Genomic DNA, 115343 nt, shown 5'->3' on the forward strand with positions numbered 1-115343 from the left:
CCATTATTTGTAGCTTTGATTGTTATTGAGGTTATGGATGTTCTTTTTGCTGTTGATAGCGTTCCTGCAATCTTAGCCATAACATCAGACCCATTTTTAGTATTCAGTTCTAATATCTTTGCTATTTTAGGATTGCGTTCTATGTACTTTTTCCTTGCAAATATGCTGGCAAAATTCAGTTTCCTTGAATATAGTTTAGTAGCAATATTAGCTTTTGTAGGATTAAAAATGATTCTTCACGATTTTATTCACGTTCCGGAATGGGCTTCATTAGGATTTATTGCGCTTTCGCTTTTAGTAGGAATCCTTGTTTCTTTGAAATACGGAAAAGATGCAGAAGAAGCTCCTAAAGTAGAAGAATAGTTTTTCGAGACATATATTTATACAAAAGGAGATCTTACGATCTTCTTTTTTTTAGCCAATTGTTAAATTATAAGATAAATATTATAATTTAACATATAAAAGTAAGACTATATACTTATATTCAATATGTTTACCTCATTATAAACTATTTAAAAACCATTTATTATGAGAAAAATTTCCCTTTATTTAGTATTTATCTTTATTATCACTAGTTGTGACAATAAAGAAGAATTGACTTCAAAGACTAAGTCACTCAATAACCCAATGCAATTGTATATTATTAATGGATCTATAGAATATTACTCCGAAATTACGGATGGCTCAAAACCGAAACCTCCAATATTTGTATATGATATCCCAGATAAAACAGAAGAAGCAAACAATTTAACCTCAAAAAGTGAAGAGAATTCGGTTAGTATAAACTTTGCATCTGGAGTAGGAAGCTCTACAAAAAGCGGTTGTACAGTTAAAAGATATAATAATGGAAACTCTTACTATACTGATGCTGGAGTGTTTGGTTCTATTCCATACGCATATCCATATCCAGAAACTAAATCATATTTAATAAGAGGCTACGGTTCACCACATCTTAATCCGTCTTATGGTTCATTAGTTTTAACTGCAAGTAATAAAGGGCGAAAAAGTATTGGACGAACAGGTGAAGTATGGCATGACAACAACCAAAGTGGTTCTGCAATTTCCATTGAATATAATTTTAAAGCAAATGTCACATATGAAATTTCTATTAAGGTTAGTTTTTATGATAATAGATTTTCAATAGACAAAGCATATAGTGATGGTCGTCCTACTATTTTTATGCAATTAAAAGATGATGGAATAATTGAAATACTTAACGATAGGCATCAACAAGATCCATGTGAGAGCAAAGGTATAAATAGTGTAATTGGATATGGAAATTCTCATATTAATAACACAAGATCTTACACTTTAGATGGCCAATCTCTCGCTGTAGTACAAAAAACATTAGTTTTTAAATTTTCTACTACTGAAGAAAAAAAGGCTTTATTAATCTCATTACATCCTTCTACTAGTATCCCAGGATATGGAGCACCCATATCAACAAATGACTATAGTATGACTATGCCTCTAATTAATATCGTCGAAAAACCGTTTGACTCATCACTAAATGTGAACTTTCCAGAACCAACTCCTGGACGAAGATAAAGGAAAAACTAGCTAATAAAAAAGGAGATCAAAGATCTCCTTTTTTATTTTCATTCAACTTATTAGTTTAATTTCTTAACATTACTATCATCAATATTATACTTTTTAATAACAGCATCGTAATCTGAGTAATCTGCTTTATTAATTGATTTTTTAGTGTTAACACCGTCATCACCAGGAACTATAACAATACGAAAAGTTTGATTCGTTCTTAAATTAGCTGGAATAGTATTTAATTCAAACCCATCAAGATATATTTCAAAATCATCTTGAGTAAAATTAAATTTATAGGTAAAGTATACAGTCCCATCATCATAATAATATGATTCCGGAATTGGTCTCCATACATCACGCCCATTTATAACATCAACTAATCTATATACCAAAATTACATCTCCAGAATAAATTGAAGAAGGAAATTTTTGTAATATTCCATCTCCATTAGCAGCGAAATTAACATTGTTCACTTCAAAAACTGGAGCAACTGGTCCTGCAGGCCCTTCTGGTCCTTCTGGTCCTTCACAACTTGAGAACACGATTAATCCAACAACTGCGAATAAGGTAAGTATCTTTTTCATAATAATTATTTTTTTAAGGTTTATAAAGGTATTCCAAAAACCAAACCAAAAAAAGTATTTTGGATGGTTTAGCACTAAAAATGTTATTATTTTTTTGCAACCTGCTGGTTTTTAAGCAGTATTTTATTAAAAAATAACACATGGTAAGGTAGTGAATTTTCCCAGTAATCCCAAGTATGTGCTCCCGGGCGTTCTGTATAATCGTGTTCTACTTTATTATAAACCAATCTTCGGTGTAATTCTCTGTTGGGTTCTATCAAAAAATCATCAACTCCGCAATCTATAATTAGTGGTAACTTATTTACCTTTAGTTTATCCAGCATTCCCATCACGGCATATTGCTCATACATTGCCGAGCTGTCGCTTTTATCGCCAAAAACGGGCTGCATCAATTTTACTACTTGTGCAGATGATTCACGATTAAGCATCGTACTCATATCTACTGCACCACTCATGCTGCCGGCAGCACAAAATAAATCAGGATGTTTGGCAGATAAATACAATGCGCCATGACCACCCATAGAAAGTCCTGTAATTACTCTTCCGTTTCTATTGCTTATCGTTCTATAGGTTTTATCTACTTTCTGGATCACTTCTTGTGTAATAAAAGTTTCAAACTGACTTCCTTTATTTACCGGACTATCCAGATAAAAACTAAAGGTTTCACCTTCGGGCATTACAATAATGATATTATACTGGTCAGAAAGGCTCTGAACCAACTTTTTGTTTGGCGTATTTTTTAACCAATCACCAAAATGTCCATACGCACCATGCAATAAATACATAACCGGAAATGCCGATTTGCTTTTTGAGTACGAATTAGGCAAAACAACCGCAGCTTTGTAGGTTTTGCTCATAGCGGTACTTGCCACTTGCAAAGTATCTACTTTTGCAGCATAACTTACTGAACAAGCGCATAAAAGAACCGTAAATACTAGAATTCTAAAGTTTTTCATATTTATTTTTTTCTGATTAGGGATTGTAAATATACCCTTTTCTAAATAAATCATATGAAAAATCCCACCAGTTTTTAGCAGTCCGTTTATCTATTTGTGATATTTTTTCAGACTATACTATTTAAAAAAGTTTGCCACTAATTATTCGAATTTCCACTAATTAGATTATGACTAAAATGATTTTATTTCACGCAGATTCAAAAGATTTAAGCAGATGTAAACAGATTTTTTAATTTTAAATCTAAATAAAATTTGCCAGAATCTTCGTGAAACAAAAAACCATTCGACGCAACGAATGGTTTATATATAACTTACAATTTATTTTTTACCAGATTACGACTCTTAAGCTATCGGGCTGATACATTTTATCTCCTTTTTTGACATTGAATGCTTTATGAAATTCCGGTATATTACTTAAAGGTCCGTTAATTCTAAATTGTTCCGGCGAATGAACATCGGTCATGATTTGGTTAATTTTAGATTCATCCCTTCTGTTAATCATCCACGAATAAGCATAGGCCAGAAAATAACGCTGATCAGGTGTCAAACCGCTAATTTTTTCTTTGTCTTTAAACTGGGCTGTTTTCTGAAATGCTTCATAACCCATAATTACTCCGCCTAAATCTGCAATATTTTCACCTTGAGTGGCATCTCCGTTAATGTGTTTTCCTAAAACAGAAAATTTATTATACTGATTTACGATTAATTGTGTTTTAGCTTTGAATTTTTTCAAATCTTCTGGTGTCCACCAATTATTCAAGTTTCCTTTTTCGTCATATTGACTTCCCTGATCATCAAAACCATGTGTGATTTCATGTCCAAAGAAAGATCCGCCAATTATTCCGTACAAAATAGCATCATCAGGCATGCGCCCTTCATAACCCGGAACAATAATATTACAAGCCGGAATCACGATTTCGTTATTACTTGGATTATAATATGCATTATAGGTTTGTGGCTGCATTATCCACTCGTTTCTGTCAACCGGTTTTCCGTATTTATTGATCATAAACTTATAATCCCAAATATAGGCGTTCATAACATTTGCACAATACGAATTTCTATTGATAGAAAGTTGGCTCATATCTTTCCATTTATCCGGATATCCCAACTTCATCACCATTTTACTTAATTTATATAATGCTTTTTGTTTGGTAGCTTCACTCATCCAGTCTAACTTTTTGATATGCGAAGCAAATACATCACGAATATTGTTTCCTATTTCAAGTAATTTTTCCTTTACCCCTTTTGGCATATAATCAGCAACATAAACCTGACCTATTAATTCTCCCAGAGACAGATCTGTTTGCTCGACTACTCTTTTCCATCGTGATTTTTGAGTCGCAACACCATTTAGTGTTGTGGCATAGAATTTAAAGTTTTCTTTTTCTATAGCTTTCGTCAAATATGGCGCATATGCACTTACAAGACTCCACTTTAAATATGTTTTCCATTCTTCGACAGAATAACTTTTAATGGTTTTATTTAATGCTTTAAAGAATTCCGGCTGACCTACAATAACCGAATCTGCTTTTGCAATTCCCAAAACAGGAAGCACTTTTTTCCAGTCGATATCCGGTGTAATTGTATTGAATTTTTCTACAGAAAGTTTATTGTAATTTGCCAGCGGATCACGAAGAGCTTCTAATTTTCTGGATGATTTTGCCAGTTCAGTTTCGAGTTTCATAATCGTTGCAGCATTTTTTACCGCAACAGATTCCTCGTCTCCCATAGCTCGCATCATAGTTTTAAGATGCGCTAAATAAGCTGAACGAATTTCTACATTTCGTTTGTCTAAATCAAGATAATAATCACGTTGTTTCATTCCTAAACCACCTTGTCCAAAAAACAAAGCATATTTAGTACTGATTTTATCATCTTGCGAAATATAAAATGTAAATCCCGGCTCTGCTCCTACAGTTTGCAAATGCGCCATTGTGTTTACTAATCCTGAAATATCTTTTATTTCATTGATTTTCCTGATTTCGGCATTTAGCGGCGACAAACCAGCTTTTTCAATGGCAATCGTATCCATTCCAGAAGCATAAAAATCACCTATTTTTTGTTTGTTACTTCCTTTTGCTGCAGATTCATCTTTAGCCGAGTTTTCGCAGATACTTTTTATTTGACTGTTAATCGTATCATTGATCGTTCGCATTATTCCGTTACTGCTTTCGGTAGGCAAAATAGGATTTCTTTTGAACCAGCCATTATTGGCATAATTAAAAAAATCTTCAGCAGGATTTACCGTTGTATCGCGATTGGTAATTAAAGGATCAGGAAAAGCTGTTTCTTTTTTGCTACAGCTAAAAAATGTCATTCCGATAAGCAGGAATGCTATAGGTTTTCTAAATAAACTCATTAAGTTATAAAATTTGGTTGATGTATTAAATCTATCCTTAACACACTTGTTATATTTTGAAAATAACAAGTGTGTAAATATAATTTTTATAACAATAATGAAGTGTAAAAAAATTCCAAATTTTAAAGTCAAAATTTAAAAGCCTGGATTTCTACCTTGATTTAGCTAATAATAATCTTGTGTTCCTGACGGTATTGCGAAGCGCTTTTACCTGTATATTGTTTGAAAGATTTACTAAAGTGGCTAAAATTATTAAAACCGCTTTCGTAACATACTTCATTTATACTTATTGGTTTTTCGGCCAATAGTTTTGATGCATGTACCAAACGATATTCATTTACAAATTCTGTAAAGGTCTTATTCGAAATCTTTTTAAAATAACGACAAAAAGAAGGCGTCGTCATACTCACCAAACTCGAAACTTCGTCTATGGCAATCGATTCCTGAAAATGATCTTTAACATAATTAAAAATAACATTTATACGATCATTATCCTGTGTATGCAATTCTAATGAAAACCCATCGGCATTAAGTACCGTGTAATCTTTTGAAGAATCTAATTCGTCTAAAATACTCAAAAGAGTTATTAATCGTTCAAACGGAAGTTGGTTCTCCATCATTTCGATTTTCTTGCCTATTTGTTTTTTTGTTTCTCCGCCAAAAGCAATTCCACCTTTTGACTGGCTCAGGATATTTTGCACCTTTCTCATTTCGGGAGCACCAAAAAACTCACTTCCTAAAAATTCAGGTTTAATATGAATAACGGTTTCATTTATATTTCCGGTTTGCTCGTTTGTAAAACCACAATGCGGCAAATTAGAACCTATTAATATCAAACTGCCATTGGTATAATAAGAAACATGGCTTCCTATTTGTCTTTTACCTGCGCCACCGTTTATATAAACCAATTCAATTTCCGGATGATAATGCCATAAATGAGATTTAATATTGGTCTTTTGGGCATGCTTAGTATAGGTAAAAGAACTTCCGTAAGAGTTAGATATCACTTCAAGAGCGGGGGCGATTGTCTTCATGATAAAATCTTTAAAAAATAATAGCAAATTTAACAAAATTACCTAATATAATTTAAAAATTAACCTATATCGGTTTCGCAAATGAGAATTTTTCACTAAAATTAGTGAAGTTAGAATTCTCCTTTTTTAGCAATCAGCGTATTTTTTTAACTACTCGTATTTTTTTTGTTGATTTTTTTAATATATCGTATTTAATTGACTCTTTTTATACGCATACCTCACTTTTGTAAGAATATTAGATGAATCCAAAAAAATATTAACAGTTACAAATAATTGAAAAATAATAGCGTAATTAACAAAAACACCTCATTTAATTCAAATTTTAACCTATAACGGTTTCGTAAATGAGAATATAGCACATAAATTGGAAAATAGAGTTGTGTAAAAAAAGCGATAACCGGAGTAATTTAGCATCAGAAAATTAGAACTAAAAACTTTAAAACATAGAGCTATGAAAAAGATCGTAAAATTAAGTTTAGTATGTGCAATACTTTTATCAGGAATAAGCACTTATGCAATTGATGGAAATGGGAATGGAAATGATGATTTTAACCTTCATGTATTAAAAGCTAATGGAAAGATAATTACGTTTGCTCTAAATCAGGTACAAAAAGCAAGCTTGAGTATTTATGATAAAAACGGAAGTTTAATCTATTCTGAAAATGCTTCAGGTAAAGAAGGAATCTTAAGAACTTTTAGTTTAGAAGAATTTCCAGCAGGAATCTATTTCTTAGAAGTTGAAGACAGCGTTAAAAAAGTAAGACACGAAATTACAATTACTGATGATGCATCTGTATTATCTACAAAAGCAGTTTCGTCATCATATAAAGCAGATACAACTGCAAAAAATGCAAGCGTAGCAGTACGCTAAAAAAGTTTATACTCTCATAAAGTATAAAAATGAGGTTAGATAGTTAGTAAAGTTAAAAACGTGATTGTTTTGAAACAGCTCTTTGTGGTTATTGAGCTGTTTTTTTTGTGCCTTATTTTTTCACCTCAAATAATTTAATTTAGCAGTAGTTGAGAGAACTCAGCAGCTAAAATTTTTATCTACAATAACCGCAAAACATAAAGTTCGCAAAGCTAATTCAAAATAAAGCTTAGCGAACTTTGTGTTTATTACTTTAAATCTATAATAAAAAAAGCCTTTGCCTCTTGCGCAAAAAACTTCTATCTGCATAATTTTTTGTAAGAAGCAGAAATAAATTTACATTCTCTTAATTTATCGGAAACGTTGAAAAATAATAACCGAATTAACAAAAACGATAAATATAATTCAAATTTTAACCTATAACGGTTTCGTAAATGAGAATATAGCATCGAAATTGGAGAATAGAGTTGTGAAAAAACATTCATAATGTAAGTAATTTAGCATCAGAGAATTAGAACTATTAATCTAAAAAACAAACATCATGAAAAAGATTGTAAAATTAAGTTTAGTATGTGCGGTACTTTTTTCAGGAATTAGTACTTATGCAATTGACGGGAATGAAGATTTTAATCTTCATGTATTAAAAGCAAACGGAAAGCTAATAACATTTGCCCTTAATAAAGTGCAAAAAGCAAACCTGGCTATTTATGATAAAGATGGTAGTTTAATCTATTCTGAAAGTGCTTCAGGCAAAGAAGGAATTTTGAGAACTTTTAGCTTAGAAGAGTTTCCGTCAGGAACTTACTATTTAGAAGCGGAGGATAATGTAAAAAAAGTGAGACATGAAATTACCGTAACAGATGATGCTACAGTTTTATCTACAAAAGCAGTTTCATCAAGTTACAAAGCAGGATTTTCTGCTAAAAATACAAGCGTAGCAGTACGTTAAAAAATTATACTCATACAGTATAAAAGTGAGGTTAGATAGTTAGTAAAGTTTAAAACGAAAAGTCGTTTTTAAGACAGCTCATTGTGGTTATTGAGCTGTTTTTTTATGCCTAAAATTTACTAAAATATTTTAGTAAATTGTTTTTCGAAAACTATTCCTAATAAATACAATAGGGTGATTTACACACTATTAAAAAATATTAAAAGAAAAACATCCAACATCCCTTTATTTACGTACATAGTTCAGATAAACGACAGAAACATCTTTGATTCAGCAATTTAGACATTAAAAAAAGTAGTTTTATTGCATAAAATTAAATTTCAATTTGTAGTTTTGAGCGTTCCACAAATAGTAATTAACATTTAAAAAAAACATGACAAATTTTACAAAAATGGGCTTAGTTGTTGCCGTATTTTTAACAACAATCTTTACTTATGCAATTGATGGAAAAGGGGATTATATTTTGAATATAAAAACCGGAAACGGAAAAGTAGTTAGCTTTACTTTAAACACCGTTGAGAAATCAGTTTTTTCTATTTACGACGAAAGCAATAATTTGGTGTACACAGGAGAATCTGCTACAGACAAATTAGAAATTTCGAAAACATTAAGTTTAGAGGCGTTTCCTGCCGGAACTTACATCCTACATGTAACAGAAAATGGTAAAGTAGCGAAACATGAAATTACAGTTTCTGCTAAGAAAACAAAAATCGTCAAGCTTGACGAATCAGTAAACGAAAGTCCTTCGTTTCGTCGTTAATCTTCACCTTTTTTGCCCAAAAAAAATTAAAGCATCAGCTGCCTACAGCTGATGCTTTTTTTTATGGATAAATTTTAAGGATATTTATCTAATGGATTGAAAATACAATTGACCATTCTAAAATTCATTTGACTGGCTTTACTTTAGATTTTACGTTTTTATTATTTTTTTATTAATCCATTTACCATCTATTTGAATTTTAGCAAAGTATGTTCCTGCATTCAAATAAGAAATATTGATTTCATTGCTGTTTGACTTACTAATAACGAGTTTGCCATTTATATCAAATACCTGAACATTTTGTACGCTTTCATTATTAATTGTAGTGATCTTAACATAATTTGATGATGGATTAGGGTAAATAGTCAACCTGGAATCTTTTGTAAAAAATTCTGTATTTAGATTATTACCATACTTCCAAAATTTATCATCTTTAGAGTAGTACAAATAATTATTAAATTCAAAAGGGAGTCGAATGTTATCGAGATTAGGTATATTTTCTAAAGTTTTGAGATTCGAATCGTATATCCATCCTTTTCGGTTGTCATCCTTATCTATCGCACCATGAATAAAATATTGATTTTCATTAAATTTTAGGGTTGAGACTTGAGTATTGAATGGTATTTGAAATTCATCTAAATCATTTAGTACTGCCAATTCTCCGAGATTAGAAACTACATTATTGGCTAAATTTAAAGAAACCAACTCTGTACCTTCAGTTGCATTTGAAATCGTAAAAACTAAAGAATTACCTATTTTGGTCAGATTTGATGCCGAAAAATATTTATCAATTTGTTGCTTATAAACCTGAACAATTGAATTGTTTATGGTGCTAAACTTTAAGATCTCTATACTCCCTGTACTATTAGTAAAATTTTTAAGAGAAACAAACATTAAATACAAATTGCCATCTACAGCTATAACATCATCATAATGAACTAAACCACCTACTGACGGATTTCTTACAGTTGCAACTTTTTTTGTGTTTTCTAGTGTACCATCAGTTTCAAATAAAAAATGCCTGCTCGCAAAATAAAGTTTATTATTATATTCAATAAACTGAGTTAAAATACTAGTACCTCCTGAACCACCTACTAATCCTGAACCATTACCATCCATTTGTTCAGTTACGGGAAACGTACCTGCAGAAGTTCCGTCACTCCTCCATACTCTAGAATCGCTTGTATTGGCTGGCTGAATCGAAAATATAAAGATATTGTTGCATTGCCCTTCAAAAGTAGGCGTGTTCCATATAGATGAAATTTCTTTAACCAACACAGTTCCAGAATCTGTTCCATCTGTTTTCCAGACCTCCAGCTTATCGTCTTCTTTTTTTATTAAAAAATATATTGAGTTTCCTGCTGTTGTTAGTGTTGTAACACGTTCGTTAATAAAATTTGTAACTTTTACAGTCCCGGCATCAGTTCCGTCTGTCTTCCATATTTCTCCTGCAGAATTTTCATCAGAGGCTATAAAATAAAAGGTATTATTTAAAATTGCAGATCCGGTTCCTATTGTACCAATATAATCATTTCGACTATCTGTATCTTTGAATAAAAAAGTATTATCAGCAGTTCCATCACTTTGCCATAATGCTCTTCCATTATTTGTATCATATCCCTGAAAATAAATCTTCTGATCAAATTTTTTAAAAAATTGAGCATTGCCAGGCGAAAAATCATAAATCAACTGTTGTGCATTGACTTTTGAAATAAATAAAGCAAAAAGAATTAAAAGTAGTTTTGTTTTCATTTAATAGTTTTAGGTTTTATTACTAGTTTTCTTAATTTGTAATATTAATATTAAATACTTGAAATAAAAAATATTAAATAAAAAAGTCAAACAATGCACAAGAAATCTGATCCAAAAACAAACCATAAAAAAAGCATCAACCTCTGCTGATGCTTTTTTATGGATAAACTTTTAGAAATATTATTTTCCTGCTAGTAATTTTTCTAAATATTCGATTTTGTCTTTTTCGGCCTGAAGCAAGCGTTCATATAGAGTTTCGTTTTTATCTACAGTTTCCATTAATTTATCTAACGGATTGAAAGTACAATTGTGTCCAAAATTTACATTACTGTCTTTCGTATCATTAAAAGTATTAAAATAATTAATCATTCCTTCTTCTGAAAAATTCTTAATTGCTTCTACAGTTACGCCAAGTGCTTTTGCAACTTCTACAAGTCTTTCTTCTTCTATGGTTTCACTATTTTCTATAGCCGAAATTGTTTGCTGGCTTATTCCTAAAGCTTGCGCCAAAGCTTCCTGTTTCATATCACGAAGTTCACGAATACGGCTTATTTTTCGCCCTATATGATTTGGTTTTGTTAGTGTACTCATAATTCAAAGGTAATAATTAAGTGTGAAAAACCTCAACTGGTAAAAAACTTATTTAGACTGTTCGTATACCAACCAAAACGGTTTGGTACGATACAATCTATTTCTTTCTTCGCTGAGCCAAACAAAAGTACAATTTTTCTTATAATAAATTATTAAAACTCTAATTGTAAAACCATTAAATACAACTAAAAAATACACGCCTTATGGAAACAAATGAAATGGAAACTTTAGCAAGACTTAAAAAATTAACGGCACTACATTTTCGCACATTAAAACCTGCCAACGACAAATCAGAAACGTACATCGCTCAAATTAAGGTTTTAAATTATTTTGAATTAGGCTGCATTATCACCGATATGCTAAAATTAAGTATTCTCGCACTAGATCACGATATGCATAATGTTGCCGAAAAGAAAAACCAATCTATAAATGTGGGTTTGATTCTGGAAACTGTTGTACAAATGTTTCCTTTGGAGGAATTTGAGTTTTTGAGTTGTGTTGGGGAGATTGTTGGTGAATAATTTCCGCTGATTTTATCGATACAAACAACTGGATTTTGATTACGGAATTTCTTTGTCATGGACGGATTAAAATCCGTCTCTACAATATGATTCGTTCCTCCGGAACTTTTATAGAACTTCATAAAAATAACCACAATATTGTCATTTCTTCTGCTGGCGCGAGCATCTCGCTCGTGCACGTCAACTGAATTTCATTTTTGTTATATAATCTTTGTGTTCACGAGCGGGACGCTCGCGCTAGCGAGGGGGAATAATTTTCTTCGAGAGGAATTAATTTGTTTAAGATTATCCACTACATTACCACTATATTGTCATTTCGACGTAAGGAGAAATCCTCGCGAGAAGCTCGACAAAGATTGAACTTTCGTTGCGGAGTTACTTGCGAAGATTTCTCCTCCGTCGAAATGACAAACTGTATGGAATTTTACATTTCTGCTTACGTGAGCGTCTCGCTCGTGCACGTCAATTGAATTTCATTTTTGTTATATAATCTTTGTGTTCACGAGCGGGACGCTCGCGCTAGCGGAGGAAATGGATAATCTTCTGTTGATTTTTAGGGGCGCAAACAAATGGATTTTGATTACGGAATTTTTTTGTTATGGACGGATTAAAATCCATCCCTACATATGCTTGAACTTTTTGTAAAACTCTATCAAAAATAACATTGCTGTGCGAAGTCTCCCGACTTCGTAACCACCGCTATATTCCGTTCCAAAATTCTTTTTTATTTTCTTGGTGGATTATTGGAACAGAGACGAAGTAGAAAGGATTCGCACAGCAATCAGCGAATTTTATAAATGAATACTTCGGAAAGCTGTGTATACTCAAATATAAGAATTTCAAGGTTTCGAACACTTATGGCGGGACAAAATTTGTATTTAACCGAAAAATCCCGCATCTTTATTCCCAACCCTACCAAGCTCTAGGTTAGCGGTAATACAAAAAAACAAGAAATAATAGCATATGAGAAAACAAGAAAATTCTACGATTGAAGAACTATATGATCGTATTTGGAAGACAAAATCCGCAAGACTTAACGCTTATCAAAGGTTATCCAAAACATATTTTTTATCATCCTATGCAACAAGTTTACTATCTGTTTATGTTATAATTTTATCACTATTACAGCCTTTTAAAATAATTTCTAGCGAAAATACTATACAAACAATAAACTTTGCAACCATATGTGTATCAGTAACTCTTTTAGTTTTCGTACTAATGGAATCTTCAATGCAATATAATTTGAAAGCAGAAAAATTTCACGATTGTGCCAAAGAAATTAGCAAACTATTTAAGAAATATGAATTCATTAAAGAAAATACAACCTTAAATGAAGAAGATAAGTATAAGAAATTTAAAAATATTCAAGATAAATATGATAAAATAATCGATTTATATGAAAATCATAGACCAATAGATTTTAAATTTTTTCAAAGTAATAATAAACTAAAGGAATATAAAGAAGATTACACGCTAATTTTTAACTTAAAAATAAAATTCGGAAACTTCAATAGATGGTATATAAAATATAAATATAACCACTTAATTTTCATTCATTATTACATTGTAATTTTTATAATTCCAATCATTTTAATATATCTACTTTGTGTAAAATAAAAGTAGCCACTCTATTAAGTACTTTGTGAAGTCTCCAGAATCCGTGCCCCTCACTATATTACATCCTATTATTTTTTATTATCTTTTCGGATTATTGAAACGGAAATAATATATAGCAACATCTAATTATTTATTAAGATATATGAATGAAGTATTAAGCAATTACTACAAAAGTCTAAAAGAAAATTTAACAATGATAGCTCTTATTCCAACAATTTTAGGAGCAGGATGGCAGTTATGGCAACTTGGAATGATATCTATCCAGATGATACGTTTCTTTTCAATTTCACAATTAGTTAATGATGGACTAATTATATTACTATTTTTATTAATTCCATTATTTATTATCAAAACGCTAATTAAAGGAGGCGTTGACGAGTTATATAAAAATGAAGACTTAAATTATATACAAAATATAAAGAATAAGACAAAATCAGCAGTAATAAGACAACTCATTTATTTCTTTTTATTGATCGCAATGGCTATTACAATGTTTCTTAAAACAGAGAATGTATTTTATAGTTTTTATTTTTATTTACTTCTTGCCACAATTTTTTCATTTATTCAAGTACATTTATTTTTATTGTGTTTTCAATTTTTCAGAAGAAATAAATTAATAGAAGTTTATTTGTCTATTACTACTTTCATAATTTTGGTATATGCTTTAGCAGTAATTAATTTAAACTTTAATAATATTGAGTCCTTATTAAATTTTCAAAATATGATATCAAAAATAGAAAAGAAGGATTGTTATTCAGCAGCACCAAGAATTCGATATTTTAATGATAAATATATTTTTATTGAACTAGAAAAAAAGAATAAAAAAAGTATATTGATAAATCAAATTGATGACTTATTTGAAGATTAGAAATATCGAAGTTTATATTTTTAAAACTGTGACAATTCGTCACGATTTCCTTTAATCTATCTACTGTAAACTTTTTAAATAATTTCATTATAGGAAATTCAAACGTCCACTTCTCTCGAAATTTCAACATTAAGTCACAAAAAAACCTCCCAAAATCTGAGAGGTTTTTCCATAAATATAAAATCCAAAATTCTACATATTCCTTCTATACTGCCCACCCACTTCAAACAATGCCGAAGTAATCTGACCCAGCGAACAAACCTTTGTCGCTTCCATTAAATGATCGAATAAGTTTTCATTCTTGATCGCAGCTTCTTGTAGTTTGTTAAGATGCTCGTTTACTTTTGCTTCGTGAAACTGATGTAAATTATCGAGCATTGTAATTTGATATTGTTTTTCTTCTTCGGTGGCGCGAATTACTTCTGCCGGAATTACCGTTGGAGAACCTTTTGAGCTCAGGAAAGTATTTACACCCACAATTGGGAAATCTCCGTTGTGTTTTAGAGTTTCGTAATACAAACTTTCTTCCTGAATTTTAGAACGTTGGTACATTGTTTCCATTGCGCCAAGAACTCCACCACGTTCTGTGATTCGGTCGAATTCTTGTAGAACGGCAGCTTCTACTAAATCTGTCAATTCTTCGATTATAAACGAACCTTGAATTGGGTTTTCGTTTTTGGCCAGACCTAATTCTTTATTAATAATCAACTGAATCGCCATTGCTCTACGCACAGATTCTTCGGTTGGCGTTGTAATCGCTTCGTCGTAAGCGTTTGTGTGTAGCGAATTACAGTTATCATAAATCGCATACAAAGCCTGCAAAGTGGTTCTAATATCATTAAAATCAATTTCCTGTGCGTGCAATGAACGCCCTGAAGTCTGAATATGATATTTTAGCATTTGCGCTCTTTCGTTTGCTCCGTATTTGTTTTTCATGGCTTTTGCCCAAATTTTACGCGCCACACGACCAATTACTGAATATTCAGGATCTACTCCGTTTGAGAAAAAGAACGATAAGTTTGGTCCAAAATCGTTAATGTTCATTCCGCGGCTTAAGTAATATTCCACGTAAGTGAAACCATTAGAAAGCGTGAATGCCAATTGCGTAATTGGGTTCGCTCCCGCCTCAGCAATATGATATCCTGAAATCGAAACCGAATAGAAATTACGAACGTTTTTGGTAATAAAATATTCCTGAACATCGCCCATTAATCTTAGTGCAAATTCCGTTGAGAAAATACAGGTATTTTGCGCCTGATCTTCTTTTAAAATATCGGCCTGAACCGTTCCACGAACTTGCGATAAGGTTTTGGCTTTAATGTCATTATACACTTCGAGAGGCAAAACCTGATCTCCGGTAACTCCCAAAAGCATTAATCCTAAACCATTGTTTCCTTCCGGTAAATCGCCTTGGTATTTAGGGCGTTCTGTTCCTTTTTCTTTATATATTTTGTTGATTTTAGCTTCAACTTCGTTTTCTAATTCGTTGGCTTTGATGTAATATTCGCATTGCTGATCGATCGCTGCATTCATAAAAAAGCCCAACAACATTGGCGCTGGTCCGTTTATGGTCATACTTACAGATGTTAAAGCGTGAACCAAATCAAAACCTGAATACAGTTTTTTAGCATCATCCAAACAACAAATAGAAACTCCGGCGTTACCAATTTTTCCGTAAATATCAGGACGAATATCCGGGTCGTTTCCGTACAAAGTCACACTATCAAAAGCGGTCGAAAGTCGTTTTGCCGGCAATCCTGCGCTCACATAATGAAAACGTTTGTTCGTTCTTTCCGGTCCGCCTTCTCCGGCAAACATTCTTGACGGATCTTCGCCTTCACGCTTAAACGGATATAATCCTGAAGCAAACGGAAATTCTCCAGGAACATTTTCCTGTAGATTCCAACGCAAAATATCGCCCCAAGCTTCATATTTAGGCAAAGCAATTTTTGGGATTTGTAAATGCGATAAACTTTCAGAATGTGTCGCGATTTTAATTTCTTTATCACGAACCTTAAACGAGTAAACCGGATTTTTGTATTTGGCTACTTTTTCATCCCAATTCAGGATAATTTCCCAATTGTACGGATCTAAATCCATTTTTACTTTATCAAACTGATTTAATAAAAGGTTCAAAAAGATTCTGTTTTCGTCGTGTGCTTCGGTTGCGCTTGGTAAAACAGTCGAATCGTCAATTCCGGCTTTATTTATCTGTGGAATTTTTCCTGAAACCGATTCTATGGTTTTAAAAATTCCGTATAGTTTTTGAGCTACTTTTTGCTGTGAAAGTGCGCTTTCGTCATACGATCTGTTATTCTCTGCAATTTCAGATAAATAACGTGTTCTGTGTGGCGGAATCACGAAGATTTTCTCGCTCATTTCCTTAGTAATCTGAAAAGTCGATTTTAATTCGGATGCTGTTTTCTCCACAATTTTATCCATAATCGCTTTGTAAAGCGTGTTCATTCCCGGATCATTAAACTGAGATGCAATGGTTCCGAAAACCGGCATATCATCCGGATTTTTATCCCAAAGATTATGATTGCGCTGGTATTGTTTTTTAACGTCACGAATCGCGTCTAATGCTCCTCTTTTATCAAATTTATTTAAAGCTACAAGATCAGCAAAATCAAGCATGTCGATTTTCTCTAATTGCGTTGCAGCTCCAAATTCCGGCGTCATTACATATAAGGACACATCAGAATGGTCCATAATCTCGGTATCAGATTGCCCGATTCCTGAAGTTTCCAGAATAATCAAATCATATTTTGCCGCTTTTAAAACCTGAATTGCTTCTGCAACATATTTAGATAATGCCAGGTTTGATTGACGTGTCGCCAAAGAACGCATATAAACACGAGGATTATTTATGGCATTCATCCTGATTCTGTCTCCTAAAAGTGCTCCTCCAGTTTTACGTTTTGATGGATCGACAGAAATTAATCCGATTGTTTTTTCAGGGAAATCAATTAAAAATCGACGAACTAATTCATCTACCAAAGATGATTTTCCGGCTCCACCCGTTCCTGTAATTCCAAGAACCGGAATTTTAGAATTGGTATTACTAGTATGTATTTTATCAAAAACCGGTTTTGCAATTTCGGGGAAATTCTCAGCCGCAGATATTAATCGCGCAATCGCTGTTGGAATTTTATTTTCGATATGATCGATTTCTCCATTTAATTTGTCTCCAATAGGATAATCAGAACGTTCTACCAAATCGTTGATCATTCCTTGTAGCCCCAAAGAACGGCCATCATCAGGCGAATAAATTCTGGTAATACCATAATCCTGTAATTCAGCAATTTCGCTTGGCAGGATTACTCCGCCTCCACCGCCAAAAATCTTAATATGTCCTGCTCCTTTTTCATGAAGCAAGTCATACATATATTTAAAGTATTCATTATGACCTCCTTGATAAGATGTCATTGCGATTGCATTTGCATCTTCCTGAATAGCAGTATTTACCACTTCTTCGACACTTCGATCGTGACCCAAATGAATTACCTCAACTCCAGTTGACTGAATAATACGACGCATGATGTTAATCGCTGCATCATGCCCGTCAAAAAGAGAAGCCGCTGTAACAATTCTTACTTTATTTTTAGGATTATATGGTATTTGTTGTTCCATTTTATGAATATGATAATTTTAGAGGAGCAATTTACAAAATATTATAATATTTGTTCATCCTTATATCTTTTTGTTAACAAAAAAAAATAATCTTTTTTATGCGAGAGGGGTAACAATTTAAATACTTATCTGATTTATCTTATATAAGTCTTATAGAAATGTTAACAACATGGTAATCTTGAAAAATTTAAATTAAATACAACAACTTGTTTTCCAGACACCTAAAGTAATTTAGCAGAGTAGAAAAGCCCCAAATTTTACCCCTAAACTTTTACTGTTAGTCATCAACGTAAAATTTTAAAAAATGAAAACATTATATCCAATCACCTTAATATTAAGCTTGAGTTTTTTTATCTCTTCTTTTAACAGAAATGAAAATGACATTGTTTCGTATAAAAAAACTGCAACTATTGCAACCGTTTACAATAATTCAGATCCTGATAATGTAGACGAACTTTCAAATGATTTCTTTAAAAGATATTCGGATTTAAAAAAGTATAAATCTGATGTCATGTCGCTATATAAAAATAGAACTTTAGGAACCATTTGGTTTGATGAAGATGATATGAATGAATTTGCAACTGTATTGTATGAAAAAGCTAAAAAAACAAATGATTTGATTATCCCTTATCAAAAAGAAATCGATGATCTTTTTTCTTCATCAGCAACAAAGCTTTCTAAAACAGATGCTGATATGCTAATAAGTTCTTTATATATTGCTTATGCGAAAAAAATCAATTCAGATAGTAAGAAAAAAGTTTCTTATGATGCTATGTTAAAAGATTTTTTGAACTACAGCACGATCGAAGAAGCAACTGCCTCTGCAAATTCTACAACTGCAGATGTTAAAGTCGAATACGATCAGTATTACAAATTACAAGATGTTCTAAAAAAATATAAAAAATTAGACCGTACAAATAAATGGAAACCTATTGTTCCGGAAGAAACACCTTATAAAGATTTACGTCCGGATGCAGTTTCAAGCACTATCGCACAAGTTAGAACGCGTTTGTATTTATTAGGCGATTTAAAAAATGATTCTAAAAGTAATGTTTACGATCGTGAATTGATGGATGCTGTAATGAAATATAAAGTTCGTAATGGCTTTAAACCTAACTATATCTTAGCAGAAGAACATATTAAAGAAATGAATGTGCCAATTTCTGATAAAATAGAAACATTAAAACTTAATATGGAAAGATGCCGTGCTATATCTGCTCAGATTGCGAGTAGCGATGAGTATGTTTTAGTAAATGTTCCTTCATATGAATTGATTTATGTTAAAAACGGAAAAGTACAATTGACTTCGAGTGTATTTGTTGGTGCGCCATTAACTAAAACAACCATTTTTAACAGTGAAATTGACAGAATCGTTTTCAGCCCTTACTGGACAGTGCCGCAAAGTATTGTAAACAATGAACTAAAAGGAAAAATCGCTGCTGATAAAAATTATCTTGCCGAAAAAAATATGGAAATAGTAAATGGTCAGGTAAGACAAAAACCTGGTCCTGACAATTCTTTAGGATTGGTGAAATTTATGTTTCCAAATCCAGATGATATATACTTGCACGATACACCTGCAAAAACATTATTTGATTTTGAAAAAAGAACCTTCAGCCATGGTTGTATAAATGTAAAAATGGCAAAAGAATTAGCCGTTGCAATGCTTCAGGATTATCCGGAATGGACTCCTGATAAAATTGATAAAGCTATGGAAGGTAAAACAGAAAACAGCTTTAAATTAGCTAAAAAAGTACCTATCTACATCACTTATTTTACCTCTTTGGTAAATGAAAAAGGCGAAATTGGTTTCTTTCAGGATGTTTATGAAAAAGATGCTGAAATTCTTTTTCCTCAGGCAGAAGTGGTAACTAACTAATAGTAGAATTTAAATAGCATATTAAGCTTCTTATTTATTTCAATCGCAAATTGAGATAAATAAGAAGTTTTTTTATATAAATTGAATATCGCGTTATCCTGATGCAAAACAAAAACCTTAAGTTATTAATATTAAAACTTTTAGAGAATAAAATATTCTAAAGAGAGAGGGATCTTTGCATAATAATTATACCACTATTATAAAAAATCAATTTCTCATGAAAACAGAAAATATCAAAGGATTATCACTTTTTGAAATAAATGTTTTGATTCAACAAGGCGGAAGATTTGTTATGTTTCCAAATCTTATTACCAAATTAAAAAGTTCTACTATTTACTTTGTGCGTCCTGAAGAAAAAATATTAAAATATGCTTTCAAACATTTTATAAAAAATTTATCAAATGGTCGACGTACATTTCCCCTAAAACCGTTTTACATTTCAAAATCATTATTTTATTTAGCTATTGGCGGTAAAGATTATACACAAAACATGCTGGCTGACTTAAAACAGATCAATCCGGTATATAATCCTAATTTGTATTGCCTGCAATATGTTTAGCTTTCTAAAATAAATGCAAACCCTGTTTTATCAGAATCTAAAGCCTACATGATCTTGCCGTAATTGTCTTAAACTATTATTTAAAAAACTTTTAGCGGCAAACTTAGAAGTTAACAAAAAATATATTTACGAATTGAATTTAGCTCTTTTACAGGGCTAAGTTCTTTTTTTATTTAACTTCTAAAACGATCTAAACATGAAAACTACTTCATTCAGATTTTTTATTCTATGTATTATTTTAGGCACAACAGCTTGCTCCTCTAATGACTCTGCCGAAAATGAAACTTCATCTCCGGAAAAAAAACTATACGATTATTATGTTGACACCAACATGCAAAAATCAATAGACCAACTTGGCATTATCATACATAAAGGCAATACTCCCCCAACGGTAGAAGGTATATATAAAATTGATCCTTTACGCTGTACTATGTCTAATTTTAGTGATGGAATGCTTGGTGTTGATCTTGGAGCATCTACTCTTACACTATCAAATCAAAACACAGTGAATTTAAGTGTTGATTTTAAAAACTTTACGATTTACTCTTATGAAGATAAAAATGAAACCTGGGAAGGAAAAGGTTCATTCATTTCTGGCGAAGGCAACAAATTCTCTATATTATTACATAGCAATGGTGAACTGGAAAATGGTATTTATAAAGCAAAATTTCAAAATTTAATCATTCTTTCCGGCGAACTTGATGTTAAGGATGACAAAATAAAAGGGATTAAAAATTTACAACTTGCCTCTATTATGTCTGATGATTATCAAGATCCGTACAATACTTTAATATCAATAGGCCAGGGACGACTTTTTACAAATAGTTATGCCGCAGCAAATAATTAAAATATTCTGAATCGCATTTTTATAACGTTATTATCGAATAAAATTTTTATCCGGAATAACAGTATTTTTCTATCTTTAAACTCTAATATTAATTACTGTTTTAAATCATGGAAGAAGACTACGTTGAAGTTAGAAAAAGTTGGTGGGAAAGAAACTGGAAATGGTTTGTACCAACCGGATGCGTGAGCATTTTATTGATTTTTGTATTATTTATAGCGGGAATTTTCTTTGGGGTTACCTCTATGATGACAAATTCTGATGTTTATAAAGGCACCATGAATGAGGTACAGCATAACCAACTTGTAATCGAAAAATTAGGAACTCCTATTGAAGATGACGGAATGACTTCCGGAAGTATCAATACCACAAACAATGATCGCGGAAATTGTAATTTACAAATCCCAATAAAAGGGCCTAAAGGTCAGGCAACCGTATTTGTTGTTGCCGAGAAAAAAGGAGTCTGGAAGTATAGCGAAATGACTGTTTTTATAAAAGCAACGAAAGAAGAAATCGATTTACTCAAAAAATAATTACTTATAAAAAGGCAGCTTCCTTCTTGGTTTCTGCCTTTTTTTATTTTAAAATATTGCAGTGATGTTATCTCAATAAAATATATTTTTTAAGATTGTATTCTTAATGCAAAAAACAACTTAGAAAGAGTACTTTTATCATAACAAATTTTTCATATTTCAATCATGTATATCCGCTTGTCTTTATCTTTATTTTTTTTCTGTTTTTCGACTTTACTATTTTCTCAAACTCCTGCTAAAAAAGATGCCATACATAAAGCATCACCAAATATGATAAATGCAGATAATTATGTAAAAATATTATGGCTGGACAATAATGGAACTCTTCAGCTTAATGAAGATTATATTAAAACAATCACTGATCAGCAACGAGCAGCATTGGGGTATATCGCAACCGAAGTTGGAAACGAGTGCCATTGGGATGGAGAAAAAAAAGCAGACAAAAGCAATTTGAAATGTAAATTGCTATCAGCACTTAATTTAGGATATCAATGCTCTGAAACGCATTTGTCTTTTTTGAAAAAGTGGTTTAAAGACGATCTCAAAGTACTTGAAAGATTACAGTATTGCAACAAAACCGAATCTTCGCAAAAAATTCAGGATGGTTTCGTAACATTAAAAATGATGACGAACCAATCTACCATTAAAATAATTTACTCAGCAGTTGGCAGCGACAGTACTGCACAAAAAAAATGGAGCTGGACAGAAGAATCTGTTTATTCTTTTACCAAAGACGGAATTAAACAAACAGACCGCAAAAACATCAATGGCTTATACAATTAGAAAGAATTCGAAAAATTAAATTAAGCATTATCATTTACTTATGAATAAAATAAAATTGTTTTTATTATACATCACTTTTCTTCAAAGTGCCTTTATACTTGCACAATCTAAGGCAAACTATCAATCTCTTACCAATAGAGTAAAACAATTTTCGAAACCTGCCAAAGTATTGTTCAATAATATTGATTCAAAAGGAAATGGTTCGATAGAATTTACAAATGCAAAAAAACAAGTACTGCGTTTTCGTTTAGATAAGAAAAAACTTCAGGTTATGCATGGCGGAATTGCTTATCAGCTTTTTTATTATAAAAATAATTATTTGCAAAGAATTGAAACTTTTGATACCAGCGGAAATTTTGCTGCAGAACGGGAATCAAAAAATGAAGCTGCTGTAAACTTCATTATTGATAAACCTGATTTATACCTCCAGAAAAAGAAACTTATTGATGCTGCCGAAGGAAATATCGACTTAAAAGATGACAGTAATGAAAAAATTATAAGAGTAGAAATATTCGATCACAATAATCTTCCGATAAGGGAATTTCAGCCTACTTATATTTCCAGCAAAACATATTGGAATTATAATGTTAGAATGTATTGGCCTTAACAAAATATTTTCGCCACTAAGTTTGATTATAAAATTACATTCAAAGTTCACGATATTATGAATTGGAATAACGGAATGGGATATATTCGTTATATCATTTTGCCAAATAATGGCAATTGGCAGCAAATACTAGCCCATAGTTTTAGTAACGAATTTGTCACAATCAAAATAAAACAAGATAAAAACTTTCTTGACAGCTTTGATGCATGTGTTTATAAGTTAATATCAGCTCGTGCACATCATATATTTTATCAAAGTGAATCTTTTGGAACCATTTTAATGGATAGTGCATCATTTGGATTGGAGAAATTTTGCATAAATTATTCGAAACAATACGACAGCGAAATTATAGTTCTAAAAGGGCATCCGGAGTGCTTTGATCTCTATGATATCGAAATATACAAAAATGGAGTTTTGGTTCGTAAAAGTATTAATGTCCCCAAAGAATTATATAATATGGCACCGGAAATACTTAAACCAATGTATTCATTTTATGCAAATACAGAAATAGGACAACCTTCTATTTATGAAGAACTACCATATTTAATTCCTTTTTTAAATCATTTTGGCTGGACAGAAGAATTTATGGATCAAAAAAAATGGCAAGTAGTAACCACTAATCTGGATTAGATAATGATCTTATTATAATTCATTCTTTTTTTACAATACGTTCTTTTCTATAAAAAACAAAGTCTCTAATGACGAATGTTATTTATGAAACAAAATATTTCTACTCCCGAAATAAAATTGTGGCTTTGTTTTTGAATATGTAGTATTTTTGAAACTTATATACCCCCTATTAATGAAAAAGATTTTAATTTTATCGCTTTGTATTTCTCTAAGTTCTTATTCTCAGGTAAAAGAAACTTTAGCTCAAAAACTATCAAAATTATCTACTCAGCTTTCAGGTGTTGGCGGTGTTGATATTGCATCCGGGCTTAAAGAAGCTTTAAATAAAGGAATTACACAACAAGTTAGCAAACTAACTGCTGTGGATGGTTTTTATAAAAACGAAGCTGTAAAAATCTTAATGCCGCCTGAATTGCAAAAAGTCGACGCCACTTTGCGTAAAATAGGTTTATCATCTCTTGCCGATGATGGAATAAAAGTATTAAATCGTGCTGCCGAAGACGCGGTAAAAGAGGCAACTCCTATTTTTGTTTCTGCTGTAAAAAACATGTCGTTTACAGATGCTAAGAATATTCTGCTAGGAAATGAAAGTGCTGCAACCACATATCTGCAAGGCAATACCAATACAGCTTTATACGCAAAATTTAATCCGGTGATTAAAACCTCTTTCGAAAAAGTAGGTGCTGATGTAGTTTGGAAAAATATCATCAACAAATACAACACGATCCCACTAGTCAAAAAAGTGAACCCGGATCTGACTGATTATACAACGAATCAGGCTTTGGCAGGAGTTTTTAAAATGATTGCTGTTGAAGAAAAAGATATCCGTACCAATATTAATGCAAGAACTTCGCCTTTGTTGAAAAAAGTTTTTGCAATGCAGGACAAGAAATAATTTTTTATCATTTAATAGTTTAGTTGTTTGATTTAGAACTATGAATCAGGCATTTAAAAGATTAAATAAATAATTAACCGATTAACCCAAAAACTAAAATGCAAAAAATAACGATTCTGATTCACTGCAAAGACCAAAAAGGAATTATCGCCGCAGTGACTACTTTTATTGCTAAAGTAGAAGGAAATATTATCTACATTGATCAACATGTTGATGTGGAGCAAAATGTATTTTTTATGCGATTAGAATGCGAATTGACCAATCATAACATTACCATTGATGGTCTCAAAGCCGATTTTGATCAAACAATTGCAACTGATTTTAATATGTCATGGGATTTGTACAATCAGGAACAAAAACCCAAAATGGCATTGTTTGTTTCAAAATATGACCATTGTTTATTTGATATTTTAGGTCGATACAGCGCAGGAGAGCTCAATGTTGAAATTCCGGTAATCATTAGTAATCATAATGATTTAAGATCTATTGCAGAGCGTTTTGATATTCCGTTTCATTGTGTGCCTTTTACAAAAGACAACAAAGAAGAAGGCGAAGCAAAACAAATTGAATTATTAAAAAGATATCAAATCAATTTTATTGTACTGGCGCGCTATATGCAAATTATTACACCAAATTTGATTGCATTATACGAGAATAAGATCATTAATATTCACCATTCATTTTTACCTGCTTTTCCAGGTGCAAAACCCTATCACTCGGCTTTTAAACGCGGTGTAAAAATTATTGGTGCAACAAGTCATTATGTTACAGCAGAGTTAGATGAAGGTCCGATTATTGAACAGGATATTGCTCCCGTTTCACACATACATTCTGTTGATGATTTTATTATGAAAGGAAGAGATCTGGAACGTATTGTTTTAGCACGTGCCATAAAATTGCATGCAGAACGCAAGACAATGGTTTACAGTAATAAAACGGTTGTTTTTTCTTAGGAACAAAGTTTCTCCTCACAAGTTAATAAACAAACCCGACAGGTTTTAAAAATCTGTCGGGTTTGCTATTTAAAATCAAAGCCCAATTTCAAAAACTTTGAACCTTTGTTACTTTGAACCTTTGAACCTCAAAAAAAATTATCTCACTTCGATTAACAATCTTGGATCAGAAAAATTATTTACTTCATCCATTGTTAGTCCTAATGCATTTGCTACACCTTCTCCGTATGCCGGATCTGCTTTATAACAGTTTCTAATATGGCGAACCTGAATAAACCTTTGGGCTCCTCCTACTTGTGCAGCAGTATTTTTGAATAATAATTGTTTTTTCTCATCAGTCAATAATCGGAATAAAAGACCTGGCTGAGTGAAATAATCATTATCATCATCTCTAAAATTATGCGCATATGCATCACCGTGAAGTTTCAAAGGCGGTTCTTTGAATTCCGGTTGTTCCTGCCATTCTCCAAAACTATTTGGTTCATAATGTTTACGTCCGCCATTATTTCCGTCTACACGCATTGCACCGTCTCTATGAAATGTATTATAAGGACATCTTGATGAATTTACAGGAATTTGATAGTTGTTTACTCCTAAACGATATCTGTGTGCATCTCCATAAGAAAATAAACGGGCTTGTAACATTTTATCCGGCGAAAAGCTAATTCCAGGAGGAACATGCGCCGGATTAAAAGCTGCTTGTTCTACTTCGGCAAAATAATTTTCAGGATTTTTATTTAATTCGAATTCTCCAACCGGAATTAGAGGAAAATCACCTTTTAACCAAACTTTAGTCAAATCAAAAGGATGGAAACGATAATTATCAGCTTGCTCTTCGGTCATGATTTGAACAAACATTTTCCATTTTGGAAAGTTTCCTTCTTCAATAGCATCAAATAGATCTCTTTGATGACTCTCTCTGTCTCCACCAACTAACAGCGCAGCTTCTTCATCAGATAAATTTTCAATTCCTTGTTGTGAAACAAAATGAAATTTCACATAATATCTTTCGTTTTGCGCATTCAGGAAACTAAAAGTATGACTTCCAAATCCATGCATTTGTCTATAGGATTTTGGAATTCCACGATCGCTCATTACGATGGTCACCTGATGTAATGCTTCGGGCAATAAAGTCCAAAAATCCCAATTGTTATCAGCACTTCTTAAATTGGTTCTTGGATCACGTTTTACGGCGTGATTTAAATCGGGAAATTTCATTGGGTCACGAAAAAAGAAAACCGGAGTATTGTTTCCTACCAAATCCCAGTTTCCTTCATTTGTATAAAATTTCATGGCAAAACCACGAATGTCTCTTTCAGCATCAGCAGCACCTCTTTCTCCTGCTACAGTTGAAAAGCGTACGAACATTTCTGTTTTTTTTCCAATTTCAGAAAATAAATCGGCTCTTGTATATTTTGTAATATCATGAGTCACAGTAAAAGTTCCGTAAGCTCCAGATCCTTTGGCATGCATTCTTCGTTCCGGAATAACCTCGCGATCAAAATGTGCCATTTTTTCCAGAAACCAAAAATCTTGTAATAAAACTGGTCCGCGTGGACCGGCAGTTTGTATATTTTGATTGTCCGGAACGGGAGTTCCTGTTGCAGTTGTTAATTTTTTGTTCGAATCCATAATGCTGATTTTTAATGTTTTATCAAATATACAAACTTATACCTACGATATTCATAAACAAAATTGATTGTTATTATATTTTAATAATAAAAAGCTATTTAACGCTACAGAAACCTCAGAAACCACTATTAATAAATCTTAACTTATGTCCAACAAAGTAATAACAAAACCTTAACAGCAAAACATTCATATATATTAGATCTTTGTAGTGTAATAAACTGGTTATTTATTATTTTGGTTTTGGTTAGTTAAATGATGCCGGCGTCTTCGAGATGCCGGCATTCTTTTTTATAGTATGTTTTGTTTCAGATTTCAGATTTTCTTTGTTTCATGTTACTTTACTTTGAACATAATTTTATCGCAAAGCAACTTGAAAACTGAAACTTGAAACAAAAGAAAACCATAACTAAAATTCTCATTTTGGATACAACTACACGAGATTTAGATACTTTATAAAAGAAATACTCCCGGATCTTTGCTTTATAATTTTCAAACAAAATTTAAAACAGGAATTATGAGTGCTATAAACAAAATTAAATTAGGAAATCAGGGTCTTATTGTTCCTAACATTGGATTAGGATGTATGGGAATGACCCAAATTGCAGGAATGGACATTTATGGCAAAGCCGATGAAAAAGAAGCCATTGCAACCATTCACCGTTCGCTTGAACTGGGAGGGATTTTTTTAGACACTGCAGACCTTTATGGTCCTTTACACAACGAAAGATTAATTGCGAAAGCCATAAAAGGCAATCGAAACGCTTATACAATTGCTACAAAATTTGGTTACGAAATCGACGATAATGAGCAGCTTACCTGGCAATTTAACGGTAAAAAAGAATATGTAAAAAAAGCTGTAGAACGTTCCCTGAAAAATTTAGGTACAGATTATATCGATTTATATTACCTGCACAGACTTGATCCCAACACGCCAATTGAAGAAACTGTTGCCGCTATGTCAGAATTGGTTAAAGAAGGAAAAGTGGGTTACATCGGTTTATCTGAAGTTTCATCAGACACGATTCGAAAAGCGCACAAAATTCATCCTTTGTCTGCCGTTCAAACTGAATATTCCTTATTTGAAAGAAGTGTGGAAGAAGCAGGTATTTTAGATACGCTAAACAAATTAGAAATTGGTTTTGTAGCTTATTCTCCGTTAGGAAGAGGTTTTATTTCCGGAGATATTAAAAGCCCGGATGATTTTCCTGAAAATGATTTCAGAAAATCGATTCCGCGTTTTCAGGGAGCACAATTTCTTAAAAATATTGAATTGGTTAATGAAATCAAGAAATTAGCCGACGAAAAGCAAATTACAGCTTCACAATTAGCATTGTCATGGATTGCATCAAAAAATATTTTATCGATTCCGGGAACTAAGCGTGTAAAATATGTTGAACAAAATATTGCTGCTGCCCAAATGATTTTATCGACAGATGAAATGAATCGTTTAGAAAAAATTATTCCGCTTGGCACCATTACCGGCGCAAGATACGACGAAGCTAATATGGCTGGTATTGATCAATAAAATCTTTGACTTCGCTCAGCCTGATAATACTAATTTGCTGAGCGAAGTCGAAAATTATTGCTAATAGCAATTAAAAGAAAGGTTATCTTTACTAAAGCTTCCCTGTTTATATATTTCTTAAATATTCTATATATTTCATCATGAAAAAAGAAACCCAAACTCCCTATATAATTCACTCAGTATCTGAACTGCATGCTTTGCTAAAAATTCAAAAACCGGAACATCCTCTGGTAAGTTTTGTAGATTTAAGTAATATAACCTGCCATTTTGATGACAATCTAAAAAGTGTTGTCTACGATTTTTATACGGTTTGCATCAAAAAAGGTTTTACAGGAAAAATGAAATACGGACAAAATTACTATGATTTTGATGAAGGCGTTATGACTTTTATGTCACCAGGACAAGTTATTTCTACAGAAGTCTCCGTTGATTCGGCTGTTTATGGCGCTATGTTGGTGATACATCCTGATTTTATTCAGAACTATGCTTTAGCCAAAAACATTAAGGATTTTGGTTATTTTTCGTACTCTGTTAATGAAGCGCTCCATCTTTCTGACAAAGAAGAAATCATGATTACGGGAATTATGAAAAATATTGAACAGGAATATCTTTCGTCAATTGATGCTTTTAGCCAGGATGTAATGATTTCGCATATAGAATTACTGCTTAATTATTGCAACAGGTTTTATAACCGACAATTTATAACCCGAAAAACTGCCAACAATACACTTTTAACGAAATTAGAAACATTGTTATCTGATTATTTCGAAGGTGATAAAGTACAGCAATTCGGACTTCCAACAGTGGCTTATATCTCAGATGAGCTACATGTTTCTCCTAATTATCTAAGCGACATGCTTCGTTCATTGACAGGACAAAGTACGCAGCATCATATTCATAATAAAATCATAGAAAAAGCAAAAGAATTATTAACGACGACTTCATTAAGTGTTAGCGAAACGGCTTATCAATTGGGTTTTGAATATCCGCAATCGTTTAATAAATTATTTAAAAGCAAAACCAATTTTTCGCCTTTAGAATTTAGAAGTTCCTTTAATTAATCTTTTAACCGTTCCTGCAGTATTTTAAAATAAGAAAAAGCCTTAAGCAATCTACTCCCGTGCCAGGAGAACATTTCGCCATCGACAAAAATTGTTTTGGCATGATGCGTAAATCGGCCTATTTCAAAAGCGTCCTCTTCTTTAAACGGATACGGTTCTGATGAAAGAAAAACGATATCAGGATCGCCTTCGAGACGCATCTTTTTTATTTCGATTTCAGGATAACGTCCTTTGTCTTCGTATATATTCGAAAAATGATTTAATTTTAATAATTCATTGATATAAGTATCATTTCCCGCTACCATAAATGGATTTTTCCAGATAAAATAAGCTGCTTTCTTTACGGAAATATCTGCAATATATTTTTTGAAATCGTTTAAAGCGAAAACCAATTTGTTATTCCATTTTTGAGATTCGGTTCTACAATTAAAAAGCTGACCAAAGTCTGAAATCATCTGAAAATTATCTTCTACAGTAACAATATTCGTTACCCAAACCGGACAAATGGTAGTTAATTGTTCGACAATTTCCGGCGTGTTTTCTTCTTTATTGCAAATGATAATATCCGGCTGGAGCAATTTTATCTTCTCAAAATGAATTTTCTTGGTTCCGCCAACAATTTTCTTAGTCGATTTTAAATGGTACGGATGAACACAAAATTTAGTAATTCCGATTATTTTATCTTCTAAACCCAGATCATAAAGCAATTCGGTTTGAGAAGGCACCAGCGAAATAATACTTTTAGGAGTCGTCTCAAAAGAATGTGAAGTACCGAGTTGATCGAGGAATTGTTTCATTTTTTTTGTTTCAGTTTACAGTCTCAGTCTCAGTTTATAGTATACAGTTTACAGTCTCAGTCTCAGTCAAAACTGTGACTGTGACTGTGACTGTGACTAAAAACTTTATTTATTAGCAAGAATCTCTTCCATTTCCTGCTGTACTTTCAAAGCTTCTTCCCTTGCCTTTTCAGCAAAGTCTGTTCCTTTTGAGGCGTAGATAATAGCTCTTGCTGAGTTTACTAATAACCCCACTTTATCATTCATTCCGTATTTGCAAACTTCAGATAAACTACCGCCCTGAGCGCCAATTCCCGGAACTAATAAAAAACTATCCGGAACGATCTTCCTGATATCGGCAAAATATTCTGCTTTTGTTGCACCAACCACATACATTAGATTGTGACTGTTTTTCCATGTTTTAGAGGTTTCTAAAACTTGTTTGTATAATTCTTTTCCGTTTGTTGTCAAGGTCTGAAAATCAAATGCACCTTCGTTAGAAGTCAAAGCCAGCATTATGGTATGTTTATTTTCGAAAGCCAAAAACGGCTCTACTGAATCTTTACCCATATAAGGCGCAACGGTTACACTATCAAAATTTAAATCTTCAAAAAAAGCTTTTGCATACATACTTGAAGTATTCCCAATATCACCACGTTTAGCATCAGCAATAGTAAAAATTTCAGGAAAATTCTCGTTGATATAATTGATTGTTTTTTGCAAAGACATCCATCCTTTTATCCCGTATGCTTCAAAAAAAGCAGTATTGGGTTTGTACCCCACAGCTAAATCATGTGTTGCATCGATTATGGCTTTATTAAATTCGAAAATAGGATCTTCGGTTTCTAATAAATGAGAAGGCATTTTGGTTAGATCGGGATCTAATCCAACGCATAAAAAGGATTTTTTAGAAAGGATTTGTTCGTGTAGTTGTTGTGTTGTCATTCTTGATTTTTTAGTTCTTCTAATGCATCAGAAGTGATTGTATTTTAGAAGTACGCAAAAATAAAAAAAGCCATTCAATTACGAATGGCTTTTTAGTTTTATATTCTGTTCAGGCTTATAAATTACCTAAGTAAACAATTTCTGTTCTTCTGTTTTCAGCTCTTCCTGCTGCTGTTTTATTCGTTGCAACCGGTTTTGTAGAACCAAATCCCTGCGAAGTCAAATTATCAGGATTCACTCCTTTTGCAATCAAGGCTTCCATAACTACTTTTGCTCTTGCTTCAGATAATTTTTGGTTTGCTTTTGCATTTCCTACATTGTCTGTATGTCCGTTGATCGCAAATTTAGCATTTGGATAATTTTTCAGGATTTCTTTAATAGCATCTAATCTTCCTGAAGTTACTCCTTTTTTTGCATCGCTTAATGTTGCTTTTCCGGTTACGAAAAAGATCGATTTAGCTTCTACTTTTAGTTTCTCTAAAGTCGCTTTAGTCACTTTAGGACATCCTTTATTGTCTGCTGGACCAGCAATTAATGGGCAATCATCTACATTATCAGGAACTCCGTCTTTGTCAGCGTCTAAAACCGGACAACCTTTATTTTCTGGTAAACCGGCAACTGTTGGGCACGCATCGTCTTTATCAAGAACACCGTCACCATCTGTATCCGGCCAAGGGCAGCCTTTATTTTCTACCGGACCGGCAATTGCAGGACAAGCATCTACATTATCTAAAAGCGTATCTCCGTCAGAATCTTTCCAAGGACATCCTTTATTTTCTACAGGACCAGCTACATCCGGACAAGTATCATCTTTATCAAAAACTCCGTCTTTATCTGTATCCGGCCAAGGACAACCTTTGTTTTCAGCAGGACCGGCTACTTTTCTACAAGCATCTTCTTTGTCTATAACGCCGTCTTCGTCTGTATCTTTGAATTTCTTTTCGTAAACCGGAATTTTTATCCCAAGATGAAAATCAGCCGCTTTTGATTCTTTCGAAACTAAATTTGTCAGGATAGAACCTGAACCAATAAAGAAAGCGCCAACTCTTAATCCGGAACCAACCTGCATTCCGCTGTATTGCATATAAGTCATTGGCACATAAAAACTAAACCATCTTGATTCGTAACGAGGTGTAAGTGTTACACGATCAGCGATTCCGTAACCGTTTACTTTATCTGCAGAAACCATATTGATATCTCCATTAAGATTCAAATAGAATTTTCTGTACATATTCCAATCTACATCAGCGTGAAGTGCAGTAGGTAGATTCGTTTTCATCCCTTTAACAGAAGATGTTTTTGTATAATGCTCGTCAAGGAAATCATAGAAATTATCAGCATCATTAATCATTTCCTGAGTAATAGTACCGTTTACATTATAAGTATCCTGTCTGGAGTTTTTGTAGTTGATTGATCCTATATCAGTAAGCGACAAACCAAAACGTACTTTATATTTATTTAAATCTCTAAAGTTATTATCAGCAGGTTTTGCTTTGCTTAGATCATATTTATCATAATCAGGTCTCCATTCGTACACCAATCCAAAATCAAAACCAAATCCTCTTGCGCCTGAGTCAAATTCATAATCTTCCTTTGCTTCAAAATCCTGGCTCGTTCCCACAGTAATTTGTCCGTTTGAAGTAAGTGTTCCTCTGTCAGGATTTACCGTATTTTCGTTATAGTCAACATGAACATCTTTTCCTTTAATATATCCGTTTACACCACCCTGAAGATATTTAGCGGTTAAACCTCCTTTAAGAAAATGTTGGTTTTTTTGATACAAAACCGCTGCATACGAAATTCCGAGTTCTCCCCAGGTATTCGACGCACCATTTGCATTTCCTGCATTAAAGTTAAAATCGCTTGCTTTGTCCAGACCTTCTTTTACCTGGTCTACAAGATTTCCGTTTATGTTCTTAAGATTACTTACAGATCTTGCTCTTGTAAAAACAGCAATCGTATGTTTAGGAGCAATATTAAACATAAAAGAGGGTCCCATGATATCAAAATTCACGATACCACTATTAGCATTTTTTGGTGTCATTTTAGACTGACTGTCAAAATCATATCCATCTTTATAAACATCAAAAAGGCGAACTCCGTATAAATCATTTGCTACAGCGCCGCTAATAGAAAACAAATTTATATCGGTTTTAAAACGAGAATCCGCAATAGATGCCGGATTAAAAAGTACACTTTGAACTCCTGCATAATTATCATGAGTATATCCCATATAAGACTGGGCTTTGGCCAAAAATGTAACTGCAATAAGTAATAAACTGAGTAAAGTTTTTTTCATTAAAATTTGGTTTTAAGATAAATTCGGGGGCAAAACTACACTTTTAGAATCAGAAATATGTTACTAAAACATTGAATTCATGTAACATCTTGAATAAATTATGTAAGAAAAATGAAAACTTACTTTTATATTTTTGATAACGAACAATAAATCAAACAATTATGACCCCACATATAGGAATAACTCCAAAAAATCTAAAAAAAAGCGCCACTATATTAGCAACAATTTTATCTAATGAAATGACTCTTTATGTAAAAACAAGAAAATTTCACTGGAACATTTCTGGAAATAGTTTTATGGAGCTTCATAAATTGTTTGAGGATCAATATCGAATTTTAGAAGCTAACATTGATGAAGTGGCAGAGCGCATAAGTCAGCTTGGAGAAAAAACTATTGGAACAATGAAGGAATTTATCGAAAATTCTACTTTAAAAGAATCTCCAAAAGAATATGCTTCACAAAAACACATGCTTGAAGAGCTTTTAGAAAATCACGAACAACTGGTTACAGAATTCAGAGATTACATTCCGGCGTTTGAAGAAGACAGTAATGATATAGGATCTGCTGATTTTGTAACTGGTTTGCTGCAACAGCACGAAAAAATGGCCTGGGTTTTACGCCGATATCAAGTTTAATAAAGAGCAAAATGTGAATTATGAAACGGTTTGCGAAATAAATGTAACACAAACCTAAGGGTTAATTCAGAATTTTACAATACTATTAATACTTAAAAAAAATATCATGAATACTACAGAGATAAAAGGAAACTGGAATGAGTTAAAAGGGAAATTGAAACAACAATATGCAGATTTAACTGATGACGATTTATTATATGATGAAGGTAAAGAAGACGAAATGTACGGAAAACTTCAACAAAAATTAGGAAAAACAAAAGACGAAGTTCGCAAAATTATTGCTGACTTGTAAAACGTTCTAAATCAATCAAAAATACCGTCTAGTAAAACATATTAGACGGTATTTTTTTGAGAATTTTATTTAAATTCATTAATGTTCTATATCGCTAACAAGCATTAAACTCTATAACCAAAAATAAATTAATTATCTTTAACGAAATTTCTATAAAATGAAACTATTTATAAAGTTCGACATAAACACCATTTGCTCGCTTTTTTTGAAACAAAATCTGGAACAACAAAATGTAAATTTTACAACTCTGGGATTTGGTGAAATCGAAATTGCCGATAATCTTGATGCTGATGCGCTCGAAGCTTTAAAAAATAATTTGCTGCCATGTGGCTTTGAGGTTGTCGAAAACCAAAAAAGTGTATTAGTACAAAAAATAAAAGATGCTATAATTGAGCTTGTTTTCATGGAAGACAGCAATAATTATAAAAGTTCTGTGTTTTTAGCTGAGAAATTAAACCACAGTTACGGTTACTTGTCAAATGTTTTCTCAGAAGTGACATATTCTTCTATTGAAAATTTTATCATTTTACAGAAAATTGAAAGAGCGAAACAATTAATTATTATTAATGAAATGAGTTTGACAGAAATTGCTTTTTTACTAAACTACTCAAGTGTAGCGCATTTGAGTACGCAGTTTAAAAATACAACAGGAATTACGCCGTCAGCATTTCAAAGAATAATTAAGAAACGTAGAGAAAATTTAAAATAAAAACCCAAATACCATACTAAAATGCAAAAAAACGCATTATACATTTTATTGGCTGATGATGATGAAGATGATCGTCTTTTTTTTAAGGATGCTTTTGAAGAAATAAAAATTCAGACAAAAGTAGATTTTGTTCATGACGGAATGCAATTAATGGATCATTTAATGGATCCTGAAACTAAATTGCCGGATATTTTGTTCCTGGATTTAAATATGCCTAAAAAAACAGGTAAAGAATGTTTGATCGAAATTAAAAAAACAGAACATCTTAAAAATATTATTATTGCTATCTACTCTACTTCATCATCAGAAGAAGATATTGAAGATACGTTTATTCAGGGAGCCAATATTTATATCAAAAAACCAAGCGATTTTAATACGCTTAAAAAAATAATAAATGAAGTCGTAACAGTAAACTGGCACTATCATACCTCAGGTTTAAACCGTGACAACTTCTTGCTTCGACTAAAATAATAATAATGCATACCAATGAAATGGATCCCAAATTTTAATTCTTCAAACTCTTTGAGAGTTATATTTGTAATCGCGGTTTTCATTCTGTTATTTCTTTCTTCAATTGCTTACAAACACAACAAGGATTTAGATGAATCCAGTAAAGTGGTAATGCATACGTATGAAATAAACATTCAATTAGAGCGATTAATGTCGGCGATTAAGGATGCCGAAACCGGACAGCGAGGATATATTATTACCCGTAATGCCCGATTTCTAACTCCTTATATTTATTCGCGTGATAAGGTAAACACTTCATTTATTACTTTAAAAAAATTGACTGCCGATAATCCAAGGCAGCAAAAAAATCTTCAAAAGTTATTTAAACTAATTATCCAGCGTTTTGTATCTTTTGAAAATTGCCTAAAATACAGCGATCCCAAAACATATGATAAGCGAAAACTCGACAATCATATGTTTGGAGGTCGAATCTTAATGGAGAATATTCGTTTTCAAGTGGATGAAATGAATGACATCGAGAAAAATTATCTGGCAAAAAGACTTAAAATTTATGCCGCTGAAATCTCCTTAAGCCCATTATTTTCTATTTCGTTATTTCTGGTTGCCTTAATTTTTATTTTATTGGCATACAGACAAATTAGCCGTGATTTTGAACGCCTGAAAATTTACAATAAAAAACTGTTGATCTCCAGCGGACTTATGGCTGAATCTGAAAGCATTGGTAAATTCAGCACCTGGCAATGGGATCTGGATTCTAATAAAATAGATTATTCAGACAATCAGTTTCGCTTACTGGGTTTTGAGCCAAATGCATTTGTTCCTGAAAAAGAAACTTTTCTGGAATTTGTTCATCCTGATGATAAGGCAAAAGTGGCAAAATCTATGGAGCGAATTGTCGAGAAAAAACAATTGCCTTTTGTATACTACAAAATCACAAGACCGGATTATGAGATTCGTTATTTTAAATCTACCGGAAAACTACTGACAGATCAACAGGGAAGTAAAATTTTACTGGGTATTAATTTTGATATCACGGATGAACATTTATTAAACATAGAACTTCAGGAACGTAATAGAGAATTAGAAAAAAGTAATAAAGAACTTGCTTCTTTTAATCACGTTGCCAGTCATGATTTGCAGGAACCTCTAAGAAAAATCCAGACTTTTATTTCGAGGGTTTCAGATGCTGACAAAGCGGTGTTATCTGACAGTGCAAAAGATTATATTTCTAAAATCGAAGTTTCGGCCAAAAGAATGCGTGTATTAATAGACGATCTACTTTTATTCTCCAGAACAAATACCACTAAAAAGGAGTTTATAAAACTAAGTTTAAACGAACTGCTTGAAAATGCAGAATCTGAATTAGCAGAAATTATAGAGGAAAAGAAAGCTGTTATTATAGTTTCTAAATTACCTAAGCTGGCTGTTATTCCATATCAAATCGAACAGCTTTTTATAAACCTTATTGGTAACTCTTTAAAATATGGAAGGCAGGATATTATTCCTGAAATTAAGATTGAAAGCGAAAAAGTAAATTCGACTGATTATCCTGATTTATTAGAACCAAATGTCAAGAAATTCAATAAGATCACTTTTACAGATAACGGAATGGGATTTGATCCTCAGTTTAAAGAAACGATATTTGTTTTATTTCAGCGTTTGCATTCAAAAACAGATTATCCGGGAACCGGAATTGGTCTTGCAATTTGCAAAAAAATAGTAGACAATCATAAAGGTCATATTATTGCTGACAGTACTCCGGGAAAAGGTTCCGTTTTTACCGTTTTTCTTCCAGAGTAGATTACTTTACAGTATTCAGTCGCAGTCGCAGTTTTACAGTAAAACGAAACTGAGAGTGAATACTGAGACTCTAAACACAGACTGCAAACTGAGACGAAATCTGTAAGAAAATAAAATCTCTCTAATTATACTCAAACATAAAAAGAAACCATCAGTAGCTACTGATGGTTTCTTTTTATGTGCTAAACCGAAAATAATAAATACCTGAAAATAAAGGGGAAAACGCATAAAAAAATCGATTATGGGAATTATATAAAGATTCGTTTTTATGCTGTAAAGCAAAATGTTTGTTTCGTTAGCATCTTTGTAATGTAATACTTTAGGAAGTAATAATGAAAGCAGCGCAACAATTAAAAGCGGCAAATTTTAGACTAATTTTTTTATTGATAATCATAATTTGCATGTCGTCATGCAAGAAAAATAATCCGATAGAAAATTCACTAAAAAATGAAACTTTTACTAAAACGGAGAAAGAAGAAATAGAAGCCTTTTTTTTTATTGCGACAGCAAATGTGAGTAAATCAATTATTTCTAAAAGTCAAATTGCACAACAAAAAAGTTCAGATTTTACGATACAGGAGTTGAGTAAAAAAATAGAAAACAATCAGAATCAATTGTTGCAGGAAGTATCAAAAATGGCGAATAAAAAGCTCATTATTATTACCGAAATAAACGCAACACATAAACGGGATTTATACGATTTGATTGATGCAAAGAGCGCAGATTTTAATAAAACCTATCTGGTATCAGTAACTGAGTCGTTACAAGAACAAATAGGATTGCTGGAATCGATTTCTAAACAGACGAATGACAAAGCAATATTAAAATTAGTGCTGCAATATTTACCTGAACAATATCAAATCCTTCGTGAAATGCAAAGGATCAAAAATGAGATTAATTAAATGCCTATATATTATTAACTAAATTATTTTAACTATGAAAATTCAATCAAATTTTTTATGCGCCTTAACACTTTTTTTAACAGCTTCATTTGGAATGCTACACGCTCAGGACACTAATGTAACTACAGAGTTTGGTGTAAAGGGAGGATTCAACATGTCTAACTTATATAATGGAGATGCTGATGACAACAATATATTATACGGTTTTAACGCCGGTCTTTATGCAACATTACCAATTTCAGATTTTGTAGCAATTCAACCAGAGATTTTGTACACTACAAAAGGTGCAGAATTAAAATATGATAATGCTTTTGCAACAGGAGAAGCAAAATTCAAATTAAACTATATCGAAGTTCCTTTGTTAGTAAGAGTTAATATCACTAAAAACTTTAACGTTCAAGCCGGTGGTTATGCTTCATACTTAGTAAGTTCTAAAGTAAAAGGAACCGGAGATGTTGAATTTGAAGAGGATGTAGATACAGACGATTTAAACAAGTTTGATGCCGGTATCGCTGCAGGTATTGGAGTAGATTTTAACCCAATTAGTGTTGGTTTACGTTACAACTACGGTCTTACAAAAGTTGGTAAAGACAGAACTGATGCATTAGGAAACTCTTTTAATACTCTAGGAGACGCAAAAAACAGCAACTTAACATTATACGTTTCGTATAAGTTAAACTAGAAAAAAACAATTAATTAACCCTTAATAATAAAAACCATGTCAAATTTATTATATACAATCGCAGTAATATTGGTTATCCTTTGGGCTTTAGGCTTCTTTGTTTACAGCTTAGGAAGTATCATCCACATATTATTAGTAATCGCAATTATCGCAATTCTATTCAGACTTATTAAAGGTCGAGAAGTTTAAAAATCAAACATTTTAACAATAATTATATTAATCACTAAATCAAATATTATGAAAGCAAGTAACACAATTTTAGGAATTTTAGGAGCTGCAGCTGCAGGAGCATTTTTAGGTGTATTATTCGCACCGGACAAAGGGTCAAACACAAGAAAAAAAATCTCAGATAAATCAAAAGATTACGGAGATAATTTAAAAACTAAAGTTGATGGTATCCTAAGTACAATTACTTCAAACAGTAAAGATATTATCGAAGAAGGAAAAGCAAAATTCAATCAGGCAAAAGAAGACTTCAATTCTATCAAAGACGAAGCAAAAAGTGTAAAAACGAACTACTAAAAAGTGAAATTTTTAAACCATAAATACCCTATATCATGGAATCAAATGCAACAACAAACGAGAACTTAAATCTTTATGAAAAAGCAGAGAACTATACCAAGACAAGTTTAGAATTACTTAAGCTAAAAACGGTATCAGCTGTAGCCGATGTTTTATCGACACTAACATCAAGAATAGCAGTTGGAGCTGTTGTTGCATTTTTTACCTTATTCCTTAATATAGGGATTAGTTTATGGCTTGGTAAAGTACTTGGGGAGTATTATTACGGTTTTTTTATCGTAGCACTTTTTTACCTTATAGTTGCTGTGCTAATGCATACAATGCAACATAAGATTATTAAAACACCTATTGGAAACATGATAATTTCCAGTATTCTTAAAGAGACTAAAAAAGATATCAAAACTGATTTAAATAATTAATAACTAAAAAAGACTGTTATGGAAACTCTTTATACTATTGATGGATTAAATCAGACGATTCAACAATTAGAAGCTCGACAGGACGCAGAATGGTGCGCTATAAAAGACGAAATAGATGATATCAAAGAGAATTTAAAACCTCTTAATCTCATCAGGAATACAGTAGAAGAAATTAACGAAACTGTAGGTTTTAAAAGTAATCTGGCACAATCTGCATTAAGTATTGGGATTGGATATCTTGCTAAAAGATTTATTGTTGGTAAAAGTACCAATATGTTCAAAGGTATTGCCGGATCCTTATTACAACTTGTCGTAACTAATTTAGTTTCGAAACCACATCATGAATCTTCAAACGAAGAATCATCACAAAAAGAATCATCAAGAGAGTAATTGTTTAACTCAAATTTATGTATTATGGAAAAGCTAAGCGAAATAGTATTAAAAAATGGTGTATACGTTTACTCGAATCTATATAAATGTTTCGAATTTTCGAGAGTATTTTTAGGTATCTAACTTGCTTTATACGTTTTATAAACAAACGGTTAAACAGTTAATATCCTTCACTATATTTTTTAAGGTTCAAAGATACAAAGACGCAAAGGTACAAAGTTGCCCAAAAGCTGAGTTATCAGATTTTGACCTTACAAAAAAGAGACTGTTTCAAATATGAAACAGTCTCTTTTTCTTTTTTGTTCTGAAGCTAAGATTTTGAAATGCCAACTTACAAAATAATCAAAAACTATCATACAACCGCAAGTGCGGCGGAAACAAAAAAAAAGCCGAACTATTAATTAGTTCGGCTTTTTATATAAGATATATTTCTAAATCAAGAATCTAAGAAGAAAAAATCCAAAAATCTAAGAAGTCTAATTAAAATACTTCAGAAGCTTCTTTTAATTTCTCCATATTGTTTACCAATTGAAGCTCAGCAACAATCTTCTGAATGTCACCATTCATGATATTTCCTAAATCGTAAAGTGTCAAACCAACTCTGTGATCTGTTACACGACCTTGTGCGTAGTTGTAAGTACGAATCTTAGCAGATCTGTCTCCAGAACTTACCTGAGAAGTACGTTTTGTAGCATCTTCGGCTTCTTTCTTAGCTAATTCTTGTTCGTATAAACGAGAACGTAAAACGTTCAATGCTTTATCTTTATTTTTATGCTGTGATTTCTGATCCTGACATTGCGCCACCAATCCCGTAGGAATGTGCGTTAAACGTACCGCAGATTTCGTTGTATTTACAGATTGTCCTCCAGGTCCTGATGAACAGAAGAAATCAACACGAACATCGTTCATATCAATTTGTACATCAAATTCTTCTGCTTCCGGTAAAACCATAACAGTAGCTGCAGATGTATGCACACGGCCTTGTGTTTCAGTCTGAGGAACACGTTGTACACGGTGAACACCAGCTTCAAACTTTAAAGTTCCGTAAACATCCTCGCCAGACACTTCAAAAATTACCTCTTTGAAACCTCCGGAAGTTCCTTCGTTCATATCTACTACAGAAGTTCTCCAACCCTGATTTTCGCAATACTTGGTATACATTCTAAATAAATCTCCTGCAAAAATACTCGCTTCATCCCCACCCGTTCCGGCACGAATCTCGACCATCACGTTTTTAGCATCTTCAGGATCTTTAGGGATCAACATAAACTTGATTTCTTCCTCAAGTTCCGGCAATCTTTCTTTTGCTTCATCTAGTTGCATTTTGGCCATTTCGGTCATATCTGCATCACTTCCGTCAGCAATAATTTCGTTTGCCTCATCTATATTAGCCATCAAAAGCACATATTCATCGCGCTTTTCAGCCAATGCTTTCAGGTTTTTGTACTCCTGATTCAATTGCACATAACGTTTTTGATCAGAAATAACATCCGGCTGGATAATCAAGTCTGAAATCTCGTCAAAACGTTGTTTTACTATTTGAAGTCTATCTAACATTTTCTAATTCCTTTTATTGGAGTGCAAAATTACGAAATTTTTGTTTAAAATTCTATCATTAACCTTTTGAGTTTTTTACGGGTGATTTTTAATGGAATCATGATGGTTTTTTGGAGCTATTTCCTGCTATCCGTTACAATCTTTTCCTGGCTAAAGGAGCCAGAAAAAGGATTTCCACTACTATCAGGGCTAGGGGTTTTCGGTTTTTTAATTGGCTTTTATCTCCAATTGATCTTCAAGAATAACCTAACTAATATGATAATTTAAACCAAAGTCAGATCACTTAATTCATCTGCTAATTTGTGCAAGCCTTTAGAAATCTGTAACATTTTGTCGCTAGATAAAGTCGCTAATCCTTTAGTATATTGTCTAAACAAACTTTGATTCATTCCTGCATAATGCTCTGCAAAAGCAGATTTATTGATTACACTAAAATAATCAAAAACCTGCTCTAGGTCTATTTGATAACTAATATCAAAATCAGCAATTTTAACCTTTTCTCCTTGTTCTTGCAGATATTCTACATGATATTGAAGTACTTCATTAAAATTTGCTTTTATCTCAGAGATACTATTACCAACTGTCGCTAATCCATCAATTTCTTTTGCATAAGCTGAAAAACCTGTACCCGTTTTTTCAATAATAACCGAAATCACCCTTTTTTTTGTATTCATATTGGTCTGAATTTTAAATTTAAAAAGCTGTAGAATTATTTAAGTCCCGCTGCTTTTAAAATACTATTTAAAGTGCCATTTGCCATTTCTTTACTTCCATGTCTTGGGATAGTAAGTTGATTCTGTTTTGTTGCATGTCGGTACAAATCATGGTTTGCACCATTTTTATAAAGAAACCAACCATCTTTTTTGAGAAGTTTCAACAACTCATTTACTGAAGCCATCTGCTTTAATTTAAATTACAAATTACATCTGTTGTTATTTGTGGTATTTAAATGTTATTAGATTTCTTGTTTTAGATCGGCACAAATTTATAACAATTTTGTTATATAACAAAATTGTTATAAATTAAGTTTAGGCATTTATGGATTTCCGTAAAATCATTGAATTAAAGGGATTTACTTTTGAAATATAATTTAGAACCTATTAATATTAAAACTTTTAAATCATGAAAAAAATACTATTCTTTTTACTACTTCTAATTTCTGTCTCTTGCGAAAAAAACTCAAATATTCCTGAAGATGTAAAATGGGAAATTACAAAAGAAGTACCTAACCCAGACTTAAGTAAAAATAATGTAGAAGTTCGTTTGAATAAAAAAGTCGACAAAGAAATTCTTCAAGAAATTGCAACCAAAATTCGTGAAGACCGTACTGAATATAACAAACTTTGGATTTTTTATTATATACCAAATATGACAGAAGGATTTGCTTGGGCTACAACACATTTTACCCCGACTTTAGAAATTAACATTATGGGATCAACAGAAATTCAAGATCTACAAACTTCGAATACAGAAGATATAAAGGGAGAAATTTTAAATAAATGGCGTAGTGAAAAAAGTTTAATGGGTGCGAGTTTAGTACTTTATAAAAACTTATCGCAAAAAAAAGTAATGAGAATTATGTTCAAAGATGGTAGTAAAATGGATAATGAAATTGCTGAATCAAATGAAGATGGAAAAGTAAAATATCAAGATAATAACGAAAACGGAGAATATTATATTTTAGAATCGAACGGTAATTTAGGTTTATATGGTGAAAATGGAAAATTCGATGAAGCTATCAAAATTGAATAAAAATCAGGTGTTTTTACTTGCTGATTAATTTGAATTAAAAACGATTTTTGTTTTTATTAAAAGAGATATAAAAATGAACAAAATTTATTAAACTAAAAATCGAAACTCAAATATCACTTTTTAACTTATGTCCTTTGTGTCTTTTTAAATTTATGTAAAATGAAAAAAATATTATTTACAATTTTTCTCCTTGTAATTTCAAGCAAATCATTCTCTCAAAATGATGACTTTCAGTATGTAACTTCAGCTAAAGACGGAACAGAAGTATATCTATATTTTGAAAAAGATAATTATGATACAAAAGAATTTTGGTTGAAAATAGTGCCCCCAATAAAAACTGGTAAAAATAAAAAAGGTAAGTTAATTAAAACAGGTGGCGGTTCAAGTGTTCAGTTTTATAAATTAGATTGCTCTGAGAAAACATATTCAACTTCAGATGGTGTGATTTATGATCGAAATGGTGAAATAATTGAAAAAATTTACAATGATTCGTACAATGATAAAATTATACCAGGAACAGTTATGAGTGCTGTTTATAGATATGTCTGCGAAACTGAATAAAGTATAGATGGTAGATGGATCGGATTTATGATTCGTTTTCATAATGATTAAAGAAAAAATAATCTTTATGAGCCCCCTGCTGGCGCGAGCGTCCCGCTCGTGAACACAAGCCACGTCAATAACAAAAAAATGAAATATTACACGGGCACGAGCGAGACGCTCGCGCTAGCCGAGGAATCTAACACAAATAAATTAAATCATCTTTAACACGAATACAAAAAAAAACAAAGTAAGATAAATCAATAATCAAATAATTAAAAAAATAATATTATGAGCAAATTTAAAATTGGTGATGTTGTCAAATTAAAATCTGGCAGTCCATCTATGACTATTAGTGAGGATTATAAAAACGGCTGGTATAAAGTTTCATGGTTTTTAGATGGCATCCCAAAAGAGTACGAATTCCATGAAGAAGTTTTACAATTACAATAATAAAGTCATTTTCTAATCTCAAGCTTACGCGAACACCACAAACTAAGAAAAATTCATAAATCCTTAAATAAGTATGTTAAAGAAAAAAGAATATCAAACAGGAACAGTAACAGGAACACAAATCGAAAATGGTTTTTTAAGCAACTGGTTAGTAGAACGATCTAACACCGGCTGGACATTAAAATCATTAGAAAAATATTATAGTAAAGAAAAAGAAGAAGATTCATTTGTTTGGGTTCTTGAAAGAGAAGTACAATAACAAACCATATTTATTCTTGCTAATTTTCAAAACTTGCAAATATATAAGATATTAACTATTAAATTAATAAATATGAAACTTATTCAAATTACCGATTTAAACAATTTTGTTTTTAACATTAACCCTAATCAAATTACAAGAGTAGAAGAATATACTAAATCTAATACAATTGTCATTCATTTTTCTGACGGATTTGGATTAAAAAGCAATATCTCATTAGCACAACTATTATTTTTAATTGGAAATTGAAAATTGTTGCGATCTTATTGCTATAAAAACAAATTATTTACAATAAAAATAGGCAAAAAGTTCCAAACACTTTTTGCCCATTTCCCACGCTATCGCGAGCGTCTCGCACGTAAACGCAATCTAAATCAATTTCAAATAATCTTATTATCCAAAGCAAAAGACAATGCTTCGGTAAAATTTTTAACTTCAAAAGTTTCAAAAATTTTTCTTCTATAATATTTTATCGTGTCCGGAGAAACAAACATTTTTTCGGCAATCTGATTTATGGTTAAACCCTGACCATATAACCGAAGTATTTCCAATTCTTTGTATTTTAATTTTAATTTATTTTTTGCAATCCAGACTTTACCGGATAAATCAAATTTCCACAAAGTATCTGAACCCTGCTTGTTTATAATAATGTTTCCAGCTTTTTTATTGTGTGAAATAGAAACCAGACACAACGATTTCCAAACTGCTCCTTGCTGATTAAGAAAAAGTGGCGTCAGTTTATGATTGATAAGAATGGGTTTATCATATTTCCCCTTTAAATGAAAATCATACGATATGCTGTATAATTTTCGTTCGTCATTGTTAGGTAGTTTATCATAAAAATCAAATCCGGCATTGTTGATGGTTTCTAATAACTGAAGATCTTCAGTTGGAACATTATTAAAATAGAATTCATAACCCATTTCAAGAACTTCTTCTGCCGAAAAACCACATAAAAACAAAGGATTATTAGACACATATTCAAACTTCATTTCTTCATAATCAATTACATAAATACTTTGATACGTAATTTTTGCAAAAGATTTCACCACTTCCAGATAATTACCAAACTGAAATTTGTCTGCCTCTGATGTAGCTTCTATCTTGTTGCGGCTGAGTAAAGATCTTTTTTCATTTTCCATCTTATAAAAATACTAAAAACTACACAAAAGTGTAAATTGAATTTAAAATCAATTACTTTTTTTTGTACTTAGTTTTAACTTTTTTATTTATGAGAAACAAATCAGTATCAGATTCTAGTTTAAAAGAACTAAATAAGAATAAAAAAGTGTTAAAAATAACTAGTATCGGGTTAAGCATTTTATGGATTCTTATTTTGACCTGGATCATTAGTGTAACAAAATACAGGTTAATTTTTACGCTGTTGACTCTTAGTGTTACAACAATAATCCCTATTTTAATTTTTATATATCATATAGATTCCGAAATTAAAAAACGTAATTCGCAGAACAATTAATGAATCACACGCTGACGCTAGCAATAGAAAAACTTATACTGCATTAGACTCCAAATAAATCTTGTGCAAATCATCCAACAACTCCATTTCTTGTTCTGGTAAAAGCTGCAATGCAATTTCAAGCAAAGTCATTACATTAATATCTGTATTTGCTGTAATACTTGACAGACTTTTTGCATCATCATTAAGCAAAATAATACTTGCTTTTAGTAAATCTGAAACCATCATATTAAGTTCGTTATAACCGGATACTTTTAGATTTACGCTAAACGAATTATCACCTTTATTTTCTTGTTTTAGTCTTCTGAAATCTTTTGTTTTATTCATTAATTCAAAAAATTCTGTGGCTTGTTTATTATTCTGTATTTCCATGATTTTATATTTATTTCTTCGAAACGAAATTACAGTTAATACTTTAATTTTAAGTGATTGTATACAATCGGGTGCATACAACTGATTTTTATAAATAATAGATTATCAACAAGATATACTAAAAATTCAATTTACAGATTTATCAATAAATTTTGAAACTAAACAAAAAAAGCTACCAGAAAAATAATTCCGGTAGCTTTTTTAAAATAAGCGTATATAGTATTGTTACGTATTAAAAAGAACTTACATAAGTAGCGCTTGCATCTTTATATGCTTTCCAATTCGTATTTGAATAATCTACGTCATCTACAGCTATTTTAAGAGTAGAAGCATTATTTAGGAAATTCGCTCCGTTAAATTTTTTGTTATTACCATTTTTAAGATTTAGTGTAGTTAACAAATTGTTATTACAAGCAAAATAATTTCCATCGACTGCTGCAATAAGAGGGTTTTTAGAAAGGTCCAGAGAGGTCAGTTTATTATAAGGACAGTTCAAACTTGTTAGTTTTGGATTGTTACTAACATCTAAACTAGAAATCAGATTGTTAGGACAATATAATGTAGCAAGGTTGATATTTTTACTCACATCTATTGTAGTAATTTTGTTTCCTGAACAGGTAACCATGGCTAAAAGCGGGTTGCCACTCAAATCTAGAGTAGTTAGCTTATTGCCATCACAACCTAGACTTTTTAGAGCTGCATTTTTAGAAACGTCCAGCGTCGTTAGATTGTTGTTCTCAGTCCATAATACTTCTAAAGCAGGATTTTTAGAAACATCCAGTGTATTCAATTTAGCTCCTCCGCTATATAAATTTACTAATGCTGGATTTTTAGATAGATCTATAGTACTGATAGTACCACCAAAACCTAATTCTTTTAACAACGTATTTTTTGTAACATCTAATGTCGTTAACGGATTTCTGTCACAATACAACAATGTAAGAGCAGTGTGATTTGAAACGTCTAACGTAGTAATTAAATTAGAACTCATTTTTAATGTTTGCAAAGCCAGATTCTTAGAGATATCTATAGTCGTTATGTTATTAAATGAAACATCTACTGTTTTTAAGGCAAGATTTTTAGAAAGGTCTACTGATGTTAGTTTTATAACAGAAGTACCATATATGTTTGAACAAGAGAAACTTTCTAAAGCTGCAAAATCCTGAATTCCTGTTAGATCTGCCACTCCTGAATCATTAAGATATAGGGACTTAATTTTATTTATTTTATACGTAGGCACGCTTCCGTCAACAGGCGCTGTATCATATCCGTTTTTAATAAGTATTTCTTCAAATTTAGCATCTGGTATAAGCGTTTTTATCGCAGGATCGCCTCCCATAACCACTGGTAGCGTAGTGGTTATTCCAGCTGCTACTGTAACCGAAGTAGTTTGAGTAATATACGAAGGAAAAGAAATTACAACGCTGGCAGCGCCCGCAGGTACATTAGTGAATGTAAAAGTACCATTAGCTCCAATAGTTGCACTTTTATCATCTTGACCTGTTTGTTTCAATATTACAGTTGCGCCTACAATAAAATTTTCATTCTCTTTTACAGTTCCCGTTACTGTACCGGTAGTTACAGCTGGTAATGTTGGTGTGTCGGGAGCATCATCTTTACTGCATGATGATGATGTTAAAGCGATAATAGATAGAAATAAAAAAAGAACTCTATTAAATTTTTCAAATTTAAAAAATTCAATTGCGTAATGTTTTGTCATAGATTTGATAGTTAATTATTTTTAACAAATAACACTATAAAATTGATTAAAAACAAATTCTTATTCACGCATAGTTTTATTAGATTATTAAAAAATTAGTTATCAAACAGAGCAAAATAATTATAAGTTTAAACAAGTAAATTCTCTAAATTTGATTTCAAATATTAAAACCTCATCTGTATTGTCCTGATACAGTTTTAAACTTATATAAAAAATGAAAACTTATTTTGTAGACTCTTTTACGAATGAAAAATTTAAAGGAAATCCAGCTGCAGTCTGTTTACCAAACACAGATCTTGACAGCAAAACGATGCAAAGTATTGCAACAGAAATTGGATTTTCTGAAACTGCTTTTATAAAACAAATTTCAGACAACACTTACAGCATCAGGTTTTTTTCGCCAAAGACTGAGATTCCGTTATGTGGACATGCGACATTGGCTTCATCAAAAATTGTTTTCGACACTACTTCATTCGAAAATATAAAATTTATTAACGCTGATAATGTCGAGCTTTTTATTGCGAAAGAAGGAAACAAGATCAAAATGCAATTTCCTGTTTATGAGACCCAGGAAACAGAAGTTCCTCAGGAAATGATTGACGCACTTGGAATTTCTGAGATTTTGGATAAAAGATATAGTCCAAAAAATAATATAATTTTAATTGAAATTAAAAGTGCAGCTGAACTGGCAAATTTAAAACCTGATTTCACGGCTTTAGTAAATTCATATACCGGAATAAATGGTGTTTTAGTAACCGCTGTTTCTGATACTGAAGCTTTCGATTTTCATTACCGCTATTTTTGGCCTTGGTCTGGCACTAATGAAGATCCTGTAACTGGTGGCGTTCAAACTTTTTTGACCAAGTATTGGGTACAAAAACTCAACAAAACAAAACTGAATGCGTATCAGTCTTCCTCTAGAACTGGAACAATGAGTACAGAACTTTTAGAGGATAAAGTTTTTATTTTAGGCGAAGCGGTAACGGTATTAGAAGGGGAATTGAAGCTTTGATAATGCAAGTAAAACCAAAACAACATTTTGAAATCCTCGACGGATTAAGAGGAATTGCCGCTGTGGCAATTGTAATTTTTCATTTTATGGAAATCGTTCATCCGCCAAGCGAAAATTTTATTGCACATGGTTTTCTGGCGGTTGATTTTTTCTTTTGCCTTTCCGGGTTTGTTATTGCCTATGCCTATCACGATCGTATCGACAAAATGAAACTTACTGACTTTTTTAGATTGCGGTTAATCAGGTTGCATCCTTTGGTTATTTTTGGATCTGTATTAGGTGTATTGGCCTTTTTATTTGATCCCTTTGGTGGTCATCCTGAAACTTATGAAACCGGCAGATTGATTTTGATATTTCTGGCTTCGGTTTTTCTGGTTCCTTTTCCGGTTATGGCAGATCGCTATTTTAACTTATTTGGTTTAAATGCGCCTGGCTGGTCTTTGTTTTGGGAATATGTGGCGAATATGCTATACGCTCTTTTTCTTTATAAACTAAGTCGTCGTTCGCTCTTTTTATTAACTGTTTTTGCTGCAACAGGTCTTTGTTTTGTCAGTCATCGTGCCGGAGGTTCTTTATTGGGCGGATGGAGCGGAGAAACTTTCTGGGATGGTTTTGCCCGTATTTCGTATTCGTTTTTAGCGGGAATGCTCATTTATCGCTCTAACTGGATTATCAAATCAAATCTGGGATTTATCGCTTTATCCATCTTATTATTGTTGGTTTTCTTTGTACCCTTTTCTGATTTTAACTGGTTGACAGAACCTATAATCGTATTGCTTTATTTTCCGTTCCTGATAACTCTTGGGGCAGGAGCTACATTAAATCCACGATTAAAAAAATTATGTATCTTTTTGGGAAATATATCCTATCCGCTATACATGACACATTATGCCGTCATGTGGATATTTGCCAACTATTACACGAAGTATAAACCAGAAAACGGTCAGCTTACTTTTATTATAATCTCAGGAACACTTTTTTTAGTAGGCATAGCTTATTTAACTATGGTTTTTTATGACAGTCCAATTCGGAAATATCTAACAGATAAAACAAAAAAGGCTTAATTTTAAGTTTTTCAATTTTAATACTAATTCTAAAAATGAACAACGATTTCTACTACAAAGCCATAGAACCAGACGAGTCACTCGCTGACTTTGTAGAAAATATTGGAATGTTTCATAACAAGTCCCACAACGACATGGAAGTTGTCCTGATGCCGGACGGAAGAATTGATTTGTTTTTCATGAAATCAAAATCAGAACCTTTTCAGGCTACACTTATTGGTCTTGAAAATGTTCCTGAACAGCAAGCTATTCCTGCAAATACGCTGGCTTTTAAAATTAGTTTTAAACCATTGGGAGCCGAATATCTTTTGGATACTCCTATTGCCGATATATTAAATAGTGCCAAAGTTTTACCAAAAGACTTTTGGAATATGACCAACGAGGATTTAAAAGATTTTGATTCTTTTCATTCTAAAATATCCAAAAAACTAAAGGAACTTTTACCTGCCAAAATCGACGAAAGAAAACGAAAACTTTTTAAACTGGTTTATGAATCGAATGGCGAAATAAAAGTACAGCAGCTTTCAGACGAAATATCCTGGAGCAGTAGGGAAATCAATCGTTATTTCAACAAGCAATTTGGACTTTCGCTAAATGCATTCTGTAAAATTCTGCGCTTTAAGGCTTCATTAGAACATATTGCGCAAGGCAAACTTTTTCCGGAATTAAACTTCACAGATCAAAATCACTTTATAAAAGAGATCAAGAAATTCTCTGGCGTAGTTCCCAGTGAATTATTAAAAAACAAAAATGACCGATTTATACTATTATCCGTCCTGAAACAGCAATAATTTTGTCCCAACCAAAGGCTCATAAGCCAATTTGGAATAAAATTAATTTAAAACTTAAACAGGAATGTTACTAGAAAATAAACAAGTTGCTATTATAGGCGGCGGTCCCGGCGGACTTACATTAGCCAGACTTTTGCAATTGCAAAACGTAAATGTAAAAGTATACGAAAGAGATTTGAATAAAGATGCGCGCGTGCAAGGTTCTCCGCTTGATTTGCATGACGACTCAGGATTGGCAGCAATTCATAAAGCTAATTTATTTGAGGAATTCAGAAATAATTTTATGCCCGGGGCAGATAAAACCCTTATTACTGACGAAAACGCAAAAATATTTTTCAGCGATCACGAAACAAATGTTGAGGAAGATTTTGGCAATGAATATTTTCGTCCTGAAATCGACCGAGGTGTTTTAAGGAAAATATTATTAGAATCCCTACAACCGGAAACCATTGTTTGGGACAGTCACTTTATCTCTATGAAACCACAAAACGAAGGCTGGCTGCTAACATTTAAAAACGGATCGTCATTTTACGCCGATATTGTAATTGGTTCTGATGGTGCCAATTCTAAAATCCGACCTTATATTACTGATATCAAAGCATTTTATTCAGGGATTACCATGCTTGAGGGTAATGTTTATGAATCTAAAAAAGCAACACCTGCAATCGATTCTTTACTAAAAGGAGGAAAAATCATGGCTTTTGGCAACGAAAGAAATTTATTGATGGGACAAAAAGGAGATGGCGCACTTGGATTTTACGCAAGTTTTAAAGCTCCGGAAAATTGGTCATCCAACAATAACCTGGATTATACTGATAGAACACAAATACTGGAATGGTTTAAAAAAGAATACCCGGAATGGAGTAATATCTGGTACGAATTGTTCGAGAATGTTTCGACACCTTTTATTCCGCGTCCTATTAATTGTATGCCTTTAGATCAAAACTGGGAAGCATTGCCAAACGTAACCATTATTGGTGATGCAGCGCATGTTATGCCTCCTTTTGCCGGCGAAGGCGCAAATATGGCAATGCGAGATGCATTAGAATTAAATGAATGCCTAACATCTGACACTTATAAAACAATTCACGAAGCTATTGCTGATTATGAAATAAGTATGCGAGAAAGAGCATCAAAAGCAGCACAGGAATCACTTGAGAATGGTGAAAAAATGCATTCAAAAGAAGCATTAAAAACGATGTTGGAGTTTTTTGCAGGTGTGTAGAAAGATGTTAAGAAACTAAGATTCTATCCCGAAGCTTCGGGACTAAGCAACGAAGCAATCACAATAGGATATACTAAATGTGATTGTTTTGTTGCTCGCAAGGAATAAATGTTGCGACTTCGCGAGATTAAAAAAAAACAAACTTAAAAAACTTCATATCCAGCTTTTTAACGACAATATAAAAAACTTAGTCCCGAAGCCTTGTCATAGAACTTTAGAACCTTAACAACTTTCTTATAATAAATCCTTAATTTCGCTCTTCAAATGTAAAAGAGAAAATGAAGGTCTGTATAGCTGAGAAACCAAGTGTAGCACGTGAAATCGCATCCGTTTTGGGAGCCAATACCAAACATGACGGATATTATGAAGGAAACGGTTATGCGGTAACGTATACTTTTGGACATTTATGCACTTTAAAAGAGCCTAACGATTATAAACCTCATTGGAAAAGCTGGGATTTGAACAACTTACCCATGCTTCCTGAAAAGTTTGAAACTAAAGTAGTAGAGAATTCAGGAATCCAGAAACAATTTAAAATAGTAAAAAGTCTATTCGACAAAGCCGAAGTTGTCATAAACTGCGGGGATGCCGGACAGGAAGGAGAATTGATTCAGCGTTGGGTAATGAACGAAGCCCATTATAAAGGCGAAGTACAGCGTTTATGGATTTCGTCCCTGACAACCGAAGCTATAAAAGAAGGTTTCGAGAACTTAAAACCTTCTGCCAACTACGATAATTTATTTTATGCCGGATTTTCGAGAGCTATTGGCGACTGGTTATTAGGTATGAATGCTACACGTTTGTATACTGTAAAACATGGCGGTTACAAACAAGTATTGTCTATTGGCCGTGTGCAAACGCCAACATTGGCAATGGTTGTAGACCGTTTTAAGGAAATTGAAAATTTTAAGCCTCAACCCTATTGGGAATTACAGACTTTATACAGAGAAACACTTTTTAGTTATGAAGAAGGCCGTTTCCTGAAAAAAGAAGACGGTGAACTTTTGGCTAATAAAGTTAAAGAAAGTGAATTCGAAATTGTTTCTGTCGATAAAAAGAACGGAAACGAATACGCACCAAAACTATTTGACTTAACAGGTTTACAGGTATATTGCAATACAAAATTTGGATTCTCTGCAGATGAAACGCTTAAAATTGTACAAACCTTATACGAACAAAAAGTAGTTACGTATCCCAGAGTTGATACGACTTTTTTACCAAACGATATCTATCCGAAAGTTCCGGGGATTCTACAAAACTTAACCAAATATTCTGAATTAACGCAACCGCTTTTAGGAAAAAAGATTAAGAAATCACCTAAAGTTTTCAACGATAAAAAAGTTACGGATCACCATGCTATTATTCCAACCGGAATAGAAAGCAATTTGCAATATAATCAGCAGCAAGTATATGACATTATTACCAAACGTTTTATTGCTGTATTTTACGACGATTGTTTAGTTGCCAACACAACAGTAATTGGAAAAGCAGCCGATGTAATGTTTAAAACCACTGGAAAAGTGATCTTAAAAAAAGGTTTCCGTGTTGTTTTTGAAGATCCAAATGCCAAAGAAAAAGAAGCCGATTTATTACCCAATTTTGTTGTGGGAGAAAAAGGTCCGCATGAGCCTTCGTTTTTAGAAAAAGAGACCAAACCACCCAATCAGTTTACAGAGGCAACTTTATTGCGTGCGATGGAAACCGCAGGAAAACAAGTCGACGACGAAGATTTACGAGAATTGATGAAAGAAAATGGTATTGGCCGTCCGTCAACGCGTGCGAATATTATCGAAACACTTTTTAAACGTCAATATATTGTTCGAAATAAAAAGCAGGTTTTGCCAACGCCAACAGGAATTCAGCTTATTGATACAATTCAGAATGAATTAATTAAATCGGCGGAACTTACAGGTTCGTGGGAAAAGCAGCTTAAAGATATCGAAAAAGGAACTTTTACCGCTGGAGCTTTTATAAAAAACATGAAGCGAATGGTTGAAGCTTTGGTTACTGAAGTCCGAAGTGAAACCAGGCATGCCAATATTTCGCATGCAGGAAGTGTGCAGAAAGAAGTCGCTAAAGTAGAGAAAAAGAAAGCTGACGGAATTTTAGCAGAAACCTGTCCAAAATGCCAGAAAGCTACTTTGATAAAAGGAAAGTCCGCTTACGGATGTGGTAATTATAAAGCAGGTTGTGATTTTGTTTTGCCTTATACTTTTGCAGAGAAAAAAATATCTGAAAATCAATATCTAAGACTAGTCCAAAAAGGATCGACCGTAAATATAAAAGGTTTCAAAACCGATGAAGGAACTGTTGAAGGTTTAATACGCTTTGAAGAAAATTACAAACTTAAACTCGAAACCAAGAAAACAACTCCTAAAGCGAAATCAAAACCATCTGCAACAAATGATTCTGATGCATTAACGTGTCCGAAATGTAAAAAAGGAACAATAATGAAAGGGAATACCGCTTATGGATGTGGCGATTATAAATTGGGTTGTGATTTTAAAGTGACTTTTGATGATGTAAGAGCCAAACTAAAAGATCAAAAACCAACAAAAGAACTGGTTTATTCAATTTTGAGCAACAGTATATAGATTTTTGCCACAGATTAAAAGGATTAAAATGATTTTTGTTTCACGCAGATTCTGCAGATTTGGGCAGATTTAATTTTGATTTTTAATTATATACAAATCAGTGATTATCAGCTTAAATCTTTTTAAATCTGCGTGAAACAAAAAATTCGTGACCCGAGCGATAGCGAATAAGCGAAGTAAATTTGTGGTTAACTTTTTTTTCATACTTTAGTATTTCAAATTAATACCAAAAAATCAAAATATATGTTTCAAAAAATTACTCTTTTAATTCTTTTAGTAGCCATTGTTTCTTGCCAGAAAAAAGAATCTGTTGAAAAAGATAAAATCAAAATTGCTGATTGGCTGATTGGCAATTGGGAAAATAAATCTACTGATGGCGCACTTTCAGAAAACTGGATCAAACTAAATGACAGTACTTTTAGTGCTGCTTCATACTTTATAAAAGGAAAAGATACATTACATTTCGAAAATATTGTTTTAGCTCAAAAAGGCGAAACATTAACGTATTTTGCCACCGTAAAAGGTCAAAATGATGATAAACCTGTTGCATTTAATTCAACTTTAGAATCTGATAAACAATTGGTTTTCGAAAATCCAAAACATGATTATCCTCAAAAAATTACGTATACAAAAGGTGGTAATAATACTTTGACCGCTGAGATTTCTGGAAAATTGGATGGAAAAGTTACAACGGAAAAGTTTGTAATGGCGAAGAAATAATGATATGTGAAAACTTGTTCTCTACAATCGGGAGCAAGTTTTTTCTAATGTATCATCATCTAAATTTGCTGACTTATCTAAATCTGGACTTTAGTCCAGTTCTACAAAATGAATCAAACCAAAGGTTCTTGCTTTAAAATTCCTCAGGGATGGTCTATATTGTAGCGCTGGACTTTAGTACCGTTTAGGCAATCAAAAAAATTGAAAAAACTTAGCTACTTAGCAACTCAGAACCTCAGCAACTTCAAAAAACCTACTCATTCTCCCCGATTTTATTTACCATAAAAATCATCAGTATACCTAGAAACGCCATTACCAAAAATGCAAATTTCATACTTAAGTATTCAGAGATAAACCCAACCATTGGCGGAACCAGTAAAAAACCCAGATAACCAATTGTAGATATAGAGGTTAATGCAGAACCGCTGCTTAATTTTGAAGATCTTCCGGCAATGCTAAATACTAACGGAACTACGCAGGAAACCCCTACTCCGATTAAAACATAACCAAAAATCGTAGGATAGATAAAAGGCAATAGAAAACAAATTGCAAATCCTACAGTGATAAAAATACCGCTGTAAAGCAAAATTCGTTTCGTGCCAAATTTCATTACGCCATAATCTCCAAACAAACGTCCTAAAGTTACGGCTGTTGCAAAAAATACAAATGCTGCACTGGTTAACTTTGGTGAAGCATGTAATATATTTTCGAAATAAATTCCGCTCCAATCGTACATCGTGTTTTCGCAAGCCATAGATACAAAACAAATTATGGCAAACTTGATCAGGTTTTTTTCCGGCATCGAAAAGAATTTCTTCTTAACCGGTACTGGCTCATTATGAATACTTAAAGGATAAAAACAAGCAGTAAGCGCCATCATAAAAACACTTACTCCCAATAAATGATGTGATGGTGCAATATGCCTTGATACCATTACATAACCTAAACCTGCTCCGGAAAAAACGGCAATACTCCAAACAGCATGAAAACGGGTTATGATCGATTGCTTGTATAATTTCTGAACCTCAAGCGATTGGGCATTAATAGATAAATTAAAGATATTACGAGAAGCCCCAAAGATTAAAAGTATAATGACCAGCTGCCATACAAAACCGGCAAGACCGGGTAAAGCCAGAACAATGTTAAACATTACTGCTCCTAATAACATGATATAACGGCTGCTGTATTTGTTTAATAATCTTCCTGTAAAAGGCATTGTTAGCATCAAACCGATAGGAAAGGCGAATAAAACAGTTCCAAATTCAGCTTCGGATAAATGTAATTGTGCTTTTATATGCGGAATTCGGGAGACCCAGGAAGAATATCCAAATCCGGAAAGGAAAAAAAATACAGTATTAGCTATTCTAAATCCTCTGGGTGTATTTTGAATTTTTTTAAAGAAAGGTAAAATCATGAAGTAATTTTTCAGACTGCAAAATTAAGTCTTTTGAAGTGTAACTTCTACCCTTTTCAGATTTTTTAATGAACGTAAGAATTTTAATTTAATTGACAGTCATTCATTAATTTTAAAAAAAGTGGAGCAAAATATAACAAAAACTACAATAAATCAAACTAAATAATATTTGTTAAGGAAATATTAATTTTTAAATTTGCACTGTTTTTATTAATTCTAAATAAAAATAAATCTTAACCAAATAATTAAAAATGAAATATTCTACTGCGAAAACATATCGTTTTCTATTTACAATCAGTTTTCTTTTCTCTGTTTTTTGTTCATTTGCTCAACAAAATTTTGGAAAAATAAAAGGAACAATCACTACATCTGACGGAGATCCGGCAGCTGGCGTAAATGTTATTCTTAAAAACTCAAAATATGGTACTACCACAAACGACGATGGTAGTTTTGAACTAAACAGAGCCCGACCAAATACTTATACGATACAAATATCCTTAACCGGTAACGAAACTACTGAACAAGATGTTGTAGTAACCGAAAATGAAACGGCAACTATTAATTTGCAATTAAAAGTTTCTAACAAAGAATTACATGAAGTTGTCGTGAATGGCAAGAAAAGCATCTTATCTAAAAAAACAGATTACGTTGCCAGAATGCCGTTAAAAAACCTGGAGAATCCACAAGTTTATAGTGTGATACAAAAAGAACTTTTGCAGGAGCAAATTGCAGTAGATATTAGAAACGCGGTTCAAAATGCACCTGGTGTAACTTCTAAAATTTATCCTTCGGGAGGACTTGAAATTTCTTTTAGAGGATTTAGCACGGGTGTTAATGCCAGAAACGGAATGGAAAATATGACGGGACGAAGCTCTATTTCTATTGATAATGCAGAACGTATTGAAGTTCTTAAAGGACCTTCAGGAACTTTATTCGGATCATCTGTTTCCTCTTTTGGAGGTGTTGTAAACCTGGTTACCAAAAAACCGTTTGAAACCAAAAAAACAGAAGTATCATACACAGCTGGAAGTTATGGATTAAACAGGCTTGCTCTTGATATTAATACCCCATTAACGCAAGACAATAAAGTGCTGTTCAGGCTAAATACTTCTGTAAACACAGAGAAGAGTTTTTTAAACTTTGGTTTTAATAAAACGTTGCTGATCGCTCCAAGCCTTATTTATAAAGCAACAGATAAATTAACGCTGAGCCTGGATACCGAAGTGTATAATACAAACAACACTCGCCCTACTTACGGACGTTCATACGCTGCCGGAATTACGAACCCAACGGATCTTAAGGTCGACTATAAAACAAGTTTATTTCACGATGATGCGGATGCAAAAACCTCATCGGCAAAAGTTTTTGTCCAGGCAGAATATAAACTGGCAGAAAACTGGAAATCTACTACTCTTTTCTCATTTATAGACGAAAATGTAGCTCACAGTTATCAATATTACACGGTTTGGAATTCGCCTACTGAAGTGCAAAGAATCGTATCTCTTTTTGGACCAATTGCCAACCAGTTTACGAATATACAAGAGAATATTAACGGAGAATTTGCAACCGGAAGCATCAAACATAAATTATTAGCGGGCGTAAATTACAGGTTTACAAACGGCACATTTACTTATGGAACAACAGGAGTTTTAGATACTATTGATGTAACAAAAACTTTTAGCCCAATACGAAAAAAACAAGTCGATGCAGTAGTATCTCAATTTGAATTTGGAGTTCCTGACGAACAAACATTTAGTGTTTATGCATCAGATGTAATTAGCTTTACAGATCGTTTATCTGCTATGCTGAGCCTTCGAATGGATAACTTTGTCCAGAAAAAATTAGAAGATACAGAAGGTTATAACCAGACGGCTTTATCTCCTAAATTAGGTTTGGTTTATGAAGTTGTTAAAGATCAGGTCTCTTTATTTGGAAACTATATGAATGGTTTTCAAAATTCAGGTCCTGTAAATCAACCGGACGGAACATTGTTAGTTTTAAAACCAGTTTATGCAAATCAATATGAAGGTGGTGTAAAAGTAGAAGCTTTTAATAAAAAATTAAGCACTACAGTAAGCTATTACAACATTACTATTGATAATGCTACAAGAACAACTCCTGATGGTTTTTCTGTTCAGGACGGTAAACAAGTAAGTAAAGGTGTGGATTTCGAATTTATTGCTAACCCTATAGAAGGTTTAAACGCAATGTTGGGTTATGCCTATAACGATAATCGTATTGTAAAATCATCTGATGCTGCGATTGAAGGAAATAAAGCCAGCGGTGCGCCTGAAAACGTAGTTAATTTTTGGGTTTCTTATAAATTTCAAAACATATTAAAAGATTTAGGAGTTGGTTTTGGAGGAAATTATGTAGACAAGCAATATAAATTTGAAGATCAAAGTTTTTACGCTCCATCATATTCAGTTTATAATGCTACTGTATTTTATGACCAGCCAACATGGAGAATTGGTGTTAAATTCAATAACTTAAACAATAAACAATACTGGGATTCCTATGGAATGGCTCAGACTCCAACAAACTTCTTGGTAAACTTAACTTTGAAGTTTTAAATACAATTTTATCAAAAACACCTCTGCCTGAAAAACAGAGGTGTTTTATTTTATAACAGAAATAAAAAATACTTTCTTATTAATTGAAATTTTTAACACCCAAAACCTTTCTAAGAATTTGATATGGTACAATTTACAAACTTTAACAAGCCTTTTTACTTGTTTTATTTTTAATTATTCTAAATAAGGCTTAAGTTTGTGAAAAAATAATTTTTAATACAATTTAAACTTCATCTTATGAAATCTAAAACTTTAAAATCAATCGCATTTTTACTTTTTATGTTAGTTGCCAGTCCCCAATTATTTGCTCATGCACTTTGGATCGAAACTAAAGCAACCGGAACAAAAGGAAAAGCACAAGAAATTTCAGTTTTCTTTGGAGAATTTTCAGATAATGATATTACCCCTGCTTCAAAATGGTTTTCTGATTTAAAAGATTTTACCCTGGTAGTTATTAGTCCGTCAAAAAAAGAGACTAAACTTACTGCAACAGCTTTAGAAAATAAATATCAGGCGTTTTTTACGCCAGATGAAGATGGTGTTTATACCATCGCAATGCACCATAAAGTAAAAGATGTTTACGGAACTATGGTTTTAGATTATAACTCAAGCGCAACAGTTACAGTAGGTAATGCTGTAAAAGGAAACGAAGCTGCTGCCAACACAAATATCATCAGCTTATTTTCTAAAGATGCTACAACGGCAAAACAAAAGGCAAAAGTGAATGTAAATGCATCATATGAAGCTAAAGTTGCCAAAGAGCAAAAAATGAAAGTAATTGCTCCTAATGGATGGGAAAAAGAATTATGGAGTAATGAAAACGGAGAAATCTCGTTTACACCAATCTGGCCAGGAAACTATATGGTAGAATTTGCTTATACAGAGAAAACTGCCGGAGAACATAATGGTAAAAAATACGATGAAATCTGGAAAATGGCTACGTACTTAATTACAGTAAAATAGTTTATTCTTTATCTTTAGAATATAGACCTTGTTCATCTTGAGCAAGGTTTTTTTTATGTTAGGAATTAAAATACAGCAGATTTTTTGTTTGGGCGTTCCCTTCGGTCGGGCTATCCGCTAAATTCCCAATAAGTAAAACTACGGCTAAAAAGCCATGTTTTTCTAAATTGGGAGATACCGCTCTTATCCCTAACGCAACTTAGGTAAATAAGAAATTTAGAATTTTAAAAAGCTAATTTATCTTTAAATAATTAAATCATAATAAACAAAATCTTAAGACAATCTTAAGAAAAAACTAAGCAAGTTTTAAGTGCTAAAATGCATCAATAAATTTTGTTAAAACAAATTTGTGAACTTATATTTGCAAAAACTTATTTTTATTCAATCTAAATAAATACCATGAGATATAATTTACTATTTGTTTTATCTTTTATAAGCCTTGCCTCTTATAGTCAGCAATATACGAGTACAGAGAACGGTTCGACAGCAAATGATACCGTGAAAAATAAAAAAGGAGAAATTCTTAATGAAGTTTTAATCACGGCAAATAAGCCTAAAAAACCAATTGAGGCAGCTCGTTCAGGAATTAAAGTTATGGATTTGCCGCAAAGTGTTCAAATTATAGGCAATGAAGTAATCGAACAACAACAAGCGATTCGATTAAGTGAAGTGGTAAAAAACCTGAACGGTGTTTATGTAGGATCAGCTCGTGGTGGTGCACAGGAATCTTTTTTCTCAAGAGGATACGATATGTCTGCCAACAATATGTTTAAAAATGGTTTTCGTTATAATGCAGGTTCAATACCTGAAGTTTCATCATTAGAAAAAGTAGAATTCTTAAAAGGAGGTTCAGCTTTATTATATGGGAATGTCGCTCCAGGCGGAATTATGAATTTAGTTACCAAAACACCAAAATTTACACAAGGCGGTGAATTATCCATGCAAATGGGAAGCTATTCTTTCTACAAACCATCGCTGGACATTTACGGACCATTAAATAAATCAATTGCATACAGATTTAATGCTTCTTACGAAAACTCAGAAAGCTTTAGGGATTTTGTAAAAAACGAACGTATCTATATCAATCCATCATTTTTATTTCATATCTCAGACAAAACCCAAATTACTGTACAAGGGGATTATTTAAGTGCAGACTGGACTCCTGATTTTGGTACCGGAATTTACGAGAAAACAATATTAGACTTACCACGCAACGAATTTTTTGGAGCACTTTGGTCAACCGCAAATACAAAATCTGCCAGCGCTTCAGTATTATTGAACCATGATTTTAATAAAAACTGGAAATTAAATTTTAATTCTTCTTACCAATCTTACCGCAGAACCCAAACCTCAACTGCACAATTAAGTACAATTGATGCTAATGGAAACTGGAAACGAGGTTTAACTAAATCTGATGGTGCTGAACGAATATTTGGCGATCAGTTAAGTTTGCAGGGAACTTTTAATACCGGAAGTATTAAACATCAAATATTTACAGGAGTTGATTATGAAAATTCTATCGCTCCAAGTTATACTTACGGTTTTTATGCCACACCAAATGGTACAACAGCTATAACGACAGAAGCTACTGCCATAAATCTTTACAATTACGATTATAGCACACAAAGTCTTACTATACCTTACCCAACCAGAGCAACTCAATTGGCTACAACAAATACACAACGTTTTGGTGCCTATGCTCAGGATTTAATCTCGGTTACAGAATATGTAAAAGTTTTAGCAGGTTTAAGATGGTCATGGCAGGAAAGTGATGTTGATACCTCTAAAGAAGTAGTAGAAAAAAACGTTATCACAACAAGCCTTGAAAATTCAACTCCTGTAACCAGCGCTAAAACTTTAAACAGAGCATATTCGCCTAAAGCAGGATTAGTAATACAACCTACAAAAGATTTGTCTTTGTTTGCTAGTTACTCGAACTCTTTTACACCTAATACAGGAACAACAGTAGACTTAAAACCTTTAGATCCTTCTATTATTGACCAATATGAAGTAGGTATTAAAAAAGATTTCTGGAAAGGACTTTTGAGTACTAACATTACAGCTTATCAAATATCTAATAATAATTTAGCACAAACAGCTCCGTTTTTAGCAGATGGTGTGACACAAAATGCAACAACTACCCTAAAAGAATTAGTAGGAGCAACAAAAGGAAAAGGTGTTGAAATAGATATTACAGCTACTCCGGTAGAAGGTTTGAATATTATGGCCGGTTATAGTTTTAATGAAACCAAAGTATCTAAATCATCCGGAACAAACGGAAGTCTTGTTGTTGGTGATATATTAGCAAGGACTCCAAAAAATACAGCTAATTTGAGCTTTTTCTACAAATTGCCTGAAGGTTTATTAAAAGGATTATCATTTGGAGCTGTTGCAAACTATGTTGGCGATCGCACAGGTGGTTGGAATGATGATTATTTATGGACAGCTGTTAAACCTACACCTGCCAACCCAAAACCGGATCCTGCATACATTGTAACAATTAGAGACAGGGATATTCCGTTAAAAGGATATACTACTATCGATGCTTCTATAGGTTACGAATGGAGAAAAATTTCGATTTTATGCAGATTATCAAATATTACAAATGAATTAAATTATACCGTTCACGAAAATTATAGTGTAAATCCAATAGCACCACGTCAGATAATGACAAGCTTAAGATATAAGTTTTAAAAAATTGAATTAGATTTTTATCCTCCAAAGCTTTTTCTGTATTTCTTTATTGAAAATCAGAAGAAGCTTTTGGTTTTTAAATACTATAAAACCTCATCTATAACCAGATGAGGTTTTTTATTTCATTAAATGAAAGTCTCCTAATTGTATTACTTTTGTCGCGCAGCTATTTTTTGTCTCATCAAAAATAAAATCCAAATATGTCAGATTCCAAAAAAAACCAATTAAAGAAAAGTTTAGGATTAAGTTTTAATATTGCCGTATTAATTGGAGGAACAATAGGAGTTGGAATTTTAAGAACGCCAGGTTCAATTGCAGGTTTATTAGATAATTACTGGCTTGTTATTGCATCATGGCTTTTTGGGGGATTGTTTGTTTTAATAGGTGCCAATTCCTATGCTGAATTGGCTACGATGCTTCCTAAAGCCGGTGGCTCATACAATTATATCAAAAGGGCTTTTGGCGAATATGCCGGTTTCTTATCCGGTTGGTTTGATTATATTACAAATGTAATTCCGCCCGCTTTTTACTGTATTGTAATCAGTGAATATATGATTATCTTATTTCCTGAGTTAAAGGAATTTTCAACAGAAATGGCAATCTCGTTATTAATTGCTTTCGTATTATTACACTTAAGCGGTGTAAAAAACGGAAGCTTGATTCAGCAAATTACCAGTTTGCTAAAAGTCATTTGCTTTTTTGCTTTGCTTGTCGCCTGCTTTATGTATTCAGGCGTGAAATTAGCTCCAATTCCAAAAGACAATTCACTGGTTCAGATTGGTTTATTATTTGGATTTTTTAAATCCCTTCAACTTATCATCGGGACTTATAATGGCTGGAACAGCGTTTGCTTTTTTGCAGAAGAAAATGATGATCCAAGTAAAAATATCCCGAAATCATTATTTAGCGGTGTATTACTTGTAATCGCAATTTATGTTTTATTGAATGTTGCTTTCTTTCACGTTTTACCAATAGAATCTATAGCAAAATCAAATCTTGCCGCAGCTGATGTCGCCAATGTAATTTTTGGAAAAAACGGAGCCATAATTGTCACGGTAATTTCCATTTTCTCTTTGATTAGTATTCTAAATGCCTTTATGATGATCCCGCCCAGAATTTTATACGGATTAAGCAGAGACGGCTTTTTTATCAAAAAAGGTACTGCTGTTAATAAAGGCGGAACTCCAATTGTGGCCCTTTTAGTTTCCTCATTATTTAGTTTATTCCTAATTTGTATTGGTTCGTTTGAAGTCTTATTTTCATTTGCCGCATTTACCTCTATTATTGTTTGGGGATTGGCATATTGCTCTCTTATAAAACTCAGAATTTCAGAACCTGATTTACCAAGACCTTATCGTTCAGCATGGTATCCTTTTACAACAATTATCGCCATTATAGCTTCACTGGCATTATTAATTGGGTTTGTTTACAGTGACCCTAAAAGTTTTATAATTATAGTTGCGATTACTTTAATATCCTATCCTTTGTTTTTAGTATTAAGAAGAAAGAAAAAGTAAAATATCTCTTAAAGTATACGGATTTTTCAAAATAAGATCCATTAGTTAAATTCAAAAAAGCAACCGTCCCAATGTAAAAATTGAGACGGTTTTTTTTTGTATTGCTACAATATTTATCTTCTAAAATTGCCATTATTACCCTTTCTTAACAGACTCAAAACTAAATATCTCCTTTAATTACCTACAATTTTATTATTTAATCTTACAAAATTACAATTAATTAAAAATCAGGTATTTATACGCTATTCAACTTCATTAACTTTAACGAGCTTTGTTATACTTAAAGTAATTTCATACAAAACTATCGTATTTTGTAAATAAAATTGACAGATTAATTTTTCAAAAGTATTTTCTATTTAACCTTTTAATACTCAAAATTATGACAATGAAATTAAGCAAGCTGCATGAATTCCCAGGAAGCATCAGCGACAGAAGTCCTCCCCTTTTTACAAAAGAAATTTTCACAAAATATTACCCCTAAAAATCTATAATCATATGAAAAATCTATACAAAATTATTTTTTTTTGTGTCAGTGGAATAATGTATTCCCAAACTCAAAACGATATCGAAACAATTAAGTCCGGTACAAATGTCGCAGAACTGGAATCTTTAAGCGTAAGATACAAAGACGAAGCTGTCAAAAACAAGGAAAGAGCTATAAGTCTTGCAAGGGCAAATGGCTGGGCGCTGACATTTATTAATAAAGATGGTACGCAAAGCGAACTAATGGATGTTTCACCAGACGGAAAATCTCCGGTTTATTACACACCAGAAAATGCAGATGCAGCAAAATCAACCCGCGCTAATTACTTAAATTCAGGCGGAGGTCTGGGTCTTGCATTAAACGGACAAAATATGACGGCTTATGTTTGGGATGGGGGTGCCACGCTCCCTACCCATAACGAATTTGGAGGAAGAGTCACTATTACAGATGGTGTTACCACTATTATCACCACAAACAACAACAGCCAGCATGCCAATCATGTTACCGGAACTATTGTTGCTGCAGGTTTAGTTGCTCAGGCAAAAGGAATGGCTTTTCAGGGAAATGCAAGAACCAATAATTGGGACTTTGATTTATCCGAAGCTACAACAGCTGCAGCAAACGGAATGTTGATATCCAATCATTCTTACGGTTGGGGATTAAGAAATGCATCCGGGGCAGTTGTTATGGCACCATGGAGATTTGGAGCTTATGAATCTGTGGCCAGAGATTGGGATCTTTTAATGTTTAATGCTCCATATTATTTAATGGTAAAAGCCGCCGGTAATGATGGTAATGACAACACTGCAAATACAAGCCCTTTAGGAGGTTTTGCCGCTTATGATAAACTTACAGGATATGCAACCGCAAAAAATAATCTTGTAATTGCTAATGCAAATGATGCTGTAATAAACAGTTCTGGAGCATTAACAAGTGTTACTATTAATAGTTCAAGCAGTCAGGGGCCAACAGATGATTTAAGAATCAAACCTGATCTTACCGGAAACGGAACCTCCCTTTATTCTACCGCTACACTGACATCAGTAATAACGCCACTGACCAATACCAGTTACGGAAATGCAACCGGAACTTCTATGGCGTCTCCTAATGTTACGGGAACATTGCTTTTGCTGCAACAGCATTACAAAAACAAAACGGGAGGTTTTATGCGTGCTGCAACCCTAAAAGGACTGGCTTTGCATACTGCAGATGACGCCGGACCAGTTGGTCCTGATGCTGTATTTGGATGGGGTTTATTAAATGCCAAATTTGCAGCGGAAACCATTACAAAAAAAGGGACAAATGCTATTATAGACGAAAACACACTGAATAATGGAAACACTTACAGTTTTACAGTAACATCTGATGGTGTAAATCCTCTGATAGCTTCTATTTCCTGGACAGATCCTGCCGGCGTTGCTTATTCTGGAAGTACGGCCAATATTGGCACTGCCAAATTAATAAATGATCTGGATATTCGCGTCACAAATTCATCGGGAACTACTTTTCCATACAGATTATTAACCGCCACGACAAACGGATTAGGTGATAATACCAAAGATCCGTTTGAGAGAATCAGAATCGTTGGAGCAGCCGGAAATTATACGGTAACGGTTTCTCACAAAGGGACTTTGACTAACGGCAATCAAAAATATGCTGTAATCGTGACAGGAATAGTTCCTCCTTTAGCTGATCTTTATATAAAAGACAGACCGTATGATACCGGAGTTGAACCAAACTCAGATACCGGACCTATGTGGATAAGTGACGATATTTGGGTACGACAAAATATCGATGCAGGTCTTGTACATGAAAATCCGGAATACAAAACAACTTCTCCTAATGCAGTATATATCAGAGTTTATAATAGAGGAACTGCTACCAGTTCTGCCTCTAAAGTAAAACTTTATTTTGCCAAAGCTTCTTCAGGATTAACCTGGCCAACCAACTTTGTCAATTTTAGCGTAAGTGGTGTAATAAATGGTGATTACATTGGCGAAGTAAATATTCCGGCTATAACAGCAGGAAGCAGCGCAATCGTAATGATCCCGTGGTATCCGCCAAATCCTGGAGATTTTACTTATGACCAGCATCATTTTTGTCTGACTGCCAGAATTGAAGCTTTTGGTGATCCTATGTTTAATGAAGTAAACAATATTGGAATTGGTGCAAATACAAAAAACAACAATAATATTGCCTGGAAAAACCTTAGTGTTTATAATTTAAATACTACTGATGTTATTGCACCAACGGCTGTTTTTATTAGAGGAATTAGATCTAAATCTATAAACATTAGATTTGTGGATAAAGGATTTAACGAAGAGCTTAAAAATAATTTCTTCGAATTAGGCGGAACAATAGAAGCTACTCTTGATGAACGTTTATTTGAAAAAGCACAAGGCAACGGAAGTTTAAGAGGAGTGAAAATTATCGACAAAAATAAAATCCTGATTGCTTCGAGAGATGCTGCAATTACAAATTTACCTATCGAGATTGGAGAAACTTTTGGGATAACTTTTGACTTTAGGGGAGCGAAAGATTTTCCTGCCGGGGAGCAAATTACTTTAGATCTTATTCAGGAAGATGCGCTAAAAGGGGAACTGGAAGGCGGAGAACGTTTTGCTCTTGTAAAAGCTGGTAAACCTAATACTAAAACAGCTGATATACTGCTTAAAGAAACGGACGAATCCCGTGTATTTACTATTTATCCTAACCCTACAAACGGAATATTTAAGATAAGTATTAACAATGCCGAGCAGGGAACTTTAAAAATTACAAGTATGTATAATGGTGTTGTTTTTGAAGAAAAAACCAATAAAAACAACGAATTTAATGTAAATATAGCAAACCAGAATGCTGGAATTTATATTGTACAGTTTATTTCTGACAATGGAATTGTAACGACCAGAAAGATTATAAAAAACTAATTTCTGATCGGCAATTTCATTAATTTGAATCTGTAAAAATCATCTTTTTTGCCCCTGAATTCAAATTAATTATTGAAAAAAATCCCAATACTACAATAGTAGTATTGGGATTTTTGTATTTAAAAGCAAAGCAAATTCTTATTTCAAACCAGCAATACTTTGCTCGATTGTAGCAATTTTTGCTAAAGCATCAGCTTCTTTTTGTTTTTCATTAGCCAAAACTTTTTCCGGAGCTCCGGCAACAAATTTCTCGTTTGATAATTTTGCCTGAACTGATTTTAAGAAACCTTGTGTGTAAACCAACTCTGCCGTTAGTTTTGCAACTTCAGCTTCAACATCAATGTTTCCTCCAGAAATTGGAATGAAATACTCATTTGATTTTACACGGAAAGACAATGCTCCATCAACTTTTGCCGAAACATATTCGAAAGCTGAAATATTACCTAATTTCGTTACGATAGTATCAAAATAAGTTGAGATATTCTCGCTGTTGATCGCTTTTAATTCGATCGCATCCTTAAACGGAATATTTTTATCTTTTCTGATTGTTCTAATTCCAGAAATTACCTCGATTGTACTTTCAAAATCAGTAATTAAACCTGCGTTGAAAGGTTTTAATTCCGGCCATGTTGAAACGATCAAAGCTTCTTCCGGAGTTCTGTCAGCAATTAAATGCCAAATTTCCTCTGTTAAGAAAGGCATAAATGGGTGAAGTAACTTCAAGTTACTCTCTAACATTTCGATTGCCTTATCAAATGTCGTTTTATCAATTGGTTGTTGGTACGCTGGTTTGATCATCTCTAAAAACCAAGAACAGAAATCATCCCAAACCAATTTATAAATTGCCATCAATGAATCTGAAATTCTGTATTTCTCAAAATTATCTTCAATGTCAACCAAAGTTTGCTGCAACTTCGCTTGGTACCATTCGATGGCTACTTTTGATGATTCCGGTTGTGGGATTGTTTCAGAAACTTCCCAGCCTTTGATCAATTTAAAGGCATTCCATATTTTATTTGTGAATGATTTTCCTTGTAAGCATAATTCTTCATCAAACATAATATCGTTTCCTGCAGACGCACTTAAAAGCAATCCTACACGAACACCATCAGCACCAAATTTTTCGATCAAGTCTAAAGGATCAGGAGAATTTCCTAATGATTTAGACATTTTACGGCGTTGTTTGTCACGTACTAAACCTGTCAGATATACATTCGTAAATGGTTTTTCACCTGTATATTCATAACCTGCAATAATCATTCTGGCTACCCAGAAAAATAAAATATCCGGACCTGTAACCAAGTCATTTGTTGGATAATAATATTTAAAATCTTCGTTTTCAGGATTCACAACACCATCAAAAACTGACATTGGCCATAACCAGGCAGAAAACCAGGTATCTAATGCATCAACATCTTGTCTTAAGTCAGATGTTGTAAGTGAATTGTTTGATGTTCTTTCTTGTGCTAATTTTAAGGCATCTTCGATATTTTCAGCTACAACAAAATCTTCTTTTCCGTCTCCGTAATAAAAAGCCGGAATTCTGTGTCCCCACCATAATTGACGAGAGATATTCCAATCGCGAATATTGTTTAACCAATGCGCATAAGTATTCTCAAAACGTTTTGGATGTAATTTAATATCTCCTGTTTCTAAAACCGACTTAATTGCAGGTTTTACCAATTCTTCCATCTTTAAAAACCATTGATCTGATAATCTTGGTTCGATTACCGCTTTAGTTCTTTCAGACGTTCCTACTTTATTCAAATGGATTTCGGTTTTTGCCAAAGCTCCAATTTCTTCTAATTCTTTTGCAATTTCGGTACGAACCACAAAACGGTCTTTTCCCTGATACTGTAATCCGAAACTATTTAATGTAGCATCTTCATTAAAAATATCAACGATTTCAAGATTGTGTTTTTCTCCAAGCGTTTTATCGTTCATATCGTGAGCAGGAGTTACTTTCAAACATCCTGTTCCAAATTCTACATCTACATATTCATCTTCGATAATTGGTATTACACGACCACAAATAGGAACAATCGCTTTTTTACCTTTTAAATGTGTAAAACGTTCATCATTTGGATTGATACAAATCGCAGTATCTCCAAAGATAGTTTCAGGACGTGTGGTTGCAATCGTCAGGAAATCTTCTGAGCCTTCAATTTTATATTTTAAGAAAAATAATTTTCCTTGTTGTTCTTCATAAATAACTTCTTCGTCAGACAAAGTCGTTTTAGCTTCCGGATCCCAGTTTACCATTCGGTATCCTCTGTAAATTAATCCTTTATTATATAGGTCAACAAATGATTTTATTACAGCTGCAGACATGTCCGGATCCATCGTAAATTTGGTACGTTCCCAATCGCATGAAGCTCCTAATTTCTTAAGCTGTTCAAGAATTGTTCCTCCGTATTTATGCGTCCATTCCCAGGCGTGCGCTAAAAATTCTTCACGAGACAAATCGTTTTTATTGATACCTTCAGCTTTCAATTTTGCTACAACTTTTGCTTCAGTTGCAATAGAAGCGTGATCCGTTCCCGGAACCCAGCAGGCATTGAATCCTTTAAGACGTGCTCTACGAATTAAAACATCCTGAATTGTATTATTCAACATATGTCCCATGTGCAAGACACCAGTGACGTTTGGAGGCGGAATTACTATAGTATATGGTGTTCTATGATCTGGTTCAGAATGAAAATAGTTGTTTTTCATCCAGTAATCATACCATTTATTCTCAATCGTCTTAGCGTCAAATTGTGCTGGAATTGTCATTTAAATAGGTTTGTTTTATCGTTAATTCGTTGATTTGGTTACTCGCTAAATTGTTTAATCGTTGATTTGTTTATGATGGTTCTTTATTACCAAATTTTATAAATCACTTTACCGGCTAAACAGTTAAACAAATAAGCCATAAAAACTTTGGTTCAATTTTTGTAATTATAACTGACAGCAAAAGTAAATAATTAAGTACACTATAAAAAGCGAATTAATAATTTGTGTGTTAATTAAAAGAATGTATATTTACTTACAACTTTAAAAACAATTTCAAAATGAAAAATGTAGCCTCTTTTATTGCTGTCGTATTGTTTAGCGCAATAGGTTATGCACAAAATGGCCCAAAAATTGAATTTGCAGCCCAAGACAATACGATTGATTATGGAAAAATTTCGAAAAGTGACAATGGAGTCCGCTCTTTTGAATTTACAAATACCGGAGATGCCCCACTATTAATAACTGGTGCAGAATCTACTGTAAGTTCTATAGTAGTTACAAAACCCGCAGCAGCAGTTATGCCTGGTAAAAAAGGTAAAATTGATGTAAAGTACAACATGACTGCCGGACCAATTCGTAAAACAATTACAGTTGAAACTAATGCTGTAAACTATCCTGATGGTAGAGTTGCCCTAAAAATTAAAGGGGAAGTTTTATAAAAAAATTAAATCTAAAAATAGTAAAAGCCGTTTCTTAATAAGAAACGGCTTTTTTTATTCGTATTTATTAAACCAGACACGTTTTATCCCGTCCCGAAGTTTCGGGATCGGGACTGTCTGGTTTGAAAATTTTATTTACACTCCGAAGTTGAAAATTTATATTTTACGCGATCAAAATCAATTGGTTTATCTTTTACCAAATACGTTACTCCCATTGTGGTCTGCATCGTTCCGTTTCCTAAAATAAGTTGATTGTCTCGTTTTAAAAATGCCATTGGATTTTTGAACGTTTTACTTTTATTTGTTACTTCTACAAAAGTATAATCTACAAACAAAGTATCTCCACGAAATTCTCCTGTAATATCACCGGTTCTTTCTGTTGCACTGGCGACTTTCATTACCATGTTTCCGGCAATTTTACCATTTTTCAAGGTATTTAACGTCAGATTGAGAGTATCTTTTTCATAAATTGCTTTATAACATTGTGTACTTACAGGTTTTTCAGCTTCTGCATCGACAACTTTTTTTTGTTCTTCATTCTTTTTACAGCTTTGGAGTCCAACGAAAGACAAAAGCAAACACGATATAACCAGATTTCTCATAATTATTATTTTTTTAGATTGATTGTTATCTTATAAAGTTAAATAAAAAAGAAGCTAAAAAAAAAGCTTCTGAATTAAAATTAAAAAAACCTAACAGGTTTTATCCCGTCCCGAAGTTTCGGGATCGGGACTGTTAGGTTAACTTACTGTACGTAAACGAAGTTTATAGATTCTTAATTACAAATTCTGATCTTCTGTTTAATTCGTGTTCTTCTTCTGAACAGGCGTCATCGGTTTTGCATTTTATAATAGGTACTGATTCTCCATACCCTTTTGCCTGAACTCTTTTTGCATTAATTCCGGACTGGATTACAAACTCTCTGGTCGAATTGGCTCTTTTTTGAGACAGATCTTCATTAAATTTTGCATTTCCCCTTGAATCTGTATGAGATCCAATTTCGATAACCATATCCGGGTATTTTTTCATTAGCTCTACAACACGTCCTAAAACAACTTTAGATTCTCTACGGATGTACCACATATTATAGTCAAAATAAATAGGATCTGTTTTTATTATAAGTCTGTCTTTATCTCTTATAACATCTTTTTCATCCGTTAAAATCTTTTTTATTTTTTCATTTTTCCTGACTTCTGTAGCTGCAATTTCGGCTGCTTTTTCTTTTTTCTTGATTTCTGCCGCCACAATTTGATCTTCTTTCGCTTTTTTCTGCGCTTCTTTTAAGGCAATAACCGCCAGAGCTTCTCTTTCTTTTTTGCGGGTTGTCTCAATCTCTTCTTCTTTCTTTTTCGTTTCGGCAATTTGCTGTTCTTCTTGTTTTATAACTTCGAGAGATTTTAATGCCATTGACGCATCATTACTGGCATTTCTTGTTTTTCCTGAAGATAAGGATCGTGATTCGCTTGTATATTTTTCTTTTGATGCTAAAACGGTAAACGAACTTTCGCAAGGAACTGTAAAACTGAATTTCCCCTCTGCACTTGTTGTAACGGTATTTAAAGTCTTTTGATCTGAATCCTGTAAAGTTACAATTGCATTTTCCAATGCTAATTTGGTATCAATATCTGTAATTATTCCCGTGATAAACTGTTTGCAATCTTCTACAATTAATTCTTTAATTTCTTTAAACCAATAAATATCGTCACTCCCTTTTCCGCCTTCTCTATTCGATGCAAAAAAACCTTCTTTGGTAGCTGAATCTATATTAAAAGAGAAATCATCTAAATTTGAGTTTAATGGCAAACCAACATTTACAGGTTTTGAGTATTGATTTCCATTAATTTCTGAAACAAATACATCAAGAGATCCGTATCCTAAATGTCCATCTGAAGAAAAATAGAGTTTATTATCTCCTGAAACAAAAGGAAATTGTTCTCTTTTATCAGTATTAATAATGAGACCCAAATTTTTTGGTGTATCAAAAGCTCCTTTATTAATATTTACAGAATAAATATCAAAAGAACCGAATGTTCCCGGCATATCAGAAGCAAAATATAATACTTTCTCATCTGCACTTAATGCCGGATGTTCTACTGAATAATTAGCACTGTTAAAAGGCAGTGATACTATATTTGTCCATTTTCCGTTAACCAGCTCTGCTTTAAAAATCTGTAGGTTCGAGATTTTTTTATCGTCTGTTTTCTTAGTTCCTTTTTTAGAATTATTACGTGTAAAATAAACTGTTTTGCCATCTTTTGTAAAAACAGCATTCGATTCATGCATTCCGGTTTTTAATTCTTTGGCAAAATACTGCACGGTAGAATCAGCCGAATTAATATTTTTTAATGGAATTTCGACTAAGTTCAAATACGTCTCATTGTCCCATTTGAACTTTTTGTCAAATAATCCCGGTTTTAGTTTTACACCTGCAAAAACCAAATTGTCATTGTATTTTACGGCTCCAAATTCAGAATTAGGCGTGTTTATCGCCAGATTTTTAATATCAAATCGCTGCCCGATTGCTGATACATTTTCCAGGGTTTTGATATTGTTTTCAAAATTGGCAACATCATCTGCATTCGAAGATTTTGCATAATATTCTTTTAAAGCAGCATTGGCATCTTCATAACTATTACTTGCTTTTAAAGTTTGTGCATATCTGTAATAATAATTTCGATCTAGATCATTACTATAATTCTGAATCAAAAGCCTGTAATAACGTTGTGCTTTTATCAAATCATTAGTGTAGAAATAAGAGTCTGCCAGATTTTTTATTACTTCCTGCGAAGGTTTTTTTTCGGCTAACTTTTCATAAAGAATGATTGCTTCACTATAATATGTTTTATTAAAAAATCGTTTGGCTCTCGCCAATTCTAAATCCTGGGCATTTATAAACTGTATTGAAAATACGAATATAATAACGAGTAGTTTTTTCATATTTTTCATTTTAGAAGAATCTTGGTGATTTATCATATCCTTTTCCTAATAAATCCAAATTAAAAAGCAGCATAATTTCATGTGTTCCGGAATTAAACTGACCCATATTCGAAAGTGTATGATCATAAGCATAACCTACTCTAAGAGATGGCGTGACGCTTATATTCATTAAAGCACTCACAGCATCATTTATTCTGTATGCAGCACCAAGTTCAAATTTATTGTTATACAAAATATTTGTTGTAAGGTCTACAGAAATTGGTGCTCCGCTCACATATTTTGACATAAATGCAGGTTTTAACTTGACCATATCATTGATCTGAAAAACATATCCGGCTGTTAAAAAAGTGTGGATATTCTCTGATCCGTAAGCATTAATACCTGATTTTTCTTCGATATGCTTCGAACTCAATAAATTTGGAGCTGATAACCCTACATAGAAATTATCTCTAAAATAATAGGCTCCTACTCCAATATTTGGTTTGGTTACATTTATATTTTCGGCGAAAGCCAAATCTGTACTGGTATTACCGCTTTCAAAAACAAAACCGTTAAAATTGGTCTGCAATGAAGTAAACCCCGCTTTTAAACCTAACGAAAGTTTGTTTTTTCCTCCAAGATTCAAAACGTAGGCAAAATCAGCGTAGAAGTTATTTTCTTTTTTAGCGCCATCACCAATATCATCAGAAACTAATGAGAGCCCTACTTCGACTTTATCAGTCACGGCAGTATGTCCAAAAAAAGTAAATGTTTTAGGTGCACCTACTGCCCCAACCCATTGCGTTCTGTACAATCCACCAAGATTTAACATAGCCGGAACTCCGGTTGCATACGCCGGATTTACAACACTCATATTGTACATATAATGCGTGTATTCCGGATCTTGTTGCGCTGAGGCTGATGTTATATAGAAGAGAAAAGATATAAAAAGTATTATTTTTTTCATTTGAAAATTATATTAAATAATATAAAAAGGAATTATCTGTTTAGGTAAAGTCGTCCTTGTTGCGCTTTTCTATTGTCTTTATTAAAATTGACAATATAAAAATAGACTCCATTTGGCGCCATTGCGTCTCCAAAACCTGCTGATTCAGAATTTCTTCCGTCCCAGTTGGGTTTATTTGCATTTCCTTTAAACATTACATTTCCATATCTGTTGAAAATTTCAATTGTATAATCCGGGTATAAATATTCAATATCAGGAATTCTGAAAGTATCATTTACATTGTCGCCATTTGGTGAAAATCCGTCAGGAATAAAAAATGCGTATTGCGAAACATCACAATCAATCAATGAAACTTTAACTTCCAGATTAGTATCAGAAATACAATCTGTTACAGTCGAAAGATCAAATCCGTAATAAGTAGCATTATGGACCAGTAAAGATGTCGAAGCCAATAAATTTCCGTTGTTTTCAGCATCGTACCAGGCAACCGTTGAAGGTACATTGGTTGAATTTGATAAATCAGCAATTGTAGGATTTGCCAAACCGCAAAAATTTTGTCCATCCTGATTTAAAGTTGGAGCCGGTGTATCGTTTACTAAAACCGAAATCATTGTGGGGTCAGATGTACAATTTGAAGAAGACGTTTCTCTTACATACAAATTTTCGGTCTTTAAAATATATGTATCTGCGAGAGCTGTTGTAGATGTTGCAGAATTGTACCATTTATATTGAGAACCACGCGGAACTAAGTTCGCTACAGATGCCCGCTCGACTTTACAAAACTCCTGATCACCTGCAAGTGGCGCTGCCGGAATAGGATTTATAAAAAAGGTATCAAAAACATTCGTTAAATTAACGTCACAAGTAGTGGTATTGTTTATCAAATTACTAGCCTTAATAGTTGTAGAACCGGTATTTACTAATAAACCTGCAGGAATTACAAAACTGGCATTTCCGTTTGTAACCGCTAAATTAACGGTTTGTATTGTAGAAGAATTACTGTCTGAAAGTGTGTACGAAAGTGTTGCATCTGTTAAATTTCCTAATCCTGAAACAGCAGCAGAAACCGGATCATTAACACAAAAATTATTTACCTGAATAGTTACAGTTGCTGCATTTGGCAAAGGATTAATAATTAAATTACCCTGAGCATTCGCAACATTAGAACAACCTGTAGCCGTATTGGAGATTTTAACAATGGTTATTGTGGCAGCACCGCTATTTCTATTGATACTTGCCGGAATAACAAAACTTGAATTACCTCCTGTAACCTGAATATTAGCTGTTTGTCCTGTGGCAAAATTATCGCCTGTTACATTATAAACAATGTCATAATTACCATTTGCTAATTGAGATGCATTTGAAATTTGAACTCTTGAACTTTTATTCTGACACACCGTTTGCGCGGTCAATACAGCGCCATCTAAATGAGGCAACGGATTAATTATTAAATCATCAGATAAATTATTAATAATATTTACACAAGCTTGCTTACCGGTCGTTGCAGCAATCCCCGTAACATTTACTATATAAGTACCTACTTGTCTAAAATAAGAAGAACTGACAGGAAAACCAATTACACCGTTTACAAAATTTGCTGTGACAGTTTCTGATCCTCCATTGGGTCCGGATACGCTAAATGTCACTTTATATTCTCCGTCAGGAATCGCTTCAGGTCCCTGGGTAATGGTAGCTGAATATGTGGCGGTAGGAATTTTATCTTCGCAAATATCCGAAGAAACTATGATTCTTGCACCCGTAAAATCAAGTCTTTTTTCGAGCGTAATTGTTATAGGTACAGTTTGATCCGGACAAATTCTATTGTCAGGAAAAGATCGGACTGTATAGGTATAAATATAATCTCCGGGTCCATTATTATCAAACACTTCCTGAAGATTTACATTATTATCTGTTAATGAAGTTAATCCTATACCATTCCACTCGCCTCCCATATCTTCTCCTGAAAGTAAACTATGCAGATCTAAATTGGTATAAGCGCCTAAATCCGTACTTCCGCATAAGATTAAATCAGTGGCTATTCCGGGTTCCGGTGCTTTAAAAATCGTTACGGTTACAGTTACAGATGGAGGTATTGTTTCACAAGCTGGTACTGCAGGTACTGTATACGTAAAATCAAATGATCCCTGCATACCTGTAATTGGAATTACTGCATCTACAGATCCTCCTGAACTATTCTTCCAGCTCCCGTTTGAATGCGGTCCCATTACGGTACTGTTAAATGCTGTAAATAGATTAAAAGTATTTTCAGAACTACATACTGTGGCAAATGGAGCAGGAACTCCCGGATATGCTCCTATTGTAAGGGTAACGGTAGATTTATTATCTGTACATCCGGCAACTGCAGGAGCGGTATAAGTATATTGATAAGTTCCGCCACTACGAATAAGATGTCCGTTTAAAATTCCGGTAGAAACATCTAATCCTCTCGATTTATTATCATCAGACCATGTTCCTCCGGGTGTTGGTGTACCACCTAATAAAGAAAACAATGATATCGTTTGATTTGCAGAATTTTCAATATCACAAATTACTTTGATTCCATCATTTCCCGCACATTGTGCAGCCATTTGTGAAGGTAAAACCGATAAAAAAATAAAAAACAATACAAATTGTAAGAAATTAATGTAGTTTTTAGCCATATGGGGTTATTTTTTTATAAACATAATAAAATAATAACGTTCATTAAACAAAAAACATCATTTAATAGCTAAATTTTCACAAAATTTACTAAAATACAAAAATGAACAGTAATATTTCATTATTACATTTCAATTTTTAAACAATTCTAATTGAGCATTTTATAACTCATCCTCAAGCTTAAATCTAAATTTTAAAATCAAGCTATTTCGTTCAACTTCCAGGTTAATCCAAATATCTTCTTCAGATTTTAAAAGGGCGTTTATTTGCTGCAAAGAATATTTATAAGGAACATTGTTATTTATACTTACGATAATATCCCCTTTTTGTAATCCGCATTTTTCAGCAGCTGAATTTTTACGAATATTTACAATTTCATAAATAGGTTTTAGTGAAAATTTATATCTGAAATTTCCATCCCTTTTCTCATTATATCCGGATTCTTCTATAGAAGTCGCCACTTTTACGGTTTCCAGATGAACAGTTTCCTGAACCCATTGAAGTCCGTTATGCTGAATCGTGATTCCGCTTTTATTATAACTGAAAGGATCTGAAAATTTATTGTTTTTTTTAAGATATAACTTCTTATCTGCATAATCTAAAACTACAGTAAATCGTTTTAAAACTTCTCCGCCTACAGAACCTATTCGATCCGGAACCATTTTTACATTTTTTATGGAACTTGAATCCGGAAAAGAAACAATTGGCTTTTTAAAGTTAAAATCATCAATTAAAAAATTATCTATTTTAGCACGATGTCCTTCAATATCTCCACTAAAACCTTTACCTAAAAAGTCAGGAAAATTCTTTTTAGGCAATTTAATTTTATCATTTTCAAAAATCCAGAAAGCATCACTATTACCAACATCAATAAGTAGTTTTGCCGGTATCTTCGTAGTATCTACAATCGCTGTTGTATAAATATAAGGTTTGGATCTTTCTATGGTTATTGGTATTGTTTTAAACTTTTTCTGGAGCCTTTTACGGGTTTCTTCATTGTTGGCATGAACGACAAGTCTTTTTTTCTGATAATTGATTTCGACAATATTGTTTCTAAAAAATTTGTACCCGATAATACCATTAACAGGAATACCAATATGAGATGACAAATTAAAACTCTGATCTAAAATAATATAAACCAATTGACTATTTGATTTTAAGCCATGTGTTTCTAAAATGTTGTTTGCTGATTTAAGACCTTCGATTTCTTCTTCGCTTCCTAAACCTTTTAGTTTTATTTTTTCTACATTCTTAAAACTAACTTCCTGTTTATCTTCCATACTAAACAAGATGGTTTCCTCGACACCGGAATCCAGCAAGAAGTTAAGTTCAATACCGTTTACTTTAATAGGAATAAAAACAAGGTTGTTTATCAATTTAAAAGGAATGGTAACTTTCTTACTGTGGTTTTCGATTAAAAAATCTACCTGGGACATGACTGGCAAAGATGCCAAAAGCCCAAAAAACAACATGAAATATTTTTTCATTGATAATATTTTATGATAAAATTACTAAAAATATTGATAATTGTTACATTTTAATAAGTACCTGTAATGTTTACGTTAAATTCGAAAAAAAAATGCAAATTTGCACTTCAATAATTAAACTCATGCCAACAATTTCACACAAAGGCAGAAACATGCCCGAATCACCGATACGTAAACTTGCTCCTTTTGCAGATTCAGCAAAACAAAAAGGAAAAAAAGTGTATCATTTAAACATTGGTCAACCGGATATCAAGACACCCGAAGTGGCCATCGAGGCGGTAAAAAATATTGATTTAACTCTTATCGAATACAGTCCGTCTGCCGGATATGAAAGTTATAGAAAAAAATTAGCTAAATTTTACCAACGTCAAAACGTAAATGTTAATTCAGAAGACATCATTATTACTACTGGTGGCTCTGAAGCCTTATTGTTTGCATTAGCCACAATTACAGATCCGGGAGATGAAATTATTATTCCGGAACCTTTTTATGCTAATTATCATGCATTTGCCTCCTCTACGAGCGCAGCAGTAATTCCCGTGATTTCGACGATCGAAACTGGGTTTGCATTGCCAAGTATTGAAGATGTTGAAAAATTGATTACACCAAAAACAAAAGCAATATTAATATGTAATCCAGGTAATCCTACAGGTTACTTATATTCAGAATCTGAGATTAAGCAACTGGCAGTTTTAATAAAAAAACATGATTTGTATTTAATCGCTGACGAAGTATATCGTGAATTTTTATATGATGGTGATGATGTTCATTATTCTGTAATGAATCTTGAAGACGTACAGCAAAATGTGATTATGGTCGATTCTGTTTCAAAACGCTACAGTATGTGTGGGGCAAGAATTGGATGTCTGGTAACTAAAAATAAGGATGTTTTATCTACGGTAATGAAGTTTGCCCAGGCACGTTTAAGTCCTCCTACAATTGAGCAAATTGCCTGTGAAGCCGCAATAGATACGCCACAAAGTTATTTTGATGAAGTAATTTCAGAATATAAAGGCCGTCGGGATACCCTGATTACAGAATTAAATAAAATCGAAGGCGTAATTGTTACTAAACCAAAAGGCGCTTTTTATTGCATTGCACAATTGCCAATAGATAATGCTGATAATTTTGCACAATGGCTTCTTGAAAGCTACGATCTTAATGGTGAAACTGTCATGGTTGCTCCTGCTGCAGGATTTTATTCGACTCCCGGAATGGGACTTAATCAGGTAAGAATTGCTTATGTGCTGAATAAAAAAGATTTAGTGACTGCTGTAAATATTTTAAAAGAAGCGCTGCTGGTCTACAACAAAAAATAAGCACTACAAAATAATACTCTCAAAAGACAATAACAGCCTATGTTATTGTCTTTTGTATTTAAAAAAAACAGCATTTTGGATTTAATTTAAATTATATCCAAAAACCATCAATTAAATAGTAAAAACGATAGAAAAGGTTTGCTTTTTATTAATTATCTTTACCGCCTTAAAAAGATATACCCATACTAATAGTAGTTTTTAATGATAAATAACGAAGATTTTTTAGACGAAACAGGAGACAATCATTTTAGCAGCAACGCTCAAAACCCTGTAAGACAGGACGCATTTGACTTAAGTGATGATGAAAAAATAGAAAGAATAAAAAAAGATGTTGAAAACATCCTACAGACTTTAGGAATGGATTTAACAGATGACAGCATAAAAGGTACTCCTAACCGAGTAGCTAAAATGTTTGTAAAGGAGATTTTTGGTGGTCTTAATCCTTCAAAGCAACCAAAAGCTTCCACTTTTGACAATAATTACAAATACGGTGAAATGTTAGTCGAGAAAAACATTACCGTTTATTCTACCTGCGAACACCATTTATTACCAATTATAGGACGTGCACATGTTGCTTACATTTCCAGCGGAAGAGTTATTGGTTTATCAAAAATGAACCGAATTGTAGAATATTATGCTAAAAGACCTCAGGTTCAGGAGCGTTTGACCATGCAAATTGTTCAGGAATTGCAAAAAGCATTAGGTACTGAAGATGTTGCCTGCGTGATTGATGCCAAACACTTATGTGTAAATTCAAGAGGAATTAAAGATATCGAAAGCAGCACAGTAACATCTGAATTTGGTGGTAAATTCAAAGATCCTCAAACAAAACGAGAATTTTTAGATTATATTAAATTAGACACTCAGTTCTAGTTTTATACGATATTTCTATTATATTTATGGTCTAGCCCTGATAGCAGCGACATCCTTTTATGGTGGGGTTCACCATAAAAGATATAGCGGATAGCAGGATTAGCTCCTAAAACATCAACAAACATTTATACAATGCCATTATATACAAATCAACATCTAAAAATATACAATTCACTATCTGGTGAAAAAGAAAATTTCAATCCTATTCATGAGGGAAATGTTGGAATGTATGTTTGCGGACCTACGGTTTATAGCAATGTACACTTAGGAAATGTTAGGACTTTTATGTCTTTTGACGTTATATTCAGGTATTTTTTACATCTTGATTATAAGGTTCGCTATGTTCGAAATATTACTGATGTAGGACATATTGTTGATGATGTTGATGAAGGTGAAGATAAAATCGCTAAAAAAGCCCGTTTAGAGCAATTAGAACCAATGGAAGTAGTTCAACGCTATACGGTAGATTTTCATGATATTCTGAAGTCTTTCAACTTTTTGCCGCCAAGTATCGAGCCAACAGCCACAGGTCATATTATTGAACAAATAGAAATCATCAAAAAAATTATCGATACCGGAATTGGTTATGAAGCCAATGGATCTGTTTATTTTGATGTTGTAAAATATAATGAAACCAACAATTACGGAGTTTTAAGCGGCCGAAATATCGAAGATATGCTAGCTAATACCCGTGATCTTGATGGCCAGTCTGACAAAAGAAACCCACAGGATTTTGCTCTTTGGAAAAAGGCAGAACCGGAACATATCATGAGATGGCCATCGCCTTGGAGTGACGGTTTCCCGGGTTGGCATCTTGAATGTACTGCAATGAGTACCAAATATCTGGGCAATCATTTTGACATTCACGGAGGTGGAATGGATTTAAAATTCCCACACCACGAGTGTGAAATTGCTCAAAATGAAGCTTGTACTGGCCAATCTCCGGTAAATTACTGGATGCACGCCAATATGCTTACCCTTAACGGAAAAAAAATGGCAAAATCGACTGGAAATAATATTTTACCAGGCGAAATTTTAAGCGGAGACAATACTATTTTAAGCAAAGCTTTCTCTGCGTCTGTGACTCGATTTTTTATGCTACAGGCACACTACAGAAGTATTCTGGATTTTTCTGATGATGCAATTGTTGCCGCCGAAAAAGGATATAAAAGATTAATGGAGGCTGTTGATGCACTGCCAACTATTTCAGTAAGTACAACTAGTTCTATTGATATTGCTTCATGGAAACAATTGTGCTACGACGCCATGAATGATGATTTTAATACTCCAATTTTAATCGCGCAACTATTCGAGGCTGTTCGTTACATCAATTTATTGAAAGAAGGAAAAGAAACTATTTCTGCTGAGGATTTAGCTTTATTTACAGCAGCAGTTAATGCTTTTGTATTTGATGTTTTAGGTTTGAATGATGACAAAGCTGCCGACGCAAATAATGATAAATTAGAAGGCGTTGTCAACATGCTGATTGGAATGAGAAATCAAGCCAGAGCCGATAAAAACTTTGCTCTTTCTGACCAGATCCGTGATCAGTTGATTGCTTTGGGCATTCAGCTAAAAGACGGTAAAGAAGGCACAAGCTTTTCTATATAATCAATTCATTTTCTAATAAATCATGAAAGTAACTACTCCATTTGTTTTATTAGTTCGCTTTTATCAAACAGCAATTTCGCCTTTTACACCGGCAAGCTGCAGGTTTGAACCAACATGTTCAACATACATGATTCAGGCGTTACAGACTCATGGATTATTTTATGGAGGATATTTAGGAATAAAACGAATCTTAAGCTGCAATCCATGGGGAAGAACCGGTTACGATCCCGTTCCCGAAAAGAAATGTTCACATAAACATTAACTTTTTATAAAGAGCAACTGTACTTTTAATATTTATTTTTACAAATACAAAACAAACAAATTTAATATATGACACACTCCTTAAATATCATTTGGAATCCTTCTGAAGGAATCGATTTAGGATTTTTCATGATTCGTTACTACAGTTTAATGTTCGTAATCGCTTTTGGGTTAGGCTGGTTCATAATGAAAAAGATTTTTGAACGCGAAAATGAATCTATTGATAAACTGGACTCTTTATTTGTCTGGACTGTTTTAGCAACTTTAATAGGAGCCCGTTTAGGACATGTTTTATTTTATGATTGGGAATATTTTAGAAATCATTTACTTGAAATCTTCTTACCGGTCAGATTTGAACCAAAATTCGAATTTACAGGTTTTCAGGGATTAGCCAGTCACGGTGCTGCAATTGCCATTATTGTTGCGATGTATTATTACAGCAAAATGATCTTAAAACGTCCTTTACTATGGATTTTGGACCGTGTTGTAATTCCGGTTGCGAGCGGTGCAATTTTTGTTCGTTTAGGAAACTTTTTTAATTCAGAAATTATAGGAAAAGAAACAGATTCAGCATTTGGTATTCGTTTTTTACACGATCAGTTTAGTAAATCTGAAGCTGTAAATGCAACACAAATTGCAGATCCAAAAGCAGCTTACACAGCAATTGCAACAGATCCTAAATTTGCCGATTTATTAGCTCAGGTTCCTGCAAAACATCCAACACAATTATACGAAGGCATTGCTTATATTTTTGTTTTTGCAATTCTTTTCTTCATGTACTGGAAAACAAATGCAAGGCTTAAATCAGGATTATTATTTGGATCATTTCTTGTTCTTCTATTTGTAGTACGTTTTATAGTAGAATTTGTAAAAGAAAGTCAAGGCGGTTTTGAGAACGAATTAGGCATTTTCTCAACAGGACAATGGCTAAGTATCCCTTTTATCATTATCGGACTATTCTTTGTCATTAGATCACAGAGAAACCCTTTAGCAGAATCTTAAGAAACACTGTTCAAAATATAAAAAAGCCCAATACCTTAAAAAGTATTGGGCTTTTTTCTTTATAAGCAATAGAAGTTCCTAATTCAACATTTCGTGTATTATTACTGATATTTACATCTTCTAATCCTGCATTAAAAACATGCTAATAACTAGGCCAATATCAAACCTCAATTGATTTACTTTTGCCAAAACTCCTGACAATAAGAACATCTACTAAAACAAAAAGCTGTGTGATTGGTTTTGGTTCCATATCTATTATCCATTATCATTCATTCGGTAACTTCTTAAAGTATAAACAGAGCATCTTTTCAATTTGCTTTCCTTCCTATAAATCAAAAGGTTTTGTATCCTCAAATATATTTAAACTTTAGTGGATTAATATTGAGAAATGGCACAAAAAAAAGATCCAGCTTTCACTGGATCTTTTTTTTATATATAAACTTGCAATTAATTATGCCTGTTTGTGTTTTTCTTCGATTGTGTGCTTCTCGTCACTTGAAATCGTGTCTACCAATACTGGTGTAGCGATAAATAATGAAGAGTAAGTTCCTACAACAATACCTACTAACATCGCGAAGATAAATCCTCTGATAGATTCTCCACCAAAGATAAACATTGTCAACAATACAATGATCATCATTAACGACGTATTCAACGTTCTTGATAAAGTAGTATTAATAGAAGCATTTACGATATCTTCGAAAGTACCTTTACGGTTTCCGATAATAAATTCTCTAACCCTGTCAAATACAATTACGGTATCATTCATAGAATAACCAATAACAGTAAGGATTGCAGCGATAAAGTGCTGATCCATTTCCATATGGAAAGGCATGAATTTATAACATAAAGAGTAGATTCCTAATACAAAGATAACGTCATGCGCTACAGCTGCAATCGCTCCTAATGAATATTGCCATTTACGGAAAGAAACCATTAAGTATAAGAAAATAGCCGCCATTGCACCAAGAACCGCCCAGTACGAGTTAGTTTTGATATCCTCAGAGATAGAAGCTCCAACTTTAGAAGCTTGCAATACACCGATTTTTTTACCATCAAATGAGTTGATGAATTTATCGTAAGTAGTGTTTGGATAATACTTCTGCAATGCAGCGTATAATTTTTGATTCACTTCTTCATCGATAGCAACACCATCTTCTTTAATTTTATATTTTGTAGTGATTTTTAACTGATCATCATCACCTAAAATTTTAGCCTCAACCGGAGTTCCAAAAGCTGCAGATAATTCATCTGAAACTGTTGTAGCATCAATTGGTTTTTCAAATTTAACCTGGAAAGTTCTTCCTCCAACAAAATCAACACCTTCATCTAATCCGTTAACGAAGAAAATAGAAGTTAAACTTACTACAACTACAATAGAAGAGAAGATATAAGTGAATTTTTTGATTTTAATAAAGTCAAAGTGGAAATTAGTAAACCAGTTTTTAGTAATGTTTGTAGAGAAAGTTAAATCAGCTTTTCCAGCAATATTTCTGTCGATAAAAATTCTAGCGATAAAAATTGATGTAAACATTGACGTTACGATACCAATAAGTAAAGTTAAAGCAAAACCTTTAATTGGTCCTGTACCAAAGATAAACAAGATAGCTCCGGTTAAAACGTGAGTTACGTTCGCATCAATAATAGAACGCATTGCTCCGTGCCATCCGTATGATTCAGTAACTGCTTCAGCTAAAGATTTTCCTTCACGCAATTCTTCTTTTGCTCTTTCAAATATAATAATATTCGCATCAACGGCTGTACCTAATGTAAGTACGATACCTGCAATACCTGGTAATGTTAATACAAAACCAAAACTTGCCATAATTCCAAATAAGAAAAGTAAGTTCAATAATAAGGCAAGATTAGCATACCAACCTGCTTTACCATAATAGAATACCATCCATAAACAAACTAATAAAAATCCTAATACAGATGAAATTGTACCCGCATCAATTGCAGCCTGACCTAAAGATGGTCCAACAACAGTAGACTGAACAATATCTGCAGAAGCCGGTAATTTACCTGCATTTAATACGTTAGCTAAATCTTTAGTTTCAGCAACATCAAAAGAACCTGTAATTTCAGATCTTCCACCTGCAATTGGTCCACTAGTAACACCCGGAGCAGAATAAACGATGTTATCCAAAACAATAGCAATATATCCTTTTTGAGAGAAAGCTCTACCTGTTAATTCTTCCCAAACCTTAGCACCCTGACTGTTCATTTGCATAGAAACAGCTGGTTTTCCTAATTGGTCAAAAGTATCTTTTGCATCAGTAACAACACCACCGCTCATTGCAGGAACGTTATCTCTGTTACCTTTTAAAGCATATAATTCTACAGCTTCAAGATCTTTTCCTTTAGCATCTTTTATAGTAGTTGGTTTACTCCAAACAAATTTTGCATTATGCTGGTCAGCAGCCAATAAAACTCTAATGTCAGCTCTTTTAAAATATGCATTTACAGCAGCAGTATCTTTTGTTGCAAAATAACCTAAAACCGGTCCACCACCCTGACCTAACATTTTGTCAAATAACGGGTTGTTTCCTTTTTTAGTCTCAACTGAATCTTTAGCATCAGTTAATAAAGCATTCAATGAATCTTTAGCAACAGTTTTAGTTTCTGTTTTTTTGATTTCAGTCTTTTTTAAAGCCTCATTAGACGCTACTAAAAAGTTTCCAATTTCTTCAACTTTATAAGTTTCCCAAAACTCTAATTGAGCTTTTCCACCTAATAATTTTTTAATTCTATCAACATCCTTCGCACCTGGAAGCTCTACTAAGATTCTTCCTGTTTCTCCTAATTTTTGAATGTTTGGCTGAGTAACACCAAATTTGTCAATACGCTCTCTTAATACTTTATAAGCACTTTCAACAGACTCATCAACTTTTCTTTTAATTACTTTTTGAACTTGCGAATCAGACATTTGAAAATCGATTCCACCTTCTCCTTGTAAACTTCTGTTTGCAAAAATATCAGGTGACGCTAATTTTACTGTTCCGTTTGAATTTGCTTCAAAAGCTTCAAAAAACTTATTTAAATAGGTTTTGTTTCCTTCTAAATTTGCAGATGCATCAGCTAATGATTTATTAAATACCGGATTTTTAGAATTGTTAGCTAAACCTTTTAAAACATCTTTAATAGAAATTTGAAGAATCACGTTGATTCCTCCTTCTAAGTCAAGACCTTTATTAAGTTGTTTGTTTTTTACTTCATTATAAGTAAAATCCGAAAAACCAAGGTTCAACACTTTTTCTTTACCAATAGAATCTAAATATTTTAATTCCTTATCAGGATTATCTCCTGCAAAGGCTTTAGCTTCACTTTTGACATTATTTGCCACAAAAGTGAAAGAAAGTTGGTAAATACTTACCAATGCAAATAGAATTGCGAAAAATTTAATAAGTCCTTTATTCTGCATTATTACTAAAAATTAATTATGTTTTATTGTTTGTTTTTGTTTTAAAGTCCCATAAAATAAGTCCTGACATGAGTTTTTAAAACTAAAAAATCGAGATCACGAATTACCACATTTTTTTTAAACCGAGCAAATATATAATTAACGAAAAGATTAACCAATTTATTTATTAATTAATCTTAAAAAAAAGACTGCAAAAGTGCAGTCTTTTCCTTTTTTTTCGAAAATCCTTATACTAAAATCGATTTTAGAGCATCATTCATGCCTCTAACCGCATCTGCACTTTTAGCAAATAAGGCTTTTTCCTGGTCATTTAATTTGATGTCTAAAATTTCTTCTACTCCGTTTTTACCAATTATACATGGTACACCTATACATATATCATTTTGTCCGTATTCTCCTTCAACAAAAACAGAACATGCAATCATTTTCTTCTGATCGTTTAAAATACTATCTACAAGAAAGGCAACAGAAGCTCCTGGCGCATACCATGCTGATGTTCCTAAAAGACCTGTAAGAGTAGCTCCTCCAACCATTGTATCAGCAGCTACTTTTTGCAATACTTCTTCTGAAAGAAATTCTGTTACCGGAATTCCATTATAAGATGCCAAACGAGTTAAAGGAATCATAGTTGTATCACCATGACCACCAATAACCATTGCCGAGATATCATTTGCAGGTTTATCAAGAGCTAAAGAAAGATAGGTTCTGAAACGAGAACTGTCTAACGCTCCACCCATACCAATAATTCGGTTTTTTGGTAATCCGGTAGATTTTAAAGCTAAATAAGTCATAGTATCCATTGGATTAGAAACTACAACAATTATAGTATTTGGAGAAAATTTCAATACATTTTCAGCAACTGTTTTTACAATTCCTGCATTTATACCAATCAATTCTTCACGGGTCATTCCTGGTTTTCTCGGAATTCCTGATGTAATTACAACTACATCACTTCCGGCAGTTTTAGAATAATCGTTGGTTACTCCAGATACTTTGGTATTAAAACCTGTATTTGTCGCACATTGCATAATATCCAACGCTTTCCCTTCGGCAAAACCTTCTTTAATATCCAACAACACTACTTCGCTTGCAATTCTTCTATAAGAAATAACATCTGCACATGTAGCTCCAACATTTCCTGCTCCTACAATGGTAACTTTCATATTTTATACTTTATCGGTTATTAATTAATTTGTTTGTTTGATAAATTGACAATTCGTTTAATCGTCTAAGTAAATTTAAACAATTAAACGAATTGACGATTAAAATTTATTATGCATCGATATTAGCGTAAACTGCATTTTTCTCGATAAATTCTCTACGTGGCGGAACTTCATCTCCCATTAACATTGAGAAAACTCTATCAGCTTCCGCAAGACTATCAATAGTTACCTGACGTAAAGTTCTAAAGCTTGGATCCATTGTAGTTTCCCATAATTGCTCCGCGTTCATCTCTCCAAGACCTTTATAACGTTGAATAGCGGCACTTCCTCCCATTCTTTCGTTGGCCTGGTCACGTTGAACATCGTTCCATGCATATTCTTTTTTGTTTCCTTTTTTAACTAAGTATAAAGGTGGTGCTGCGATATAAACGTGACCTTCTTCGATCAGCTCTTTCATGAAACGGAAGAAGAACGTTAATATTAAGGTAGAAATGTGACTACCATCGACATCGGCATCACACATGATGATTACTTTATGATATCTTAGTTTTTCAAGATTTAACGCTTTACTGTCTTCTGCAGTACCAACGGTAACTCCTAATGCAGTAAAGATGTTACGAATCTCTTCGTTTTCGAATACTTTATGGTGCATCGCTTTCTCAACATTCAAGATCTTACCACGTAATGGTAAAATCGCCTGAAAGTTACGATCACGACCTTGTTTTGCTGTTCCACCAGCCGAATCTCCCTCGACAAGGTAAACCTCACATCTTGCAGGATCCTGCTCAGAACAATCTGAAAGTTTTCCTGGCAATCCACCACCGCCCATAACGGTTTTACGCTGAACCATTTCACGTGCTTTCTTAGCAGCGTGACGGGCTTGTGCAGCCAAAATTACCTTCTGGATAATGATACGCGCATCATTTGGATTTTCTTCCAGATAATTCTCTAACATTTCTCCAACAGCCTGAGAAACCGGAGAAACTACTTCTCTGTTTCCAAGTTTGGTTTTTGTTTGTCCTTCGAATTGTGGTTCAGCAACTTTTACCGAAATAATAGCTGTTAATCCTTCACGGAAGTCATCTCCTGCGATTTCGAATTTCAGTTTATCCAGCATTCCGGATGCATCAGCGTATTTTTTAAGGGTTCTTGTTAAACCACTTCTAAAACCTTGTAAATGTGTTCCACCTTCATGCGTGTTGATATTATTTACGTATGAGAAAATATTCTCTGTATAGCTTGTATTGTAAATCAAGGCAACCTCAACCGGAATCTCACCTTTTTCGTGATCCATACTGATTACGTGAGAAATAATTGGCTCACGGTTACCATCTAAATAACGAATGTATTCTTTAAGACCTTCATCAGAGTGAAAAACTTCAACTTTAAATTCGCCTTTTTCATCTACTTCTCTTTTATCTGTAAACGTGATTGTAATTCCTTTATTCAGGAAAGAAAGCTCACGCATACGAGCTGATAAAGTATCATAAGAGAATTCTATCGTCTGGGTAAAAATAGTATCATCAGGATAAAAAGTCTGACGTGTACCTCTTTTATCTGTTTCTCCAATTTGTTTAACAGGATAAATTGCTTTACCTCTTTCGTATTCTTGTTCGTAGATTTTACCGTCTCTAAAAACAGTAGATTTCATATGAACTGAAAGTGCATTTACAACTGAAACCCCAACACCGTGTAAACCTCCTGAAACTTTATAAGAATCTTTGTCAAATTTACCTCCGGCACCAATTTTAGTCATTACTACTTCAAGTGCCGAAACACCTTCTTTTTTATGTAAATCAACTGGAATACCACGACCGTTATCTTCAACTGTTACTGAACCGTCTTCGTTGATTGCAACACCAATGGTATCACAATGTCCTCCCATCGCCTCATCAATAGAGTTATCAACAACCTCATAAACCAAATGATGCAGCCCTCGAACTCCCACATCTCCAATATACATCGATGGACGCATTCTTACGTGCTCCATTCCTTCTAATGCCTGAATACTATCTGCTGAATAATTGTTCTTCTTGATTTCTTCGCTCATATAATTTATTCTAAAAAAATGTAATTATTGTCTAACACGCAAATATATAAAAACGCAAATTATATATCCGTTAAAATACGATTTAAAGCACTTAAGTTATTAACACTATTGTGCAAAAAACCATAAAAAATGACAAAAGCCGACTTTAAATTCTAATTTTCACAAATTCCAAATTCTAAAAATAGAAATAACATAAAAAAATGAAAAAATAAGTCTATTGGGTTTAATTTACTTTTTTCAAAATTTCATACTGCTTATTTTGTGTTTAAGAAATTAATTACATTTACCAAAATCATTTTGTCATGAAAATTACAACACTTTTATACTCTTTACTTTTCTTTCAAATCACTGTAAGTCAGAATAAAAACGAACATAAAAAATTTATAGAGGTTGAAATAATCAACAAACATCATATCGATTCAAATGACAAATCTTATTCAGCATCTCACGAAAGTCCAGCTTACATGAATTCATATTCATCAGGTTATAACAAAGTGGTTTCTAAAAACAAAATAATAATGATCTTTGATTTGGATGGAAAAATTTTGCAACGAAAAGGATTTCAAATTAAAAAAAAACCGCAATCAAAGCCTCAGGATTTAATCGAAGTATATAATTATGATAAAAATGGTTTTCTTTCCAGTATTACAGAGCAGGAAAAAATCAATAACAGTTTTATTGAAAAGACATTTTTACAGCAATTTTATTACAATGACAAAAACCAACTAATCGGAAAAACTTTTTTAGATCTAAAAAAAAATACTATTACGAAAAGAATAGTATTCGAATATGATAGCAATAGAAATAATACAAAAATCATATCCGACTCTTTGCATTACATTATAAAACAATATGACACAAATAATCAAATTATAAGTTCGACTGTTTACAACGATAAAAAAATACATTATGCAATTGATGAAGAAGTCAAAAAAGGCAATAGTTACTATGATGATAACAACAAAATAAAAGTGCTTAATTTTGCTTATAAAAAACAATATTATCCTGATGGATTATTGAAAGAAATCGAACAATCAAATGATTTCGATACTTTAAAAAGAAATAAAAAATACGCTTACTTTTCTAATGGTTTATTAAAAAACGAAGAGACTTCTTATTCTTACTATCCAAATAATTATCTGTTGCAACAGACATTTAGTATAAAATCAGACTTCAGGGAGAATATTAATCGAAAAGCAATTGAAGATATAAATCGGCAACTATTAAAAAGTGATATCTGGGAATAAGTTTATAATGAAAATAAAAAAACCGAAACCAACAATTGAAATGTAAGTTTCGGATTTCTGTTATTTAATACCAAATTGGTATTTGAAATTTATTTTCTCTGAATTTCTAAACCGTTACTCCAGCCTTAGAAATTTCAACATCTGCTTTTACGTGAGCCGCGTTTGCTCTTCCGCTTGGATCCTGATTTTCCTGCCATTTCGGAATCCATTTTCGAACTGTCTGTGCAGCACTAACTTGTGGATAAAATTTATGAAATATAGATCTGTATAAATAAGCTTCTTTTGTCGTTGGCGAATTATACGGAAATTCAGCACTTGCACCGGCTAATTGCTCATCAGAAACTTGTCCGGAACAATATTCAATCAATTCATCAACCCAATTGTATCCTACACCATCAGAGAATTGCTCTTTCTGTCTCCATAAAATTTCAGTTGGCAAATATGGATTTTCAGGCGTATCAAATGCTTTTCTTAAAATATATTTCTCGATATTATCGTAAGTTTTTGGTTGTTTTTCTTCTGTTTTTATTCGAATCGAAACATCCAGAAATTCTTTGTCTAAAAACGGAATTCTGGCTTCTAACCCGTGTGCCATTGTTGTTTTATCAGCACGAAGCAAATCGGCAGTGAATAATTTCTGTACTCTTTCGATTGTTTCATCCTGAAATTCTTCTGCAGATGGTGCATTTCTAAAATACAAATGACCTCCAAAAACTTCATCAGCACCTTCACCGGAAAGAATTACTTTAACCCCTTGATCAGCGATTGCTTTTGCTAATAAATACATTGGCACTCCTGATCTTACCGAAATGATATCGTAAGTCTCGATATGATAAATTACTTTTTCTAAAATAGCAACACCTTCTTCTACCGTAAAATATATTTCATGATGCTCCGTATCTAAAAATTCAGCTGCTTTTCTTGCTGCAATATTATCTGGTGAATCTGCATCTAAACCTATAGAAAATGACTTTAGTTTTTTACCGTCTTGTTTTAATAATCGAGCTGCAATCGCAGATGTCAATGACGAATCTAAACCTCCTGAAAGTAAAACCCCAACAGGAACTTCGCTCATCAAACGCTTACGTGTAGCCTCGATCAATGATTCTCTAACAAGATCAAGATCTAACGCTTTATTGGCATTAGAATGATCTTCATATTCCGGATTATAATATTTTACAAAACCTGTTTTTCCGGTATAATAATGTCCGGGAGGGAAAGTCGAAAATGATTTACATTGATCTGCAATTGACTTCATTTCTGAAGAGAAATAAATCCTTCCTCTTTCGTCCAGTCCGTAATACAAAGGTTTAACACCAACTGCATCTCTTGCTGCGATATAATTGTCTCCATCAACAACTACAAAAGCAAAATCACCATCAAGCATGTTGCAAAACTTATATCCAAATTCTTCGTACAAGTGTACAATTACTTCAGAATCTGATTTAGTTCTAAAACTGTGATCTTTTAAAACTGTATCTTTTAATTCCTGATAATTATAGATTTCTCCATCATGTACCATCCAGGCTTTATTAGTTCCCTGAATAGGCTGTTTCCCAGATTTAAGATCAATAATCGACAAACTTTCATGGCAAATGATACTGCCATTTTCCATAATATGTAAATCACTCTCATCAGGACCACGATGCGACATTCTTGTAGAAAGCTCTTTTACGAGTTGCGGGTCTTTTCCTTTACCAATAACGGCCAATATTCCAGACATACTATTCTATTTTTATTTATTTTAATTTTTTGCTTATGCTTACATGCAGTAAACCAGGCATAAAATCTATTCTATTTTTCTAATTTTGAGCTAAACCAAACACAAACTTTAGCCTTTCTGTACTTAAACGGCTACAATACAAGCAATTTAATTTTATTTCGACGAATGCCAAATATAAAAAAGAAACTTAAATAATTATCTTCAAGTCGCTGAAATAATAGAATTTAACATTATTAGACAAGAAAAACGCTCTCAGGATTGAGAACGTCTTTCGGAAATATAATATATACTAATTCTAAAATTCTTGTTTATGCTTTTGCGTAAGCATCATCATGAACGCTCGCAACGGCTCTTCCTGAAGGATCGTTCATGTTTTTGAAAGCTTCATCCCACTCCAAAGCAATTTTTGTACTACAAGCTACACTTGCTTCCTGAGGAACACATAAAGCTGCTGCATCACTAGGAAAATGTTCTGCAAAAATAGAACGATAGTAATATTCTTCTTTAGAAGTTGGCGTTTGTAATGGGAATTTGTATTTCGCATTTGCCAATTGTTCATCTGAAACTTCTTTGGCTACCACTTCTTTCAAAGTGTCAATCCAGCTATATCCTACTCCATCAGAAAATTGTTCTTTTTGTCTCCATGCTACACTTTCCGGCAACATATCTTCAAAAGCTTTACGAACTACCCATTTTTCCATAGGATGTTCTTTGTTAATCATTTTATCTTGCGGGTTGATTCTCATCGCTACATCCATAAATTCTTTATCTAAGAACGGAACACGACCTTCGATTCCCCAAGCTGCTAAACTTTTGTTGGCACGCAAACAATCGTACATATGAAGTTTCCCTAATTTACGAACGTTTTCTTCGTGAAACTCTCTTGCATTTGGTGCTTTATGGAAATATAAATATCCTCCAAATAATTCATCTGCACCTTCACCAGAAAGAACCATTTTGATTCCCATTGATTTAATAACTCTCGCCATTAACCACATTGGTGTTGAAGCTCTAACTGTAGTTACATCATAAGTCTCTAAGTTGTAAATTACATCACGAACAGCATCTAAACCTTCCTGAATCGTAAATTTGATCTCGTGGTGAATTGTTCCAATGTGTTTTGCAACAATTTGAGCCGCCGCTAAATCCGGTGAACCGTCTAAACCCACTGAAAAAGAGTGCAATTGCGGATACCAGGCATCTGTAGTATCATCTGATTCAATACGTTTTTGTGCAAATTTTTTGGCTACAGCCGAAGTAATTGACGAATCTAAACCTCCAGAAAGTAAAACTCCGTAAGGAACATCACTCATTAATTGTCTGTGAACCGCCGCTTCAAGTGCTTCTTTAATTGCAGGAATACTTGTTTCGTTGTCTTTTACAGCATCATAATCTGTCCAGTCTCTTTTGTACCATTGTACAAATTCACCGTCTTTGCTTGTCATGTAATGTCCCGGAGGAAACAATTGAATTTTTGTACAATATCCTTCTAAAGCTTTCAATTCTGAAGCTACGTAGAAAGTTCCATGTTGATCCCAACCAATATACAAAGGAATAATTCCCATATGGTCACGAGCAATAAAATACTCATCTTTTTCTACATCATAGATAGCAAATCCGAAGATTCCGTTCATTTCATCTACAAAGTGAGGTCCTTTTTCTTTATAAAGAGCTAAAATAACCTCACAGTCACTTTCTGTCTGAAAGTTATATTTTCCTTCAAATTGTTTACGCAATTCTCTGTGGTTGTATATTTCTCCATTTGCAGCCAAAACTAATTTTTTATCTTCTGTAAATAAAGGCTGTTTTCCTGAAGCCGGATCTACAATTGCCAAACGCTCATGAGAAAGAATTGCTTTATCATTGCTATAAATTCCGCTCCAATCCGGTCCACGGTGACGAATGATTTTAGACATCTCTAATACTTGAGGTCTTAATGTTTCAGCTTTTTGTTTTAGATCAAATGCACATACGATTCCACACATAACTATATATTTTTTTTATTAATTTTATTTTGATAAGGCAAAGATGCATTAATGGTTACAATTGAAAAACATAAATCTTTATTTTAATTACAATTTAAAACCATAAATCGATTTTTACATATAAAATATAAAATTTAAGCATAAAAAAAAGCCCTGAACTTGAAAATTTTAATTTTCAGCTTAAACAAAGCACAAAATGCAAACTTTTAAACAGAACTTTGAATTAACTTTTAAGATATTTAAAATTCATTGAGAGATCCACAAAGAGAAGAAAGAAAGTTGTTAAAGAATTATTCTTTTGATGAATCTTGTCATTCCGAGGAACGAGGAATCTCCGCATGTAATTCGACAAAGATTGGCCATTTTGATTGCGGAGTTTCTTACAGAGATTCCTCGTTCCTCGGAATGACAAAATAAACAGACTAACTCTGCCAAAGGTTTATGCGCATTCAAACCCGACAGGCTTTAAAAACCTTTCAATATTTATAATCCATATCTAGTCTATACAGGACAATTTTGCCATGGGATTATTTTTTTCTGCCAATATTTAACTCCTAAGGAGTTTTTTTTAAACTGAGAAGAAAATATATCTCGTAGAGATTTAATGCTGGTAAAACTAAAAAGCTTATGGTTAAAATTGTTCCGTAGGAACTATACAGAAAAACAATTATTCAACACTTTCAATCGTATAATGCGTCTTATTGATTTCAAATTTAAACCCAACTTTATTCCCCATTAAATGAGAACCAAGCGGAGATTGAGGAGAAAGTGCAATAACATTAATACCATCAATAGCAATTTTAGGAAGCGCTACACTTACATACAAATAAATTCCGTTAGCTTTTACCAAACTGCCAGAAATAATATTTTCAGTTGTTTTTGATGCATCAATTTTATCTAAAATCGCTTTTTGGGTTATTGCTTCTTTTAGTTTATTGGTAAGTTTTTCCTGCTCGATATGCATCATTGACAAAGCGGTTTCATGCTTATCTCCGGCAGAACCTTTAGCATCGTTTTTAGAATCTTCGGTCAAAGCCGAAATCATGTCCCTAAAAATATCTATCCGATCCTGGACCATTTGCAAGTAATGAGAATGTATTTTTTGTTTGAATGTCATTTTTTTAAAAGTACTGAGGTGCTAAGTTACAAAGGTGCAAAGGTTTTTTCGCTGCTCCAAAAAAGTTAGCCACGAATTCACGAATTTAGTTAAAATTAATTCGTGAATTCGTGGCTTAAAAACTTAGTGCCTTAGCGCCTTCGTGGCAAATATTTCTTAAAAATCGAATTTATAATTTCCACCAACTAAAACCTGAAATCCTTGTACAGGATAATTTAGCCATTTTTCGTAAGCCTGATTTCCTATATTGTTTAATTTCAGGAAGAAAGTCAAACGCTCATTATATTTATATCCTAAATGCGCATTGGCATCAAAATAACTTTTTAGTGTTGTAATTACAGGATCTGTTCCTAAATTTAGATTAGACTGCATGTCTTTACGCTCTCCTACAAAGAAAACATTTAAGCCCGCATACCATTGTTTTGTAATATTTACATCAAGATTTGAACTTATTTTCATTGATGGCAAATTCCACGCTTCTATACCATCATATTTATAACTATTAAAAGTTCCGTTGATACCAAAAGATACATTTCTTGAAAAATCAGCTTTTAATTCTCCATAAAAACGGAAGGTTCTTACGTCATCATAAACAACACCAAAAGAGTTTCCGAAAGCATAATTCTGATTAGAGAAATCTTCTGTATAATCATTCCCTTTATACAACGCCTTATCTTTTTCGTTTAAATAAGAACCTGTCAGGTTATAATTGATATTGTTTGCTAATTTACCTTTTAAACCTGCAAAAACAGTATACTGATTACTTGTTGGACGCATATTTAATGTTGGAGATAAAAACGGGTTATCATTCACAAAATCAGCGTATGAGTTTTGCTCTAAACTACCATTTACTCCAGTATAGAAAATCATTAAATCGCCTACTAATTTATAAGAAGCATTTACTTTAGGATAAATATAAAACTTGTTTCCGCTGTTTTCAGAATCCAAACCATAGAACAATCCTGCCCCTAATTCTAATGTCCAGTCATTTTCAAGAATTACAAAACTTGGTTCAATCCCAAAATTAGTCAAACTGTATTTTAAAGGTTGTGTATTATCACGAGCATAATTATGATCAAAAGATCCGCTTACGTGATCAACAATAATATTTGTATTTATAGATTGATCCATTACTTCTACCTTGAAAGAAGGCTTTACATAAAAACGATTTTCTGAAGAAGAAAAGCTATCTGAAAAATGCGTGAATTTCGTTGAAATTTTACTAAAAATGCCTTCATTAAACTCAATGTTTCCTCCTAAAGCAATTGTATTATAAGAATGATTAGGGTTGATACTTCTTATTAAATCATCACGTGTCTGACCCGCTAAAGTCGAACCAAATTCAGCAGGTAAACCATACCAATTATACAATTGATTTTGATATCCTAATTCAACATTCCATGCCATATCGCGATTGTTTACGCCATATGCCACATTTAATGCTGTATCATAAAACTCATCGTTTAGGTCTACACCTTTAATTCCGCCTTGCGAAGAATGATGACGAAACATTCCTGCCACATAATCATTGTTTCCTAAATCCTGATTAACGAATAATTCAGCATTTAAAGTTCCATAATTTCCCACGCCTAAAGTGGCATAATTATTAAACAATTTTTCTCTTTTCGATTTCTCAACACCTTCGGCTTTTCCTTTAGAAGGCGTAAATGTAGAAGCCACAGGAACAGATAAAATACTATATTTTATCGTTTCTTTAGGTTGATTTCCTGTATCATCCAGTGAAGGAGTTTCCTTCACTTTAAAAGCATCTGAAATTGTTGGCGAATAGGGTTTTACTACGTTTACGGTTTCGGTCCCGATAGTTTCATTTTTCTTTTGCGAAAACGAAAGCTGGACTACAAACAATACTAGTAAAATGATGATTTTATTCTGGCAATTAATTTTCATATTTCTTCTTTTTAAGAGAATAAGAAAAAAGATTAAAGAAGAAAGACTTCTTTCTTGTTTCTAAATTTTCTCTATTTCTTTATTCTATTTCTATTATCTTTTTTATCCTTGATTCTTTTCTCTTGACTCTATTCTCTTTATTCTATTCTCTTTATTCTATTCTCTTTCTTCTATTCTCTTTCTTCTATTCTCTTTCTTCTTAATTTAAGCTTCCCAATCTCCTTTTGCAACAAACTGAGCTTTTCCTCCTATCTGAATATCAAAATCGTTTCCGGATAATTTTCCTTTGAAATAAATTTGAGACGGACGATTAATATAATCTCCCTGATAATTAATTAAATCAATTTCCGGTTTATGATATTTCAGTAGAAAAGCTTGTAAACAAGTACTCGCGCTTCCGGTTGCTGCATCTTCTACTAATTGGTTGTGTTCAATGCATAACATTCTGCTAAACAATTTTGAACCTTCGAGATAATAAAAATATAAGCCTCTGTGAGTCGTTTTACAATTTTTTACCAGCCAATCATTTGTTTTATCTTTATCTAAAACCAAACTTTCCAATGCTCTTTTACTACTTAATCCAACCATTACAAAGGCACTTCCGGTTGTTACTTCCTGAATAGGAAACTGATTTTCAAAATCATGATTTTTTAAATTACTAAATACTGTAATATCTTCTTTCGAAAAAATATCCCAAAATTTTGGCTGAACCGCTTTTAACCAAATCAAACCTTCTGATTGATGGATTGAAATTGGTCCAATTGGAACATTTAATTTTATATTCTCCGGAGAATCATTCAATATTTTATTCATCAAAACCCATGAAGTCCCTATTATTGGATGTCCCGCAAATTGCATCTCCTGAGATGGTGTAAATATTTTTATCTCGGCCTTATTATTTTCTTTGTCAAGTTTGGTTATAAAAGTACTTTCGGCAAAATTAATTTCGCGCGCAATTTGCTGCATTTCTGCCGAACTTAAATTTCCTGCATCCAAAAAAACTGCCAATTGATTCCCAGCGTATTTTTTCTCAGCAAAAACGTCAATTATATAAAAAGGTAAACTCATTTCTTTCTTTTTTTTCTTAGAAAATAGAGAAAAGAACAAAGACTTTTCGGCAATCTTTCTTCTTGCCTCTTTTTTCTATTTTCTATATTCTATTCTCTTTATTCTTATTTATTAATCGAAGAATTCGTTTTCGATTCTTCTACTTTTATAGCTGCTAATTCTTTTTTGGCTTCTTCAACAACATCCGGATAATCAGTAAAATTGTTGATTACGTTATCTAAAATATAAGTCGCCTGATAGCTGTCTTTTAATCCGTAGAAATTTTTTGCCATTAGAACCAAACTCTTTGCTCCGTAATATTTATAAGCCGAATAGTTTTTAGCTAATTTCTGAACCAATACATTTGAAGCTTCAAACTTGCCTTCTTTAGTTTTAAAGTAAGCATCATAATACAACGCTTCTGCTGCCAGTTCTCCTTTTGATGTTGCAGATAATTTCGCGTAAGCTGCTTTCGCTTTATCTTCCTCTCCTGTTTGCATTGCTGCACGCGCTACGATAATTTGCGCATCAGCTTTTACGTTTGCATCAGCTTTTACATTCTGCAACACTTTATCTGCATAGATAACTGAGTTATCATAATCTTTCTTGTCATAATAACATTTCATCAGGTTAGCTTGTGCAAAACTTTTGTTTTGAGCAGAATCAGATTCATTTTCTAATCTGATTAATACGGGAGTCGATTTATCACAATCTTTTGCTTTTAGATAAATCTGCGCTAATTTCATTAAAGATTGCTCTGTAAATTCGTTTCTTGGCTGGTCAATTACATATTGGTAATTAGCTACCGATTTTGTTTCTGAACCTTCAGAATAATACAATTGAGCCAAATAAAAATTAGTTTCTAACGAATGAAGCCCTGATGGAAACTTATTTATATAACCTGTAAAGCCTGTAATCGCCTGTTTACTATTGTTTTGACTGTATTGTTTGTAAGCAGCATCATAAGTGTCGTTATCAAGTTCTGCATCTGTAACCGCAACAAAGTCCAAAGTACGAACCCATGTTGCGTATTCGTCTACTTTTCCTGAATCTACATAAATTAATCTCGCTGTTGAAACTGCTTCTAAAGCTTCAGGCGTTTTAGGAAACTCAGCCGCTACTTTCTTGAATTTTACCAATGCTTGATCATCACGATCTGAATTATAATAAATCAAACCTTGTTTTAAAATTGACTTTGAAGTAAATGCACCATTTTTATATTCAGAAATTAACTGATCATACGTTTTAATAGCCTGATCATTCTTTTTCTCAGCCACATAAGTATTTCCCAATTCATATAAAGCATCATCACGGTATTCAGATTTTTTATACATCTGAAGAAAATTGTTCAACTCCTCCACTTTCTTATCGTTTTTAGACATAAATCCGTAAGAAATGGCTTTTTGAAATTGAGCATAATCTGCATCAACCCCTTTTGCTTCAATTGCTTTTGCATAAGCTTCATTTGCGGCAGTATATTTTGAAGTTACAAAACGGCAATCTCCTAAACGCAAATACGAATCATTCAAACGAACTTTATCTCCTTTAGAATTATCGATTTGCGCTTGAAATGAATTGGCGGCCTGATCGTATTCTTTCAGTTTAAAATAGGTATATCCAATATTATAATTGATATTTTTATACTCATCAGTTGTTTTGGCAGCAGCTTGTCCTGCAAACTGTTTATAGGTCAATAACGCATTCTGAAAATCAGCTGTTACATATTCTGTTTCTGCTTTCCAAAAAGTGGCGCGTGCAGTAAACTCAGGCGTTTTTTGTTCGCTGATCGCACTTTTAAACATTTTTCCGGCCTCCTGATAATTCGATTCATTATACAATTCTAAACCTCTGTAAAAAAGTACTTTTTGATATGCGGCTTTATTCTCAGCTGATCTGTTTTTCTCTAATAAAACCAAAGCTTCTTTGTAGTTTTTAGTCGAAATATAAGAATCAACCAATAATTTTTCTATTTCAGATCTGCTTGAATTATTTGGATATTTTTTCAGGAAATCAAGTAAAATTGCAGGAACAGTTTGATACGCATTTCCAATATCATAACTTACTTTAGCGTAATTTAAAGCGGCATCTTCCTGAATTTGTGCATTAAAATCCATTTCAGAAGCATTTTTAAAAGCGTTTAAGGCTTCTTGTTTTTTGCCTGTATTTAAATAACTCAAACCCAAATGGTAATAAGCATTTTGAGCTACGAAATCTTTTCCTTCAATAATTTTATTGAATTGTGAAATCGCTTTTTCATAATCTTTCTGCTCATAATATGCATATCCTAATTGGTAGAAATCCGTATTATTCCATTTTCCTTTTTTACCTGCATATTGCTCTAAAAACGGAATTGCTTTGTCGTATTGTTTTAGATTAAAATAGCTTTCACCGATGATTTTATTGAGTTCTGATTTTTCAAGTTCATTTGATTTAGACATCGCTTTCTGACCTAAATCAATTGCTTTCTGGAAATTTCCTAATTTAAAGTTCATATCAGCCTGATAATACGAAAGCTTCTCTTTGTATTTTTCTTCGCCTGAAACTTCATCAAAATATTTAGTTGCTTCTTTATAATCATCGCCTTCATAAGCCATAAAACCAAGATAATACTTGGCCTGAGAACCAAATTCAGGAGAATTTACTACTTTATTAAAGTATGTTGTGGCTTCTTTTTTCTTTTTGGCATTGAAGTAAGCATATCCTTTCTGGAAATTAAATTTATCCGAATCTGATTTGCTCATATAACTTTCATCCACTTTATCAAACCATTGTAAAGCTTTTGGATAATTTCCCTGTTCGAAGAAAAACTGGGCAACCTCGATATAAGCCTGATTTTGTTTGGTACTTGTTGGATAATCCGTAACGAATTTTTCCATCAAAGCATCAGCATTTGCTTTATTGGTTCTAATGGCGCAATTGGCGATATAATACGCACAATCTGATTGCACTTCTTCGGTCGTGGCATTGTTTTTTACATGTTCGAAAATAAGCTGTGCCGAAGCATATTGTTTGTCATTATATAAAGCCAGTGCTTTGTCAAACTCCTTTAGATCGTAAGTATAAATAGCTGATTTTTGTGCCGAAACTATGGTCGAAATAAGAATAATTGGTAATAAAAAGAACCAGGAAAGTTTACGCATTTTAATTATATTTAGTATTCAAATGTATCATTTTATACCGTTTATAACGAAACGTTTCAGGCTTTTATTATGAACAAATATTTTAATGCTTGTTATAAAACTACTTTACAGACTTCAAAATATTGGTTCTCAAACTTCATTTTACAGATTTGCACAGATAAAAATTTATTTTTTGTTTAATAAAACAATAAAATCTTTCTAATCCTTTTAATTTATGGGGCCTCTTTAAAAATTTCTCACAGAAATGATTCAAATTTATTTTGAATCGAAGCGTTATCTTATTACTTTTACCAATCAAATCAATTTATTATGTCACAAACCGTACTATCTCTCAAAGAAGTCACTATATATCAGGAAGGAAGAAAAATTTTATCTCATATTAATCTGGATGTAAATCATGGTGAATTTATATACATCATTGGAAAAACAGGATCCGGAAAAAGTAGTTTTTTAAAAACTTTATATGCAGATCTGCCATTATCAGAAGGTGAGGCTCATATCGTTGAGTTTGATTTAGCGACTTTAAAAGAAAAAGATATTCCGTATCTAAGACGTAAAATTGGAATTGTATTTCAGGATTTTAAATTGCTTCCTGATCGTTCTGTAAAAGACAATATGCTTTTTGTTTTAAGAGCTACAGGATGGGTTGATAAAGAAGGAATGGAACGCAAAATCGATGAAGTTCTGGACAAAGTTGGAATGAAAGAATATGTAAACAAAATGCCACATCAGCTTTCTGGTGGGGAGCAGCAACGTGTTGCCATTGCAAGAGCTTTACTTAACGATCCGGAATTTATCCTTGCCGATGAGCCAACAGGAAACTTAGATCCACAAACAAGTTCTGAAGTCCTTGAAGTATTGAAAAAAATCAACGCAAACGGTAAAACAGTTATAATGGCAACCCACGATTATGCTTTATTGATGAAATTCCCGTCTAAAACATTAAAATGTGAAGACGAAAGAATTTTTGAAGTAGTGCAACGTAGTGTTTAATTTATTCAGCTTTTCTTAAAACTAAAATATCCTGAAAATCATATAAGTCTTTGTCAGCTCTGTTCGCCCAACGTCCGTATATTTTATTTTCAGATTTTAGCTGACTTTTTTCAATCATTTGGTTGAGATAATCTTCATTAAAAGCAATGTTTGCCGAAGGAACTTTTTCATTCATTACTCTATAATTTCCTTTTTCGAAAGGGAAAGAAAATGACCTGTTTTTGTTAGAAATTTCACTTTCAATCTGATCATCATATAGAAAAAAAGTTGAAAGACATTTGCCGTCCGGCTTTAAAACCCTATTAATTTCCTTTAAATAATTTTGTACTTCATGTGGTTGCATATGTGTAAAAACCGAAAATAAAAATATGGTATTAAAGGAGTTATCTTCATAAGGAAACTTAAAATTTTCTGCTTTTTTATCTGTTAAATGATATAAATCATTATTTAATGGTATATACTGAAATCTAAAATTGGGAAAATCTTTTGTTATATGATTTTCACACCAGATAATTCCTTTTTTTACAACGTCAAAACCTTCGTATTTTCCTGAATTAGATAGATACCCGGTCAACGGCACTGCAACTCTGCCTATCCCACAACCAATATCAAGTACAGCATGATCTGGTTCTATTGAAGCATATTTTTTTAACAAATCAAAAAGATGTTTCCCTTGTGTAGCAAAATCACCACCTCCAATAAAAATATCACCTTTATTAGGAACGAGCTTATTTTTTGATCTGCTTATAAAGCTAAAAAAGTCAATTGGTAAATAATATAATTTTCTAACTAAAAATCTGGATTTTGGTGAGATTGCATAATAAATAGATCTTAAATTCATTTTGACTTTTTATATTTTTTTAGAAATTTGGAATCAATTACAATAACATAAGAAATTGTTCGATAAAAACATTTTCTTTACAAATATATTCTAAAAAAACGTGTAATGCTTTCGATCCTTATTCCGGTTTACAATTATAATATTTTTTCGCTTGCAGAAATTTTACACGATCAGGTATCAAAATGTAATATTGATTTTGAAATTATTTGTTTAGATGATGGTTCTGATTTTTTTATATCTGAAAACGAAAAAATCAATCAATTCAAAAATACCACCTATTATACTTTAGAACAAAACATTGGACGAAGTGCCATTCGGAATTTATTGGCACAAAAAGCAATTTATAAAAACTTACTTTTTTTGGATGCCGATACAATTCCGGTTCATAGCAACTTTATTTCTAATTATATTTTACAGATAAATAATAACGAAAAAATAATCTACGGGGGTATTTTATATCAAAGTAAAAAACCTCAAAAAGAACAGCTTTTAAGATGGATTTACGGCAATAAACGCGAAGCATTATCTACACTGGAACGAGCTAATAATCCTTATATCTCATTTTTAACATTGAATTTTTTAATATCAAAAAGTATCTTTTCGAAAATAAAATTTAATGAAAAAATTCCCAATCTCAGGCATGAAGACACTTTGTTTTCATTTGAATTAATGCAGAATAAAATTGAAGTTGTTCATATTCAAAATCCCGTTTATCATTTAGGGATTGAAGATAGTGAAGCATTTTTAAGAAAATCTGAAGAAGCAGTCATCGGACTAAAAAATCTCGTAGATTCTCATTTAATCACTTCTGATTATGTTAAGCTTTCTCACTACTTTGAAATCGTAAAAAAATATTATCTTCGATCTTTAATCGCCTTTTGGTTCAAAATCTTCAAACCATTTTTCCTTAAGCAATTACTGAGTAAAAAACCATCACTTTTTCTATTTGATATTTATCGACTGGGCTATTATTGTACTTTAAAAACTAAATAAATGACATTTTTTTCTATAATAATTCCCCTGTACAATAAAGAAAAATTTATCGAAAACACCATACAAAGTGTCTTAGATCAAAGTTTTGGTGATTATGAAATCATTGTCATAAATGATGGCTCAACAGATAAAAGTGAGGAAAAATTATTGAATTTTAAAGACGATCGTATTCGATATTACAGTAAAAAAAATGAAGGAGTTTCTCTAACCAGAAACTTGGGGATTTCATTAGCAAATGCCTCTTTTGTTACCTTTCTTGACGCAGATGACTATTGGTATCCGGATTTTTTAAGAGTTATGCGTGAATATTGTACACAGTTTGAGAAACAAAAAATATTTGCAGCCGCAATAGAAATTGAAACATCAAAAAAAATATTTCCTGCAAAATATTCGATAAGCAAAAATTCTGATTTTGAGTTTGTAAATTACTTTAAAGCCAGTAAAAAAGAATCTGCAATTTTAACATCAAGTGCTGTTTTCAATAAAAGTATTTTTGATGAAATTGGCGTTTTTGATCCTAAGATAAAAAGTGGACAAGACACTGATTTATGGATTCGAATTGGATTAAAATATCCTATTTTATTTATTTGGAAAGTTTTAGTACGTTATATACACGACGAAAATAGTCTTTCTAAAGATCCAAATTTGATAACATCTAAAATGGATTTTTCGAAATTCACTGAGCTCGAAAAAACAAATCCTGATCTAAAATATTTCTTAGATTTAAACAGATTTTCACTTGCAATTAAAAGCAAATTATTAGCTAATAAAGTGCTTTTTGATTACTATTATAATGGTATTGATTTAGAAAGAATAGGCTATAAAAAAAGATTTTTATTGTGTCTTCCTCCCTATTTACTTCAACTTTTAATTGAAGTAAAACTTAAATTGGCAAATTTAGGTTTTGGATCATCTGTTTTTAAATAATTTGAAATTTTTATATTCCCGTATGTAATCTTCTTCATCAAATTCATCTGAAGCCAAAACCAAACAAACAGCTCCTGAAGAAAAATTACACAATTCACGCCAAATTCCATCTACAATCAATAAACCCAAATTTGGTCTGTTTAATATAACGGTTTGTGTTGATTTTCCGTCTTTTAAAATCACATCAAAACTGCCGCTTAAAGCGATCAAAAATTCCTGCTGTTTTTTATGTGCATGTCCTCCACGTTTACTTCCGCTTGGAATATCGTACAAGTAATAGACCCGTTTTGAAGAAAATGGAATTATTGTTCCTTCTATAACCGAGAGATTACCTCGCCTGTCCTGAATTTTTGGTATCTCTATTAACTGAACGTCAGTATTTTTAGTCATTTTAATTTAATTGAATCAGATTTTCCCATTTCTTTGTAATATTTTCTAAAGATAAATGTTCTACACTTTCTGAAGCATTTCTTTTACAAAAATTATATAATTCATAATCAGAAACAAATCGATTCATTGCAAATGCAAAAGCATGAGGATTATTTTCTTCCACTAGTAAACCATTAAACTCATTTTGAATAACTTCGCGTGGGCCTGAGTGACAATCAACTGCTATAACTGGAGTACCTAATGCCAACGATTCTATTATTGATAAAGGGAAGCCTTCATAATTACTTGTAAGAATAGTAAACTTGGCTTTTTGGACTTCCTCAAAGGGAGATTTTTTGAAAGGTAAAATATCAACAAAAGATTCTAATCCCAGATCAATTATTTTTTTTTTGATAAAAGCCAAATCATCACCAGCTCCTAAAAGATGAAGCCTATATCCTTTTTTGAAAATATTTGAATATAAAAAAGCATCAAGCATCAAAGTAAAATTCTTCGCCTTTTCATCAAATCTTCCAAAGAATAAAACTACATTATCTGGATTTTTAACTTCTTTACTTAATACATTTTTATCAATATAAAATGTATTATAAATAGTGGTAGTGTTATTAAGTTTAAATTTTGTTTTTATATTTTGTTCTATTTCTTTAGAAACTCCTATTATTTTTTCTGCATTTTTGTATAAAATTCTCGTCCAAAACAGTGATGAGGAAAAATATTTCTCAAAATGACAATTCTGAACGATATAATATTTTTTAGCTTCACCGTAAATTTGTTTTGTAATAATTTCTCTAATTAGAAGACCTCTTGTTCTGTTATCAATGATAATTTTAATGTTATTTTTATTTAAATAATCCTTTAATAAAAAACCTTTTTTTATTTTTTTTAAAAAAGAAGGCAAGCCTTTAGACTCTTTTTCCAGATTTAATAAATTTCCTACATATTGATAATCAACAACATCGTTTATTATTATTGAATGAACTTCAAACCCGGATTTATCTAACATAATACTTAATAGAGCACTAAAACGTTCAGCGCCTCCATTTCCTAAAGAGTTGGAGACTATTGCCACTTTAATTTTTTTATTATCAATCATGTTTTCGTTAAAAAGTAAATATATTTGTCAAATATACATATAAATGAAAATCTTATTAATAAGTGAATACAGTCGCTTGCATAATTCTTTAAAAGAAGGCTTGAAAGCATTAGGACATGATGTTTTTCTTATAGGTTTTAACGACGGTTTTAAAAATTATCCAGTTGATTTTCCTATTATAAAAAAATGGGATACTGGTTTCTTAAAAAAAATAAAAATGGCTATATACAAAACAACAGGTTTTGACATTAGTTCTTATTTTACTTATCTACAATTTTTAAAATATAAAAAAGAATGTTCTGGTTATGATGTTGTACAACTCATAAATGAAAATAGCTTTTATTGCACTTATCAATTCGAAAAAAGAATAATATCAAATCTTCTCAAAAAAAATAAAAAAATATTTCTATTAAGCTGTAGTTATGATTATTTGAATGTTAAATATTGTTTTGAAAATTCTAAATTTAAATCTGTAATTCCGTTATATATAACTAATAAAATTGAAAAGAAATCTTTCTATAATATTTTAAAATTTAGAACAAAATCATTTAAAAAACTTCACCTTTTTATATACAAAAACTGTACAGGCATTATAGCATCAGATTTAGATTATCATTTACCATTAATTGGTAATTCAAAGTATTTAGGACTAATTCCAAATCCAATAAACATTTCTAAAATTAAATTTGAACCATTACAAATAGCAGATAAAATCATCGTTTTTCATGGAATTAACGAATTAAATTACTTCAAAAAAGGAAATAATATTTTTGAGGAAGCACTTGAAAAAATTCAACAAAAATATCAGGATAAAATTGAAATCATTACAGTCAAAAACATTCCTTACAATGAATACATCAATTTATACAATAAAGCACATATTATTCTAGATCAAGTATATGTATACGATCAGGGATATAATGCACTTGAAGCAATGGCAAAAGGAAAAGTAGTATTTACTGGTGCCGAAACTGAATTTACAAACTATTATAATCTTACAGAAAAAGTTTGCGTAAATGCACTTCCGGATGTTGATTATTTAGTTCATGAATTATCATATTTAATTGAAAATCCAGCTGAAATAATTGAAATAGGTAAACGTGCCAGAACTTTTATTGAGAAGGAACATGACTATATAAAGATTGCTGAAAAATATTTGAGTATGTGGAATTAGGAATAAATTGAATTGAAATCACAAAAACTTATTAATGTACACTAAATGGACTTCCTGCCGTTTTATACGAAAATGTATATCCACCAACAAAACGTAATCAGTATTTTAATAAACCCTTGAAGTTTGCTTTTTCATTTTTTGTTCTCGTAAAATGAAAAGTTATACCCCCTTTTTCAAAATTGCCTTTAGAATAATAATCGTTTTTCAGACTAATCTTTTAGACAAAATTTAATCACTTTGCAGGCACGAAATCAGAGACATTCCCACAGCGTTTATTAGGAAAACTTTGTAGAAAGAGGTTCTTCAACTTTGCTTCTTTATTCTTTATACTCGTAAAATGAAAAGTTATACCCACTTTTTCAAAATTATTTTTAGAATAATCATTCTTTTCAAACTAATCATTTAGACAAAATTTAATCACTTTGCGGGCACGAAGTCAGAGACATTCGCGCAGCGTTGATTACGACACTTCGTAGAGTGGGGGCTTTTACATTTACTATACTTAATAATCCAATTGCAATTGATATTAAACTAATATTTAGTTTAATTTTATTTTCTTATTTTTTTATTACATGAAATATATCAGTATTTTAACGAATTCTTCAATTTTGCTTCTTTATTTTGTGTTCTACTACAATGAAAAGTTATGCTCACTCTTTTAAAATTCTCTATAGAATAATAATCTTTCTCAAACTAATCTTTTAAGCAAAATTTAATCACATTGCGGGCACGAAGTCAGAGACATTCGCGCAGCGTTGATTAGGAAAACTACGTAGAGCGGGAGGTAAAAAACACATAATATTTCTAAAAATTTCGATAATTATCTAATTTGTCTAATTGACAAATCTTACGGGTACATTATTTTTACTTTCGATAATTCCATGGTAAACTTTGTATTTGTTTTCGTTAATTGTTTTAAGTATAGGTCGAGGCAAAAATTTCATATAATCTGTACTATCACTATAAATTAACATTTTAAAAACATACTTTTTATTTTTATAAAGATGCACAAATGAATAATTTGACTCAGGAAAATAATACAATATTTCAAAATACTTCGATTCACCTCTTTTTAATAAAAAATTATTTTTATCAATTAAATCTTTATAATCAGGAGCAATAGAATAATTTAGTTCCTTAATTTCTTTCTCTTTTATATCATAATTTATTTGCTCACAAACACTAGCTTTTTCTATTGGCAAATATTCCTTTCGACCATACTCAGCTTGAATTCCCTTGTCATCCAAAATTTGTAAAAAAACATTACTAGGTTGCAAACCATCTATTTTCCATGTTAATTTAGAAAAACTACAGGCATTAAAATAGTAATCGCAATCAGTTTTATTAGTAATTTTATATTCAATAATATTTTTTGCTCTGCCAGTGTCAAGTTTTGAAAATAATATTTCATCAGAAACTATTTCTAATTCGACATTTCCTTCATTCTTAGAACAGGAATACATTACCAAAATGATAAAAATAAAATAAAGCCTCATATGTTAAAATTATTTATGTTCAAAATATTTTTTCATTAAATTTCTTTGTCCAAAGATAAAGCCATCAACTTCTTTGCCAGTCTTTATTTGATAGTTATATGCATCCCATTCTATTAAAGATCTTAATTTAGAATAAGTGCCCTCTGGACCTAAAGGTCCATGAATTGCTTCAGCTCTTGAGTAAAAATTAGTCATAACTTGGTAAGCATGTCTATATTCATGAAATAATGAACTTACCAAACGATATATCGTTTTTGCATTATGTTCATATATTGTTATTCTGTTACTACTTGACAAATTATGTTCTGCCACATTATCACTTGCTCCATCAGAAAATAAAAAACTTGGCCTACCTGCTGCCTCGTATGAAGCTTGAAGCCCATTGACCTTTTTATTCAATGTTCCAGTAATAAAAGTTGAAGTCATTTCTGGCTTAGCGTCTGGATCTAGCCCTCCTTTTTCAATATTTTCTCGCAAACTGGACATTTTAATTATTTTATGAGCATAGTGGTTCAATCCAGAAACAACAAGCCCAGTCACTGCTCCCTGCCAAAAATTACCTCCTGTAAGCTTTGCTCCCACTCCACCTGAAACAGTCCCAAAGGCAACCATCCCCAATGAATTGTTAGCACCTAATACGCCACTCAAGCCTTGATGATTAAAAGTTTCTGTAAAACTAGCACCTCCAAAACTATGTGTCTCAGGAGCACTTGATCCACCACTCCAAGCACTCGCAGCCATACTACTCAAAGCTCCAGCGGCAAAACCACTCCAAAATTTACCTCCGGAGATGGCCGTCATGCCTCCTTGAAAAGTACCATGAGCTGCGGCACTAAAAGCTGCCTGAGAATAAAAATTGGTAAACAAGGCCGAAGAAGCACTACCAATACCAAAAGTTACTGCAGAACTCGCTGCTCCAATAAAAGTTGCTTTAAGTAGACCTCCAACGGTAAAAGGAACATCTGCCAATAAAGCAGTTAAAGTATAAGTCGTTGCAGCTATAATAGCACCAATAATAACTACGGCACCAAATGCAATTGCTTCTTCACCACTAGGATCGGTATACTTTAAAGGATTATTCAACACATAACCATAACGGTTGTAATTTTGCGTATTTGCAGGATCCTGAATAAAATTATCAGGCTGTAGGAAACGGTGTAATTTTGGGTCGTACAAACGGCCGTTCATATTAATGATCCCTACGCTCTGCAAATGTTCATGACCGGTATAGCCACGATCTAAAACAGTCAGTAATCCCAAATCTGTACCTGCCCCGTTCTGTACTTTTAAAACAGCTCCCCACGCATCAAACAATCTTTTTTCGACTATAGCCCCTGCATTATCAGTTACAGCCAATATCGTGCCTTGGTAATCTCTATGTAAATATAAATAATCTTGAGTGATTCCATCACTTTTGAATACTATTGGAGCACTGTAACCATCTCCACCAATATAGGTTATAAACTCAATTGCTCCGGTAGTTCTGTTTTCTTTGATTTCCATCGTACCGTCACCGGAATAATGCTTACGAAGCGGACGAAGTAATTTATCCTCCTGACCTCCTCCATAAAACATTGTACTGCGATCGTTTCCATCATTATAAGTAAAACTTAGATAATCAATATAATTTCCGTCACGTCCCCTTTCTTTAATAGTCGCCGGACTTTTAAAGGTATTATAAGTAACTTCTAATCCTAATCTCGGGGCAGAATTTGTACCTGTTCCCCTGTTTTGGTAATCACTTAATGCCTGCGGACTTAAGGTAATCGAATTATTTTGGTATGTTTTGCCCGTTACGGTATAATTATAAGTTCCAACACTATTTTGGGTAATTTTACCTTTTACATCATAACTCTGTGTTTCCTGTTGTGCCAGTGCATTATTATAGGTCAGTAATCGATCTAATTCATCATAAGTAAAGTTCTCGTTCCAATTAAATAAATTATTTGTTCTGGTGGTTAAGTTTCCTCTCTTTGGCTCAAAAAGCGTCGTTAAGGTCATTACATTTCCAGGATTTGTTGCAATCCTTTCAAATTTAAATACCGACGCATAACCGTATTGATCATATAAATTTGTGATACCAATACCATTGCCTAAACCTGCACTTGTTAACTGTCCTCTTTCATTGAGCGAATTAGTCTGCCATAGTACCTGCTGGTTAGCATTGTCTACAAGTTGCCATGCAAAGCCATTTTGATATGTGTGTTTTACTGTTTTTGAACTTGATTTTCCAGAAATAGCTGCCGTAGAGGTTTCTATATCAGCACGGCCAAACGTATCATACGTAATCTCTTTTGTAAAAGAAGCATAAGGTGTATTCTCTATCGTTTTGCTTATTCTTTTATAATTGTCATATTCAAATGAATTGGTGATCGAATTTCCTTCTAAATTATTTACAAAAGAACTACTGGTTATTAAATTAGTAGATGGATTATAAACATAAGTCGTTTTGCTGTTTGTATTGGTACCAACAATTGTTTTCTCTACTGTTTTTCCTGTGGTATCATATACATAAGCCGTTGTTCCGTTTGGTGTCGTTTCGGTTTTAATTTGTCCAAAAGCATCATATGAGTATGTATAGGTACCTGCACTTGGATCTGTCATAGCAATTTTATTCCCCCATCCATCTATCGAGATCGATACCTTGTTACCCTGATAATCTGATTCTTTTAGTTGACCATTAGCATAATAAATAAAATTAACGGTCCCACCAGGGTCTGTTGTTTGTGTTTTATTTCCTAAAGCGTCAATTGTAACTGTTGTTATCTTACCATCATCATTACTGGTTGTGGTTAATCCGGCATACGATAAAGTTTGAATTTTACCGGTATGTGCTGTCACTGTTACTGGGCGCATTAAATAATCATACTCATAAACAGTCCACTGGTTGGGAGATGAAAAATAAGGTTCACTTTCTTTCTTTTTTCTTCCCAATCCGTCATACACTACTTGTTTATACACCAATGAACCTGATGTAAAACCTTTTGTACTGGTAACTATCGCCCTCCCTAGAACGTCATATCTGGTTGTGGTTGCTGCATCTGTATTATTAGTTGTGGTAGTGGTATAACCTCCATCTGACAATTTAGTATAAACAATATTTGTTATTAAAGGTGTCGAAGAGACATTTTGGGTAGTTGTATTAATCAATTTACCCCAATTATCATACACATAATCATTAATTACTCCTAAATAATCTGTTGATTTAGTAAC

Annotated in this window: 95 protein-coding genes (2 of these 95 cut by a window edge); 57 read left to right on the forward strand and 38 right to left on the reverse strand. The window is 32.7% G+C overall.

The genetic code is table 11. The features are described from left to right. Together RC62_RS21280 and RC62_RS21285 are read left to right on the forward strand one after the other, a co-directional pair. A protein-coding gene (locus RC62_RS21280; protein ID WP_055098351.1) for a TerC/Alx family metal homeostasis membrane protein crosses the window boundary here: on the forward strand, positions 1-363 show its 3' portion. 606 nt of this gene lie to the left of the window's left edge; only the last 363 of its 969 coding nucleotides appear in the window; its start codon lies off the left edge, out of view; the stop codon is at positions 361-363. 165 nt (positions 364-528) lie between these two features. Further along, the gene (locus tag RC62_RS21285) at positions 529-1548 is read left to right on the forward strand and encodes a hypothetical protein (protein WP_055098352.1); all 1020 of its coding nucleotides are present in this window, start codon (positions 529-531) and stop codon (positions 1546-1548) included. Positions 1549-1610: 62 nt separating this feature from the next. Here RC62_RS21285 and RC62_RS21290 read toward each other — a convergent pair whose 3' ends face one another. The 4 genes from RC62_RS21290 to RC62_RS21305 all read right to left on the reverse strand — a co-directional run bounded on the left by RC62_RS21290 (position 1611) and on the right by RC62_RS21305 (position 6478). Then, positions 1611-2126, reverse strand: coding sequence for a hypothetical protein (locus RC62_RS21290; RefSeq protein WP_055098353.1), 516 nt, complete (start codon positions 2124-2126; stop codon positions 1611-1613). Between the two features lie 86 nt (positions 2127-2212). After that, the gene (locus RC62_RS21295; RefSeq protein WP_055098611.1) at positions 2213-3082 is read right to left on the reverse strand and encodes an alpha/beta hydrolase; all 870 of its coding nucleotides are present in this window, start codon (positions 3080-3082) and stop codon (positions 2213-2215) included. A 325-nt stretch (positions 3083-3407) separates the two neighbouring features. Then, complete coding sequence (locus RC62_RS21300) at positions 3408-5444, reverse strand: M13 family metallopeptidase (RefSeq protein WP_055098354.1); 2037 nt, start codon at positions 5442-5444, stop codon at positions 3408-3410. 161 nt (positions 5445-5605) lie between these two features. After that, positions 5606-6478 carry an AraC family transcriptional regulator gene (locus RC62_RS21305; protein ID WP_055098355.1) on the reverse strand — a complete coding sequence of 291 codons (873 nt, stop codon included), beginning with the start codon at positions 6476-6478 and terminating at the stop codon, positions 5606-5608. A gap of 451 nt (positions 6479-6929) precedes the next feature. Here RC62_RS21305 and RC62_RS21310 point away from each other — a divergent pair, with 451 nt between their 5' ends. From RC62_RS21310 to RC62_RS21320, 3 genes are all read left to right on the forward strand, one after another. Beyond that, complete coding sequence (locus RC62_RS21310) at positions 6930-7349, forward strand: T9SS type A sorting domain-containing protein (protein WP_055098356.1); 420 nt, start codon at positions 6930-6932, stop codon at positions 7347-7349. A 541-nt stretch (positions 7350-7890) separates the two neighbouring features. Continuing rightward, the gene (locus tag RC62_RS21315; protein WP_055098357.1) at positions 7891-8298 is read left to right on the forward strand and encodes a secretion protein; all 408 of its coding nucleotides are present in this window, start codon (positions 7891-7893) and stop codon (positions 8296-8298) included. A gap of 373 nt (positions 8299-8671) precedes the next feature. Continuing rightward, positions 8672-9058 carry a hypothetical protein gene (locus RC62_RS21320; RefSeq protein ID WP_055098358.1) on the forward strand — a complete coding sequence of 129 codons (387 nt, stop codon included), beginning with the start codon at positions 8672-8674 and terminating at the stop codon, positions 9056-9058. Between the two features lie 150 nt (positions 9059-9208). On the opposite strand, the gene RC62_RS21325 is transcribed toward RC62_RS21320, so the two are convergent. Both RC62_RS21325 and RC62_RS21330 read right to left on the reverse strand, forming a co-directional pair. Next, positions 9209-10810, reverse strand: a complete 1602-nt coding sequence (locus RC62_RS21325) for a T9SS type A sorting domain-containing protein (RefSeq protein WP_055098359.1) — start codon at positions 10808-10810, stop codon at positions 9209-9211. A gap of 180 nt (positions 10811-10990) precedes the next feature. Further along, positions 10991-11401, reverse strand: coding sequence for a helix-turn-helix domain-containing protein (locus RC62_RS21330; protein WP_055098361.1), 411 nt, complete (start codon positions 11399-11401; stop codon positions 10991-10993). Positions 11402-11604: 203 nt separating this feature from the next. On the opposite strand from RC62_RS21330, the gene RC62_RS21335 reads away from it, so the two are divergent. The 3 genes from RC62_RS21335 to RC62_RS21345 all read left to right on the forward strand — a co-directional run bounded on the left by RC62_RS21335 (position 11605) and on the right by RC62_RS21345 (position 14407). After that, positions 11605-11922 (forward strand): hypothetical protein, encoded by a 318-nt coding sequence (locus tag RC62_RS21335; protein WP_055098362.1) that lies wholly within the window; start codon positions 11605-11607, stop codon positions 11920-11922. 963 nt (positions 11923-12885) lie between these two features. Further along, positions 12886-13539: an SLATT domain-containing protein gene (locus RC62_RS21340; protein WP_055098363.1), complete on the forward strand. Its 654-nt coding sequence runs from the start codon at positions 12886-12888 to the stop codon at positions 13537-13539. Between the two features lie 142 nt (positions 13540-13681). After that, positions 13682-14407 carry a hypothetical protein gene (locus RC62_RS21345; RefSeq protein WP_055098365.1) on the forward strand — a complete coding sequence of 242 codons (726 nt, stop codon included), beginning with the start codon at positions 13682-13684 and terminating at the stop codon, positions 14405-14407. A gap of 192 nt (positions 14408-14599) precedes the next feature. Here the strand turns inward: RC62_RS21345 and RC62_RS21350 are convergent, their stop codons facing one another. Next, the gene (locus RC62_RS21350) at positions 14600-18040 is read right to left on the reverse strand and encodes a methylmalonyl-CoA mutase family protein (protein ID WP_055098366.1); all 3441 of its coding nucleotides are present in this window, start codon (positions 18038-18040) and stop codon (positions 14600-14602) included. A 304-nt stretch (positions 18041-18344) separates the two neighbouring features. Here RC62_RS21350 and RC62_RS21355 point away from each other — a divergent pair, with 304 nt between their 5' ends. The 9 genes from RC62_RS21355 (at position 18345) to purU (ending at position 25723) form a co-directional block, all read left to right on the forward strand. Next, positions 18345-19919, forward strand: coding sequence for a murein L,D-transpeptidase (locus RC62_RS21355; RefSeq protein ID WP_055098367.1), 1575 nt, complete (start codon positions 18345-18347; stop codon positions 19917-19919). 217 nt (positions 19920-20136) lie between these two features. After that, positions 20137-20478 carry a hypothetical protein gene (locus tag RC62_RS21360; protein ID WP_055098368.1) on the forward strand — a complete coding sequence of 114 codons (342 nt, stop codon included), beginning with the start codon at positions 20137-20139 and terminating at the stop codon, positions 20476-20478. A gap of 196 nt (positions 20479-20674) precedes the next feature. Next, complete coding sequence (locus tag RC62_RS21365) at positions 20675-21325, forward strand: hypothetical protein (RefSeq protein ID WP_055098369.1); 651 nt, start codon at positions 20675-20677, stop codon at positions 21323-21325. Between the two features lie 107 nt (positions 21326-21432). Then, positions 21433-21855: a cytochrome c oxidase assembly factor Coa1 family protein gene (locus tag RC62_RS21370; protein WP_055098370.1), complete on the forward strand. Its 423-nt coding sequence runs from the start codon at positions 21433-21435 to the stop codon at positions 21853-21855. Positions 21856-22020: 165 nt separating this feature from the next. Beyond that, positions 22021-22638 carry a hypothetical protein gene (locus tag RC62_RS21375; RefSeq protein WP_055098371.1) on the forward strand — a complete coding sequence of 206 codons (618 nt, stop codon included), beginning with the start codon at positions 22021-22023 and terminating at the stop codon, positions 22636-22638. Between the two features lie 40 nt (positions 22639-22678). Next, complete coding sequence (locus tag RC62_RS21380) at positions 22679-23245, forward strand: hypothetical protein (RefSeq protein ID WP_055098372.1); 567 nt, start codon at positions 22679-22681, stop codon at positions 23243-23245. 57 nt (positions 23246-23302) lie between these two features. After that, positions 23303-23875 carry a hypothetical protein gene (locus RC62_RS21385; protein ID WP_055098373.1) on the forward strand — a complete coding sequence of 191 codons (573 nt, stop codon included), beginning with the start codon at positions 23303-23305 and terminating at the stop codon, positions 23873-23875. A gap of 172 nt (positions 23876-24047) precedes the next feature. After that, complete coding sequence (locus tag RC62_RS21390) at positions 24048-24770, forward strand: DUF4197 domain-containing protein (RefSeq protein WP_055098374.1); 723 nt, start codon at positions 24048-24050, stop codon at positions 24768-24770. Between the two features lie 98 nt (positions 24771-24868). Continuing rightward, a complete protein-coding gene (purU, locus tag RC62_RS21395; protein WP_055098375.1) occupies positions 24869-25723 on the forward strand; it encodes a formyltetrahydrofolate deformylase in 855 nt (284 codons plus the stop codon). A gap of 138 nt (positions 25724-25861) precedes the next feature. Here purU and RC62_RS21400 read toward each other — a convergent pair whose 3' ends face one another. Then, on the reverse strand, positions 25862-27355 hold the full coding sequence (locus tag RC62_RS21400) for a catalase (RefSeq protein ID WP_055098376.1): 1494 nt from the start codon (positions 27353-27355) through the stop codon (positions 25862-25864). 514 nt (positions 27356-27869) lie between these two features. Between RC62_RS21400 and RC62_RS21405 the strand changes: the two genes are divergently transcribed. Next, positions 27870-28880, forward strand: a complete 1011-nt coding sequence (locus tag RC62_RS21405) for an aldo/keto reductase (protein WP_055098612.1) — start codon at positions 27870-27872, stop codon at positions 28878-28880. A gap of 140 nt (positions 28881-29020) precedes the next feature. Continuing rightward, positions 29021-29941 carry a helix-turn-helix domain-containing protein gene (locus tag RC62_RS21410; protein WP_055098377.1) on the forward strand — a complete coding sequence of 307 codons (921 nt, stop codon included), beginning with the start codon at positions 29021-29023 and terminating at the stop codon, positions 29939-29941. On the opposite strand, the gene RC62_RS21415 is transcribed toward RC62_RS21410, so the two are convergent. The 3 genes from RC62_RS21415 to RC62_RS21425 form a co-directional block, all read right to left on the reverse strand. Then, positions 29938-30738: an ABC transporter substrate-binding protein gene (locus RC62_RS21415; protein WP_055098378.1), complete on the reverse strand. Its 801-nt coding sequence runs from the start codon at positions 30736-30738 to the stop codon at positions 29938-29940. The two genes, RC62_RS21410 and RC62_RS21415, sit on opposite strands and share 4 nt — an antisense overlap. 105 nt (positions 30739-30843) lie before the next feature. Continuing rightward, positions 30844-31662: an orotidine-5'-phosphate decarboxylase gene (pyrF, locus tag RC62_RS21420; RefSeq protein ID WP_055098379.1), complete on the reverse strand. Its 819-nt coding sequence runs from the start codon at positions 31660-31662 to the stop codon at positions 30844-30846. A gap of 115 nt (positions 31663-31777) precedes the next feature. Continuing rightward, positions 31778-33961, reverse strand: coding sequence for a DUF5723 family protein (locus RC62_RS21425; RefSeq protein WP_055098380.1), 2184 nt, complete (start codon positions 33959-33961; stop codon positions 31778-31780). A gap of 161 nt (positions 33962-34122) precedes the next feature. Between RC62_RS21425 and RC62_RS21430 the strand changes: the two genes are divergently transcribed. From RC62_RS21430 to RC62_RS21475, 11 genes are all read left to right on the forward strand, one after another. Further along, the gene (locus RC62_RS21430) at positions 34123-34596 is read left to right on the forward strand and encodes a Dps family protein (RefSeq protein WP_055098381.1); all 474 of its coding nucleotides are present in this window, start codon (positions 34123-34125) and stop codon (positions 34594-34596) included. 106 nt (positions 34597-34702) lie between these two features. Further along, positions 34703-34888 (forward strand): CsbD family protein, encoded by a 186-nt coding sequence (locus RC62_RS21435; RefSeq protein WP_055098382.1) that lies wholly within the window; start codon positions 34703-34705, stop codon positions 34886-34888. 157 nt (positions 34889-35045) lie between these two features. Next, entirely contained in the window at positions 35046-35597 is a 552-nt protein-coding gene (locus RC62_RS21440; RefSeq protein WP_055098383.1) for a helix-turn-helix domain-containing protein, read from the forward strand. Positions 35598-35618: 21 nt separating this feature from the next. Next, positions 35619-36068 carry a response regulator gene (locus RC62_RS21445; protein ID WP_055098384.1) on the forward strand — a complete coding sequence of 150 codons (450 nt, stop codon included), beginning with the start codon at positions 35619-35621 and terminating at the stop codon, positions 36066-36068. 15 nt (positions 36069-36083) lie between these two features. Beyond that, entirely contained in the window at positions 36084-37868 is a 1785-nt protein-coding gene (locus RC62_RS21450) for a CHASE3 domain-containing protein (protein WP_055098385.1), read from the forward strand. Positions 37869-38269: 401 nt separating this feature from the next. Next, positions 38270-38770 carry a DUF4142 domain-containing protein gene (locus RC62_RS21455; RefSeq protein WP_245176858.1) on the forward strand — a complete coding sequence of 167 codons (501 nt, stop codon included), beginning with the start codon at positions 38270-38272 and terminating at the stop codon, positions 38768-38770. A 34-nt stretch (positions 38771-38804) separates the two neighbouring features. Then, positions 38805-39452: a porin family protein gene (locus tag RC62_RS21460; protein WP_055098387.1), complete on the forward strand. Its 648-nt coding sequence runs from the start codon at positions 38805-38807 to the stop codon at positions 39450-39452. Between the two features lie 36 nt (positions 39453-39488). Continuing rightward, positions 39489-39641 carry a lmo0937 family membrane protein gene (locus RC62_RS22940; protein WP_109746162.1) on the forward strand — a complete coding sequence of 51 codons (153 nt, stop codon included), beginning with the start codon at positions 39489-39491 and terminating at the stop codon, positions 39639-39641. A 48-nt stretch (positions 39642-39689) separates the two neighbouring features. Beyond that, complete coding sequence (locus RC62_RS21465) at positions 39690-39974, forward strand: YtxH domain-containing protein (protein WP_055098388.1); 285 nt, start codon at positions 39690-39692, stop codon at positions 39972-39974. 35 nt (positions 39975-40009) lie between these two features. Beyond that, on the forward strand, positions 40010-40393 hold the full coding sequence (locus tag RC62_RS21470; protein WP_055098389.1) for a hypothetical protein: 384 nt from the start codon (positions 40010-40012) through the stop codon (positions 40391-40393). A gap of 18 nt (positions 40394-40411) precedes the next feature. Further along, on the forward strand, positions 40412-40783 hold the full coding sequence (locus tag RC62_RS21475) for a hypothetical protein (protein WP_055098390.1): 372 nt from the start codon (positions 40412-40414) through the stop codon (positions 40781-40783). A gap of 480 nt (positions 40784-41263) precedes the next feature. Here the strand turns inward: RC62_RS21475 and prfA are convergent, their stop codons facing one another. The 3 genes from prfA to RC62_RS21490 all read right to left on the reverse strand — a co-directional run bounded on the left by prfA (position 41264) and on the right by RC62_RS21490 (position 43238). After that, positions 41264-42340: a peptide chain release factor 1 gene (gene prfA / locus RC62_RS21480; protein WP_026981929.1), complete on the reverse strand. Its 1077-nt coding sequence runs from the start codon at positions 42338-42340 to the stop codon at positions 41264-41266. 263 nt (positions 42341-42603) lie between these two features. Then, positions 42604-43014, reverse strand: coding sequence for a type II toxin-antitoxin system HicB family antitoxin (locus tag RC62_RS21485; protein WP_055098391.1), 411 nt, complete (start codon positions 43012-43014; stop codon positions 42604-42606). Between the two features lie 35 nt (positions 43015-43049). Continuing rightward, positions 43050-43238, reverse strand: a complete 189-nt coding sequence (locus RC62_RS21490) for a type II toxin-antitoxin system HicA family toxin (RefSeq protein WP_055098392.1) — start codon at positions 43236-43238, stop codon at positions 43050-43052. 224 nt (positions 43239-43462) lie between these two features. Between RC62_RS21490 and RC62_RS21495 the strand changes: the two genes are divergently transcribed. The 5 genes from RC62_RS21495 (at position 43463) to RC62_RS22945 (ending at position 45593) form a co-directional block, all read left to right on the forward strand. Then, positions 43463-44092, forward strand: a complete 630-nt coding sequence (locus RC62_RS21495; protein WP_055098393.1) for a hypothetical protein — start codon at positions 43463-43465, stop codon at positions 44090-44092. Between the two features lie 159 nt (positions 44093-44251). Then, complete coding sequence (locus tag RC62_RS21500) at positions 44252-44653, forward strand: surface-adhesin E family protein (protein WP_055098394.1); 402 nt, start codon at positions 44252-44254, stop codon at positions 44651-44653. A gap of 270 nt (positions 44654-44923) precedes the next feature. Continuing rightward, positions 44924-45085 carry a YodC family protein gene (locus RC62_RS22805; protein ID WP_082421341.1) on the forward strand — a complete coding sequence of 54 codons (162 nt, stop codon included), beginning with the start codon at positions 44924-44926 and terminating at the stop codon, positions 45083-45085. A gap of 73 nt (positions 45086-45158) precedes the next feature. After that, the gene (locus RC62_RS21505; RefSeq protein WP_055098395.1) at positions 45159-45344 is read left to right on the forward strand and encodes a hypothetical protein; all 186 of its coding nucleotides are present in this window, start codon (positions 45159-45161) and stop codon (positions 45342-45344) included. Between the two features lie 72 nt (positions 45345-45416). Continuing rightward, on the forward strand, positions 45417-45593 hold the full coding sequence (locus RC62_RS22945) for a hypothetical protein (protein ID WP_157472607.1): 177 nt from the start codon (positions 45417-45419) through the stop codon (positions 45591-45593). 131 nt (positions 45594-45724) lie between these two features. On the opposite strand, the gene RC62_RS21510 is transcribed toward RC62_RS22945, so the two are convergent. The 3 genes from RC62_RS21510 to RC62_RS21525 all read right to left on the reverse strand — a co-directional run bounded on the left by RC62_RS21510 (position 45725) and on the right by RC62_RS21525 (position 48913). Then, the gene (locus RC62_RS21510) at positions 45725-46486 is read right to left on the reverse strand and encodes a response regulator transcription factor (protein WP_055098396.1); all 762 of its coding nucleotides are present in this window, start codon (positions 46484-46486) and stop codon (positions 45725-45727) included. 368 nt (positions 46487-46854) lie between these two features. After that, a complete protein-coding gene (locus RC62_RS21520; RefSeq protein ID WP_055098398.1) occupies positions 46855-47193 on the reverse strand; it encodes a hypothetical protein in 339 nt (112 codons plus the stop codon). Between the two features lie 232 nt (positions 47194-47425). Continuing rightward, positions 47426-48913, reverse strand: a complete 1488-nt coding sequence (locus RC62_RS21525) for a carboxypeptidase regulatory-like domain-containing protein (RefSeq protein WP_055098399.1) — start codon at positions 48911-48913, stop codon at positions 47426-47428. A 214-nt stretch (positions 48914-49127) separates the two neighbouring features. On the opposite strand from RC62_RS21525, the gene RC62_RS21530 reads away from it, so the two are divergent. The 6 genes from RC62_RS21530 (at position 49128) to RC62_RS21555 (ending at position 56319) form a co-directional block, all read left to right on the forward strand. Then, a complete protein-coding gene (locus tag RC62_RS21530) occupies positions 49128-49925 on the forward strand; it encodes a PhzF family phenazine biosynthesis protein (RefSeq protein ID WP_055098400.1) in 798 nt (265 codons plus the stop codon). Positions 49926-49927: 2 nt separating this feature from the next. Beyond that, on the forward strand, positions 49928-50989 hold the full coding sequence (locus tag RC62_RS21535) for an acyltransferase family protein (RefSeq protein ID WP_055098401.1): 1062 nt from the start codon (positions 49928-49930) through the stop codon (positions 50987-50989). A 35-nt stretch (positions 50990-51024) separates the two neighbouring features. After that, entirely contained in the window at positions 51025-51780 is a 756-nt protein-coding gene (locus tag RC62_RS21540; protein WP_055098402.1) for a helix-turn-helix domain-containing protein, read from the forward strand. A 64-nt stretch (positions 51781-51844) separates the two neighbouring features. Further along, the gene (locus tag RC62_RS21545; RefSeq protein ID WP_055098403.1) at positions 51845-53005 is read left to right on the forward strand and encodes an FAD-dependent oxidoreductase; all 1161 of its coding nucleotides are present in this window, start codon (positions 51845-51847) and stop codon (positions 53003-53005) included. Positions 53006-53283: 278 nt separating this feature from the next. Continuing rightward, positions 53284-55599 carry a type IA DNA topoisomerase gene (locus tag RC62_RS21550; RefSeq protein WP_055098404.1) on the forward strand — a complete coding sequence of 772 codons (2316 nt, stop codon included), beginning with the start codon at positions 53284-53286 and terminating at the stop codon, positions 55597-55599. A gap of 243 nt (positions 55600-55842) precedes the next feature. Continuing rightward, positions 55843-56319 carry a DUF6265 family protein gene (locus tag RC62_RS21555; protein ID WP_055098405.1) on the forward strand — a complete coding sequence of 159 codons (477 nt, stop codon included), beginning with the start codon at positions 55843-55845 and terminating at the stop codon, positions 56317-56319. A 253-nt stretch (positions 56320-56572) separates the two neighbouring features. On the opposite strand, the gene RC62_RS21560 is transcribed toward RC62_RS21555, so the two are convergent. Further along, on the reverse strand, positions 56573-57733 hold the full coding sequence (locus RC62_RS21560) for an MFS transporter (RefSeq protein ID WP_055098406.1): 1161 nt from the start codon (positions 57731-57733) through the stop codon (positions 56573-56575). Positions 57734-57984: 251 nt separating this feature from the next. Here RC62_RS21560 and RC62_RS21565 point away from each other — a divergent pair, with 251 nt between their 5' ends. From RC62_RS21565 to RC62_RS21585, 5 genes are all read left to right on the forward strand, one after another. Further along, positions 57985-60306 carry a TonB-dependent receptor gene (locus RC62_RS21565; protein WP_055098407.1) on the forward strand — a complete coding sequence of 774 codons (2322 nt, stop codon included), beginning with the start codon at positions 57985-57987 and terminating at the stop codon, positions 60304-60306. A gap of 237 nt (positions 60307-60543) precedes the next feature. Then, positions 60544-61269, forward strand: a complete 726-nt coding sequence (locus RC62_RS21570; RefSeq protein ID WP_055098408.1) for a hypothetical protein — start codon at positions 60544-60546, stop codon at positions 61267-61269. 399 nt (positions 61270-61668) lie between these two features. Further along, a complete protein-coding gene (locus RC62_RS21575; protein ID WP_055098409.1) occupies positions 61669-63963 on the forward strand; it encodes a TonB-dependent siderophore receptor in 2295 nt (764 codons plus the stop codon). A gap of 200 nt (positions 63964-64163) precedes the next feature. Beyond that, positions 64164-65480 (forward strand): APC family permease, encoded by a 1317-nt coding sequence (locus RC62_RS21580; RefSeq protein WP_055098410.1) that lies wholly within the window; start codon positions 64164-64166, stop codon positions 65478-65480. A gap of 495 nt (positions 65481-65975) precedes the next feature. After that, positions 65976-68891 (forward strand): S8 family serine peptidase, encoded by a 2916-nt coding sequence (locus tag RC62_RS21585; protein WP_082421342.1) that lies wholly within the window; start codon positions 65976-65978, stop codon positions 68889-68891. 138 nt (positions 68892-69029) lie between these two features. Here RC62_RS21585 and RC62_RS21590 read toward each other — a convergent pair whose 3' ends face one another. Continuing rightward, the gene (locus RC62_RS21590; protein ID WP_055098412.1) at positions 69030-71666 is read right to left on the reverse strand and encodes a valine--tRNA ligase; all 2637 of its coding nucleotides are present in this window, start codon (positions 71664-71666) and stop codon (positions 69030-69032) included. Between the two features lie 278 nt (positions 71667-71944). On the opposite strand from RC62_RS21590, the gene RC62_RS21595 reads away from it, so the two are divergent. After that, positions 71945-72325 carry a DUF1573 domain-containing protein gene (locus tag RC62_RS21595; protein WP_055098413.1) on the forward strand — a complete coding sequence of 127 codons (381 nt, stop codon included), beginning with the start codon at positions 71945-71947 and terminating at the stop codon, positions 72323-72325. Positions 72326-72456: 131 nt separating this feature from the next. Here RC62_RS21595 and RC62_RS21600 read toward each other — a convergent pair whose 3' ends face one another. The 5 genes from RC62_RS21600 to RC62_RS21620 form a co-directional block, all read right to left on the reverse strand. After that, complete coding sequence (locus RC62_RS21600) at positions 72457-72927, reverse strand: hypothetical protein (RefSeq protein WP_055098414.1); 471 nt, start codon at positions 72925-72927, stop codon at positions 72457-72459. A gap of 163 nt (positions 72928-73090) precedes the next feature. After that, positions 73091-75262, reverse strand: a complete 2172-nt coding sequence (locus RC62_RS21605; protein ID WP_055098613.1) for an OmpA family protein — start codon at positions 75260-75262, stop codon at positions 73091-73093. A 10-nt stretch (positions 75263-75272) separates the two neighbouring features. Continuing rightward, complete coding sequence (locus RC62_RS21610; protein ID WP_055098415.1) at positions 75273-76208, reverse strand: type IX secretion system membrane protein PorP/SprF; 936 nt, start codon at positions 76206-76208, stop codon at positions 75273-75275. 32 nt (positions 76209-76240) lie between these two features. After that, the gene (locus tag RC62_RS21615) at positions 76241-78868 is read right to left on the reverse strand and encodes a gliding motility-associated C-terminal domain-containing protein (RefSeq protein ID WP_055098416.1); all 2628 of its coding nucleotides are present in this window, start codon (positions 78866-78868) and stop codon (positions 76241-76243) included. 159 nt (positions 78869-79027) lie between these two features. Continuing rightward, a complete protein-coding gene (locus RC62_RS21620) occupies positions 79028-80353 on the reverse strand; it encodes a PDZ domain-containing protein (protein WP_055098417.1) in 1326 nt (441 codons plus the stop codon). 122 nt (positions 80354-80475) lie between these two features. Between RC62_RS21620 and RC62_RS21625 the strand changes: the two genes are divergently transcribed. From RC62_RS21625 to lgt, 5 genes are all read left to right on the forward strand, one after another. Next, entirely contained in the window at positions 80476-81672 is a 1197-nt protein-coding gene (locus RC62_RS21625) for a pyridoxal phosphate-dependent aminotransferase (protein ID WP_055098418.1), read from the forward strand. Positions 81673-81873: 201 nt separating this feature from the next. After that, complete coding sequence (gene folE / locus RC62_RS21630; RefSeq protein ID WP_055098419.1) at positions 81874-82545, forward strand: GTP cyclohydrolase I FolE; 672 nt, start codon at positions 81874-81876, stop codon at positions 82543-82545. 132 nt (positions 82546-82677) lie between these two features. Continuing rightward, positions 82678-84156, forward strand: a complete 1479-nt coding sequence (gene cysS / locus RC62_RS21635; RefSeq protein ID WP_055098420.1) for a cysteine--tRNA ligase — start codon at positions 82678-82680, stop codon at positions 84154-84156. 22 nt (positions 84157-84178) lie between these two features. After that, complete coding sequence (gene yidD / locus RC62_RS21640) at positions 84179-84418, forward strand: membrane protein insertion efficiency factor YidD (RefSeq protein ID WP_055098421.1); 240 nt, start codon at positions 84179-84181, stop codon at positions 84416-84418. 68 nt (positions 84419-84486) lie between these two features. After that, the gene (gene lgt, locus RC62_RS21645; RefSeq protein WP_055098422.1) at positions 84487-85419 is read left to right on the forward strand and encodes a prolipoprotein diacylglyceryl transferase; all 933 of its coding nucleotides are present in this window, start codon (positions 84487-84489) and stop codon (positions 85417-85419) included. Positions 85420-85870: 451 nt separating this feature from the next. Here lgt and secDF read toward each other — a convergent pair whose 3' ends face one another. The 3 genes from secDF to gyrB all read right to left on the reverse strand — a co-directional run bounded on the left by secDF (position 85871) and on the right by gyrB (position 92056). Then, positions 85871-88843, reverse strand: coding sequence for a protein translocase subunit SecDF (gene secDF / locus RC62_RS21650; protein ID WP_055098423.1), 2973 nt, complete (start codon positions 88841-88843; stop codon positions 85871-85873). 227 nt (positions 88844-89070) lie between these two features. Further along, entirely contained in the window at positions 89071-90006 is a 936-nt protein-coding gene (gene mdh, locus RC62_RS21655) for a malate dehydrogenase (protein ID WP_055098424.1), read from the reverse strand. A gap of 109 nt (positions 90007-90115) precedes the next feature. Next, a complete protein-coding gene (gene gyrB, locus RC62_RS21660) occupies positions 90116-92056 on the reverse strand; it encodes a DNA topoisomerase (ATP-hydrolyzing) subunit B (protein ID WP_055098425.1) in 1941 nt (646 codons plus the stop codon). A 302-nt stretch (positions 92057-92358) separates the two neighbouring features. On the opposite strand from gyrB, the gene RC62_RS21665 reads away from it, so the two are divergent. Next, positions 92359-93303, forward strand: a complete 945-nt coding sequence (locus RC62_RS21665) for a hypothetical protein (RefSeq protein ID WP_055098426.1) — start codon at positions 92359-92361, stop codon at positions 93301-93303. Between the two features lie 106 nt (positions 93304-93409). Here RC62_RS21665 and asnB (RC62_RS21670) read toward each other — a convergent pair whose 3' ends face one another. The 6 genes from asnB (RC62_RS21670) to RC62_RS21695 all read right to left on the reverse strand — a co-directional run bounded on the left by asnB (RC62_RS21670) (position 93410) and on the right by RC62_RS21695 (position 104223). Beyond that, the gene (gene asnB / locus RC62_RS21670) at positions 93410-95026 is read right to left on the reverse strand and encodes an asparagine synthase B (protein WP_055098427.1); all 1617 of its coding nucleotides are present in this window, start codon (positions 95024-95026) and stop codon (positions 93410-93412) included. A gap of 308 nt (positions 95027-95334) precedes the next feature. Beyond that, positions 95335-97011: an asparagine synthase B gene (gene asnB, locus RC62_RS21675; protein ID WP_055098428.1), complete on the reverse strand. Its 1677-nt coding sequence runs from the start codon at positions 97009-97011 to the stop codon at positions 95335-95337. A 667-nt stretch (positions 97012-97678) separates the two neighbouring features. Further along, a complete protein-coding gene (locus RC62_RS21680; protein ID WP_055098429.1) occupies positions 97679-98128 on the reverse strand; it encodes a hypothetical protein in 450 nt (149 codons plus the stop codon). Positions 98129-98284: 156 nt separating this feature from the next. Further along, the gene (locus tag RC62_RS21685; protein WP_055098430.1) at positions 98285-100036 is read right to left on the reverse strand and encodes a TonB-dependent receptor; all 1752 of its coding nucleotides are present in this window, start codon (positions 100034-100036) and stop codon (positions 98285-98287) included. Positions 100037-100240: 204 nt separating this feature from the next. Then, a complete protein-coding gene (locus tag RC62_RS21690) occupies positions 100241-101104 on the reverse strand; it encodes a PhzF family phenazine biosynthesis protein (protein ID WP_055098431.1) in 864 nt (287 codons plus the stop codon). 104 nt (positions 101105-101208) lie between these two features. Next, positions 101209-104223: a tetratricopeptide repeat protein gene (locus RC62_RS21695; RefSeq protein WP_055098432.1), complete on the reverse strand. Its 3015-nt coding sequence runs from the start codon at positions 104221-104223 to the stop codon at positions 101209-101211. Between the two features lie 309 nt (positions 104224-104532). On the opposite strand from RC62_RS21695, the gene RC62_RS21700 reads away from it, so the two are divergent. Then, positions 104533-105216: a cell division ATP-binding protein FtsE gene (locus RC62_RS21700; protein WP_055098433.1), complete on the forward strand. Its 684-nt coding sequence runs from the start codon at positions 104533-104535 to the stop codon at positions 105214-105216. Position 105217: 1 nt separating this feature from the next. Here RC62_RS21700 and RC62_RS21705 read toward each other — a convergent pair whose 3' ends face one another. Then, positions 105218-106057, reverse strand: a complete 840-nt coding sequence (locus RC62_RS21705; protein WP_055098434.1) for a class I SAM-dependent methyltransferase — start codon at positions 106055-106057, stop codon at positions 105218-105220. A gap of 105 nt (positions 106058-106162) precedes the next feature. Between RC62_RS21705 and RC62_RS21710 the strand changes: the two genes are divergently transcribed. Both RC62_RS21710 and RC62_RS21715 read left to right on the forward strand, forming a co-directional pair. Further along, complete coding sequence (locus RC62_RS21710; protein ID WP_055098435.1) at positions 106163-107050, forward strand: glycosyltransferase family 2 protein; 888 nt, start codon at positions 106163-106165, stop codon at positions 107048-107050. Continuing rightward, positions 107051-107977, forward strand: a complete 927-nt coding sequence (locus RC62_RS21715; protein WP_055098437.1) for a glycosyltransferase family 2 protein — start codon at positions 107051-107053, stop codon at positions 107975-107977. Here the strand turns inward: RC62_RS21715 and RC62_RS21720 are convergent. Next, positions 107960-108367, reverse strand: coding sequence for a sugar 3,4-ketoisomerase (locus RC62_RS21720; RefSeq protein WP_055098438.1), 408 nt, complete (start codon positions 108365-108367; stop codon positions 107960-107962). The two genes, RC62_RS21715 and RC62_RS21720, sit on opposite strands and share 18 nt — an antisense overlap. A gap of 1 nt (position 108368) precedes the next feature. Beyond that, positions 108369-109460 (reverse strand): glycosyltransferase, encoded by a 1092-nt coding sequence (locus tag RC62_RS21725; RefSeq protein ID WP_055098439.1) that lies wholly within the window; start codon positions 109458-109460, stop codon positions 108369-108371. A gap of 43 nt (positions 109461-109503) precedes the next feature. On the opposite strand from RC62_RS21725, the gene RC62_RS21730 reads away from it, so the two are divergent. After that, positions 109504-110634, forward strand: a complete 1131-nt coding sequence (locus RC62_RS21730) for a glycosyltransferase (RefSeq protein ID WP_055098440.1) — start codon at positions 109504-109506, stop codon at positions 110632-110634. Between the two features lie 833 nt (positions 110635-111467). Here the strand turns inward: RC62_RS21730 and RC62_RS21735 are convergent. Beyond that, complete coding sequence (locus RC62_RS21735; RefSeq protein WP_055098441.1) at positions 111468-112130, reverse strand: hypothetical protein; 663 nt, start codon at positions 112128-112130, stop codon at positions 111468-111470. A 9-nt stretch (positions 112131-112139) separates the two neighbouring features. After that, a protein-coding gene (locus RC62_RS21740) for an RHS repeat-associated core domain-containing protein (RefSeq protein ID WP_055098442.1) crosses the window boundary here: on the reverse strand, positions 112140-115343 show its end. It continues 3618 nt past the right edge of the window; only the last 3204 of its 6822 coding nucleotides appear in the window; its start codon lies beyond the right edge, outside the window — the gene reads right to left on this strand; the stop codon is at positions 112140-112142.

The sequence above is a fragment of the Flavobacterium aquidurense genome (assembly GCF_001404985.1).
Classification (GTDB): Bacteria; Bacteroidota; Bacteroidia; order Flavobacteriales; family Flavobacteriaceae; genus Flavobacterium; species Flavobacterium aquidurense_B.

Bases quoted from the DNA above. Each gene is read 5' to 3' on its own strand.
- RC62_RS21285 (WP_055098352.1), top strand. From the start codon at position 529: ATGAGAAAAATTTCCCTTTATTTAGTATTTATCTTTATTATCACTAGT.
- RC62_RS21290 (WP_055098353.1), bottom strand. From the start codon at position 2,126: ATGAAAAAGATACTTACCTTATTCGCAGTTGTTGGATTAATCGTGTTC.
- RC62_RS21295 (WP_055098611.1), bottom strand. From the start codon at position 3,082: ATGAAAAACTTTAGAATTCTAGTATTTACGGTTCTTTTATGCGCTTGT.
- RC62_RS21300 (WP_055098354.1), bottom strand. From the start codon at position 5,444: ATGAGTTTATTTAGAAAACCTATAGCATTCCTGCTTATCGGAATGACA.
- RC62_RS21305 (WP_055098355.1), bottom strand. From the start codon at position 6,478: ATGAAGACAATCGCCCCCGCTCTTGAAGTGATATCTAACTCTTACGGA.
- RC62_RS21310 (WP_055098356.1), top strand. From the start codon at position 6,930: ATGAAAAAGATCGTAAAATTAAGTTTAGTATGTGCAATACTTTTATCA.
- RC62_RS21315 (WP_055098357.1), top strand. From the start codon at position 7,891: ATGAAAAAGATTGTAAAATTAAGTTTAGTATGTGCGGTACTTTTTTCA.
- RC62_RS21320 (WP_055098358.1), top strand. From the start codon at position 8,672: ATGACAAATTTTACAAAAATGGGCTTAGTTGTTGCCGTATTTTTAACA.
- RC62_RS21325 (WP_055098359.1), bottom strand. From the start codon at position 10,810: ATGAAAACAAAACTACTTTTAATTCTTTTTGCTTTATTTATTTCAAAA.
- RC62_RS21330 (WP_055098361.1), bottom strand. From the start codon at position 11,401: ATGAGTACACTAACAAAACCAAATCATATAGGGCGAAAAATAAGCCGT.
- RC62_RS21335 (WP_055098362.1), top strand. From the start codon at position 11,605: ATGGAAACAAATGAAATGGAAACTTTAGCAAGACTTAAAAAATTAACG.
- RC62_RS21340 (WP_055098363.1), top strand. From the start codon at position 12,886: ATGAGAAAACAAGAAAATTCTACGATTGAAGAACTATATGATCGTATT.
- RC62_RS21345 (WP_055098365.1), top strand. From the start codon at position 13,682: ATGAATGAAGTATTAAGCAATTACTACAAAAGTCTAAAAGAAAATTTA.
- RC62_RS21350 (WP_055098366.1), bottom strand. From the start codon at position 18,040: ATGGAACAACAAATACCATATAATCCTAAAAATAAAGTAAGAATTGTT.
- RC62_RS21355 (WP_055098367.1), top strand. From the start codon at position 18,345: ATGAAAACATTATATCCAATCACCTTAATATTAAGCTTGAGTTTTTTT.
- RC62_RS21360 (WP_055098368.1), top strand. From the start codon at position 20,137: ATGAAAACAGAAAATATCAAAGGATTATCACTTTTTGAAATAAATGTT.
- RC62_RS21365 (WP_055098369.1), top strand. From the start codon at position 20,675: ATGAAAACTACTTCATTCAGATTTTTTATTCTATGTATTATTTTAGGC.
- RC62_RS21370 (WP_055098370.1), top strand. From the start codon at position 21,433: ATGGAAGAAGACTACGTTGAAGTTAGAAAAAGTTGGTGGGAAAGAAAC.
- RC62_RS21375 (WP_055098371.1), top strand. From the start codon at position 22,021: ATGTATATCCGCTTGTCTTTATCTTTATTTTTTTTCTGTTTTTCGACT.
- RC62_RS21380 (WP_055098372.1), top strand. From the start codon at position 22,679: ATGAATAAAATAAAATTGTTTTTATTATACATCACTTTTCTTCAAAGT.
- RC62_RS21385 (WP_055098373.1), top strand. From the start codon at position 23,303: ATGAATTGGAATAACGGAATGGGATATATTCGTTATATCATTTTGCCA.
- RC62_RS21390 (WP_055098374.1), top strand. From the start codon at position 24,048: ATGAAAAAGATTTTAATTTTATCGCTTTGTATTTCTCTAAGTTCTTAT.
- purU (WP_055098375.1), top strand. From the start codon at position 24,869: ATGCAAAAAATAACGATTCTGATTCACTGCAAAGACCAAAAAGGAATT.
- RC62_RS21400 (WP_055098376.1), bottom strand. From the start codon at position 27,355: ATGGATTCGAACAAAAAATTAACAACTGCAACAGGAACTCCCGTTCCG.
- RC62_RS21405 (WP_055098612.1), top strand. From the start codon at position 27,870: ATGAGTGCTATAAACAAAATTAAATTAGGAAATCAGGGTCTTATTGTT.
- RC62_RS21410 (WP_055098377.1), top strand. From the start codon at position 29,021: ATGAAAAAAGAAACCCAAACTCCCTATATAATTCACTCAGTATCTGAA.
- RC62_RS21415 (WP_055098378.1), bottom strand. From the start codon at position 30,738: ATGAAACAATTCCTCGATCAACTCGGTACTTCACATTCTTTTGAGACG.
- pyrF (WP_055098379.1), bottom strand. From the start codon at position 31,662: ATGACAACACAACAACTACACGAACAAATCCTTTCTAAAAAATCCTTT.
- RC62_RS21425 (WP_055098380.1), bottom strand. From the start codon at position 33,961: ATGAAAAAAACTTTACTCAGTTTATTACTTATTGCAGTTACATTTTTG.
- RC62_RS21430 (WP_055098381.1), top strand. From the start codon at position 34,123: ATGACCCCACATATAGGAATAACTCCAAAAAATCTAAAAAAAAGCGCC.
- RC62_RS21435 (WP_055098382.1), top strand. From the start codon at position 34,703: ATGAATACTACAGAGATAAAAGGAAACTGGAATGAGTTAAAAGGGAAA.
- RC62_RS21440 (WP_055098383.1), top strand. From the start codon at position 35,046: ATGAAACTATTTATAAAGTTCGACATAAACACCATTTGCTCGCTTTTT.
- RC62_RS21445 (WP_055098384.1), top strand. From the start codon at position 35,619: ATGCAAAAAAACGCATTATACATTTTATTGGCTGATGATGATGAAGAT.
- RC62_RS21450 (WP_055098385.1), top strand. From the start codon at position 36,084: ATGAAATGGATCCCAAATTTTAATTCTTCAAACTCTTTGAGAGTTATA.
- RC62_RS21455 (WP_245176858.1), top strand. From the start codon at position 38,270: ATGTCGTCATGCAAGAAAAATAATCCGATAGAAAATTCACTAAAAAAT.
- RC62_RS21460 (WP_055098387.1), top strand. From the start codon at position 38,805: ATGAAAATTCAATCAAATTTTTTATGCGCCTTAACACTTTTTTTAACA.
- RC62_RS22940 (WP_109746162.1), top strand. From the start codon at position 39,489: ATGTCAAATTTATTATATACAATCGCAGTAATATTGGTTATCCTTTGG.
- RC62_RS21465 (WP_055098388.1), top strand. From the start codon at position 39,690: ATGAAAGCAAGTAACACAATTTTAGGAATTTTAGGAGCTGCAGCTGCA.
- RC62_RS21470 (WP_055098389.1), top strand. From the start codon at position 40,010: ATGGAATCAAATGCAACAACAAACGAGAACTTAAATCTTTATGAAAAA.
- RC62_RS21475 (WP_055098390.1), top strand. From the start codon at position 40,412: ATGGAAACTCTTTATACTATTGATGGATTAAATCAGACGATTCAACAA.
- prfA (WP_026981929.1), bottom strand. From the start codon at position 42,340: ATGTTAGATAGACTTCAAATAGTAAAACAACGTTTTGACGAGATTTCA.
- RC62_RS21485 (WP_055098391.1), bottom strand. From the start codon at position 43,014: ATGAATACAAAAAAAAGGGTGATTTCGGTTATTATTGAAAAAACGGGT.
- RC62_RS21490 (WP_055098392.1), bottom strand. From the start codon at position 43,238: ATGGCTTCAGTAAATGAGTTGTTGAAACTTCTCAAAAAAGATGGTTGG.
- RC62_RS21495 (WP_055098393.1), top strand. From the start codon at position 43,463: ATGAAAAAAATACTATTCTTTTTACTACTTCTAATTTCTGTCTCTTGC.
- RC62_RS21500 (WP_055098394.1), top strand. From the start codon at position 44,252: ATGAAAAAAATATTATTTACAATTTTTCTCCTTGTAATTTCAAGCAAA.
- RC62_RS22805 (WP_082421341.1), top strand. From the start codon at position 44,924: ATGAGCAAATTTAAAATTGGTGATGTTGTCAAATTAAAATCTGGCAGT.
- RC62_RS21505 (WP_055098395.1), top strand. From the start codon at position 45,159: ATGTTAAAGAAAAAAGAATATCAAACAGGAACAGTAACAGGAACACAA.
- RC62_RS22945 (WP_157472607.1), top strand. From the start codon at position 45,417: ATGAAACTTATTCAAATTACCGATTTAAACAATTTTGTTTTTAACATT.
- RC62_RS21510 (WP_055098396.1), bottom strand. From the start codon at position 46,486: ATGGAAAATGAAAAAAGATCTTTACTCAGCCGCAACAAGATAGAAGCT.
- RC62_RS21520 (WP_055098398.1), bottom strand. From the start codon at position 47,193: ATGGAAATACAGAATAATAAACAAGCCACAGAATTTTTTGAATTAATG.
- RC62_RS21525 (WP_055098399.1), bottom strand. From the start codon at position 48,913: ATGACAAAACATTACGCAATTGAATTTTTTAAATTTGAAAAATTTAAT.
- RC62_RS21530 (WP_055098400.1), top strand. From the start codon at position 49,128: ATGAAAACTTATTTTGTAGACTCTTTTACGAATGAAAAATTTAAAGGA.
- RC62_RS21535 (WP_055098401.1), top strand. From the start codon at position 49,928: ATGCAAGTAAAACCAAAACAACATTTTGAAATCCTCGACGGATTAAGA.
- RC62_RS21540 (WP_055098402.1), top strand. From the start codon at position 51,025: ATGAACAACGATTTCTACTACAAAGCCATAGAACCAGACGAGTCACTC.
- RC62_RS21545 (WP_055098403.1), top strand. From the start codon at position 51,845: ATGTTACTAGAAAATAAACAAGTTGCTATTATAGGCGGCGGTCCCGGC.
- RC62_RS21550 (WP_055098404.1), top strand. From the start codon at position 53,284: ATGAAGGTCTGTATAGCTGAGAAACCAAGTGTAGCACGTGAAATCGCA.
- RC62_RS21555 (WP_055098405.1), top strand. From the start codon at position 55,843: ATGTTTCAAAAAATTACTCTTTTAATTCTTTTAGTAGCCATTGTTTCT.
- RC62_RS21560 (WP_055098406.1), bottom strand. From the start codon at position 57,733: ATGATTTTACCTTTCTTTAAAAAAATTCAAAATACACCCAGAGGATTT.
- RC62_RS21565 (WP_055098407.1), top strand. From the start codon at position 57,985: ATGAAATATTCTACTGCGAAAACATATCGTTTTCTATTTACAATCAGT.
- RC62_RS21570 (WP_055098408.1), top strand. From the start codon at position 60,544: ATGAAATCTAAAACTTTAAAATCAATCGCATTTTTACTTTTTATGTTA.
- RC62_RS21575 (WP_055098409.1), top strand. From the start codon at position 61,669: ATGAGATATAATTTACTATTTGTTTTATCTTTTATAAGCCTTGCCTCT.
- RC62_RS21580 (WP_055098410.1), top strand. From the start codon at position 64,164: ATGTCAGATTCCAAAAAAAACCAATTAAAGAAAAGTTTAGGATTAAGT.
- RC62_RS21585 (WP_082421342.1), top strand. From the start codon at position 65,976: ATGAAAAATCTATACAAAATTATTTTTTTTTGTGTCAGTGGAATAATG.
- RC62_RS21590 (WP_055098412.1), bottom strand. From the start codon at position 71,666: ATGACAATTCCAGCACAATTTGACGCTAAGACGATTGAGAATAAATGG.
- RC62_RS21595 (WP_055098413.1), top strand. From the start codon at position 71,945: ATGAAAAATGTAGCCTCTTTTATTGCTGTCGTATTGTTTAGCGCAATA.
- RC62_RS21600 (WP_055098414.1), bottom strand. From the start codon at position 72,927: ATGAGAAATCTGGTTATATCGTGTTTGCTTTTGTCTTTCGTTGGACTC.
- RC62_RS21605 (WP_055098613.1), bottom strand. From the start codon at position 75,262: ATGAAAAAACTACTCGTTATTATATTCGTATTTTCAATACAGTTTATA.
- RC62_RS21610 (WP_055098415.1), bottom strand. From the start codon at position 76,208: ATGAAAAAAATAATACTTTTTATATCTTTTCTCTTCTATATAACATCA.
- RC62_RS21615 (WP_055098416.1), bottom strand. From the start codon at position 78,868: ATGGCTAAAAACTACATTAATTTCTTACAATTTGTATTGTTTTTTATT.
- RC62_RS21620 (WP_055098417.1), bottom strand. From the start codon at position 80,353: ATGAAAAAATATTTCATGTTGTTTTTTGGGCTTTTGGCATCTTTGCCA.
- RC62_RS21625 (WP_055098418.1), top strand. From the start codon at position 80,476: ATGCCAACAATTTCACACAAAGGCAGAAACATGCCCGAATCACCGATA.
- folE (WP_055098419.1), top strand. From the start codon at position 81,874: ATGATAAATAACGAAGATTTTTTAGACGAAACAGGAGACAATCATTTT.
- cysS (WP_055098420.1), top strand. From the start codon at position 82,678: ATGCCATTATATACAAATCAACATCTAAAAATATACAATTCACTATCT.
- yidD (WP_055098421.1), top strand. From the start codon at position 84,179: ATGAAAGTAACTACTCCATTTGTTTTATTAGTTCGCTTTTATCAAACA.
- lgt (WP_055098422.1), top strand. From the start codon at position 84,487: ATGACACACTCCTTAAATATCATTTGGAATCCTTCTGAAGGAATCGAT.
- secDF (WP_055098423.1), bottom strand. From the start codon at position 88,843: ATGCAGAATAAAGGACTTATTAAATTTTTCGCAATTCTATTTGCATTG.
- mdh (WP_055098424.1), bottom strand. From the start codon at position 90,006: ATGAAAGTTACCATTGTAGGAGCAGGAAATGTTGGAGCTACATGTGCA.
- gyrB (WP_055098425.1), bottom strand. From the start codon at position 92,056: ATGAGCGAAGAAATCAAGAAGAACAATTATTCAGCAGATAGTATTCAG.
- RC62_RS21665 (WP_055098426.1), top strand. From the start codon at position 92,359: ATGAAAATTACAACACTTTTATACTCTTTACTTTTCTTTCAAATCACT.
- asnB (WP_055098427.1), bottom strand. From the start codon at position 95,026: ATGTCTGGAATATTGGCCGTTATTGGTAAAGGAAAAGACCCGCAACTC.
- asnB (WP_055098428.1), bottom strand. From the start codon at position 97,011: ATGTGTGGAATCGTATGTGCATTTGATCTAAAACAAAAAGCTGAAACA.
- RC62_RS21680 (WP_055098429.1), bottom strand. From the start codon at position 98,128: ATGACATTCAAACAAAAAATACATTCTCATTACTTGCAAATGGTCCAG.
- RC62_RS21685 (WP_055098430.1), bottom strand. From the start codon at position 100,036: ATGAAAATTAATTGCCAGAATAAAATCATCATTTTACTAGTATTGTTT.
- RC62_RS21690 (WP_055098431.1), bottom strand. From the start codon at position 101,104: ATGAGTTTACCTTTTTATATAATTGACGTTTTTGCTGAGAAAAAATAC.
- RC62_RS21695 (WP_055098432.1), bottom strand. From the start codon at position 104,223: ATGCGTAAACTTTCCTGGTTCTTTTTATTACCAATTATTCTTATTTCG.
- RC62_RS21700 (WP_055098433.1), top strand. From the start codon at position 104,533: ATGTCACAAACCGTACTATCTCTCAAAGAAGTCACTATATATCAGGAA.
- RC62_RS21705 (WP_055098434.1), bottom strand. From the start codon at position 106,057: ATGAATTTAAGATCTATTTATTATGCAATCTCACCAAAATCCAGATTT.
- RC62_RS21710 (WP_055098435.1), top strand. From the start codon at position 106,163: ATGCTTTCGATCCTTATTCCGGTTTACAATTATAATATTTTTTCGCTT.
- RC62_RS21715 (WP_055098437.1), top strand. From the start codon at position 107,051: ATGACATTTTTTTCTATAATAATTCCCCTGTACAATAAAGAAAAATTT.
- RC62_RS21720 (WP_055098438.1), bottom strand. From the start codon at position 108,367: ATGACTAAAAATACTGACGTTCAGTTAATAGAGATACCAAAAATTCAG.
- RC62_RS21725 (WP_055098439.1), bottom strand. From the start codon at position 109,460: ATGATTGATAATAAAAAAATTAAAGTGGCAATAGTCTCCAACTCTTTA.
- RC62_RS21730 (WP_055098440.1), top strand. From the start codon at position 109,504: ATGAAAATCTTATTAATAAGTGAATACAGTCGCTTGCATAATTCTTTA.
- RC62_RS21735 (WP_055098441.1), bottom strand. From the start codon at position 112,130: ATGAGGCTTTATTTTATTTTTATCATTTTGGTAATGTATTCCTGTTCT.